General features: G+C 72.1%; 84 protein-coding genes and 2 pseudogenes. 32 read left to right on the top strand and 54 right to left on the bottom strand.

The window, feature by feature from the left end:
* Together ADK55_RS23030 and ADK55_RS39275 are read left to right on the top strand one after the other, a co-directional pair.
* On the top strand, window positions 1-652 hold a 652-nt coding region (locus tag ADK55_RS23030; protein ID WP_199826604.1), incomplete at its 5' end, for a TerD family protein.
* A gap of 101 nt (window positions 653-753) precedes the next feature.
* Window positions 754-930 (top strand): hypothetical protein, encoded by a 177-nt coding sequence (locus ADK55_RS39275; protein WP_199826603.1) that lies wholly within the window; start codon window positions 754-756, stop codon window positions 928-930.
* A 28-nt stretch (window positions 931-958) separates the two neighbouring features.
* Here the strand turns inward: ADK55_RS39275 and ADK55_RS23025 are convergent, their stop codons facing one another.
* Window positions 959-2,398 carry an alkaline phosphatase PhoX gene (locus ADK55_RS23025; protein ID WP_053681666.1) on the bottom strand — a complete coding sequence of 480 codons (1,440 nt, stop codon included), beginning with the start codon at window positions 2,396-2,398 and terminating at the stop codon, window positions 959-961.
* 298 nt (window positions 2,399-2,696) lie between these two features.
* Entirely contained in the window at window positions 2,697-4,208 is a 1,512-nt protein-coding gene (locus ADK55_RS23020) for a hypothetical protein (protein WP_053681663.1), read from the bottom strand.
* A gap of 249 nt (window positions 4,209-4,457) precedes the next feature.
* Here ADK55_RS23020 and ADK55_RS23015 point away from each other — a divergent pair, with 249 nt between their 5' ends.
* Together ADK55_RS23015 and ADK55_RS23010 are read left to right on the top strand one after the other, a co-directional pair.
* The gene (locus ADK55_RS23015) at window positions 4,458-6,299 is read left to right on the top strand and encodes an endonuclease/exonuclease/phosphatase family protein (protein ID WP_053681661.1); all 1,842 of its coding nucleotides are present in this window, start codon (window positions 4,458-4,460) and stop codon (window positions 6,297-6,299) included.
* A 222-nt stretch (window positions 6,300-6,521) separates the two neighbouring features.
* Entirely contained in the window at window positions 6,522-6,776 is a 255-nt protein-coding gene (locus tag ADK55_RS23010; protein WP_053681659.1) for a hypothetical protein, read from the top strand.
* Window positions 6,777-6,927: 151 nt separating this feature from the next.
* On the opposite strand, the gene dapD is transcribed toward ADK55_RS23010, so the two are convergent.
* Window positions 6,928-7,908 carry a 2,3,4,5-tetrahydropyridine-2,6-dicarboxylate N-succinyltransferase gene (gene dapD / locus ADK55_RS23005; RefSeq protein WP_053681657.1) on the bottom strand — a complete coding sequence of 327 codons (981 nt, stop codon included), beginning with the start codon at window positions 7,906-7,908 and terminating at the stop codon, window positions 6,928-6,930.
* A 43-nt stretch (window positions 7,909-7,951) separates the two neighbouring features.
* Window positions 7,952-9,391: an MFS transporter gene (locus tag ADK55_RS23000; protein WP_078999303.1), complete on the bottom strand. Its 1,440-nt coding sequence runs from the start codon at window positions 9,389-9,391 to the stop codon at window positions 7,952-7,954.
* Between the two features lie 88 nt (window positions 9,392-9,479).
* Here ADK55_RS23000 and ADK55_RS22995 point away from each other — a divergent pair, with 88 nt between their 5' ends.
* The gene (locus ADK55_RS22995; RefSeq protein ID WP_053681655.1) at window positions 9,480-10,355 is read left to right on the top strand and encodes a winged helix-turn-helix transcriptional regulator; all 876 of its coding nucleotides are present in this window, start codon (window positions 9,480-9,482) and stop codon (window positions 10,353-10,355) included.
* Window positions 10,356-10,463: 108 nt separating this feature from the next.
* On the opposite strand, the gene ADK55_RS22990 is transcribed toward ADK55_RS22995, so the two are convergent.
* From ADK55_RS22990 to ADK55_RS22935, 12 genes are all read right to left on the bottom strand, one after another.
* Window positions 10,464-11,006 carry a TetR/AcrR family transcriptional regulator gene (locus tag ADK55_RS22990; protein ID WP_053681653.1) on the bottom strand — a complete coding sequence of 181 codons (543 nt, stop codon included), beginning with the start codon at window positions 11,004-11,006 and terminating at the stop codon, window positions 10,464-10,466.
* Window positions 11,006-11,329 carry a DMT family transporter gene (locus ADK55_RS22985; protein ID WP_053681650.1) on the bottom strand — a complete coding sequence of 108 codons (324 nt, stop codon included), beginning with the start codon at window positions 11,327-11,329 and terminating at the stop codon, window positions 11,006-11,008. Before ADK55_RS22985 ends, ADK55_RS22990 begins: the two co-directional genes overlap by 1 nt.
* 125 nt (window positions 11,330-11,454) lie before the next feature.
* Window positions 11,455-12,864: a DUF3616 domain-containing protein gene (locus ADK55_RS22980; protein ID WP_053681649.1), complete on the bottom strand. Its 1,410-nt coding sequence runs from the start codon at window positions 12,862-12,864 to the stop codon at window positions 11,455-11,457.
* A 98-nt stretch (window positions 12,865-12,962) separates the two neighbouring features.
* Complete coding sequence (locus ADK55_RS22975; protein ID WP_420713680.1) at window positions 12,963-14,378, bottom strand: hypothetical protein; 1,416 nt, start codon at window positions 14,376-14,378, stop codon at window positions 12,963-12,965.
* A 318-nt stretch (window positions 14,379-14,696) separates the two neighbouring features.
* Window positions 14,697-15,041, bottom strand: a complete 345-nt coding sequence (locus ADK55_RS22970) for a metal-sulfur cluster assembly factor (RefSeq protein ID WP_053681645.1) — start codon at window positions 15,039-15,041, stop codon at window positions 14,697-14,699.
* Entirely contained in the window at window positions 15,038-15,499 is a 462-nt protein-coding gene (gene sufU, locus ADK55_RS22965; protein ID WP_053681643.1) for a Fe-S cluster assembly sulfur transfer protein SufU, read from the bottom strand. Before sufU ends, ADK55_RS22970 begins: the two co-directional genes overlap by 4 nt.
* Before the next feature lie 23 nt (window positions 15,500-15,522).
* Window positions 15,523-16,779, bottom strand: coding sequence for a cysteine desulfurase (locus ADK55_RS22960; protein WP_053681641.1), 1,257 nt, complete (start codon window positions 16,777-16,779; stop codon window positions 15,523-15,525).
* Window positions 16,776-17,540, bottom strand: a complete 765-nt coding sequence (gene sufC / locus ADK55_RS22955; protein ID WP_053681638.1) for a Fe-S cluster assembly ATPase SufC — start codon at window positions 17,538-17,540, stop codon at window positions 16,776-16,778. Before sufC ends, ADK55_RS22960 begins: the two co-directional genes overlap by 4 nt.
* A 7-nt stretch (window positions 17,541-17,547) precedes the next feature.
* The gene (locus ADK55_RS22950) at window positions 17,548-17,865 is read right to left on the bottom strand and encodes a bifunctional 3-phenylpropionate/cinnamic acid dioxygenase ferredoxin subunit (RefSeq protein WP_053681636.1); all 318 of its coding nucleotides are present in this window, start codon (window positions 17,863-17,865) and stop codon (window positions 17,548-17,550) included.
* On the bottom strand, window positions 17,865-19,043 hold the full coding sequence (sufD, locus tag ADK55_RS22945) for a Fe-S cluster assembly protein SufD (protein WP_053681635.1): 1,179 nt from the start codon (window positions 19,041-19,043) through the stop codon (window positions 17,865-17,867). Before sufD ends, ADK55_RS22950 begins: the two co-directional genes overlap by 1 nt.
* Window positions 19,044-19,107: 64 nt before the next feature.
* Complete coding sequence (sufB, locus tag ADK55_RS22940; protein WP_053681633.1) at window positions 19,108-20,523, bottom strand: Fe-S cluster assembly protein SufB; 1,416 nt, start codon at window positions 20,521-20,523, stop codon at window positions 19,108-19,110.
* The gene (locus ADK55_RS22935; RefSeq protein ID WP_420713679.1) at window positions 20,520-21,296 is read right to left on the bottom strand and encodes a helix-turn-helix transcriptional regulator; all 777 of its coding nucleotides are present in this window, start codon (window positions 21,294-21,296) and stop codon (window positions 20,520-20,522) included. Before ADK55_RS22935 ends, sufB begins: the two co-directional genes overlap by 4 nt.
* Window positions 21,297-21,739: 443 nt before the next feature.
* Here ADK55_RS22935 and ADK55_RS22930 point away from each other — a divergent pair, with 443 nt between their 5' ends.
* The 4 genes from ADK55_RS22930 to ADK55_RS22915 all read left to right on the top strand — a co-directional run bounded on the left by ADK55_RS22930 (window position 21,740) and on the right by ADK55_RS22915 (window position 25,655).
* Window positions 21,740-22,675: an ABC transporter ATP-binding protein gene (locus ADK55_RS22930; protein WP_053681629.1), complete on the top strand. Its 936-nt coding sequence runs from the start codon at window positions 21,740-21,742 to the stop codon at window positions 22,673-22,675.
* Window positions 22,672-23,439, top strand: a complete 768-nt coding sequence (locus tag ADK55_RS22925) for an ABC transporter permease (RefSeq protein WP_053681627.1) — start codon at window positions 22,672-22,674, stop codon at window positions 23,437-23,439. The genes ADK55_RS22930 and ADK55_RS22925 overlap by 4 nt, the downstream gene beginning before the upstream one ends.
* Before the next feature lie 85 nt (window positions 23,440-23,524).
* Window positions 23,525-24,661, top strand: a complete 1,137-nt coding sequence (locus ADK55_RS22920) for a hypothetical protein (protein ID WP_053681624.1) — start codon at window positions 23,525-23,527, stop codon at window positions 24,659-24,661.
* 25 nt (window positions 24,662-24,686) lie between these two features.
* Complete coding sequence (locus tag ADK55_RS22915; RefSeq protein WP_053681682.1) at window positions 24,687-25,655, top strand: COX15/CtaA family protein; 969 nt, start codon at window positions 24,687-24,689, stop codon at window positions 25,653-25,655.
* Window positions 25,656-25,701: 46 nt separating this feature from the next.
* On the opposite strand, the gene ADK55_RS22910 is transcribed toward ADK55_RS22915, so the two are convergent.
* The 3 genes from ADK55_RS22910 to ADK55_RS22900 all read right to left on the bottom strand — a co-directional run bounded on the left by ADK55_RS22910 (window position 25,702) and on the right by ADK55_RS22900 (window position 28,242).
* On the bottom strand, window positions 25,702-26,823 hold the full coding sequence (locus ADK55_RS22910) for an amidohydrolase family protein (protein ID WP_053681622.1): 1,122 nt from the start codon (window positions 26,821-26,823) through the stop codon (window positions 25,702-25,704).
* A gap of 94 nt (window positions 26,824-26,917) precedes the next feature.
* Window positions 26,918-27,277 carry a hypothetical protein gene (locus tag ADK55_RS22905; RefSeq protein ID WP_053681620.1) on the bottom strand — a complete coding sequence of 120 codons (360 nt, stop codon included), beginning with the start codon at window positions 27,275-27,277 and terminating at the stop codon, window positions 26,918-26,920.
* A 23-nt stretch (window positions 27,278-27,300) separates the two neighbouring features.
* Window positions 27,301-28,242 (bottom strand): heme o synthase, encoded by a 942-nt coding sequence (locus ADK55_RS22900; protein WP_053681680.1) that lies wholly within the window; start codon window positions 28,240-28,242, stop codon window positions 27,301-27,303.
* Window positions 28,243-28,537: 295 nt separating this feature from the next.
* Here ADK55_RS22900 and tkt point away from each other — a divergent pair, with 295 nt between their 5' ends.
* The 5 genes from tkt (at window position 28,538) to pgl (ending at window position 35,262) form a co-directional block, all read left to right on the top strand.
* Window positions 28,538-30,643 carry a transketolase gene (gene tkt, locus ADK55_RS22895; protein WP_053681618.1) on the top strand — a complete coding sequence of 702 codons (2,106 nt, stop codon included), beginning with the start codon at window positions 28,538-28,540 and terminating at the stop codon, window positions 30,641-30,643.
* Between the two features lie 35 nt (window positions 30,644-30,678).
* Entirely contained in the window at window positions 30,679-31,797 is a 1,119-nt protein-coding gene (gene tal, locus ADK55_RS22890; protein ID WP_053681616.1) for a transaldolase, read from the top strand.
* Window positions 31,798-31,802: 5 nt separating this feature from the next.
* Window positions 31,803-33,329: a glucose-6-phosphate dehydrogenase gene (gene zwf / locus ADK55_RS22885; protein ID WP_371591348.1), complete on the top strand. Its 1,527-nt coding sequence runs from the start codon at window positions 31,803-31,805 to the stop codon at window positions 33,327-33,329.
* A complete protein-coding gene (gene opcA, locus ADK55_RS22880; RefSeq protein ID WP_053681613.1) occupies window positions 33,326-34,381 on the top strand; it encodes a glucose-6-phosphate dehydrogenase assembly protein OpcA in 1,056 nt (351 codons plus the stop codon). Before zwf ends, opcA begins: the two co-directional genes overlap by 4 nt.
* 98 nt (window positions 34,382-34,479) lie before the next feature.
* The gene (gene pgl, locus ADK55_RS22875; RefSeq protein WP_053681612.1) at window positions 34,480-35,262 is read left to right on the top strand and encodes a 6-phosphogluconolactonase; all 783 of its coding nucleotides are present in this window, start codon (window positions 34,480-34,482) and stop codon (window positions 35,260-35,262) included.
* 58 nt (window positions 35,263-35,320) lie between these two features.
* On the opposite strand, the gene pgi is transcribed toward pgl, so the two are convergent.
* The 13 genes from pgi to ADK55_RS22810 all read right to left on the bottom strand — a co-directional run bounded on the left by pgi (window position 35,321) and on the right by ADK55_RS22810 (window position 51,090).
* Window positions 35,321-36,976 (bottom strand): glucose-6-phosphate isomerase, encoded by a 1,656-nt coding sequence (pgi, locus tag ADK55_RS22870; RefSeq protein ID WP_078999302.1) that lies wholly within the window; start codon window positions 36,974-36,976, stop codon window positions 35,321-35,323.
* 176 nt (window positions 36,977-37,152) lie between these two features.
* Complete coding sequence (locus tag ADK55_RS22865; protein WP_007263454.1) at window positions 37,153-37,488, bottom strand: RNA polymerase-binding protein RbpA; 336 nt, start codon at window positions 37,486-37,488, stop codon at window positions 37,153-37,155.
* Between the two features lie 172 nt (window positions 37,489-37,660).
* Window positions 37,661-37,891 (bottom strand): preprotein translocase subunit SecG, encoded by a 231-nt coding sequence (gene secG, locus ADK55_RS22860; RefSeq protein ID WP_053681608.1) that lies wholly within the window; start codon window positions 37,889-37,891, stop codon window positions 37,661-37,663.
* Window positions 37,892-38,026: 135 nt separating this feature from the next.
* Window positions 38,027-38,803 (bottom strand): triose-phosphate isomerase, encoded by a 777-nt coding sequence (gene tpiA / locus ADK55_RS22855; protein WP_053681606.1) that lies wholly within the window; start codon window positions 38,801-38,803, stop codon window positions 38,027-38,029.
* Between the two features lie 6 nt (window positions 38,804-38,809).
* Window positions 38,810-40,021, bottom strand: coding sequence for a phosphoglycerate kinase (locus ADK55_RS22850; protein ID WP_053681604.1), 1,212 nt, complete (start codon window positions 40,019-40,021; stop codon window positions 38,810-38,812).
* Window positions 40,022-40,172: 151 nt separating this feature from the next.
* Window positions 40,173-41,177, bottom strand: a complete 1,005-nt coding sequence (gap, locus tag ADK55_RS22845) for a type I glyceraldehyde-3-phosphate dehydrogenase (RefSeq protein ID WP_053681602.1) — start codon at window positions 41,175-41,177, stop codon at window positions 40,173-40,175.
* 220 nt (window positions 41,178-41,397) lie between these two features.
* The gene (locus ADK55_RS22840) at window positions 41,398-44,361 is read right to left on the bottom strand and encodes a M14 family metallopeptidase (protein WP_053681601.1); all 2,964 of its coding nucleotides are present in this window, start codon (window positions 44,359-44,361) and stop codon (window positions 41,398-41,400) included.
* Window positions 44,362-44,515: 154 nt separating this feature from the next.
* On the bottom strand, window positions 44,516-45,511 hold the full coding sequence (gene whiA / locus ADK55_RS22835) for a DNA-binding protein WhiA (protein ID WP_053681599.1): 996 nt from the start codon (window positions 45,509-45,511) through the stop codon (window positions 44,516-44,518).
* A complete protein-coding gene (locus ADK55_RS22830) occupies window positions 45,502-46,548 on the bottom strand; it encodes a gluconeogenesis factor YvcK family protein (RefSeq protein ID WP_053681597.1) in 1,047 nt (348 codons plus the stop codon). The genes whiA and ADK55_RS22830 overlap by 10 nt, the downstream gene beginning before the upstream one ends.
* Complete coding sequence (gene rapZ / locus ADK55_RS22825; RefSeq protein WP_053681595.1) at window positions 46,545-47,492, bottom strand: RNase adapter RapZ; 948 nt, start codon at window positions 47,490-47,492, stop codon at window positions 46,545-46,547. The genes ADK55_RS22830 and rapZ overlap by 4 nt, the downstream gene beginning before the upstream one ends.
* Window positions 47,489-49,504: an excinuclease ABC subunit UvrC gene (uvrC, locus tag ADK55_RS22820; protein ID WP_053681593.1), complete on the bottom strand. Its 2,016-nt coding sequence runs from the start codon at window positions 49,502-49,504 to the stop codon at window positions 47,489-47,491. The genes rapZ and uvrC overlap by 4 nt, the downstream gene beginning before the upstream one ends.
* Before the next feature lie 179 nt (window positions 49,505-49,683).
* Window positions 49,684-50,202: a hypothetical protein gene (locus tag ADK55_RS22815; RefSeq protein WP_420713678.1), complete on the bottom strand. Its 519-nt coding sequence runs from the start codon at window positions 50,200-50,202 to the stop codon at window positions 49,684-49,686.
* A 297-nt stretch (window positions 50,203-50,499) separates the two neighbouring features.
* Window positions 50,500-51,090, bottom strand: coding sequence for a papain-like cysteine protease family protein (locus ADK55_RS22810; protein WP_053681591.1), 591 nt, complete (start codon window positions 51,088-51,090; stop codon window positions 50,500-50,502).
* Window positions 51,091-51,341: 251 nt separating this feature from the next.
* Between ADK55_RS22810 and ADK55_RS22805 the strand changes: the two genes are divergently transcribed.
* Window positions 51,342-52,280 carry a hypothetical protein gene (locus ADK55_RS22805; RefSeq protein WP_053681588.1) on the top strand — a complete coding sequence of 313 codons (939 nt, stop codon included), beginning with the start codon at window positions 51,342-51,344 and terminating at the stop codon, window positions 52,278-52,280.
* 45 nt (window positions 52,281-52,325) lie between these two features.
* Here the strand turns inward: ADK55_RS22805 and ADK55_RS22800 are convergent, their stop codons facing one another.
* Window positions 52,326-52,757 carry a Rieske (2Fe-2S) protein gene (locus ADK55_RS22800; RefSeq protein WP_053681586.1) on the bottom strand — a complete coding sequence of 144 codons (432 nt, stop codon included), beginning with the start codon at window positions 52,755-52,757 and terminating at the stop codon, window positions 52,326-52,328.
* 110 nt (window positions 52,758-52,867) lie between these two features.
* Between ADK55_RS22800 and ADK55_RS22795 the strand changes: the two genes are divergently transcribed.
* Complete coding sequence (locus ADK55_RS22795) at window positions 52,868-53,737, top strand: carbohydrate kinase family protein (RefSeq protein ID WP_053681584.1); 870 nt, start codon at window positions 52,868-52,870, stop codon at window positions 53,735-53,737.
* A gap of 210 nt (window positions 53,738-53,947) precedes the next feature.
* Here the strand turns inward: ADK55_RS22795 and ADK55_RS22790 are convergent, their stop codons facing one another.
* Window positions 53,948-54,553: a TetR/AcrR family transcriptional regulator gene (locus tag ADK55_RS22790; RefSeq protein WP_053681582.1), complete on the bottom strand. Its 606-nt coding sequence runs from the start codon at window positions 54,551-54,553 to the stop codon at window positions 53,948-53,950.
* 68 nt (window positions 54,554-54,621) lie between these two features.
* On the opposite strand from ADK55_RS22790, the gene ADK55_RS22785 reads away from it, so the two are divergent.
* Window positions 54,622-55,272 (top strand): NAD(P)-dependent oxidoreductase, encoded by a 651-nt coding sequence (locus ADK55_RS22785; protein WP_053681580.1) that lies wholly within the window; start codon window positions 54,622-54,624, stop codon window positions 55,270-55,272.
* Window positions 55,273-55,435: 163 nt separating this feature from the next.
* On the opposite strand, the pseudogene uvrA reads toward ADK55_RS22785, so the two are convergent.
* Window positions 55,436-58,415 (bottom strand): annotated as a pseudogene (gene uvrA, locus ADK55_RS22780) (excinuclease ABC subunit UvrA).
* Window positions 58,416-58,602: 187 nt separating this feature from the next.
* Here uvrA and ADK55_RS22775 point away from each other — a divergent pair.
* The 3 genes from ADK55_RS22775 (at window position 58,603) to ADK55_RS22765 (ending at window position 61,513) form a co-directional block, all read left to right on the top strand.
* A complete protein-coding gene (locus tag ADK55_RS22775; protein ID WP_053681578.1) occupies window positions 58,603-59,301 on the top strand; it encodes a maleylpyruvate isomerase family mycothiol-dependent enzyme in 699 nt (232 codons plus the stop codon).
* Between the two features lie 9 nt (window positions 59,302-59,310).
* On the top strand, window positions 59,311-59,967 hold the full coding sequence (locus ADK55_RS22770) for an MBL fold metallo-hydrolase (protein WP_053681576.1): 657 nt from the start codon (window positions 59,311-59,313) through the stop codon (window positions 59,965-59,967).
* 226 nt (window positions 59,968-60,193) lie between these two features.
* Window positions 60,194-61,513, top strand: a complete 1,320-nt coding sequence (locus ADK55_RS22765) for an MFS transporter (RefSeq protein WP_053681574.1) — start codon at window positions 60,194-60,196, stop codon at window positions 61,511-61,513.
* Window positions 61,514-61,541: 28 nt separating this feature from the next.
* Here the strand turns inward: ADK55_RS22765 and ADK55_RS22760 are convergent, their stop codons facing one another.
* From ADK55_RS22760 to uvrB, 4 genes are all read right to left on the bottom strand, one after another.
* The gene (locus tag ADK55_RS22760) at window positions 61,542-62,528 is read right to left on the bottom strand and encodes a TerC/Alx family metal homeostasis membrane protein (RefSeq protein ID WP_053681572.1); all 987 of its coding nucleotides are present in this window, start codon (window positions 62,526-62,528) and stop codon (window positions 61,542-61,544) included.
* Window positions 62,529-62,803: 275 nt separating this feature from the next.
* On the bottom strand, window positions 62,804-64,771 hold the full coding sequence (locus ADK55_RS22755; RefSeq protein ID WP_053681570.1) for a TerD family protein: 1,968 nt from the start codon (window positions 64,769-64,771) through the stop codon (window positions 62,804-62,806).
* Between the two features lie 50 nt (window positions 64,772-64,821).
* Window positions 64,822-65,400 carry a TerD family protein gene (locus ADK55_RS22750; protein ID WP_053681568.1) on the bottom strand — a complete coding sequence of 193 codons (579 nt, stop codon included), beginning with the start codon at window positions 65,398-65,400 and terminating at the stop codon, window positions 64,822-64,824.
* Window positions 65,401-65,490: 90 nt separating this feature from the next.
* Window positions 65,491-67,638 (bottom strand): excinuclease ABC subunit UvrB, encoded by a 2,148-nt coding sequence (gene uvrB / locus ADK55_RS22745; protein WP_053681566.1) that lies wholly within the window; start codon window positions 67,636-67,638, stop codon window positions 65,491-65,493.
* Window positions 67,639-67,861: 223 nt separating this feature from the next.
* Between uvrB and ADK55_RS22740 the strand changes: the two genes are divergently transcribed.
* The 3 genes from ADK55_RS22740 to ADK55_RS22730 all read left to right on the top strand — a co-directional run bounded on the left by ADK55_RS22740 (window position 67,862) and on the right by ADK55_RS22730 (window position 70,935).
* A complete protein-coding gene (locus ADK55_RS22740; RefSeq protein WP_053681564.1) occupies window positions 67,862-68,770 on the top strand; it encodes a glycerophosphodiester phosphodiesterase in 909 nt (302 codons plus the stop codon).
* A 61-nt stretch (window positions 68,771-68,831) separates the two neighbouring features.
* Complete coding sequence (locus tag ADK55_RS22735) at window positions 68,832-69,395, top strand: methylated-DNA--[protein]-cysteine S-methyltransferase (protein WP_053681562.1); 564 nt, start codon at window positions 68,832-68,834, stop codon at window positions 69,393-69,395.
* Window positions 69,396-69,627: 232 nt separating this feature from the next.
* Complete coding sequence (locus ADK55_RS22730; protein ID WP_053681678.1) at window positions 69,628-70,935, top strand: MFS transporter; 1,308 nt, start codon at window positions 69,628-69,630, stop codon at window positions 70,933-70,935.
* Between the two features lie 66 nt (window positions 70,936-71,001).
* Here the strand turns inward: ADK55_RS22730 and ADK55_RS22725 are convergent, their stop codons facing one another.
* A complete protein-coding gene (locus ADK55_RS22725; protein WP_053681560.1) occupies window positions 71,002-71,379 on the bottom strand; it encodes a cupin domain-containing protein in 378 nt (125 codons plus the stop codon).
* A gap of 296 nt (window positions 71,380-71,675) precedes the next feature.
* Here ADK55_RS22725 and ADK55_RS22720 point away from each other — a divergent pair, with 296 nt between their 5' ends.
* Both ADK55_RS22720 and ADK55_RS22715 read left to right on the top strand, forming a co-directional pair.
* Window positions 71,676-72,650, top strand: a complete 975-nt coding sequence (locus ADK55_RS22720) for a pseudouridine-5'-phosphate glycosidase (RefSeq protein WP_053681557.1) — start codon at window positions 71,676-71,678, stop codon at window positions 72,648-72,650.
* Window positions 72,647-73,675 (top strand): carbohydrate kinase family protein, encoded by a 1,029-nt coding sequence (locus ADK55_RS22715; RefSeq protein ID WP_078999298.1) that lies wholly within the window; start codon window positions 72,647-72,649, stop codon window positions 73,673-73,675. Before ADK55_RS22720 ends, ADK55_RS22715 begins: the two co-directional genes overlap by 4 nt.
* An 81-nt stretch (window positions 73,676-73,756) precedes the next feature.
* On the opposite strand, the gene ADK55_RS22710 is transcribed toward ADK55_RS22715, so the two are convergent.
* Both ADK55_RS22710 and ADK55_RS22705 read right to left on the bottom strand, forming a co-directional pair.
* Window positions 73,757-74,419, bottom strand: a complete 663-nt coding sequence (locus tag ADK55_RS22710; RefSeq protein ID WP_234350207.1) for a hypothetical protein — start codon at window positions 74,417-74,419, stop codon at window positions 73,757-73,759.
* A gap of 167 nt (window positions 74,420-74,586) precedes the next feature.
* The gene (locus tag ADK55_RS22705) at window positions 74,587-75,231 is read right to left on the bottom strand and encodes a uridine kinase (RefSeq protein WP_053681555.1); all 645 of its coding nucleotides are present in this window, start codon (window positions 75,229-75,231) and stop codon (window positions 74,587-74,589) included.
* 93 nt (window positions 75,232-75,324) lie between these two features.
* On the opposite strand from ADK55_RS22705, the gene ADK55_RS22700 reads away from it, so the two are divergent.
* Window positions 75,325-76,770, top strand: a complete 1,446-nt coding sequence (locus ADK55_RS22700; RefSeq protein ID WP_053681553.1) for a WGR domain-containing protein — start codon at window positions 75,325-75,327, stop codon at window positions 76,768-76,770.
* A gap of 45 nt (window positions 76,771-76,815) precedes the next feature.
* On the opposite strand, the gene ADK55_RS22695 is transcribed toward ADK55_RS22700, so the two are convergent.
* On the bottom strand, window positions 76,816-77,184 hold the full coding sequence (locus ADK55_RS22695; protein WP_053681551.1) for a cupin domain-containing protein: 369 nt from the start codon (window positions 77,182-77,184) through the stop codon (window positions 76,816-76,818).
* A 139-nt stretch (window positions 77,185-77,323) separates the two neighbouring features.
* Between ADK55_RS22695 and ADK55_RS22690 the strand changes: the two genes are divergently transcribed.
* Window positions 77,324-78,004, top strand: coding sequence for a DUF2293 domain-containing protein (locus ADK55_RS22690; RefSeq protein WP_053681549.1), 681 nt, complete (start codon window positions 77,324-77,326; stop codon window positions 78,002-78,004).
* Here the strand turns inward: ADK55_RS22690 and ADK55_RS22685 are convergent.
* Window positions 78,001-78,672, bottom strand: coding sequence for a chaplin (locus ADK55_RS22685; RefSeq protein ID WP_323181918.1), 672 nt, complete (start codon window positions 78,670-78,672; stop codon window positions 78,001-78,003). The two genes, ADK55_RS22690 and ADK55_RS22685, sit on opposite strands and share 4 nt — an antisense overlap.
* A gap of 195 nt (window positions 78,673-78,867) precedes the next feature.
* On the opposite strand from ADK55_RS22685, the gene ADK55_RS22680 reads away from it, so the two are divergent.
* Window positions 78,868-79,422, top strand: coding sequence for an HAD domain-containing protein (locus tag ADK55_RS22680; RefSeq protein WP_053681545.1), 555 nt, complete (start codon window positions 78,868-78,870; stop codon window positions 79,420-79,422).
* A gap of 312 nt (window positions 79,423-79,734) precedes the next feature.
* Here ADK55_RS22680 and ADK55_RS22675 read toward each other — a convergent pair whose 3' ends face one another.
* The 3 genes from ADK55_RS22675 to ADK55_RS40515 form a co-directional block, all read right to left on the bottom strand.
* Window positions 79,735-80,940, bottom strand: coding sequence for an SWIM zinc finger family protein (locus tag ADK55_RS22675; protein WP_053681543.1), 1,206 nt, complete (start codon window positions 80,938-80,940; stop codon window positions 79,735-79,737).
* On the bottom strand, window positions 80,937-83,783 hold the full coding sequence (locus tag ADK55_RS22670) for a DEAD/DEAH box helicase (protein ID WP_053681541.1): 2,847 nt from the start codon (window positions 83,781-83,783) through the stop codon (window positions 80,937-80,939). The genes ADK55_RS22675 and ADK55_RS22670 overlap by 4 nt, the downstream gene beginning before the upstream one ends.
* Before the next feature lie 153 nt (window positions 83,784-83,936).
* Window positions 83,937-85,331 (bottom strand): helix-turn-helix domain-containing protein, encoded by a 1,395-nt coding sequence (locus tag ADK55_RS40515; protein ID WP_159041521.1) that lies wholly within the window; start codon window positions 85,329-85,331, stop codon window positions 83,937-83,939.
* Window positions 85,332-85,471: 140 nt separating this feature from the next.
* Here ADK55_RS40515 and ADK55_RS22660 point away from each other — a divergent pair, with 140 nt between their 5' ends.
* The gene (locus ADK55_RS22660; RefSeq protein WP_053681536.1) at window positions 85,472-86,083 is read left to right on the top strand and encodes a hypothetical protein; all 612 of its coding nucleotides are present in this window, start codon (window positions 85,472-85,474) and stop codon (window positions 86,081-86,083) included.
* Window positions 86,084-86,138: 55 nt separating this feature from the next.
* Window positions 86,139-86,396 (top strand): DUF6343 family protein, encoded by a 258-nt coding sequence (locus ADK55_RS22655; RefSeq protein ID WP_053681672.1) that lies wholly within the window; start codon window positions 86,139-86,141, stop codon window positions 86,394-86,396.
* A gap of 50 nt (window positions 86,397-86,446) precedes the next feature.
* Here ADK55_RS22655 and ADK55_RS22650 read toward each other — a convergent pair whose 3' ends face one another.
* The 4 genes from ADK55_RS22650 to rpsA all read right to left on the bottom strand — a co-directional run bounded on the left by ADK55_RS22650 (window position 86,447) and on the right by rpsA (window position 90,392).
* Window positions 86,447-86,779 (bottom strand): tetratricopeptide repeat protein, encoded by a 333-nt coding sequence (locus tag ADK55_RS22650; RefSeq protein ID WP_053681669.1) that lies wholly within the window; start codon window positions 86,777-86,779, stop codon window positions 86,447-86,449.
* Between the two features lie 207 nt (window positions 86,780-86,986).
* Window positions 86,987-87,592 (bottom strand): dephospho-CoA kinase, encoded by a 606-nt coding sequence (gene coaE / locus ADK55_RS22645; RefSeq protein ID WP_053681534.1) that lies wholly within the window; start codon window positions 87,590-87,592, stop codon window positions 86,987-86,989.
* Window positions 87,593-87,633: 41 nt separating this feature from the next.
* Window positions 87,634-88,572 carry a PAC2 family protein gene (locus ADK55_RS22640; RefSeq protein WP_053681667.1) on the bottom strand — a complete coding sequence of 313 codons (939 nt, stop codon included), beginning with the start codon at window positions 88,570-88,572 and terminating at the stop codon, window positions 87,634-87,636.
* 299 nt (window positions 88,573-88,871) lie between these two features.
* Window positions 88,872-90,392 carry a 30S ribosomal protein S1 gene (gene rpsA, locus ADK55_RS22635; RefSeq protein ID WP_053681532.1) on the bottom strand — a complete coding sequence of 507 codons (1,521 nt, stop codon included), beginning with the start codon at window positions 90,390-90,392 and terminating at the stop codon, window positions 88,872-88,874.
* A 410-nt stretch (window positions 90,393-90,802) separates the two neighbouring features.
* Here rpsA and ADK55_RS22630 point away from each other — a divergent pair, with 410 nt between their 5' ends.
* Both ADK55_RS22630 and hrpB read left to right on the top strand, forming a co-directional pair.
* Window positions 90,803-91,651, top strand: a complete 849-nt coding sequence (locus ADK55_RS22630) for a class I SAM-dependent methyltransferase (protein ID WP_053681530.1) — start codon at window positions 90,803-90,805, stop codon at window positions 91,649-91,651.
* A 4-nt stretch (window positions 91,652-91,655) separates the two neighbouring features.
* Entirely contained in the window at window positions 91,656-94,223 is a 2,568-nt protein-coding gene (hrpB, locus tag ADK55_RS22625) for an ATP-dependent helicase HrpB (RefSeq protein WP_053681528.1), read from the top strand.
* A 49-nt stretch (window positions 94,224-94,272) separates the two neighbouring features.
* Here the strand turns inward: hrpB and ADK55_RS22620 are convergent, their stop codons facing one another.
* The 3 genes and pseudogenes from ADK55_RS22620 to ADK55_RS36680 form a co-directional block, all read right to left on the bottom strand.
* Window positions 94,273-95,244, bottom strand: coding sequence for a DUF3068 domain-containing protein (locus ADK55_RS22620; RefSeq protein ID WP_053681526.1), 972 nt, complete (start codon window positions 95,242-95,244; stop codon window positions 94,273-94,275).
* A 12-nt stretch (window positions 95,245-95,256) separates the two neighbouring features.
* Window positions 95,257-95,397 (bottom strand): SPW_0924 family protein, encoded by a 141-nt coding sequence (locus ADK55_RS37895; protein WP_107089279.1) that lies wholly within the window; start codon window positions 95,395-95,397, stop codon window positions 95,257-95,259.
* A gap of 29 nt (window positions 95,398-95,426) precedes the next feature.
* A pseudogene (locus ADK55_RS36680) lies at window positions 95,427-95,754 on the bottom strand (MSCRAMM family adhesin SdrC); the annotation flags it as partial.

Here is a 95,754-nt window from a genome sequence, read left to right as displayed (position 1 = left end):
GGCCTGGGGCGCCCCGACGCCCACGCCTGCCCCCGCCGCCCCGCCCGCCGCCCCCGCGGCCGCCCCCGGCGCCGGGAAGATCAACCTCGACAAGGGGCGGGTCACCCTCCAGAAGAACCAGACCGTCTCCCTCGTCAAGGGCGGTCGCCCGCTGCTCTCGCAGGTCAAGATGGGCCTCGGCTGGGAGCCCGCGTTCCGCGGCCGCGACATCGACCTCGACGCCTCGGTCATCGCGTACGGCCCCCAGCGCAACCACATCGACAGCTGCTACTTCGGCAAGCTGTCCATCCTGAACGGCGCCGTCAAGCACTCCGGCGACAACCTCACCGGCGAGGGAGCCGGGGACGACGAGGTGATCGTCGTGGACCTCGGCCGGCTGCCCGCCGAGGCGACGGGGCTGGTCTTCACGGTCAACTCCTTCTCCGGCCAGAAGTTCAGCGAGGTCGCGAAGGCCTATTGCCGTCTGATCGACGCCGCGAGCGGGGAGGAGCTCGTGCGCTTCGACCTCACGGGCGCCGAACCCCAAACCGGCGTGATGATGGCCAAGTTGATCAAGCAGTTCAGCGGTGAGTGGGAGATGACGGCCATCGGGGACTTTGTGAAGTCCCGCACAGTGCGCGGCATGGTCAAACCCGCCTCGCAGGCACTCTGAGCAGGTGGGCGGGCACATGGCGCTACCAAAGGCCGATTCGGGTGAGCGATTCCACCTCCGAATCGGCGGTGCCCGTCAGTGCCCGCCCGTAGCCTTGAGCCATGCACAAGACACTCCAGCCCGCGGGTCCGGCCCGCCCGTCCGCCGCAGAGGCGAACGAGGCGATCCGGCACCTCGTCGAGACCGGGGTCGGCGGTGAGTGGCCCTCCGACGCGTACGAATTCCTCCTGGAGGAATGGGCCGCCGCCTCCCGCTCGGAGACCGCGGCGACCCAGTAGCGCCCCGTCGGCCGTGGCCGCGCCCCGCCTAGCGGGCGCGCCGCCACGGTCCGGTGACGGCCAGCATGATGCCCGGGTCCTGGATGTTCGCGTAGAGGGTGCGCCCGTCGGGTGAGAAGCAGACGCCGGTGAACTCCGAGTACTCGGGCGACTCGTCCGTCCCGATGTTGAGCTCGTTGCGGGCCAGTGGGTAGGTGCGCCCCGATTCCGTCGCGCCGAACAGGTGCTGGAGCCCTGTTCCGTCCTCCGCGATGACCAGGCCTCCGTACGGGGACACGGTGATGTTGTCGGGGCCGTCGTAGGCGCCGTCCTTCGCCGGGTCGGCGTTCACACCGAGCAGCACGGTGAGCCTGATCGTGCGCCGCTTGGGGTCGTAGAACCACACCTGGCCGTCGTGCGGGGCGCCCGGGCTCTCCGCGCGGGCGAACGAGGAGACGAAGTACGCGCCCCCGTCGGCCCACCACATGCCCTCCAGCTTGCGCCCCCGGGTCACCGCGGTGTCCGCGAACTGCTTGCGTACCGGCGTCGTCCGCGCGTCGCGGTCGGGCACCTCCACCCAGTCCACCCCGTACACGGTGCCGATCGCGGTGGCGCGCGAGAGGTCGTCGACGAACCGGCCGTTGCGGTCGAAGCACTTGGCGGCGGCGAGCACGCCCGCGTCCGGCGCGAGGGTACGGAGCCTGCCCCGCCCGTGCCGGAAGCCGTGCGGCGGGGTCCAGCGGTAGAGCAGCCCGTTGGGGCCGGAGGCGTCCTCCGTCAGGTACGCGTGGCCCTGGCGCGGGTCGATGACCACGGCCTCGTGGTCAAAGCGCCCGAAGGCCTTGACGGGCCTGGGGTCGCGGTTGGCGCGCCGGTCGTGCGGGTCCACCTCGAAGACGTAGCCGTGGTCCTTGGTCATGCCGTTCTTGCCGGCGAGGTCCGAGTTCTCCTCGCAGGTCAGCCAGGTGTCCCACGGGGTGGCTCCGCCCGCGCAGTTGGTCGAGGTACCGGCGATGCCCACCCACTCGGCGACCTCTCCGCCGCGCCGGACCTCGACGACCGTGCAGCCGCCGGCGGCGGCCGGGTCGTAGACGAGGCCTTCCGCGAGCGGGACGGGCCGCTCCCAGCCCGTGCGCGGGCCCTTCAGCTCGTGGTTGTTGACGAGGAGGGTGACTCCCCGGTGTCCCTCGAACGCGGCCGTACCGTCGTGGTTGGACGGGGTGGTCTCGCCCGAGTCGAGCGTGGTGACACCGCTGTGGGTGATCACGCGGTACCTGAATCCGGCGGGGAGGGCCAGGATTCCGGCCGGGTCGGGCACGAGCGGGCCGTATCCGGGGCCGTGGGGGCGACCCTGCTCGTCGTGCCGCGTGCCGTCGTCGGCCGCGAGCGCTCCGGGAGCGGTGGCGAGGGCGCCGACGGTTCCGGTGAGGGCGACTCCGGCACCGGCGATCACGGTGCGGGCGGTGAAGTCTCTACGGGTGAGCGGCATCGGATCTCCTGGGGTGGGGAGGTGGGGCGCCTGTCGTGCGGTCGTCGGCGCACACGCTCCCGCCCGCACGTGAACGGCGGCTGAACTACCCCCGAACGCGAACCGTCCCCTCACAGCCGGCCGGAATGGCGAACTCCGGCCCATGATCGGCGCGTTGTGCACCCCGGACGAGCCGCCGGACGGGCCCCCAGGCGCACGATCGCCGTGCGCCCGGGCCCCGAACCCCGCCCGCCGTCAGCCCGTCCCGCCTGCCTGCCCGCCTGCCCGTCAAGCCGCCGGACCGCCCGGCCGCCGCCCCTCAGGGCTGTCGGGAGCGGGCCTTGAAGGCGGCCTTGCGGGCTTCCTTCGCCGCCTTCTTGTCCGGGTGCAACCGCCCCATCGCCTCCAGCACGTAGGCCGTGGCGGGGTGTTCCACCCGCCACGCCTGCTCGAAGAATCCGGCGTGGTGTTCGGTCAGGGTTCGCATGAGCAGGGGGAGTTCGTCCGTCTCGCCGTCGGCCGCGAGCTGCGCGGCGATCGTGTCGACCGTCAGCCAGAACACCATCGCCCCGTCCGGCGCCGGTACGTCCGTCGCCCCTCGCTCGGCCAGCCAGACCCGGGCGAGCCCGCCGAGTTCCGGGTCGTCCAGTACCGCCCGGACCGCCGGTTCGGCGGTGGGGCCGGCCGGGGCGAGGGCCTGCTGGCAGCGCAGCCGGCGCAGCGGGGCGCCCTCGTCGTCACCGCGGGCCGCGGCCAGCAGTTCGGCCACCGCGGTCGGCAGGTCCCGTCCGGTCAGCCACAACTCGATCTCGGCCTGCGCCGCGTCCTCCGGGTAGAAGGAGACCGCGTCGAGCAGCGCGTCGGCGCCCTTGTCGGCGAGTTCCCCGATGGCCGGGGCGTCGACCCCGGCCTCCAGCATCCGGGCCCGGATGCCGTACAGGCCGAGGGCCGTCAGCCGGACCATTCCGTACCGCGCCACGTCCTCCTCGGTGCCGTCGCCCTGCCCGGCGAGGAGTTCCTCGTCGTCGGCCTCCGCCATGAGCGCCTCGTCCACCGGGCGGAACTCGACCAGCCCGATCGGCTCCAGCTGCCGGAACTGGTCGTCGAGGCGCATCATCGCGTCCGAGACCTGTTCCAGCACGGCGTCGGTGGGATCGCCCATGTCGTCGGGGACGACCATCGAGGCGGCGAGCACCGGAAGCGGCACCGGGCTGTCGCCGGAGCCTCCTTCGGCGATGGTGAGCAGGTAGAGGTTGGCGAGCACCCCGTCGAGGAAGTCCGCCTCGCGCTGCGGGTTCCAGTCGAGCTGGTCGAAGTCGATCTCGCCGCCCGCGTCCAACGCGTCGACGAGGTCGTCGAGGTCGGGCACGGCCGCGTCCGCGAGGACGGCGTCCAGGGCCGCCAGCCACAGGTCGAGCACGTCGCCGGGCGCGCCGCCCGCGATCAGTGCCAGGTCCTCGCCGGGGGCGGCGGTCCCGTACCGCGGCTCCGCGCCGGCCGCGTCGCCCTCGCCCGCCTCACCGTCCGCCGCGCCCGCGTCCTCGTCCGGCTCGGTCACGTCGACCAGTCCGGTGTCCACGGCCACCCGCCAGGCCTGGCTCGCGAGCACCGGGCCCTCCTCGCCCTCGGGGTCGAGCCCCAGTACGGCCGCCGCCTCGGCGAGCTGTTCGGTGGTGAGTTCGCCGCCGACCTCCACGCGGGTGTGGGGGCCGGCCCAGCGGGCGAGGCGCACGGCGTGCGCGAACAGCGGTGTGACCAGGGCGTCGCGGGCCAGTTCCGCATCGGAGTGCAGCCGTACCGGCGGCAGTGTGGGGTGCGGCTCTGCGGACATGGGGCGGTTCTCCTCGCGGTCGCGGTGGGGCCGTTGGGTCGTACGGCGACGACCCAGCGTAGACGCAATTCGGGCATGCCCGAGGGGCCATCGTCCTTGGTTCATCCCACAGTCAGCTGCCGTCTTCCTCGGAGACCTTGACAACTTCCCGGTCCACACAGGAAATTGACGCGCGTAGATGTACTGAGCAGTACAGGAGCCCCGGACTTCCCGGCGTTCCCCCCCACCCTCACACCGGAGTTCCCGCCCATGCGCTCCTCGCATCCCCGTTCCGCCGCCGTCGCGGCCCTCGTCGCCACCGCCCTGGCCACCGGCCTGCTCGCGGGCTCCGCCGACGCGGCCGAAGGCGCCGTGTCCGCCGATCCGATACGCATCCACGACATCCAGGGCACCACCCGCATATCCCCGCTCAACGGCAAGCAGGTCGCCGACGTCGAGGGCATCGTCACCGGCGTGCGGACGTACGGCTCGCGCGGCTTCTGGATCCAGGACCCCGACACCGACGACAACGACGCCACCAGCGAGGGCGTGTTCGTCTTCACCAGCTCGGTACCGACCGTCGCCGTCGGCGACGCCGTCAAGGTGACCGGCACGGTCGGCGAGTACGTCCCGGGTGGCGTCTCCTCCGGCAACCAGTCCGTCACCCAGATCGCCAAGCCGGTCGTGACCGTGGTCTCCTCCGGCAACGCGCTGCCGGCCGCGACCGCGATCAACGAGTACACGGTGCCCGCCGCGTACGCCCCGGCCGGCGACCCGGCCGCCGCCGGCAGCGTCAACGGCCTGACCCTGGAGCCCTCGCGCTTCGCCCTGGACTTCTACGAGTCCGTCGAGGGCATGAACGTCAAGATCGGCAACTCGCGCGTGGTCGGCGCCACCGACCCGTACTCGGAGCTGTGGGTCACGGTCAAGGGCTGGGAGAACACCGCCAAGCGCGGCGGCACGATCTACGGCTCGTACGAGTCCCAGAACACCGGCCGGCTCCAGATCCAGCAGCTCGCGCCCGTCGCGCAGCAGCCCTTCCCCGTGGCCAACGTCGGCGACAAGCTGACCGGCACCACCGAGGGTCCGCTGGACTTCAACCAGTTCGGCGGCTACACCCTGGTGGCCCGCACCCTCGGCACGGTCAAGGCGGGCATCCTCGCCCCCGAGAAGACCAAGGCGCAGGCGGCCAACGAGCTCGCGGTGGCCACGTACAACGTCGAGAACCTCGACCCGAGCGACCCGCAGGAGAAGTTCGACGCGCTGGCCAAGGCCGTCGTCGAGAACCTCGCCTCCCCCGACGTCGTGGCCCTGGAGGAGATCCAGGACGACAACGGCGCGAAGAACGACGGCACCGTCGCGGCCGAGCAGACGCTGACGAAGTTCACCGCGGCGATCACGGCGGCCGGCGGTCCCGCGTACCAGTGGCGGACCGTCAACCCCGAGAACAACAAGGACGGCGGCGAGCCCGGCGGCAACATCCGTCAGGTGTTCCTCTACAACCCCGCGCGGGTCTCCTTCACCGAGCGTGCCGCGGGCGACGCGGTGACGGCCACCGGTGTCACCACGGTCGACGGCAAGGCCGCCCTGACCCACTCCCCCGGTCGGATCGACCCGGCGAACGCGGCGTGGGCCGACAGCCGCAAGCCGCTGGCCGGCGAGTTCGTCTTCCGCGGCAAGACGGTCTTCGTCATCGCCAACCACTTCGGTTCCAAGGGCGGCGACGAGGGTCTCACCTCGCACCACCAGCCGCCGGTGCGCTCCTCGGAGGCCAAGCGGCTGCTCCAGGCGCAGGCCGTGAACGGCTTCGTCAAGGAGATCCTGGCGGCCGACAAGAAGGCGAACGTCATCGCCCTCGGCGACATCAACGACTTCGAGTTCTCGGCCACCGCCGACGCCCTGGCGGACGGCGGGGCGCTGTACCCGGCGATCAAGTCGCTGCCGAAGGCGGAGCGCTACTCGTACGTGTACCAGGGCAACGCCCAGGTGCTGGACCAGATCCTGACCAGCCCGGCGATCAAGACCTTCACGTACGACAGCGTGCACATCAACGCGGAGTTCGCCAACCAGAACAGCGACCACGACCCGCAGGTGCTGCGCTTCCGCCCGTAGTCACGGGCGGATCGGCGGGGGTTCCGGGCGCCGTCCCGCCCGGACCCCCGCCACCCGTCGAGGGGACCTTCCGCCACCCGTCGAGGGGGCCTTTCCGGACAAGGTGGGGACTTTCGGCCCTGGCGTGACACTCGACACACCCCTGTCCAATTCGACCGTTCTGGTGTTGAGTGTCTGCACGCCCGATCTTGCACGCTCGATCCCGCACCCCCGGAGGACCGTGTGTTCCCCTCCATCACCCTCGTCCAGGAAATCGGCATAGCCGTCCTGCTCGTGGCCGCCCTCGTCTGGGTGATCGGCCTCGGCCACGTCCTCTGGGACGGCCGCTTCCACCACTCCGGGCAGGACGCCTTCGAGGGCCTGTCGACGATCCCGACCCAGCGCGGTCCGGCCGGGCACCCCATGGAGTCGGTGGAACTGACGGAGGAAGAGGAACAGGCCTTCGCCGGCCTGGTCCGCACGATCCCCCTGCACTGACCGGTTCGGCCCGTCGGACACCCTCCCCCGCTCGGGGCGGGAGGGCCGCCCGCGGCCGGCGTCCACTCGGGGACGCGCGACGCCCTCCCACCCGTTCGGGGTGGGAGGGCGTCGTGACGTCCGGCGCGGGCGATCCGGCCCCGTTCGGGGGTCAGTTGTGGCTGTGCAGGATCTCGTTCAGGCCGCCCCAGACCGCGTTGTTCGGGCGGGCCTCGACGGCGCCGGTGACCGAGTTGCGGCGGAAGAGGATGTTGTCGGCGCCGGAGAGTTCCAGGGCCTTGACGATCTGGCCGTCCGGGAGGGTGACGCGGGTGCCCGCGGTGACGTACAGGCCGGCCTCGACGATGCACTCGTCGCCGAGGGCGATGCCGACGCCCGCCTCGGCGCCGACCAGGGTGCGCTCGCCGATCGAGATGATCTGCTTGCCGCCGCCCGACAGGGTGCCCATGGTGGACGCGCCGCCGCCGATGTCGGATCCGTCGCCGACCACGACGCCGGCCGAGATGCGGCCCTCGACCATGGAGGTGCCGAGGGTGCCGGCGTTGAAGTTGACGAAGCCCTCGTGCATGACGGTGGTGCCCTCGGCGAGGTGCGCGCCGAGGCGGACGCGGTCGGCGTCGGCGATGCGGACGCCCTTGGGGGCGACGTAGTCGGTCATGCGCGGGAACTTGTCGATCGAGGTGACCTGGAGGTGCAGGCCCTCGGCGCGGGCGTTCAGGCGGACCGTCTCGATCTCGTCGACCGGGACGGGGCCCAGCGAGGTCCAGGCGACGTTGGTCAGCAGGCCGAAGAGGCCGTCGAGGTTCTGGCCGTGCGGCTTGACCAGGCGGTGGCTGAGCAGGTGGAGGCGCAGGTACGCGTCGTGGGCGTCCAGCGGCTTGTCGTCGAGCGAGGAGATGACCGTGCGGACGGCTACGACCTCGACCCCGCGGACCGCGTCCCGGCGGATCGCCTTCGGCGCGGTGGCCCCGAGGAGTTCCACGGCCTGTTCGGCGGTGAGGCGCTCGGTGCCGGCCGGGCCGGGCTCGGCGACGAGGCGGGGGGCGGGGAACCAGGTGTCGAGGACGGTGCCGTCGGCGGTGAGGGTGGCAAGGCCGGCGGCGACGGCGCCGGAGGTACGCGTAGCAGTCATGCCCGAAACCTAACCGGCGACGGGCCGCGGTCGCGAACCGGTCTCATGTGACGGTCGCGCCGCGTGTCGCGCTCGGCGCGCGGGAGTCGGTCCCGGCTTCCTGCCCGCCCGTCGCGCCGGCGGCGAGGCGGTCGGCCCCGGCGCCCTCCGCCCGCTGGAGGTCACGGCTCCCCGCCCGCCCGGGTCGCGGCTCCCGAGCCTGCCCGGGTCGCGGCTCCCGAGCCTGCCCGGGTCGCGGCTCCCGAGCGTGCCCGGGTCGCGGCTCCCGAGCGTGCCCGGCCATCGGATCCCGGCGCCGGGGCCCGGGCCGGCGCGGCCGGCGGGCGGTCCACAGCACCGCGACCCCGGCGCCGGCGGCCAGAACCGCGCACGCCGGCCACAGCAGCCCGGGGGCGGTGGCGTACAAGGCCCCGCCGAGCGGTGCGCCGAGGACGACGCCGCTGACCGAGACCCCCGCGTACAGGCTCTGGAAGCGGCCGACCGCGTGCGCCGGGGCCTGGTCGGCCACGTAGGCGGTGGCGGTGGTCTTGTAGAGGATCTCCCCGAGGCTGAGCAACACCATCATCACGACGGCGCTCGCGAGGCCCGCTCCGGCGATCAGCACCGCGTGACCGGCTCCGACGAGGAGCAGTCCGGTGCCGACGACGGCCAGGGGCGGGCGCTCGCGCAGGGCGACGGCGGCGGGCAGTTCCAGCAGCAGGACGACCCCGCCGTTGAGGGCGACGACCAGCCCGAAGGCGCGGATGTCGAAGCCGTGGTCGGCGAGGAAGATCGGAAGGGTGGAGTACTGCTGCCGGTAGACGACGTCCACGACGAGGACGGCGGCGAGCAGGACGAGCAGGGCGGGGCGGGCCCGCAGCTCGGCGGTGACGCCGCGGCCCGGACCCCCGTCCCGGGCCGCGGCGGGTCCGTGGCCGGCACCGCGGGCCGGGACGATCCGGGCGGTCCAGACGGCGAGGACGAGGGTGCCTACGCCGTCGGCGACGAACAGCCAGTCGTACGAGAGGCCGGCCGCGACCAGCGCCCCGAGTGGCGGGCCGAGGGTGAAGCCGCCGTTGGAGGCGCACCGTACGACGGCGTAGGCCTGCCGGCGGGCGCCCTCGGGGACGGTGACGGCGACGAGCGCGGAGTTGGCGGCGCGGATCACCCCGGACGCGTACTGGACGGCCGGCAGGAGGGCGCACAGCAGCGGGGTGGGCAGGAACGGAAGGCAGGCCAGGGCGAGGCCGCCGAACGCGGCGGCGGTGAGCAGTACCCGGCGGTGGCCGAAGCGGTCGCCGTACCAGCCTCCGGTGAAGTTGCCGGCGACCAGGCCGACGCCACCGACGCCGACGGCGAGGCCGGCCTGCGCGGCGCCGAGGCCGCGCGGTCCGACCAGGTACACGAAGACGAAGACGAAGGTGAAGCCGACGACGGCGTTGACGAACACCCCGGCCGCCAGGAGCCACACCACCCTCGGCACGTCCTTGAACCCTCGCAACATGCCGGCGCCCCCCACGAGCAGGTCAGTTCCCTTTGGGAACTGACTATGTCAGCATGGCAGCCTTGGGTCAACGGACAAAGGAGTTCCCATGGCCCAGCGCACGCACCTCGGCGACGCGGACTGCTCCATCGCCCAGGCCCTCGACGTCGTGGGCGACTGGTGGACGCTGCTCGTCGTGCGCGACGCCGCGCGCGGCGTGCACCGGTTCGAGGAGTTCCAGCGCGAGCTCGGCGTCTCCCGCAAGGTCCTGACCGAGCGGCTGAAACTGCTGGTCGAGGCCGGGGTGTTGACGCGCGAGCCGTACCAGGAACGCCCGGTGCGGCACGAGTACCGACTCACCCCGCGCGGCCGGGGGCTGCTGCCGGTGCTGGTGGCCCTCCAGGACTGGGGGGACACCTGGATCCTGGGAGAGGGAGAGATGACGGCGACGACCGAGGAATCCTCGCGGGAGGCGGCGCGGGTGCACGCGCTGCTCGGTACCCGGGTGCCGGAGCTGCTGCTGCCGGACCGGTTCGGGGAGCCCCGCGACCCCGTGGCGGACGCGCCGTTCACGGTCCTGTACTGCTTCCCGGGCGCCTACGCCCGGTCCGAGTCCTATCCGCCGGGGTGGGCCGGGATCCCCGGGGCGAAGGGGTGCACGCTGGAATCCTGCACGTTCCGGGACCAGTTGGCCGAGTTCACGGCGGCGGGCGCGACGGTGCAGGGCGTCTCCACCCAGCGGCCGGACGAGCAGCGGGAGTTCGCCGAGGCGGAGCGGTTGCGCTTCCCGCTCCTCTCGGACGCGGAACTCGCGCTGACCTCGGCGCTGCGGCTGCCGACCTTCCGCGCGGCCGGGGTGAGCCGGCTCAAGCGGCTGACCCTCGTCCTGGACCGGGACCGGACGGTGCGCGAGGTGATCTACCCGATCACGGACATCGAGGCCGGCGTCCGAACCGCCCTGGAGGCGGTCCGCGCCGCCCCCTGATCGACGCCGGACACCCCGGCGGACCCGGAGGCCACACGAGACCCCGGTCGCACCAGGGTGCGCGCGGGGCCCCGGCGGCGGCGACCGCCGTCCCCGGGCGGCGCCCCTTCACGCCCCGGCCAGCACCCGCCCCAGGATGTCCCGCGCGTACGCCGGGTCGTACTCCGCGTCCGTCAGCAGGACCTGGAGACTGATCCCGTCCATCACCGCCACCAGCGCCCGCGCCGTCACGGGGTCCGTCCGCCCGCCCAGCGCCGCCGCCACGGACGCGCACCACTCGGCGGCCACCGGCCGCAGCGCAGGGCGGCGCAGGGCCGCCAGGTACAGCTCGTACTCCAACTCCACCCGTCCCCGGTCCCGGCCCGCCGCCAGGAGTTCCCCCAGCAGCCGGGCGAGCGCCGTCGCGAGGTCCGGCTCCGCGGGGTCGGGCACCAGGACGAAATGCTCGTTCGCCTGGCGCAGGGCCGCCACGAGGAGGTCGTCCAGGGTCTTGAAGTGGTAGGTCGTGGATCCCAGGGGGACGTCCGCCTCCGCCGCCACGGTGCGGTGACTCAGGCCCGCGATGCCCTTGGCGCCCACCACCCGGATCGCCGCGTCGATGATCCGCTGCCGCCGTTCCGGGTCGTGGCGGCGCACCGCTCCGGCCGGCATCAGTGGGCCGCCCCGCCGAGGTTCAGCAGGACGACCCCGCCGATGATCAGCGCGATTCCGGCGATCTTCGCCGCGGTCGCCGCCTCCCCGAGGAACAGCATGCCGATGGCGGCGATGGCGGCCGTGCCGACGCCCGCCCAGATCGCGTACGCCGTTCCCACCGACATCGTCTTCAGGGTCTGCGCGAGCAGGGTGAAGGCGATGAGGTAGCCCAGGACCGTGCCGATCGAGGGCCACAGCTTCGTGAAGCCTTCGCTGAACTTCATGGCGGTCGTGCCGGCGACCTCGGCGGCGATGGCCGCGGCAAGCAGTACGTAGGGCATGCGTACAAGAGTACACATCGTTGCGTACGCCCGTACACATGCCCGGGCGCTCCCCGCGTACGCCCCGCCGGGAGACCGGTCCGGCGGGGCGAACGGAGATCAGTTCGGCGGATCGGTTCGGCGGATCAGTTCAGCGTGAACCAGGCCGCCCGCGCCTTCTTCCACTCCGCGTGCGTCAGGTCCTTGGCCTCGGTGCCGTCCCCGTACAGGTCGGCGGAGCCGCTGTCGGTGATCAGCTGGACCCGCGCCCCCGCGACCGACAGGTCGGGCACCTCCACGATGGCCTCCCAGCCGCCGGGATCCGTGGTCGGCAGGTCGGCCCGCTTGACCGGGGCGTGGCCCGCGACCCCGTCCCACTGGTACAGCGCGTACGGGTCCGAGTTGTCGTCGGCGGCCCACGAGCCGGCCAGGATCAGGTACTGGTTCGCCGCGTTCTTTCGGATGTCGCGGATCGCGAGGCCTCCGAGGTCGAGCTCGATGCCCGCGCCGAAGGTGGCCTTCGCACCCGTGGACAGCACCTTGTCGAAGTTGCTGACCGGCACCACCAGCGCCTTGCCGCCCGGCACGGCCGGGGCGAGCGGCGCCCGGAATCCGAGATAGGCGGTGGTGGTGGAGCCCGGCGCGAACTCCAGCCCCTCCACGTTGAACCCGTCGATCTGCTTCGGCGCCTCGCCGTCCGCCGTGCCGGCCGCGAAGCGGTAGCGGTTGCCGTTGCCCTTGTCCCAGGCCACCAGGTCGTCGCGGAGCTTCTTGTACGAGCGTCCGTACGCGAGTTGCGCGCCCGCCCCGGATCCGCTGAGCGTGGTGGTGAACACCGTGTTGCGGGGCGCCTTGTACTCGCCGTCCTTGTTGTTGCCGAGCGAACCGGTCCAGTAGACGGTGTCGCCGATCCGGGTCGCCCCCTCGATGTCCACCTCCTTGCTCACCCCGAGCTGTGAGCTGAAGTCCCAGGTCCTCAGCGGCGCGGCGGACCGGGAACGGTCGTACAGCCGCAGCACGTTCGACTCGTCGTCCGCGACCACGGTGTAGCCGCCGCCGACGTCCACGGCGGCCGAGGAGTCCGAGGCGCCGACGAGGTAGCGCGCGTCGGCGGGGTTCGCCACGGCGGCCGACGCCGCGTACGACAGGGTCTTGGTGGCGCTCTTGCCGCCCAGCCCACTCACCTTGACGGTGAGGTTGGTGTAGCCGCGGCCCCGTGCGGTCACGGCCAGTTGCCGGACCGCGCCCGCGCCGGTGACGGTGACGTCCCCGGTCCCGGCGACCGAGGCCTTGCTGGAGGCCGTCGCGCTGACGACCAGCGCGGACGCGTCCGCGCCGCTCTGTCCCACGGTCACGTCCACGACGGGATCCCCGACCCCGCCGACGGCCCCCGACAGGTAGGAGGCGGAGAAGGTGATGGTCGGTGTGCCGTAACCGGTCGCCAGGGCCGGTGAGTTCACCCCGGCGAGCGTCAGCGCGGCGAGGGCGGCGACACCCAGCCGCCGCGTCGCCCGCTGCCTGTTCCCCGGCGTCGTCCGTCGCGTCGTCCGCTTCATCGGTGTCCCCCACGAGTTCATCGGTGTCCCCCACACGGTCATCGGTGTCGCCACACGTTCATCGGTGTCCCCCACCCGGTCATCGGCGGCGCCACGCGTCATCGGTGTCCGCCACGCGTAGGGCCGAGCGTGAACCATGCGGAGCGGGCCTTCTTCCACTCCGGGTGGTCGAGGTCCTTGGCTTCCCTGCCGTCGCCGTACAGGTCGGCGGAGCCGCTGTCGGTGATCAGTTGCACGCGGGCCCCGGGCACCCTCAGGTCGGGCACGTTCACCACGACCTCCCACCCCCCGGGATCGGTGGTGGGCAGGTCGGCCCGCTTGCGCGGGGCGTGCCCGGGGACTCCGTCCCACTCGTACAGCGCGTACGGGTCGGAGTTGTCGTCGGCGGCCCACGAGCCGGCCAGGATCAGGTACTGGTTCGCCGCGTTCCTGCGGATGTCGCGGATCGCGAGGCCACCGAGGTCCATCTCGATCGGCTCGCCGAAGACCGGCGCGGCCGTGCCCGCGACCACCCGGTCCATGTTGGTGACGGGTACGACGAGCGCCTTGCCGCCCGGCACGGCCGGGGCGAGCGGCGCCCGGAATCCGAGATAGGCGGTGGTGGTGGAGCCCGGCGCGAACTCCAGCCCCTCGATGTTGAAGCCGTCGATCCGCTTGGGGACCTGCCCGTTCGCCGTGCCGGCCGCGAAGCCGAAGCGGTTGCCGTGCGCGGTGTCCCAGGCGATCAGGTCCTCGCGCAGGCCGTGGTGGGCGCTGCCGAAGGTGACCTCGGTGCCGGCGCCGGATCCGGTGATCGTCGTGGTGAAGACCGTGTTCCGCTCCGCCTTGTACTTGCCGTCCTTGTTGTTGCCCAGCGAGCCCGTCCAGTAGACGGTGTCGCCCACCCGGGCCGCCGCCTCGATGTCGACCTCCTTCTTCAGGCCGAGCGAGGGGCCGAGGTCCCAGGTCCTGACCGGCGCGCCGGTGCGGGAGCGGTCGTACAGGCGCAGGACGTTGGACTCGTCGTCGGCCACCAGCACGTGTCCGCCGCCCACGTCCACGGCGGCCGAGGCGTCCGAGGACCCGGTGAGGTAGCGGGTCGTGGGCGCGCCGCCGACCCGCGCCGAGGCGGCGTAGGCCAGGGTGGCCGTCGCGGTCTTCCCACCGCGTCCGGTGACCTGGAGCATCAGGTCGGTGTACCCCTGGCCCCGCGGGCGCACCGTCAGGCTGCGGTCGCCCGAGGGGGTCCGCTGCTGCCGTACGTCCCCCACGGCGGCCACCGCGGGGTTGCTGGAGGACAGCACCCGCAGCCGCAGGAAGCCGGCCGGCACCCCGGGCTGCTCGACGTCCACCGTCACGGCGGGGTCGCCGTACGCGCCCACGGCCCCGGTGAGGTGCGTGGCGGAGAGCGAGATCGTCGGATCGGCGTACCCGACGGCGTGCGCGGGCGCTGTCAGCCCCGCGACGAGGAGGGCCGCGGCCCCGGCGACGCCGAGGGCGCCCGCACGGCGCGCCGGCGATGGGCGAACGGTCACAGATGGTCCTCTCGACTGCTGCGCCACGGCATGAGCGTGGCGGCCATGGAGAAGATTCGGCCACCGCGGCCAACTTCCGGTGCACACCGCCCGACGGCCGGACGAACAGGCCGAGGAGCGGACGTCGCGGGAGGACGGACGACAGGAGGACGACACACATCACGACACACATCACGACATTCGCCACGACACGCGTCACGGCCCGCTCCGCCTCCCGCCCGGCCGTGCCCGAGCCCGTCCGCCCGGGCCCCGCGAGGGCCCGAACGGCAGGAGGGGCCCCCGGCACCGTGCCGGGGGCCCCTCCTCACACACGTCGACTCAGACGTTGAAACCGAGTGCGCGCAGCTGCTCACGGCCGTCATCCGTGATCTTGTCCGGGCCCCACGGGGGCATCCAGACCCAGTTGATGCGAAGTTCGTTGACGATGCCTTCCGTCGCCGACTTCGCCTGGTCCTCGATGACGTCCGTCAGCGGGCAGGCCGCCGAGGTGAGCGTCATGTCGAGGGTGGCGATGTTCGCGTCGTCGACGTGGATGCCGTAGATCAGGCCCAGGTTCACGACGTCGATGCCCAGCTCGGGGTCGACCACGTCGTAGAGGGCCTCGCGGACCTCTTCCTCGCTGGCCGGCTTGATCGACGCCTCGGGCGTCGCGTTCTCGGTCATGCCGTCTTCCTCTCCGCGTCGCCCAGGGCCTGGGCGGTCGCGTCCTTCCACGCCATCCAGCTCAGCAGAGCACACTTCACGCGGGCGGGAAACTTGGCGACACCGGCGAACGCGACCGCGTCCTCCAGTACCTCTTCCATGGCCTCGTCGGGCTCGATCTTGCCCTTGGACTGCATCAGCTCCAGGAAGGTCTCCTGGATCCGACGCGCGTCGGCGAGGTCCTTGCCGACCAGCAGCTCGTTCAGCACGGACGCGCTGGCCTGGCTGATGGAGCAGCCCTGGCCCTCGTACGAGACGTCGGTGAGCGTCTCGCCGTCGTACTTCACGCGCAGCGTGATCTCGTCACCGCACGTGGGGTTGACGTGGTGCACCTCGGCGTCGCCGTCGCGCAGGCCACGCCCGTGCGGGTGCTTGTAGTGGTCCAGGATCAGTTCCTGGTACATCGAATCCAGCTTCACTGCGTCCTCGTCCGCCTTCGTCGCTATCCGAAGAAGTTCCGTACGTGCTCCAGCCCGTCGATCAGCGCGTCGACCTCGGCCGGAGAGGAGTACAGGTAGAAAGACGCCCGCGTGGTCGCGGGAATTCCGTAGCGCAGGCAGACGGGGCGCGCGCAGTGGTGTCCCACGCGGACCGCGATGCCCTGCTCGTCCAGCACCTGGCCGACGTCGTGCGGGTGGATGTCACCCAGCGTGAAGGAGATGGCGGCGCCGCGGTCCTCGGCCGTGGTGGGGCCGATGATCCGCAGGTCGGGCACCTCCAGGAGGCGCTTGACGGCGTACTCCGTGATCGCGTGCTCGTGCGCGGCGATCTTGTCCATGCCGATCGCGCTCAGGTAGTCCACGGCCGCGCCGAGGCCGACGGCCTGGGCGATCGGGGGCGTACCCGCCTCGAACTTGTGCGGGGCCGGGGCGTAGGTCGAGGCGTGCATCGACACGGTCTCGATCATCTCGCCGCCACCGAGGAACGGCGGGAGGTCCTCCAGGAGCTCCTGCCGGCCCCACAGGACGCCGATGCCGGTCGGGCCGCACATCTTGTGGCCGGTGAAGGCCACGAAGTCGGCGCCGAGCGCCTGTACGTCCAGCGGCATGTGCGGGGCGGCCTGCGAGGCGTCGATCAGCACCAGGGCGCCGACCTCCTGCGCGCGCCGGACGATCGCCTCGGTCGGGTTGACCGTGCCCATGATGTTGGAGACCAGCGTGAAGGAGACGATCTTCGTCTTCTCCGTGATGACCTCTTCGATGTTGGACAGGTCGAGCCGGCCGTCGTCGGTGAGGCCGAACCACTTCAGCTTCGCGCCCGTGCGCTGCGAGAGCAGCTGCCACGGGACGATGTTGGAGTGGTGCTCCATCTCCGTGATGGCGATCTCGGTCTCGCGGTCGACCCGGTAGGGCTCGTCCGCCCAGCCGAGCATGTTCGCGACCAGGTTGAGCGACTCCGAGGCGTTCTTGGTGAAGATCACCTCGTCGCGGCTCGGTGCGTTGATGAAGGCGGCGACCTTGTCGCGGGCGCCCTCGTACAGCGCCGTGGCCTCCTCTGCGAGCACGTGCACGCCGCGGTGGACGTTGGCGTTGTGCTGCTCGTAGTACTCGTTCAACGCGTCGAGCACCTGGCGCGGCTTCTGCGAGGTCGCAGCGTTGTCCAGGTAAACGATCTTCTTCCCGTCGTGGACCACACGATCCAGAAGGGGGAAGTCCTTGCGGATCGCCTCGATGTCGAGGAGGCCAGGCAGCTGTGTCACGCGGTCGCGCCACCCTTCACGTACTTGTCGTAACCCTCGGCCTCCAGCTGGTCCGCCAGCTCGGCGCCGCCGGACTCGGCGATCCGGCCGTTCGCGAACACGTGCACGAAGTCGGGCTTGATGTAGCGCAGGATGCGCGTGTAGTGGGTGATCAGCAGGGTGCCGACCTCGCCGCTCTCACGGACCCGGTTGACGCCCTCGGAGACGACGCGCAGGGCGTCGACGTCCAGGCCGGAGTCGGTCTCGTCGAGGATCGCGATCTTCGGCTTGAGGAGCTCCAGCTGGAGGATCTCGTGGCGCTTCTTCTCGCCGCCGGAGAAGCCCTCGTTGACGTTGCGCTCGGCGAAGGCCGTGTCCATCTGGAGCTGCTCCATGGCGGACTTGACCTCCTTCACCCAGGTGCGCAGCTTGGGCGCCTCACCGCGGATGGCGGTGGCCGAGGTGCGCAGGAAGTTGGAGACCGAGACGCCGGGGACCTCGACCGGGTACTGCATGGCGAGGAACAGGCCGGCGCGGGCGCGCTCGTCGACGGACATCTCCAGGACGTCTTCGCCGTCGAGGGTGACGGTGCCACCGGTGATCGTGTACTTCGGGTGACCGGCCAGCGAGTAGGCCAGCGTGGACTTGCCGGAGCCGTTCGGACCCATGATGGCGTGCGTCTCACCCTGCTTGACGGTGAGGTCGACGCCCTTGAGGATCTCGCGGGCGCCGTGCTCGGCCTCGACGGAGACGTGCAGGTCGTGGATTTCAAGCGTTGCCATGGATACCTCAGGACTCCTGGGTGAGGGAGACGAGCACGTCGTCCCCTTCGATCTTTACGGGGTATACGGGTACGGGGCGCGTCGCGGGCAGGCCGGACGGCTTGCCGGTTCGCAGGTCGAACGCCGAGCCGTGCAGCCAGCACTCGATCATGCAGTCCTCGACCTCGCCCTCCGAGAGGGACACGTTCGCGTGCGAGCAGATGTCGTTGATCGCGAACACCTCCCCCTCGGTGGAGACGATGGACACCGGCGTGCCGTCGAGTTCCACCCGCTTGGGGGTGTCCGCCTCCAGCTCGCTCAGCGCACAGGCCTTGACGTAATTCATCAGACGGAACCCTGGAGCTCGGTCTCGATCTTGGAGAGCAGGCGCTCCTCGATGTCGTCGACACCGATCTGCTGGACCAGCTCGGCGAAGAAGCCGCGCACGACCAGCCGGCGGGCCTCGTCGGCCGGGATGCCGCGGGCCTGGAGGTAGAAGAGCTGCTCGTCGTCGAAGCGGCCGGTCGCGGAGGCGTGGCCGGCGCCGACGATCTCGCCGGTCTCGATCTCCAGGTTCGGCACCGAGTCGACCCGCGCGCCGTCCGTGAGGACGAGGTTGCGGTTCATCTCGTAGGTGTCGGTGCCCTCGGCGGTCTTCTCGATGAGCACGTCACCGATCCAGACCGCGTGGGCGTCCTGGCCCTGGAGGGCGCCCTTGTAGACCACGTTCGACTTGCAGTGCGGGGCGCTGTGGTCGACCAGGAGGCGGTGCTCCTGGTGCTGGCCGGCGTCCGTGAAGTACAGGCCGAAGAGCTCGGCCTCGCCGCCGGGGCCGGCGTAGGTCACGCGCGGGTGCAGGCGGACGAGGTCGCCGCCGAAGGTGACGACGATCGACTTGAAGGTCGCGTCGCGGCCCACCAGCGCGTTGTGCTGGGAGACGTGGACGGCGGTGTCGTCCCAGTCCTGCACCGACACGACGGTGAGCTTCGCGCCGTCACCGACGAGGAAGTCGACGTTGGCGGCGCGCACGCCGTCACCGGTGTGGTCGATGACGACGACGGCCTCGGCGAAGGCCTTCACGTCGAAGACCGTGTGGCCGAAGGTGGTGCCCCCCTCGCCGTGCAGCGTGACGCGCACGGGCTCGGTGAGGACGGCCTCCTTGGGCACGGTGACGACCGTGGCCTTGGCGAAGGACGAGAACGCCTGCGCGGCGACCCGGTCCACCGGGGTGCCCGCCTTGCCGATGCGCGCGTCGCCGCGCTCCACCGACTCGATCGTGACGACCTCGGGCGCGTCGATCTGGGCCTTCAGGGTGCCGTCGGCGACCGCGGTGCCGTCGTGCAGGCCCTTGAGGCGGGCGAGCGGGGTGAACCGCCACTCCTCCTCGCGGCCGTTGGGAACCGGGAAGTCCGCCACGTCGAAGGACGGGGGCGCGCTCATCCGGGTGGCGACGGTGGACTCTGCGGCCACCGCGATCGCGCCGGCGGTGGTCGAGCCCGCCGGAATGTTCTGAGCCTCAGCCATGGCTGTCGTCTTGCTCTCTTCCTACGTCTATGAATGTGCTGCGGATGGTCCGGCCGGGTCGGGACTAACCGACCGAGCCCTCCATCTGCAGCTCGATCAGCCGGTTCAGCTCCAGCGCGTACTCCATGGGCAGCTCACGGGCGATGGGCTCGACGAAGCCGCGCACGATCATGGCCATGGCCTCGAACTCGGTCAGACCGCGGCTCATCAGGTAGAAGAGCTGGTCGTCGGAGACCTTGGAGACGGTGGCCTCGTGCCCCATGGAGACGTCGTCCTCGCGGACGTCCACGTAGGGGTACGTGTCCGAGCGGGAGATCGTGTCGACCAGGAGCGCGTCGCACAGCACGTTGGACTTGGAGCCGTGCGCGCCTTCGCCGATCTCGACCAGACCGCGGTAGGAGGTGCGGCCGCCACCTCGCGCCACCGACTTGGAGACGATGTTCGAGGAGGTGTTCGGCGCCATGTGGACCATCTTGGAGCCGGCGTCCTGGTGCTGGCCCTCGCCCGCGAAGGCGATGGACAGGGTCTCGCCCTTGGCGTGCTCGCCCATCAGGTAGACCGCCGGGTACTTCATGGTGACCTTGGAACCGATGTTGCCGTCGATCCACTCCATGGTCGCGCCCTCGTACGCCACGGCGCGCTTGGTGACCAGGTTGTAGACGTTGTTCGACCAGTTCTGGATCGTCGTGTAGCGGCAGCGGCCGCCCTTCTTCACGATGATCTCGACCACGGCGCTGTGCAGCGAGTCCGAGGAGTAGATCGGGGCGGTGCAGCCCTCGACGTAGTGGACGTAGGCGTCCTCGTCGACGATGATCAGCGTCCGCTCGAACTGGCCCATGTTCTCCGTGTTGATGCGGAAGTAGGCCTGGAGCGGGATGTCGACCTTGACGCCCTTGGGGACGTAGATGAACGAGCCGCCCGACCACACGGCGGTGTTCAGCGACGCGAACTTGTTGTCGCCGACCGGGATGACCGTGCCGAAGTACTCCTGGAAGAGCTCGGGGTGCTCCTTCAGCGCGGTGTCCGTGTCGAGGAAGATGACGCCCTGCTCCTCCAGGTCCTCGCGGATCTGGTGGTAGACGACCTCGGACTCGTACTGGGCCGCGACACCGGCGACGAGGCGCTGCTTCTCCGCCTCGGGGATGCCGAGCTTGTCGTACGTGTTCTTGATGTCCTCGGGCAGGTCCTCCCAGGAAGCGGCCTGCTTCTCGGTCGAACGCACGAAGTACTTGATGTTGTCGAAGTCGATGCCGGAGAGGTCCGAGCCCCAGTTCGGCATGGGCTTCTTGCCGAACAGCTTCAGGCCCTTCAGCCGGAGGTTCAGCATCCACTCCGGCTCGGACTTCTTGGCCGAGATGTCGCGGACGACATCCTCGGACAGACCCCGCTTGGCGGTGGCGCCCGCCGCGTCGGAGTCGGCCCAGCCGTATTCGTAGGTGCCCAGGCCATCGAGCTCAGGGTGAGCAGTCTCCGTGGTCATGCGGGGTTCCTCCCGGCCGTACTTGCAGATACTGATGTGTCGGTCTGTGCGACGCCCTTGGCGCCGGTGCCCGCGCTGCGCGGAATGAACGTCGTGCACACCCCGTCGCCGTGGGCGATCGTGGCGAGTCGCTGCACATGTGTCCCGAGCAGGCGGGAGAAGACCTCGGTCTCCGCCTCGCAGAGCTGCGGGAACTGCTCGGCCACGTGGGCGACCGGGCAGTGGTGCTGGCAGAGCTGTTCACCGCTGTGCGGACCGGGAGCGCTCTTCGCCGTGGCAGCGTACCCGTCCGCGGTCAACGCCTTGGCCAGAGCCTCGGTCCGTTCCGCGGGGGCGGCCGCCTCGACGGATTCCCGGTAGGTCTCCGCCTGTGCGGCCAGTCGTGCGCGGGCGAACGCGGCGACCGCCGCCTCGCCCTGCTCGCCCCCGCCGGCGGACTGCGCGATCCAGCGCAGGGCCTCGACGGCGAGCGAGTCGTAGGACTGGTCGAACGCGTCGCGGCCGCAGTCGGTGAGCGCGAACACCTTGGCCGGCCGACCCCGCGTACGTGCGCCGTACACACGCTGCTCGCGGGGTGCGATCACGTCGTCGGCGACGAGTGCGTCGAGGTGACGACGGACGGCGGCCTGGGTGAGGCCGAGACGCTTGGCGAGGTCGGCGACGGTGGACGGACCGTGGTCCAGGATGGAGCGCGCGACCCGGTTGCGGGTGGACCGCTCCCCGGTCACGAGTTCCCCCTGGGGGGTCTCGATCATCCGTTCGCCGTATTTCACAACGCCATTGTTGCGTAATTAACCGAGCATCGACAAGCCGTGACCGGGGCCACCCCGGGTGGCCTCCATCACTAAGGGTTACCTAATTTGTCGACGCAGAGTTATTCGGAGGCCTGCATTCCACACTCTCGGACAGTGCCTCGGGAGCACCGGGCAACGGCCCCCACCAGCAATCCCCCGCCCGAGAGGGCCCCGGGACGGAAAACGCCGGGACCCGGAAAAGTTCACGGAAACCGACTGGGCCATCCAGGGCCATCGGGCCGAAAAGAGCCGTGATCGCGACGCGGTGTTCGAATCCGGGAGCCGGGAAATCCGCGCCGGCGGCCCTGGAACGGGGATTTCGACCACGTCGCGGCGCGCCGAGAAATCATGGACGGCCATGCCCGTGGCCCCGCCGCCCCCGGCACCGAGGACCCCCCTCGGCCCTCCGTAGACTCACCCGCATGAGCAACGACCCCGCCGTGGAGATCCGCGGACTGGTGAAGCGGTACCGCCCCCACCCCCACCGACCGGCCGTGGACGGACTGGACCTCACCGTCCGCACGGCGTCGGTCACCGCGGTACTGGGTCCCAACGGCGCGGGCAAGACCACCACCGTGGAGACCTGCGAGGGCTACCGGCGCCCCGACGCGGGCACCGTCCGCGTCCTCGGCCTCGACCCGATCACCCAGGCCGGGGCCCTGCGCCCGCGGATCGGCGTCATGCTCCAGTCCGGCGGGGTCTACTCCGGCGCCCGCGCCGTCGAGATGCTCCGCCACATGGCCAGGCTGTACGCGAACCCGCTCGACGTGGACACCCTCGTGGAACGCCTCGGACTCGGCGGGTGCGGCCGCACCGCCTACCGCCGGCTCTCCGGCGGCCAGCAGCAGCGCCTGTCGCTCGCCATGGCCGTCGTGGGCCGGCCCGAGCTGGTCTTCCTCGACGAGCCCACGGCCGGTCTCGACCCGCAGGCCCGCCGCGCGACCTGGGACCTCGTACGGGAACTGCGCGCCGACGGGGTCACCATCGTCCTGACCACACACCACATGGACGAGGCCGAGCAGCTCGCCGACGAGGTCGCCATCGTCGACGCGGGCAGGGTCATCGCCCACGGCAGCCCCGAGCAGCTCTGTCGGGGCGGTGCCGAGAACACCCTGCGCTTCACCGGCCGCCCCTCCCTGGACCTGGCCTCCCTGCTGAAGGCGCTGCCCGACGGCACCGAGGCCGCCGAGCTCAGCGCCGGCGTCTACCGGGTCACCGGTGACGTGCACCCGCAGCTGCTGGCCACCGTCGCGTCCTGGTGCGCGCAGAACGGGGTGATGCCGGACAGCCTCTCGGTCGAGCGGCACACGCTGGAAGACGTCTTCCTCGAACTCACGGGCAAGGAGCTGCGCGCATGAGCGCCGGTACGTTCACCCCCGACCCGGGGGCCGCTCCCCTGTCCCGCATGATCCGGGCGCAGACCGCGCTGGAGACCCGGATGCTGCTGCGCAACGGGGAGCAGCTCCTGCTCACCGTGATCATTCCGGCGCTGCTGCTGGTGCTCTTCTCCGCCGTGGACGTCGTGGACACCGGCGAGGGCAAGGCCGTGGACTTCCTGGCGCCCGGCGTCCTCGCCCTCGCGGTGATGTCCACCGCCTTCACCGGCCAGGCCATCGCCACCGGTTTCGACCGTCGCTACGGGGTCCTCAAGCGGCTCGGGGCCTCCCCGCTGCCGCGCCGGGCCCTGATGGCTGCCAAGACCCTGTCCGTCCTGGTCACCGAGGTGCTCCAGGTCGCCCTGCTGACGGTGATCGCCCTCGCGCTGGGCTGGTCCCCGCACGGGAACCCGATGTCGGTCGCGGCGCTGATCCTGCTCGGCACCGCGGCCTTCTCGGGGCTGGGCCTGCTGATGGCGGGCACCCTCAAGGCCGAGATGACCCTGGCCGCCGCCAACCTCGTCTTCCTGCTGCTGCTGGTCGGCGGCGGGGTGATCGTGCCGCTGGACAAGTTCCCCGACGCCGTGCGCTCCGTACTCGAACTGCTGCCGATCTCGGCCCTGTCCGACGGGCTGCGCGAGGTGCTCCAACACGGGGCCTCGATGCCCTGGGGCGACGCCGCGATCTTGTTCGGCTGGGCGGTGCTGGGGCTGGGCGCCGCCGCGCGGTTCTTCCGCTGGGAGTGAATCCCCTCCCTCGCGCGTTGGCATGGCAGGAGGATGACCACCTCCACGCATCAGTGACGCACGACGATGACGCCGGGGGGCGGGCATGACACAGCGGGAGGCCGTTCTGCGGCTGGACGAGCAGTGGGCGAGAGTCCGCTCGGGAGCCGCGCACGCGGAGCCCGGCGAGAGCGACCGGCTGCTGGCCGAGTTGATCGGCGCGCTCCGCGAGCCCGCCCGGACGGACGCCGAGTGCGCGGCCCGGCTGGGGCTGCGGCTGGGCGACCTCGCGGCCCGCCGGTTCGCCGCCGGGGACCGGGCCGGGGCGCTCTCGGCGATCGAGGAAGCCCTGCGGCACGCGCAGCAGGCCGCAGGGCACGCCCCCGAGTACGCTCGCTGGTACGCCCGGGGGCTGATCAACCAGGGAGTCTGGCTGGCCTGGCCCCTCAGCGACGACGCACGGCTCCCCCGGCACCCGCTGGGCACGGTGGCCGAGAGCGGCCCGACCCCGATGGAGCGCGCGGCCGGCGAGCGCGCCCGGGACCTGACCCGCACCGCCGTCGAGGTGTGGGCGTCCCTCGACCAGCACGACCCGGTCAACCGCCGGGGTCTGGCGCAGGCCAAGGTGTTCCTCGGGGACCGGCTCGCGGAGCTGGGGTCCGCCGAGGACGCGGTGGCCTGGGCCGTCGACGCGGAGGCGGGGTTTCGCCGCCTGCTGCTGGCCGCGCCCGGCGCCGAGGAGGCCCAGGAGGCCGAGGAGGCCCTGGACCACATCGGCCGGCAGTTGGAACTGCGCCTGCGCTTCCTGTCCTTCGAGTCGCTGGTGAGCCTGCGCGCGGGCGGCCTGCTGCCCGAACGGCTGCTGCCCCAGGCGGTGGTGGCGGCGCGGATCCAGGGCGTCGCGGAGCCCGAGATCGCGGCCCGGTTGGGCCTGGGCGCCGAGCAGGTGGGCACGATGCTGGAGGTCACGCCCTGGCTCGCGGTGTGGCGGCTGGAGGTCCGGGGCGCGGACGGGCTGTGGACCGTACAGGAGCGTCCGTGGCACGGCTCGACGGAGGTGCGCGACCGCACCGCGGAGGACGTGGCGGCGGAGCTGGTGCGCGGCTTCATGGATTCGCCGGACTACCCGGGCGACAACGGCCTGTGGCGGATCCGGCTGTGGTGGCACGAGGAGGGAGACCCGGCCGGAGCACGATTCCGCCTGGTCATAGGACCCGACTCGGCCGCCGGCACCCCCTCGTGAAAGTTTGCACAAGGCGCGGCCTACGATAGGGGCCGTGTTGACCCCTCTCTCCTTCATCGCCGGCCGCTGGACCCCGTCACCCCGGACCGTCCGGCGGGCCGCGCTCGCCGCGCTCGTCATGAGCGTGGTCATCGTCGTCACCGGCGGCGCGGTGCGACTGACCGGATCCGGTCTCGGCTGCGACACCTGGCCCAAGTGCACCGACGAAAGCCTGATCGTCACCCGGGAACAGGGCTTCCACGGGGCGATCGAGTTCGGCAACCGCATGCTGACGTACGTGCTCTGCGCCGCCGTCGGCTGGGCCATCGTCGCCGCCCGTTCGACGAAGCGGTGGCGGCGTTCCCTGTCCCGGATGGGCTGGCTCCAGTTCGCCATCGTGATGGGCAACGCCGTGCTCGGCGGCATCACCGTCCTGACGGGGCTCAACCCGTACAGCGTGGCCGGGCACTTCCTGCTCGCCACCTCGCTGATCACGGTGACGACGATCACCTGGCAGCGCGCGGCCGAGGGCGACTCCCCGGCCCGGCCCCGGGTGCCCGCACCCGTGCGCAGGCTCTCCTGGACGCTGATCGCCACCACCCTGGTCCTGATCGCCGCCGGCACGGTGGTCACCGGGTCCGGTCCGCACGCGGGTGACAGCAGCGAGATCAGGCGGATGCCGTTCGACTGGGCGGCCACGGCCCACGTGCACGCCATCGCCGCCTGGGTGGTGTGCGCGCTCGCCGTCGCGATGTGGCTGGTGCTGCGCGTGGTCGACGCCCCCGTCGACACCCGGGCGCGCGCCCGGGACCTGCTGATCGTGCTGCTCGCCCAGGGCGCCATCGGCTACGTGCAGTTCTTCACCCAGGTGCCCGAGGCCCTGGTCGCCGCCCACATGCTGGGCTCGTGCCTGGTGTGGATCGCGGTGCTCCGCGTCGCGCTGAGCCTGCGCGAGCGGCCTGCCGACAAGGCCGGGATCCCGGCCCAGGGCGACCCGCTGCTCGCGACCGTCTGAGACACCCGATCCGCCTGAGCGGCCCGGCCCTCGTGGGCCGGGCCGCTCAGGCGCGTTCGTCCAGTCGGTAGACGCGCCGGGCGTTCCCCGCCGCGATCATGGCCGCGACCCGGTCCGCGTCCCGCCGGGACCAGGACCCGTCGGCGACCCAGCCACCGAGCACGTCCTGGAGCGCCTGCCGGAAGACCAGGGCGCCGACGGCGTGCAGCTCGGGCAGTCGGCGACCGCCGCTGGAGAACATCAGCTTCCCGAAGGGGGCGGTCTCCAGCAGTTCGGCCAGTACCGTCGCCGCCCGCGCCCCGGTCTGCGAGAGGACGGCGCCCAGGTCGGCGTACACGTGGGGGAAGGCGGACGCCAGTCGCGCCGAGTGGCGGTGGTACGGATAGCCGCCGAGCAGCACGAGCCGGGTCCCGAGGCCCGCGGTGGCCCGTACGAAGTCCGTCAGCAGGGCCGGATCGGCCCGCCCCGGGTACTCCGCCGGCTCCCCCGCGCCCGTGTGCAGCTGGATCGGCAACCCGGACGCCACCGCGCTCCACAGCAGGTGCCGCAGGAGCACGGGGTCGCGTACGGCCTCGCCCTTGGCCCGGCGGGCCAGCCACCGCCCGGCCGCCCCGTGGACCTCGCCGGGACCGGGCGGCTCGGGGGCGAAGGCCAGCACGGCGGGGTATCCGGCGGCGGCCCCGCAGCTGAAGGCCGCGGCCCCGGCGGCGGCGTGCTGGAGGGCCTCGACGAGGTTGGAGAGGAAGGCGGTGACGGTTCCGGAGGTGTCGGCGACCTGCTCGGCCAGCAGCTCCAGCCGTACGATCTCGAAGGTCTCGGCGTCACCGGCGAGGGAGAGTTCCTTGGGCCCGGTGAGGTCCCCGGGGACCCCCGTGTCGACCAGGTACGCGGCGACCCCGGAGCCGCGCAGCAGGCGTTTGCCGGCCTCGACGACCCCGAGTTCACGCCGGCGGGCCAGGTAGCGGGCGGGCGTGCAGTGGGGCTCCAGCCCCAGCAGCGGCGGACACCAGCGGCGCACGGCGAAGCCGGTCTGGGTGTCGAAGAAGGTGGTGCCGGCGGCGGGCGGGCCGGCAGAGCTGATCAGGTGGGCCTCGAAGGTGCCGAGGCCCAGCTCCGTGCGGAGCACTCCCTGGCAGTACTGGTCCACCAGGGGCGGCGTTTCGATCATCCGGTCATCCCGTTGCGGACGTGAGGAAGGGGCTTCCACACGTCCTAACGGGTGAGCGGGGTGTGAGGTGTTGCTCGCGCTGTTGACCGAGCCCTCAGAATCCGGGATTGGCGGGTCCGCCCATCTGGATGCCGGCCATCCGGGTCCACTCGTAGGGCCCGGTCCGCACGCGCGCGGCGAACTCGCCGTCGAACTCCTCGTGCAGGGTCAGCCCGGCCTTCTCGGCGGCCAGCTCGGCCACGCCGTAGGTCGGGGCCACCAGGTCGCCCCAGCCTCCGTCGGTGCCCACGAGCACGATCCGGGTGCCGGCCTGCCCGATGTGGGCGAGCTGGCCCTCGGCGCCGCCGTGCCGCTTGGCGAACGCGCCGATCTGCCGGGCCAGCTTCGCGGCGGTGCGGTCCTGCTTCTTGTCCGGCGTGGCCGGGGTGACCGGGGTGTCTGCGGTGTCTGCCATGACTCGATGCTACCGACGAGTAATCACTTGAGGAAGGGATCCACGGCGACGGCGACGAAGAGCAGCGACACATAGGTGATCGACCAGTGGAACAGTCGCATCTCCTTCAGCTTCGCGCCCGTCACGCCCGACTTGGCGCGCGCGTTCAGCGCGTGCGCCTCCCAAAGCCACCAACCGCCGGCCACCAGCGCCACCGTCGTGTAGAACCAGCCGGTGTAGCCGAGCGGGGTCAGCAGCAGCGAGACCGCCACCATCACCCAGCTGTAGAGGACGATCTGGCGCGCCACGACCTTGTTGCCCGCCACGACCGGCAGCATCGGCACGCCGGCCCGCGCGTAGTCGTCCTTGACCTTCATGGACAGCGGCCAGTAGTGCGGCGGCGTCCAGAAGAAGATGACGAGGAACAGGATGATCGCGGCCCAGGAGACCTCGTTCTTCACCGCGGACCAGCCGATGAGCACCGGCATGCAACCGGCGATGCCGCCCCAGACGATGTTCTGCGAAGTGCGCCGCTTCAACAGCATCGTGTAGACCACGACGTAGAAGAGGAGCGCTCCGAGCGACAGGGCCGCGGACAGCCAGTTGACGAGGAGCCCCAAGAAGAGGGTGGAGACCACCGCGAGGCCGAGGCCGAAGGCCAGGCACTCGCGCGGGCTCACCATGCCGGTCACCAGCGGCCGCTGCGCGGTGCGGTCCATCAACGCGTCGATGTCGCGGTCGATGTACATGTTCAGCGCGTTCGCGCCACCGGCCGAGAGGTAACCGCCGAAGCAGGTCGCGAGAACCAGCCAGAGGGAGGGAACGCTCCCCTCGGCCAGGAACATCACCGGCACTGTGGTGATCAGCAGAAGTTCGATGATCCGAGGCTTGGTCAAAGCCACGAATGCCATGGCCCTGGCCCCGAACGGCCGGTGACCGGGGCTCGTCCCGAGCACCGCCGCTGGACGGGATTCGACGGCCGTCACGCACACCCCTGAGAGAGAATCCAGCAAGCTCCGACTCGCACTCTTCAGGCGTGAAAGTCCGGTAAAGGCTTGCGCGTACCACGCCACTCTAGACGTTGCTCTTGTGTCGCCCCGCGCGGGGGTCCCCTCGTGTTGGGCCGATCGGCGGGAGCCCAGGTGAACACCAGTCGCCAACCAGGCGACGCACTACCGGCACTCGAATAGCCGCACGCCCCGGCGGGGGTAGGCTCGGAATCGCTCCGGTGCACCGTTCGTCACCGGGAAACCGACATGTGGAGAGGAGCCCTGACAAACGGTGAGCACCAAGCCGACCACCACAGAGCTCGAGTGGACCGAACTGGACCAGCGGGCCGTCGACACCGCCCGCATCCTGGCCGCCGACGCGGTACAGAAGGTCGGGAACGGCCACCCCGGTACGGCGATGAGCCTGGCCCCCGCCGCGTACACCCTTTTCCAGAAGGTCATGCGGCACGACCCCGCCGATCCCGAGTGGGTCGGGCGTGACCGCTTCGTGCTCTCCGCAGGGCACTCGTCCCTGACCCTCTACACCCAGCTCTACCTGGCCGGTTTCGGCCTGGAGCTGGCTGACCTGGAGGCGTTCCGCACCTGGGGCTCCAAGACCCCCGGTCACCCGGAGTACGGACACACCAAGGGCGTCGAGACGACCACCGGCCCGCTGGGCCAGGGCGTCGCCAACGCGGTGGGCATGGCCATGGCCGCCCGCTACGAGCGCGGTCTGTTCGACCCCGAGGCCGCCCCGGGCACCTCCCCGTTCGATCACATGATCTACGCCATCGCCGGCGACGGCTGCCTCCAGGAGGGCATCTCGCACGAGGCGTCCTCGCTGGCCGGCCACCAGAAGCTCGGCAACCTCGTGCTGCTGTGGGACGACAACCACATCTCCATCGAGGGCGACACGGAGACGGCCGTCTCCGAGGACACCCTCGCGCGCTACGAGGCCTACGGCTGGCACGTCCAGCGCGTCGCCCCGCAGGAGAGCGGCGACCTGGACCCGAAGGCGCTGTTCGACGCGCTGGAGGCCGCCAAGGCCGAGACCGGGCGCCCGTCCTTCATCGCCATGCGCTCGATCATCGCCTGGCCCGCCCCGCACGCCCAGAACACCGAGGCCGCGCACGGCTCGGCGCTCGGCGCCGACGAGGTCGCGGCCACCAAGCGCGTCCTCGGCTTCGACCCGGAGAAGAGCTTCGACGTCGCCGACGAGGTCCTCGCCCACACGCGCGAGGCGCTCGACCGGGGCCGCGAGGTCAAGGCCGCGTGGGAGAAGGACTTCTCCGCCTGGCGCACCTCCAACCCGGAGCGCGCGGCCGAGTTCGACCGCATCAACGCCAACGAGCTGCCCGCGGGCTGGGAGGAGAAGCTCCCCGTCTTCGAGGCCGGCAAGGGCGTCGCCACCCGCGCCGCGTCCGGCAAGGTCCTGGAGGCCCTCGGCGCGGTCATCCCGGAGCTGTGGGGCGGCTCGGCCGACCTGGCCGGCTCCAACAACACCACCATCGACAAGAACTCCTCGTTCCTGCCGGTGGGCAACCCGCTCCCGGGCGCCCAGCCGTACGGCCGCACCATCCACTTCGGCATCCGCGAGCACGCCATGGCCGCTGCCATGAACGGCATCGCGCTGCACGGCCACACCCGTGTCTACGGCGGCACGTTCCTCACGTTCTCCGACTACATGCGCAACGCGGTCCGCCTCTCCGCGCTGATGCACGTGCCGGTCACCTACGTGTGGACGCACGACTCCGTCGGCCTCGGCGAGGACGGCCCGACCCACCAGCCGGTCGAGCACGTCGCCTCGCTGCGCGCCATCCCGGGCCTGAACGTGGTCCGCCCGGCGGACGCGAACGAGACCGTCGTCGCCTGGCGCGAGATCCTGCGTCGCCACACCAAGGTGTTCGGCAAGGGTGCCCCGCACGGTCTGGCGCTGACCCGCCAGGGCGTGCCCACCTACGAGCTCAACGAGAACACCGCCAAGGGCGGGTACGTCCTCCTCGACGCCGAGGGCGGCGAGCCGCAGGTGATCCTCATCGGCACCGGCTCCGAGGTCCAGCTCGCCGTCGGCGCCCGCGAGGCGCTCCAGGCCGAGGGCATCCCGACCCGCGTGGTCTCGATGCCGTCCGTCGAGTGGTTCGAGGAGCAGGACCAGGCGTACAAGGACAGCGTCCTGCCGCCCGCCGTCAAGGCGCGCGTCGCCGTCGAGGCCGGCATCGGTCTGACCTGGCACCGCTACGTCGGCGACGCGGGCCGGATCGTGTCGCTGGAGCACTTCGGTGCCTCCGCCGACGGCGCCCTGCTGTTCCGCGAGTTCGGTCTGACGGCCGAGGCCGTGACCGCCGCCGCCCAGGCCTCCCTCAGCGAAACGGGCGGCATCGCCGCCGCCGCGCGCTGACACCGGTACACGAACCAGTAGGAGATGCAATTCCCATGACAGACGCACTCAAGCGCCTCTCCGACGAGGGCGTGGCGATCTGGCTGGACGACCTGTCCCGCAAGCGCATCACGTCCGGCAACCTCGCCGAGCTCATCGACCAGCAGCACGTGGTCGGTGTCACCACCAACCCGTCGATCTTCCAGAAGGCGATCAGCAGCGGCGACGGTTACGAGCAGCAGCTCGCCGACCTCGCGGCCCGCAAGGTCACCGTCGAAGAGGCGATCCGCATGATCACGACGGCGGACGTCCGCGACGCCGCCGACATCCTGCGCCCCGTCTTCGACGCCACGGAGGGTCAGGACGGCCGGGTCTCGATCGAGGTCGACCCCCGTCTCGCCCACAACACCAGGGCGACCGTCGCCGAGGCCAAGCAGCTCGCCTGGCTGGTGGACCGCCCGAACACGCTCATCAAGATCCCGGCGACCAAGGCCGGCCTGCCGGCGATCACCGAGGTCATCGGCCGGGGCATCAGCGTCAACGTCACGCTGATCTTCTCGCTGGAGCGCTACCGCGAGGTCATGGAGGCGTACCTGGCGGGTCTGGAGAAGGCCAAGGCCGCCGGCCTGGACCTCGCCAAGATCCACTCGGTCGCCTCGTTCTTCGTGTCCCGCGTGGACACCGAGATCGACAAGCGTCTCGACGACCTCGGCACCGACGAGGCCAAGGCCCTGAAGGGCAAGGCGGCCCTCGCCAACGCCCGTCTGGCGTACGAGGCCTTCGAGGAGGTCTTCGCCGGTGAGCGCTGGGCCGCCCTGGACAAGGCGCACGCGAACAAGCAGCGTCCGCTGTGGGCCTCGACCGGCGTCAAGGACCCGGCCTACAAGGACACCCTGTACGTGGTGGACCTGGTCGCCCCCGGCACCGTGAACACCATGCCGGAAGCCACCATGGAGGCCACCGCCGACCACGGCGAGGTCACCGGCGACACCATCCGCGGCACCTACGAGCAGTCGCGCGCCGAGCTCGACGCGGTCGCGAAGCTGGGCATCTCGTACGACGATGTCGTTCAGCTGCTGGAAGACGAGGGCGTCGAGAAGTTCGCGGCGTCCTGGAACGACCTGCTGAAGTCGACCGAGGCGGAACTCGTGCGCCTTGCCCCCACGGAGGCCTGAACACTTTGTCTGTGAACGGAGCGAACCCGCTTCGTGACGCACAGGACCGGCGGCTCCCGCGCATCGCGGGGCCGTCCGGCCTGGTCATTTTCGGCGTTACGGGTGACCTGTCGCGCAAGAAGCTGATGCCCGCCGTCTACGACCTCGCCAACCGCGGCCTGCTCCCGCCGGGCTTCTCGCTCATCGGGTTCGCCCGGCGCGAGTGGCAGGACGAGGACTTCGCCCAGGAGGTGCACGACGCGGTCAAGGAGCACTCGCGCACCCCCTTCCGTGAGGAGGTGTGGCAGCAGCTCGTCCAGGGCTGCCGCTTCGTCCAGGGCGACTTCGACGACGACGCGGCCTTCGAGACGCTCAAGGCCACGATCGAGGAACTCGACAAGGCCCAGGGCACCGGCGGAAACTTCGCCTTCTACCTCTCGGTCCCGCCGAAGTTCTTCCCCAAGGTGGTCCAGCAGCTCAAGGACCACGGTCTGGCGCAGAAGGAAGGCTCGTGGCGGCGCGCCGTCATCGAGAAGCCCTTCGGCCACGACCTGAAGAGCGCGGAAGAGCTCAACAAGGTCGTCCACGAGGTCTTCCCCCGTGACGAGGTCTTCCGGATCGACCACTACCTCGGCAAGGAGACCGTCCAGAACATCCTGGCGCTCCGCTTCGCCAACACCATGTTCGAGCCGATCTGGAACCGGTCGTACGTCGACCACGTGCAGATCACCATGGCGGAGGACATCGGCATCGGCGGCCGGGCCGGATACTACGACGGCATCGGCGCGGCCCGTGACGTCATCCAGAACCACCTGCTCCAGCTGCTGGCGCTCACCGCGATGGAGGAGCCCGGCTCCTTCCACCCGAAGGCGCTGGTGGCGGAGAAGCTCAAGGTGCTGACCGCCGTGGAGCTGCCCGAGGACCTGGGCAAGCACACCGTGCGCGGCCAGTACTCGGCGGCCTGGCAGGGCGGCGAGAAGGTCGTCGGGTACCTCGAAGAGGACGGCATCGACCCCAAGTCGAAGACCGACACCTACGCGGCCATCCGTCTGGAGATCAACAACCGTCGCTGGGCGGGCGTCCCGTTCTACCTGCGGACCGGCAAGCGCCTGGGCCGTCGGGTGACCGAGATCGCGGTGGTCTTCAAGCGGGCCCCGTACCTCCCGTTCGAGTCGGGCGCGACCGAGGAGCTGGGGCAGAACGCCCTGGTCATCCGGGTCCAGCCGGACGAGGGCGTGACGGTCCGCTTCGGCTCCAAGGTGCCCGGCACCTCCATGGAGGTCCGGGACGTCACGATGGACTTCGCCTACGGCGAGTCCTTCACGGAGTCCAGCCCCGAGGCGTACGAGCGACTGATCCTCGACGTCCTGCTGGGTGACGCGAACCTCTTCCCGCGTCACCAGGAGGTCGAGCTCTCCTGGAACATCCTCGACCCGATCGAGCAGTACTGGGACAAGCACGGCAAGCCCGCGCAGTACCCGGCGGGCACCTGGGGACCGGTCGAGGCGGACGAGATGCTCGCACGAGACGGACGGAGCTGGCGCCGGCCATGAAGATCGACCTTACGGAGACCACCTCCAGCAAGATCAACGCCGCGTTGGTGCAGGCACGCCGGGACATCGGCACGCCGGCCATCGGCATGGTCCTCACGCTGGTGATCGTGACCGACGAGGAGAACGCGTACGACGCGCTCAAGTCGGCGAACGACGCATCCCACGAGCACCCCTCGCGGATCATCGTCGTGGTCAAGCGGATCAGCCGCTCGCCGCGCAGTCGCCGCGACGCCCGTCTCGACGCGGAAGTCCGTGTCGGGGCGGACGCCGGCTCCGGCGAGACGGTCGTGCTCCGCATGCACGGAGAACTGGTCAACCACGCCCAGTCGGTGGTTCTCCCGCTCCTGCTGCCCGACGCCCCCGTGGTGGTCTGGTGGCCGGAGGGCGCTCCCGCGAGCCTGGCGGGCGACCCGCTGGGCTCGCTGGGACAGCGCCGGATCACGGACACGTACGCCTCGGAGAGCCCGATCGCCGCACTCGGCAGCCGGGCCGAGGCGTACGCGCCGGGTGACACGGACCTGTCCTGGACCCGGATCACCCCGTGGCGTTCGATGCTGGCCGCGGCGCTCGACCAGCAGAGTCGCGTCTCCGTCGTCTCGGCCACCGTCGAGGGCGAGGACGACAACCCGAGCTGCGAGCTGCTGGCCATGTGGCTGGCGGACCGTCTGGGCGTACCGGTCAAGCGCACCCACTCCACCGGCCCCGGCCTCACGGCCGTCCGGCTGGAGACCACGGACGGCGTGATCGTCCTGGACCGGGCGGACGGGGCCCTGGCGACGCTGTGCATGCCGGGTCAGCCCGACCGCGCGGTGGCACTCAAGCGTCGTGACACGGCCGAGCTGCTGGCGGAGGAACTGCGCCGGCTGGACCCGGACAACACGTACGAGGCCTCGCTGAAGTTCGGCGTGGACCGGCTGGACGCGAAGAAGGCCGCCCCGACCGGCACGTCCGAGGCTTCCGCCGGCGAGGCGGACGACCCCGCGGCCAAGGCCGAGGCACCCGCGAAGCCGGCGGCCAAGGCCCCGGCCAAGAAGGCCCCGGCCAAGAAGTGACGCACCACGGCCGCCGGTCGGACGCCCGCGAGGGGGTCCGACCGGCGGCCGAGCCATTTCCCCGCAGCAACGAGCAAGAAGGCGGCACGCACATGGGTATGACGACTCCCCAGGTCGTCGTCCACCGGGACAAGGAGCTGATGGCCCAGGCCGCGGCGGCCCGGCTCATCACGAAGATCGTGGACGCGCAGGCGGCCCGCGGCAGCGCCTCGGTGGTGCTGACCGGCGGCCGCAACGGCAACGGTCTGCTCGCGGCGCTCGCGGCCGCTCCGGCCCGGGACGCGATCGACTGGTCGCGGCTCGACCTGTGGTGGGGCGACGAGCGGTACGTCCCCGCCGACGACCCCGAACGCAATCACGTCCAGGCCCGCGAGGCGCTCCTGGACGCCGTGCCGGTCCATCCGGCTCGCGTCCACGTCATGCCGGCCTCGGACGGCCCGTACGGGGCGGACGTCGACGCCGCCGCGGCGGCATACGCGGCGGAACTCGCGCGGGCGGCGGGTCCGGAGGACCACGGCCCGGTCCCCCGCTTCGACGTGCTGATGCTGGGCGTCGGCCCGGACACGCACGTGGCGTCGCTGTTCCCGGAGCACCCGGCGTCCCGCGAGACCGAGCGCACCGTGGTCGGTGTGCACGGCGCCCCGAAGCCGCCGCCGACCCGGGTCTCGCTGACCCTTCCGGCGATCCGGGCGGCCCGCGAGGTCTGGCTGCTGGCGGCGGGCGAGGACAAGGCGGGCGCGGTGGCGCTCGCGCTCGGCGGCGCGGGCGACGTCCAGGCCCCGGCGGCGGCGGCCTACGGTCGCAGCCGCACCCTGTGGCTCCTGGACCGCGCGGCGGCGGCCAAGCTGCCGTCGGACATGTACCCGCCGGCGTCGGCCTGACCTTCCGCGTCCAAACGGCGGGGGTGCGGGGGCCGGGCCCCCGCACCCCCGCCCCGGGTCAGGACCGGCCGCGCAGCGAGCGGTAGGTCGCGACGAGGGCCCGCGTCGAGGGGTCGAAGCCCTCCACGTCCGCGCCCTCGGTCAGCGCCGGTTCCACCCGCTTGGCGAGCACCTTGCCGAGCTCGACTCCCCACTGGTCGAAGGAGTCGATGTTCCACACCGCGCCCTGGACGAACACCTTGTGCTCGTACAGGGCGATCAGCTGCCCCAGCACCCCGGGCGTCAGCTCGGTCGCGAGGATCGTCGTCGTGGGGTGGTTGCCCGCGAACGTCTTGTGGGCGACCAGCGCCTCGTCGACGCCCTCCGCCCGCACCTCCTCGGCGGTCTTGCCGAAGGCCAGCGCCTGCGTCTGTGCGAAGAAGTTCGCCATCAGCAGGTCGTGTTGGTCCTTCAGCGGCCCGGAGAGTTCCGCCACCGGCCGGGCGAACCCGATGAAGTCAGCCGGGATCAGCTTCGTTCCCTGGTGGATCAACTGGTAGTACGCGTGCTGCCCGTTCGTGCCGGGCGTGCCCCACACCACCGGTCCGGTCTGCCAGTCCACCGGGTTGCCGTCCCGGTCCACCGACTTGCCGTTGGACTCCATGTCCAACTGCTGGAGGTAGGCCGTGAACCGCGACAGGTAATGGCTGTACGGCAGCACCGCGTGCGACTGGGCGTCGAAGAACCCGCCGTACCAGACCCCCAACAGGCCCATCAGCAGCGGCGCGTTCTCCTCCGGCGGGGCGGTCCGGAAGTGCCGGTCCATGGCCGCGAAGCCGTCCAGCATCTCCCGGAAGGCGTCCGGGCCGATCGCGATCATCAGCGAGAGGCCGATCGCGGAGTCGAAGGAGTAGCGCCCGCCGACCCAGTCCCAGAACTCGAACATGTTGGCCGGGTCGATGCCGAACCCGGTGACCTTCTCGGCGTTGGTGGACAGCGCCACGAAGTGCCGTGCCACGGCGCTCTGGTCACCGCCCAGACCGTCGAGGAGCCATTCCCGCGCCGAGGTGGCGTTGGTGATGGTCTCGATCGTGGTGAAGGTCTTCGACGCGATGATGAACAGCGTCTCCGCCGGGTCGAAGTCCCGTACGGCCTCGTGCAGGTCGGCTCCGTCCACGTTGGAGACGAACCGCAGCGTCAGGCCGCGATCGGCGAAGGCGCGCAGCGCCTCGTACGCCATCGCCGGGCCCAGGTCGGAGCCGCCGATGCCGATGTTGACGACGTTCTTGATGCGCTTGCCCGTGAAGCCGGTCCACTTACCCGACCTGACCTGCTCGGAGAAGGCGGCCATCTTGTCGAGGACGGCGTGCACGCCGGGGACGACGTTCTCGCCGTCCACCTCGATCACCGCGTCCCTCGGGGCGCGCAGGGCGGTGTGCAGGACCGCCCGGTCCTCGGTCGTGTTGATCTTCTCGCCGCGGAACATCGCGTCGCGCAGCTCGGCCACGCCGGTCGCCGACGCCAGTTCGCGGAGCAACGCGAGCGTCTCGTCCGTCACGAGGTGCTTCGAGTAGTCGATGTGCAGGTCGCCGACCCGCAGGGTGTAGCCGGTGCCCCGGCTCGGATCCGCCTCGAACAGCTCCCGCAGATGCGTCTGCCCCAGCTCTTCCCGGTGCTTGCCGAGTGCGAGCCACTCGGGTGTCCGGTTCAGCCTCGTACGGGTGTCTGCGTTCATCTCGGACATCAACCCACTTCTTCCGTCCTGTTGTGCCCCGCCACGCCCCAACCTAAGGGATGTGAAGGGGGCCAACGCGCACAAAGGGGCCCGGCCCGCGGGTTCGTGTCTGCCGCGGGGCCGGGCCCCAAGTCACTCTTGAGTGCGAACCGGCCGGAGGCCGAGGTTCGGACGGTTCAGATCTCGCCGCGGAGCTTGGCGAGGGCTTCGGCGAGGATCGCCTCGCCGTCGGCATCGGTACGCCGCTCCCGCACGTACGCCAGGTGCGTCTTGTACGGCTCGGTGCGCGGCGGAGCCGGCGGGTTGTCCCGGTCCTGGCCGGCCGGGAACCCGCAGCGCGGGCAGTCCCAGGTGTCCGGCACCTGCGCGTCGCTGGCGAAGCTGGGCTGTGTCTCGTGCCCGTTCGAGCACCAGAAGGAGATGCGCAGGCGGGGCGCGGACTCACCGCGCTCGGCCTCGCCCATCGGCCCCGCTCCGACCCGACTGCCACGGATCGCGTTGCCACTTGCCACGGTCGTAACTCCCTGCGTGATGGTGCCGCGGAGTGCGAGGGGAGGTCCGCTGCCGCGGGCGCCCGAGCCTACGGAGGACCGGGCGACCGTCCAGGAACTGGAAGGACCGCCCCCGCAAAGGCCCATGATAGGCCGGGGAGAGCCCGCCGGACCGCCGGAATGGCCGGAACGGTCAGCCGGTCGACTTCATCATCAGGCCGAGCGCCACGATGCAGGCGAACCAGAGCAGACCGATCACGACGGTGATCCGGTCCAGGTTGCGCTCGGCGACCGAGGAACCGCCGACCGACGACTGCATGCCGCCGCCGAACATGTCGGAAAGGCCGCCGCCCTTGCCCTTGTGCATCAGCACGAGCAGCATCAGCAGGGCGCTGAAGACGATCAGGGCGATCGAGAACCCCATAATCACGGCTGATTCCTACTTTCTGGCTTTTCCGGGATGTGCGCGGGGGCCAGTGGCTGGTGGTTCAGCCTCCTGGCCCCCGCAAGGGTACGACGGATCCGCCCTACCGCATACTCGCTGCGATATTCACACAGGTCACTGGTCGCGGAACCGGACGATCTTGACGAACTCGTCCACGTCCAGCGCGGCGCCGCCGATGAGCGCGCCGTCGACGTCGGGCTGCGCCATGATCGCGGCGATGTTGCCGGACTTCACCGAGCCGCCGTACTGGATGCGGACCTTGTCGGCCAGCTCCTGGGAGTACAGCTCGGCGAGACGGCCGCGGATCGCCCCGCAGACTTCCTGCGCGTCCTCGGGGGTGGCGACCTCTCCGGTGCCGATCGCCCAGACGGGCTCGTACGCGATGACGATGGACTCGACCTGCTCGGCCGGTACGTCCTTCAGTCCGCCGTCGACCTGGGCCAGCGTGTGCGGGACCTGCTCGCCGGCCTTGCGGACGTCGAGGCCCTCGCCGACGCAGAGGATCGGCGTGATCCCGTGCTTGAAGGCGGCCTTGACCTTGGCGTTGCAGATCTCGTCGTTCTCGCCGTGGTACTGGCGGCGCTCGCTGTGGCCGACGGCCACGAACGCGCACTTCAGCTTCGAGAGCATGGGGCCGGAGATCTCGCCGGTGTAGGCACCGGAGTCGTGCGCCGAGATGTCCTGGGCGCCGTACTTGATCTTCAGCTTGTCGCCGTCGACCAGGGTCTGGACCGAACGCAGGTCGACGAAGGGCGGCAGCACCGCGACCTCGACGGCGTCGTAGTCCTTGTCGGCCAGGGCGAACGCGAGCTTCTGGACGTGCGCGATGGCCTCGAGGTGGTTGAGGTTCATCTTCCAGTTGCCCGCCATCAGCGGGGTACGCGAAGTCACTTTGGTTCAGACCTCCAGTGCGGCGATGCCGGGGAGCGTCTTGCCCTCGAGGTATTCGAGGGAGGCGCCGCCACCGGTCGAGATGTGGCCGAAAGCGTTCTCGTCGAAGCCGAGCGTGCGCACGGCGGCGGCGGAGTCCCCGCCCCCGACCACGGTGAACGCGTCGCTGTCGACGAGGGCCTGCGCGATGGCGCGGGTGCCGCCGGCGTAGTCGGGGTGCTCGAAGACGCCCACGGGACCGTTCCAGAAGACGGTCTCCGCGTCGGCGATCTTCGACGCGTACAGCTCGCGGGTCTTGGGACCGATGTCCAGACCCTCCTTGTCGGCGGGGATCTTGTCCGCGTCGACGGTGATGAACTCCGCGGGGGTCTTGCCCTTGAGGTCGGGGAAGTCCGTGGAGGCGAGGATGTCGACGGGGAGGACCAGCTCCACGCCGTTGGCCTCGGCGCGCTCCATGTACTCCTTGACGACGTCCACCTGGTCCTTCTGGAGCAGGGAGATGCCGACCTCGTAACCCTTGGCGTGGAGGAAGGTGTAGGCCATGCCGCCGCCGATGAGGAGGCGGTCGGCCTTGCCGAGCAGCTCGTCGATGACGGCGAGCTTGTCGGAGACCTTGGCGCCGCCGAGGATGACCACGTACGGACGCTTGACCTCGGCGGTCAGCTTCTTCAAGACGTCGATCTCGGCGGCGATGAGGTAGCCGACCGCGTGCGGCAGGCGCGCGGGGAGGTCGAAGACCGAGGCGTGCTTGCGGTGCACGGCGCCGAAGCCGTCGCCGACGTAGACGTCGGCGAGTTCGGCGAGCCGGTCCGCGAAGGCGCCGCGCTCGGCGTCGTCCTTCGAGGTCTCGCCGGCGTTGAAGCGCAGGTTCTCGATGAGGGCGACCTCGCCGTCGGCGAGCGCCGCGACGGTCTCCTTGGCGGAGGCGCCGACGGTGTCCGTGGCGAACGCGACGTTCTTGCCGAGCAGTTCGCCGAGGCGGACCGCGGCCGGGGCCAGCGAGAAGGCCGGGTCCGGGGCGCCCTTGGGGCGGCCCAGGTGTGAGGCCACGACCACGCGGGCGCCGGCTTCGGCGAGCTTCGCGATGGTCGGCTGGACGGCGCGGATGCGGCCGTCGTCGGTGATCTTGCCTTCGGCCAGCGGCACGTTGAGGTCGGCCCGGACGAAGACCCGCTTGCCGGAGACGCCCTCGGCGAGAAGTTCGTCGATCGTCTTCATGTTTCTTTCTGCTCCTTTTCCCCACGCAGGGCCTTGTGCCCGTGCGGGGCGAGAGGGACGAGGCAAGCCACAGGGCCCGCACAGCGCTTCATCGCGCTGCCCGAGCCCTGTGCCTACATCGTGGTGCCTTGCCCTGAAACCTTGATGACCCTTAGAGCCGCTCGCCGACGAACACGGTCAGGTCGACGAGGCGGTTGGAGTAGCCCCACTCGTTGTCGTACCAGCCGATGACCTTGACCTGCTTGCCCTGGACCATGGTCAGGGAGGAGTCGAAGGTGCAGGAGTACGGCCAGTTCACGATGTCGGAGGAGACGATCGCGTCCTCGGTGTAGTCCAGGATGCCCTTGAGCTGACCCTCGGCGGCCTTCTGGAACGCGGCGTTGACCTCGTCCTTGGTGACCTCGCGCTCCAGCTCGATGACCAGGTCGGTCACGGAACCCGTGGGGACCGGGACGCGCATCGCGATGCCGTCGAGCTTGCCCGCCAGCTCCGGGATGACCAGCGCGGTGGCCTTGGCGGCACCCGTGGTGGTCGGGATGATGTTCTCGGCGGCGGCGCGGGCGCGACGCAGGTCCGAGTGCGGGAAGTCCAGGATGCGCTGGTCGTTCGTGTACGCGTGGACCGTCGTCATCATGCCCTTGACGATGCCGAAGTTCTCCAGGAGGACCTTGGCCATCGGTGCCACACAGTTGGTGGTGCAGGAGGCGTTGGAGATGACGTGGTGGTTGGCCGCGTCGTACTTGTCCTGGTTGACGCCCATCACGATCGTGATGTCCTCGTCCTTGGCCGGAGCCGAGATGAGGACCTTCTTCGCGCCGGCCGCGATGTGCTTGGCGGCGTCGGCCTTCTTCGTGAAGATGCCGGTCGACTCGATGACGATGTCGGCACCCAGCTCGCCCCAGGGGAGGTTCGCGGGGTCGCGCTCGGCGAAGGTCTTGAAGGTGTTGCCGCCCACCGTGATGGTGTCGGCGGTGTGGGAGACCTCGTGCTTGAGGCGGCCCAGGATGGTGTCGTACTTGAGCAGGTGCACCAGGGTGGCATTGTCAGTCAGGTCGTTGACACCGACGATCTCGATGTCCGCTCCCTGCTCCAGGAGCGCACGGAAGTAGTTGCGGCCAATTCGGCCAAAACCGTTGATGCCTACGCGGATCGTCACGAACCGATCTCCTCGTTGGTGCGCCGGCCTGTCCGCCGGCGAGCTGTATGGGATGTCCCCGACCGCTTACGACCCTACCTCTCCGTGAGCTTGGGAGTGACATCGGCCGGGGACTGACACACCCTTGTCCGCCAGGGAGGTCCTGCGCCGCAAGCGCCGGCGCGGGACCTCCGGGACCTTGGCCCCCGTCACTCAAAGTGAGCGGCGGGAGGGGTGCGGCTCAGTGGTTCAGTGAACGGAGCGCCTTACCGACGAGTACGGCTCGGTCCTTCGCGGTCGGCAGGTGTTCCAGGCCGAAACCGACCAGTACGGTGTCACGCGTAGTCACCGCCGCGTAAGACTTGAACAGCTCCCCGGACCGGGACCAATCGCCCGGAACGTCGGGACTTCCGGCAGGTGCGGGCCCGGCGCTCCAGGCGCCCAGCGAGGTCTCGAAGCCCTCGACGGCCTGGTCCGCTCCGGCCACGTTCAGCCGCGCCTCGTCCGCGAAGACGCCGCGGCCGCCCGATCCCGGGTCGGTGACGTACGACAGCGAGACCTCGACGGTCTTGCCGGCGTACGCGCTCAGGTCGAAGGAGACCTGCTTCCAGCCGCCGGAGGATCCGGTGAAGCTGTTCCACGCCCCGCTGGTGCCCTGCGGGGCGCAGCCGCCGCCGTCGAGCGTCAGGTAGTGGCGCAGGAACGGGTGGCCGTTCAGCAGGAACCCGCCCTCGCACTCGGTCGGGACCTCGGCGCTGGTCAGACCGCTCGCCTCGGGCAGGGTCGTCCAGTCTTCCCCGCCGGCCGTGCGGGCCTCCAGGGCGGCGTGGTCGTAGCCCTCCTCGGTGTTCCAGTTCAGGGCCATCCGCAGGGCCGGCTTGTCGGCGGCGGAGACCTTGGTGAGGTCCACGGTCCGGGTCAGCCGCTTCCAGTCGTCGTCCGTGTGCAGGGCCGAGGCCATGCCGGCGCCGGCGTGGGGGGCGTACGGGTTGACGACCCCGGCGTACTGGCCCGCCTGGGCGCTCTTGAACCGCGGGAACTGCGCGGCCGGCAGGGTGTCCGAGGTGACGGTGTAGGAGCCGGGCGCGTTCAGCGGGTTGCCCGCCGCGTCCCCGAGTCCGCCCGCGGCTCCGGCGAGGCCGCCGGCCCCGGTGAAGCCGGTGGGGGCGCTCACGCCGGCCCGGCCGTAGGCGCCGAGCCAGTACTGGCTGAAGTCGTTGGTGACGGCGGGGCCGACCTGGGCGTTGCCGCCGGCCAGTTCGCCGGCCTCGATCAGCTTGCCGCCCTCGTTGAGGAAGTCGCGGATCGCCAGCTGGGTGTCACCGCCGGGGCCCTTGGCCCCCGTGTAGTGGACGGCCGTGCGGAAGTGCGAGAGGACTCCGAGGGGGTGCGGGGCGCCCTGGACGGCGACGTCCCAGACGGCGGCGGAGCGCCCGTTGGCGCGCAGCGCGTCGACGTACGTCCGCGCGTGCTGTGCCGGGGCGCCCTCCTCGGCGATCACCAGGACGTCCGCCCGGGGCCGCTCGGCCACGGTGTACGTGAAGTGCTCGCTGGAGACCCGCTTGCCGGAGCGGTCGCGGCCGGTGAACCAGACCTCGACCTTGTCGCCGGGCCTGGCGCCGTCGACCTTCGCCCGGTACTCGTCGAACCAGTTGTTGTCCTCGCCGCCGTAGGTCTCGCCGCCCTTCCAGGCCTTGAGGTCCTCGTCGTGGGTGCGACCGCCGTTGATCCGGAAGTTGAGTTCCTTGTCCTTGAGCGCCTTGCGGGCGGTGACGGCGACCGTCTGGTCCTCGCCGCGGGCTCCGTAGGAGGTGGTGAACGGGTCCACGGTGAAGTCGGCGGCCTTCAGGCCGACGGAGGACGCCGGCTGGTCCGGGCGTGCGGCGCTCTCGCCGACGGCGAGCGCGAAGGGAACGTTCTTGGCGAACTCGGCCTGGATCAGCTTCTCGTCATCGGGGAAGTTGAATCCGGAGGCGCAGTCCTCGGGCTTCCACCGGTCGTTCGGGTCGCTCGCGGAGGCCGTCTGGCAGGTGGTCATCTCCGGCGTGAACATCATGACGCCGTTGGCGTTGGCGGCGTGTCCGTCGGCCTCGCCGTTCGTGGTGTACAGCTCGGAGGAGAGCTGCGGGTAGTAGCCGGGGACGGCCGGGTTCTCGGGGGTCCCGGCGAGCGCCTTGTACGCGACGTCGTCGGGCGTCGGGGTGGCCACCTGCCAGCCGACTCCGTAGAGGAGCAGTTCGGACGCGGAGTGGTAGTTGATGGCGTACTCGAAGCCGATGCGCTTCTCGAACCGGTCGAGCGCCGCGGTCTCGGGCTCGGAGCCGGCCTTGGGGCCGCGGTAGGTCTCGCTCGCCTGGTTCGGCGAGGAACCCTCGTTGTCGTAGCCCCACTTGTAGGCGAAGTTGCGGTTGAGGTCGACGCCGTCGCCGGCCGTGATCTTTCCGTCTCCGTTGTTGTCGCGCAGGTTCTTGCGCCACAGGCGGGCGGAGTCGGCGGTGAAGGTGTGGTCGTAGCCGTCCGGGTTGGCGGAGAGCAGGAACCACAGCTCGGTGGAGTCGACCAGCCTGGTGATCCGGGCGTCCTTGCCGTAGCCGTCGAGGGTCTGGTGCATCAGCCGCCGGGTCATCTCGGGGGTGATCCACTCGCGGGCGTGCTGGTTCGACATGTACAGGACGGCGGGCTTGTCGCCGTCCTTGGCCTTCTTGGCGTTCTTGGTGACCTTGAGGGCGAGGATGTCCTTGCCCTGGACGGTCTTGCCGATGGAGACGACCTTGGTGAGCGCCGGGTTCTCCCGCGCGGTGCGCAGGATCTCCTCCTGGAGGCCCCCCTTGCCGCTGTACGGGCGGAACACCCCGTCGCCGGCGGCCTTCGCGCGGGCCGTCGCGCCGGCGGCGGTCCTGCGTTCGACCGGCTTCACGCCGCGGGCCGCGAGTTCCTTCGCCTGGCCGGCGGTCAGGAACAGCTCGACCTTGGCGGTCCCGTGCTCGGGGGCCCGTTCGGTGAGCTCGTGGGCGTCCTGGCCGGCGGCGAGGACGAGCGGCACCTGTTCGCGGGTGATGTCCGCGTCGTAGACCCGCACCTCGTCGGAGGCGGCGGATCCGTCCTCCGCGGTGGGCTGCGCCTGGGCCGCGACGGGTAGTGCGGCCAGTGTGGTTCCGAAGACGAGTGCGCTTGCGGCGAGGATCGATCTCGCGCGGTGCCTCATGTGCCCCCCTGGGCGTCGTCTGCCACGAAAGCGTTCGGACGACAGGCTCACGACCGCCCATGCGCATGTCAATGGGGCGTGCCGAAAGGTGCCCGCACGATTCACTCGTGCGGGCACCCGGGGACCACGGTGGGTTCTCGCGTCGTCGCGAGGGTCAGCCGGCCATGTTGTCGGCCAGTTCCTCACTGAGGTCGAGGTTCGACTCGGTGCCCGGGATGCCCAGGTCCTGGGCACGCTTGTCGGCCATCGCCAGCAGGCGACGGATCCGGCCGGCGACCGCGTCCTTGGTCAAGGGCGGGTCGGCGAGCGCGCCCAGCTCCTCCAGGGAGGCCTGCTTGTGCTCCATGCGCAGCCGGCCGGCGGCCGCGAGGTGCTCGGGGACCTCCTCGCCGAGGATCTCCAGCGCGCGCTGCACCCGGGCTCCGGCGGCCACCGCGGCGCGGGCGGAGCGGCGCAGGTTGGCGTCGTCGAAGTTGGCCAGGCGGTTGGCGGTGGCGCGGACCTCGCGCCGCATCCGCCGCTCCTCCCAGGCCAGTACCGAGTCGTGCGCGCCCAGTCGGGTGAGCAGGGCACCGATCGCGTCGCCGTCGCGGACGACGACCCGGTCGACACCGCGGACCTCGCGCGCCTTGGCGGCGATGGAGAGCCTGCGGGCGGCGCCCACCAGGGCCAGGGCGGCCTCGGGACCGGGGCAGGTGACCTCCAGGGAGGACGACCGACCCGGCTCGGTGAGGGAGCCGTGGGCCAGGAAGGCACCGCGCCAGGCCGCCTCCGCGTCGCAGGTGGCCCCGGAGACCACCTGGGGCGGGAGGCCCCGGATGGGGCGCCCCCGGCCGTCCACGAGGCCCGTCTGGCGTGCCAGCTGGTCCCCGCCGGCGACGACGCGCACGACGAAGCGGCTGCCGCGGCGCAGTCCGCCGGGAGCCATCACGACGAGGTCCGAGGAATGGCCGAAGATCTCCAGGATGTCCTTGCGCAGTCTCCGGGCGGCGACCCCCGTGTCCAGCTCCGCCTCGATGACGATGCGGCCGCTCACCAGGTGCAGGCCACCGGCGAACCGGAGGATCGCCGAGACCTCGGCCTTCCTGCAGCAGGTCCGGGTGACGGGCAGGCGAGAGATCTCGTCCTTCACCGCAGGCGTCATCGCCATGGGCCGATCCTTCCATGCATCCGAAAAATACGGTCGTACGCGGCGGCCAGCAGCTCCGGGTCGTGCTTCGGAGAGCCGTCCTGCCTGGCAACCGGCGCCAGCTCGACCGCGGCACCGAACCGTTTCGCGGCATCGGAGAGGGACTCGCGGTCGGGCACGGCGGCCTCGTCGGCCAGCACCACGTCCAGGGCGAGTTTAGGGGCGTGTCGGGCCAAAACCTCCAAATGACGCTGCGGAGAGAAGCCCTCTGTTTCCCCGGGTTGCGGCGCGAGGTTCAGCGAGAGGACTCTTCGGGCCTTCGTCTCGATGAGCGCGTCGAGCAGTTCGGGCACCAGCAGGTGCGGGATCACGGAGGAGAACCACGACCCCGGTCCGAGCACCACCCAGTCGGCGTCGAGCACGGCCGCGACGGCCTCCGGCACGGCCGGCGGGTCGCCGGGCACGACCTGTACGGAGAGCACCTCGCCCGGGGTGAGGGCCACGGTGGCCTGCCCGCGGACGGTGTCCACGTCGTCCGGGCGGGCCGGATCGTGCCCCTTGACCAGCGCCTGGAGTTCCAGGGGCACCGCCGACATCGGCAGTACCCGACCCTGGGCGCCCAGCAGCTTGCCGACCAGGTCGAGTGCCTGGACGGGGTCGCCGAGCTGTTCCCACAGGGCGACGATCAGCAGGTTGCCGACGGCGTGCTCGTGCAGGTCGCCGCGGGACTGGAACCGGTGCTGGATGACCCGGGCCCAGGTCTGGCCCCATTCGTCGTCGCCGCACAGCGCGGCCAGCGCCTTGCGCAGGTCGCCGGGCGGCAGCACGCCGAGCTCCTCCCGGAGCCGGCCGCTGGAGCCGCCGTCGTCGGCGACGGTGACCACGGCGGTGAGGTCGCCGGTGATCCGTCGCAGGGCGGCGAGGGAGGCCGACAGGCCCTGGCCGCCGCCGAGCGCGACCACCTTCGGCGTGGCGCCGCGGCGACGGCCGGCGCCGTCCTCGCCCCGCCCGGGGGTGAGACGGCGCAGGCGGCGCAGTCTCAGACTCCGTCCGGTCACTCGCGCCCCATGTCCCGGTGCACTACGACGGTCTCGACTCCCTCGGAGGCGAGGCGGGCGGCGAGCTTCTCGGACATGGCCACGCTGCGGTGCTTGCCGCCGGTGCAGCCGACCGCGATGGTCACGTAGCGCTTGCCCTCGCGGCGGTAGCCGGTGGCGATGAGCTGGAGCAGCTCGGTGTACCGGTCGAGGAACTCCTTGGCGCCGGGCTGGCTGAAGACGTAGCCCGACACCTCCTCGTTGAGCCCGGTGAAGGGGCGCAGTTCCGGGACCCAGTGCGGGTTGGGGATGAAACGGCAGTCGACGACGAGGTCGGCGTCGACGGGGAGGCCGTACTTGTAGCCGAAGGACATGACGGTGGCCCGCAGCTCGGGCTCCTCGTCGCCGGCGAACTGGGCGTCCATCTTGGCGCGCAGTTCGTGCACGTTCAGGCTGGAGGTGTCGATGACCAGGTCGGCGTCGCCGCGCAGCTCGCGCAGCAGGTCGCGCTCGGCGGCGATGCCGTCGGTGATGCGGCCGTCGCCCTGGAGGGGGTGCGGGCGGCGGACCGACTCGAAGCGGCGGACCAGCGCGTCGTCGGAGGACTCCAGGAAGACGATGCGCCGGGTGACGCCCTTGCCTTCGAGGTCGGCCAGGGACTCGCGGAGCGCGTCGAAGAACTGCCGGCCGCGGACGTCGACGACGACGGCGATGCGCGCCACGTTGCCCTGCGAGCGGGCGCCGAGCTCCACCATGGTGGGGATCAGCGCCGGGGGGAGGTTGTCGACGACGAACCAGCCGAGGTCCTCCAGGCACTTCGCCGCGGTGCTGCGGCCGGCTCCGGACATCCCGGAGATGATCACCAGCTCGGGGATGGCCGCCTCGGCGGCCTCGCCGGGCTCCACTGTCGTGCCCGTACTCACCTGTGCTCCGTCTCGGTCGTGCGTGGTCTCGTGCTCGGTCATTGCTCGGTCCCCCGTTCGGACGATGCTCCCGCGGGCGCGGGGGTCTCGTCTTCCATGATCTCTCCTGTCGCCGTGTTGACGGCAGGACCGGCGGGAACCGCGTGGGCGAGGGCCGCGGCCACGGTCTCGGCCGTCTTGCGACCTATGCCCGGGACCTCGCAGATCTGGTCGATTGTCGCCTGTCTCAGCTTCTTCACCGAACCGAAGTGCTTGACGAGGGCTTGTTTGCGGCTCTCGCCGAGTCCGGGCACGTCGTCCAACGGGCTCGATTTCAGGCGCTTGCCGCGCTTGCTGCGCTGGTACTGGATGGCGAACCGGTGGGCTTCGTCACGGACCCGCTGGAGCAGGTACAGGCCCTCGCTGGTGCGGGGCAGCACGACGGGGTCGTCCTCGCCGGGCAGCCACACCTCCTCCAGCCGCTTGGCCAGGCCGCACACGGCGACGTCGTCGACGCCCAGCTCCTCCAGGGCCCGCTTGGCGGCGGCGACCTGCGGTTGCCCGCCGTCGACCACCACGAGCTGCGGCGGGTAGGCGAACCGCTTCGGCCTGCCGTCGTCCTCGGCCGGGACCTCGCCGTCCTCGGCGTCCTCGGGGGACCACTCCCCCGTCTTCAGCTTCTCCTGGAGGTAGCGGCGGAAGCGCCGCGAGACCACCTCGTGCATGGAACGGACGTCGTCCTGTCCCTCGAACGATTTGATCTGGAAGCGCCGGTACTCGCTCTTGCGCGCGAGCCCGTCCTCGAAGACCACCATCGAGGCCACGACGTCGTCACCCTGGAGGTGCGAGATGTCGAAGCACTCGATGCGCAGCGGAGCGCCGTCCAGCTCCAGGGCCTCGGCGATCTCCTCCAGGGCCCGGGAGCGGGTGGTCAGGTCGCCGGCGCGCTTGGTCTTGTGCAGGGCGAGGGACTGCACGGCGTTGCGGTGGACGGTCTCCATGAGGGCCTTCTTGTCCCCGCGCTGCGGGATGCGCAGGCTCACCTGGGAGCCGCGCCGCTCGGCCAGCCACTCGGCCAGCGCCGCCGTGTCCTCGGGCAGCGCCGGGACCAGCACCTCCTTGGGGACGGCCTCGCCCTTCTCCTCCCCGTACAGCTGCTGGAGCGCGTGCTCGACGAGGCCGGCGGTGTCGACGGCCTCGACCTTGTCGGTGACCCAGCCGCGCTGGCCGCGGACCCGGCCACCGCGTACGTGGAAGATCTGCACGGCGGCTTCGAGCTCGTCCTCCGCGACGGCGACGAGGTCGGCGTCGGTGGCGTCGGCGAGCACGACGGCGTTCTTCTCCATGGCGCGGCGCAGGGCCCCCATGTCGTCGCGCAGCCGGGCGGCCTTCTCGTACTCCATGTCCTCGGCGGCCTCGTGCATCTGCTGTTCGAGGCGGGTGAGGTAGGTGCCGGTGCGGCCGGCCATGAAGTCGCAGAAGTCCTCGGCCAGTTCGCGGTGCTCGTCGGGGGTGACGCGGCCCACGCAGGGCGCGGAGCACTTGCCGATGTAGCCGAGCAGGCAGGGGCGGCCGATCTGCGCGGATCGCTTGAACACTCCGGCGGAGCAGGTGCGCACGGGGAAGACGCGCAGCATCAGGTCGACCGTCTCGCGGATGGCCCAGGCGTGCCCGTACGGGCCGAAGTAGCGCACGCCCTTCTTCTTGGGCCCGCGCATGACCTGGACCCGGGGGTACTCCTCGTTCATGGTGACGGCGAGGGAGGGGTAGCTCTTGTCGTCCCGGTACTTCACGTTGAACCGGGGGTCGTACTCCTTGATCCAGGAGTACTCCAGCTGGAGCGCCTCGACCTCGGTGGACACCACGGTCCACTCGACGGAGGCGGCGGTCGTGACCATCGTGGCGGTGCGCGGGTGCAGGTTCGCGACGTCCTGGAAGTAGCTGGCCAGGCGTTGCCGCAGGCTTTTGGCCTTCCCGACGTAGATCACCCGGCGGTGCTCGTCGCGGAACTTGTAGACCCCCGGGGAGTCGGGGATCTGCCCCGGCTTGGGGCGGTAGCTGGAAGGGTCGGCCATGCCAACCACCCTACTGGCGGCGGCCGACAACGGTCCCCCGGCACCGGCCCTCGTTGCCGGGGGCCGGCCCGGTCGCGGCCCTTCGGCGCGACGGTGTCCGGGCGGCGCCCGGGGAGGGGCGCCGCCCGGACCCGCGTGGCCCGGCCCCCTGGCGGAGGGCCGGGACCCGCGGGCCTCCCCTACGGGCGGACCGTGCGGCGGCGCAGGAGCAGGATCCCGGCGCCGCCCAGCGCGAGCGCCCCGGCGGCCCCGGCCGCTCCGACCGTCGGCGAGGCCGGGGACGGGGTCGGGGAGGGCTCGGTGGGGCGGGCCGCCGTCGCCGCGGCGGGTTCGGCGTAGCCGCCGGCGCGGCCGTCCCTGGCGTAGGCGGAGCCGGGGAGTTTGTCGCCGTAGGCCTTGGCGACGCGTGTCCGGTAGCCGGCCAGGCTCGTCCCGGCGGCCCCCACGGCGCGTGTCGCGTCCTCGTCGAGCGGCAGCACCCGGTCGCCCCGGGCCACGTACCAGGCGTCGATCTGCGGCTCGCGGAACACGGTGCCGCCGGGCAGTTTCTCCGCCCCGAGTCCGGCGTAGCGGCACTCGTCGTCGCCGGTGGCGATGTTCACGACCTGCCAGCCGGCGGGTGTCCGGGCGGTCCACAGGGCGGCCCGCTGTCCGTCGGAGGAGACGGCCTCGCTCGCGAGGAACTCCAGGCGGGCCACGGGTGCCCCCGCCTTGCCGGCGACGAAGTCCGGGGAGAGGTGGTGGACGGGGATCGTCTCGCCCTCGATGCGGGGCTTGGCCTCGGCGAGGCCGACCCTGCCCTCCCGGGCGAAGAACCGGGCGAGTGTGGCCAGGGTGTCGGGGGCGACGGCCGCCTGTCGGGCGGCCGCCCGGACGTCGGCCCCGGCGGACGGGGGCTGCGGTACGGGGACGCCTGGGCCTGCGGGGACAGGAGCAGGCAGGCACCGGCGAGGACCGCGACGGCGGCGGCGCGCAGGGGTACGGCGGTCACGGCGTCACGCTCCGATCCGGTAGAGGGAGTGGGTCCAGGAGAAGGTGTCGTTGTCGACGTACCAGGCGTGGGAGGCCCAGTTGTAGCGGTCGCTGGAAGGCCACGGGTCGCCCCAGTAGACCCAGCTGTTCGCGGTGTCGTAGCCGTGGATCACGTGCATGTGGCCGCCGCCGTTGGACCACTGGATGCGGGTCTCCACGGGTCGGCCGGCGTTGATCTCGGTCTGGACGGTGGAGTACTGGAGCCAGCCGGTCACGTAGGAGCCGGGGTTGACCCCGGCCCAGCGCAGACCGGTCTGGACGTTGCCCAGGGTGGCCTGGTTGTTGGGGCATTCGGTGCCCTGTTGACGGTTGAAGGCGGCGTTGCAGAACTGGTTCTGGCTGTAGGAGCGACCGAACCAGGTCGCGATCGTGTTGCCGCCCGCGGCCCAGCACCAGTTGGTCTTCTGTTGGGCCTGCATGGTGATGTTCAGGCGCTTGGAGGCGAGAGCGGAGTCCGTGCCGGCGTCGACGGCGGTGGCGGTGCCGGTGGACAGGACGAAGAGCAGGGCAATGAGGAGGGCGGCCGGGGACAGCCGCCGGTTGGACTTGCGCATCGCGTTCCTCCCGTGGTGGAGAGTGGGGATCGGAGGAGCGCGTCCGGACGCTGTGGAGGAGCATCGGGGTGTTGTCGCGATCAGGTCAACACGCTTCAATACGCGGTGACATCGCCGTGTGAACGGGGCAACCGGAATGTGAACGGCCGCCCTCCGTCCACCCGCGCTCACCAGGGCCCACCTGAATCCCGGGCGTCCCGGACGCGGTCTCCCGCCCCGTGGCGCGTGAACGTTCACAGGAGGTTTCCGCCATGCGGACGACCGCGGACAGTGCCCACGACCTGCCGCGACTGTTGCGCGCGGGCCCCTTCCACCTCGCGCTGCGGGCCGCGCTGACGGCCCGCGGCCTTCCCCTGCACCGGGTACAACACCGGCTCGCCGCGCGGGGCATCAAGCTCGGCGTGACGAGCCTCAGTTACTGGCAGCAGGGCGCGCGCCGCCCCCGGCGCGCCGAGTCCCTGAGGGCCGTGCGGGCGCTGGAGGAGATCCTGGAACTGCCCGGGGGAACCCTGTCACGTCTGCTGGACACACCGGAGGGCGCCTCAGCGGAATCGATTCGCCCGCCGGGTCGCTCGTACCGCTCCCTGGTCAGCGTGGGCGCCGCCGTGGAGGAGCTGTTGGCCTCGATGGAGCTGCCCTCGGACGGCGGTCTGCACACGGTCGGCCACCACGAGCGGGTGCGGATCGGCGCCGCCGGCGAGTTGGTGGGCCGGGTGTCGCAGCACGTGGTGCGTGCCCACCGCGACGGGGTCGACCGGTACCTCGCCGTCCACCACGGCGATCCCGGCTGCGATCCCGCCCGGGTCCGGGTGCGGGCGGAGGAGAACTGCCGGACGGGGCGGGTGCGGTGGCACCGCGAGGCGGAGGTGGTGGTCGCCGAACTGCTCTTCGACGCACGGCTCCGCGCGGGCGACACGTACGTCTTCGGCTACGGCTTCGAGGACGGCACGGGCGGCCGGTGCACCGAGTACGTACGCGGCTTCAGCTACACCGGCGGCCAGTACATGCTCCAGGTCCGCTTCGACGAGGCGGCCCTGCCCGTGCGCTGCCGGCGGTTCAGTCGGAGCGGCCCGGGGGCACGCCGCGACGGCCTGACGGATCTGACGCCGAGCGGTAGGCACCGGGCCGTGCACCTGCTGGAGGAAGGGGTGCGGCGCGGGATCCTGGGCATCGCCTGGGACTGGGAGTAGCCGCGTGCGCCGCTCCCCGTGGCTCCCGTCCGTTGCGGGGCGGGTTCAGCCGGCGACGAGCCGGCCGCCCTCGACCTTCACGGGGACCTCGGGCAGCGGGGCGGAGGCCGGGCCCCGCAGCACCTTGCCGGTGGCCACGTCGAAGCGGCTGCCGTGGCAGGGGCAGTTGCCCTCACCCTCGACGATCTTGTCGAGGACGCATCCGGCATGGGTGCACTGGGCGCTGAACGCCTTGTACCGACCCTCCGCCGGGCAGCTGACGACGAGCTTGCGCTCGCGGAACAGCTTCGAGCCGCCGACCGGGACCTCGCTCGCCGCACCCAGTTCGACCGGCTCCGTCGGGACCGCCGGGGAGCCGCCTGCGCTGTTGGTCTCGGTGGAACAGGCCGCCAGGGTCACTCCGGCGCCCGCGGCCCCGGCGAGCGCGGCCGCGCCCTTGAGCACGGTACGGCGGGCGGCGGACTGCGACGCGGACATGGAACTCTCCCGGGATTCGGCATGGGGTTGGACGTGAGGTGGGCATGGGATTGGACGTGGGGTTCGGCCCACCCGACGATACCCGCGCCCGATGGGGTACCTTCCCCCGCGTGATCGTCGTCGGTGGAGAAGCCCTGATCGACCTGGTGCCCGTCGCGGAGCCGCCGGGCGCCCTGCTGCCCCGCGCGGGTGGCGGACCGTACAACACGGCGCTCGCGCTGGGCCGGCTCGGCGCCGATGTCGCCTTCTGCTCCCGGGTGTCGACGGACGGCTTCGGCGTCTCGCTGCTGGACGGCCTGCGGGCCGCCGGGGTGGACCTCTCGCTGGTCCAGCGCGGCCCCGAACCGACCACGCTGGCCGTGCCGTCGCTGGCCCCGGACGGCTCGGCGGCCTACGTCTTCCACACCGAGGGCACCGCCGACCGGCTGTTCACCCTGCCGCCCGCCCTGCCGCCCGGCGCACGGGCCCTCGCGCTCGGCACCTGCTCCCTGGTACTGGAGCCCGGGGCGAGCGCCTACGACGCCCTGTTGCGCCGCGAGTCGGGACGCGGGCTGACGACCCTGATGGACCCGAACATCCGCCCGGCGCTGATCCCGGACGCGGACGCCTACCGGGACCGCTTCCTGCGCCGGCTCCCCCACGTGTCGATCCTCAAGCTCTCCGAGGAGGACGCGGCGTGGCTGGGCGGCCGGGTCGCCGACTGGCTGGCGGCCGGACCGTCGGCCGTGGTGCTCACCCGGGGCGGGGCAGGTCTGACGGTGTGGACGCGCGAGGGCGCGGAGCATTCCGCGCCCGGTCTGCGGGTGCCTGTCGTGGACACGATCGGCGCGGGTGACACCGTCAACGCGGCGCTGCTGCACCGACTGACCGGGCGGCCCGGGCCGGTGGACTGGCCGGAGGTACTGGCGTACGCCGCCCGCGCGGCGGCGGTGACCTGCACCCGTGCGGGCGCGGAGCCGCCGTACGCCACCGAACTCTGACCCGACGGCGGGGGGTCGACGGGTCGCGGGGCCGCGGGGTCCGGCGCCACGCGGAACGCCCCACCACGGCGGGCCCGAGCGCAGCGCGGGACGCCTCGGCACGGTGCGGGGGCGCCTCGGCGCGGCACGGGGGCGCCTCGGCGCGGTGCGGGACGCCTCGGCACGGCCGCGCCCCGGGGACGCCCCGGCGCGGCACGGCACGGCTTCGTCTCAGCGCAGCGCCGCCCAGACCGTGCGGGCCAGGCCCGGGGCGAACTCCTCGACCGGCCGTACCACGTCGGCTCCGGAGAAGTGCAGGAAGAAGGCCCGCTGGAAGCAGGCGCCGAGCAACAGGGCGGCTGCCGCTCCGGGGTCGGCGTCGGGGCGCAGCCGCCCTCGGTCACGCTCGCGCGCCAGGTGGCCGGTGAGGGCGTCGAGCATCACGTGCGGTCCGGCGCCGATCTCGCGTACGCCTTCGCGGTGCCGCACGAGCAGGGCGGGGTCCGCGAAGAGGGAGGCCGCCATGGGCATGGCGTCGGCGTAGAAGAGCGAGGCGTGTCGGGCGATCTCGGCCAGTCGGGCCTCGACCGGCTGCTCCCCCGGGTCGGTGGTCAGCGCGGCCATGAGCGCGGCGGCGTTGGGCCTGCGCTCCATGAGGACTCGGACGAACAGCTCTTCCTTGTTCGCGAAGTACTTGTACAGCGCGGCTTCCGAGCAGCCGGCCTCGCGGGCGATGGCCTTGGTGGTGGCGTTGGCCAGCCCTGTGGTGCGCATCAGCGTCTCGGCGGCGTCCAGCAGACGCTCCGGGGTGGGGCGGCTTGACGTGGGGGTGAGCATTCACTCACTCTAGTGGAAACGGGGGTGAGTGAATACTCACCCACCATCGACGGGGGCAGGAGCTCGCAATGAGACTCACGGTGTTCGGGGCCACGGGCGGAGTCGGCCGCGAGGTCGTCCGGCAGGCACTCGACGAGGGTCACGAGGTGACGGCCGTCGTGCGCGACCCGGCGCGGCTGGACGTGCCGGCGCACGACCGCCTCCAAGTGGCCGTGGTGCGGGACCTGACGGACCAGGAGGCCCTGCTCCCGTTCCTCACGGGCCGGGACGCGGTGATCTCCGCCCTCGGCTCGGCGAACAACAAGCAGGCCCGACTGACCCCGATCGCGGGTCCGGCCCTGCGGTCGATCGTCTCGGCGATGGACCGGGCCGGGGTGCGACGCCTGTCGGCGGTGAGCGCCGCCCCGCTGGGCCCGCCGAACCCGCGGGACGGAGTCGTGACCCGGGTGGTGGTCTACCCGATCCTGCGGCGGGTGCTGCGGAACCTGTACGCGGACCTGGCGGTGATGGAGGCGGCGATCAGGGCGGGAGACGTCCAGTGGACGGTGGTCCGCCCGCCGCGCCTGCTGAACCGGCTCCGCACGGGCACGTACCGCAGGGCCCTCGACGCCAACGTCCCCGACGGCAAGTCCATCGCCCGCGCGGACGTCGCGGACGCCCTCCTGAGCACCCTGACCGATCCGACGACGATCGGCCACGCGATCGGCATCGCCACCTGATCACCCACCCTCGGCCTGCCGTCCGCCGCCCGCCCGCGACCTGCCCGCTGCCCGGGCATGACGAAGGGGCGCCCGCGTACGAGATCGTACGCGGGCGCCCCTCCCCGACCCTGCGCGTGCGCTGCCCGCAGGCGCCGGCCGGGTGCGAGACCGTCGACGGGAGCTATGCCTTGCGGGCCCTCGTCGTCTTCTTCGCCGGGGCCGCGGTCTTCTTGGCCGCCGCCGCCGTCTTCTTCGCCGGAGCCGCCTTCTTGGCGGTGGTCTTCTTGGCCGCGGGCTTCTTCGCCGCAGACCGGGCCGGAGCCGACCCCGCGTCGGAGACCCGGTCCGCGCCCAGGATGTCGCGCAGGAACTTGCCGGTGTGGCTCGCCCCGACCGAAGCGACCTGCTCCGGGGTGCCCTCGGCGACGACCAGGCCGCCGCCGTAGCCGCCTTCGGGGCCCATGTCGATGACCCAGTCCGCGGTCTTGATGACGTCGAGGTTGTGCTCGATGACGATCACCGAGTTGCCCTTGTCCACCAGGCCCGACAGCACCTTGATCAGCTTCGAGATGTCCTCGAAGTGCAGGCCGGTCGTCGGCTCGTCCAGGACGTACACCGTCCGACCCGTCGACCGCTTCTGCAGCTCGGACGCCAGCTTCACGCGCTGCGCCTCGCCGCCCGACAGCGTCGGCGCGGACTGACCGAGCCGGACGTACCCGAGGCCGACCTCGTTCAGGGTCTTCAGGTGCCGGGCGATCGTCGGCACCGCCTCGAAGAAGTGCAGCGCCTCCTCGATCGGCATGTCGAGGACCTCGGCGATGGACTTGCCCTTGTAGTGGACCTCCAGCGTCTCCCGGTTGTACCGGTCGCCGTGGCAGACCTCGCACGGGACGTACACGTCCGGCAGAAAGTTCATCTCGATCTTGATCGTGCCGTCGCCGGAGCAGTTCTCGCACCGGCCGCCCTTGACGTTGAAGGAGAAGCGGCCCGGCAGGTAGCCGCGCACCTTCGCCTCCATCGTCTCCGCGAAGAGCCGGCGCACGTGGTCGAAGACACCGGTGTACGTCGCCGGGTTGGACCTCGGCGTCCGACCGATCGGCGACTGGTCGACGTGCACGACCTTGTCGACGAGGTCGTCCCCGTCCACCCGGGTGTGCCGTCCCGGAACGGACCGGGCGCCGTTCAGCTCGCGGGCCAGGTGGGTGTAGAGGATGTCGTTGACCAGCGTGGACTTGCCGGAGCCCGAGACGCCCGTGACCGCCGTGAGCACGCCCAGCGGGAAGGACACGTCGATGTCCCGGAGGTTGTTCTCCTTGGCGCCGTGGACGGTCAGCCGGCGCTCGCCGTCCACGGGGCGGCGGACGTCCGGCAGCGGGATGGACCGCTTGCCCGACAGATACTGCCCGGTGATCGACTCGGTGTTCTTCAGCAGTTCCTTGAGCGAGCCGCTGTGCACCACCTTGCCGCCGTGCTCGCCGGCGCCGGGGCCGATGTCCACGACCCAGTCGGCGACCTTGATGGTGTCCTCGTCGTGCTCGACCACGATCAGGGTGTTGCCCATGTCGCGCAGCCGCACCAGCGTCTCGATCAGCCGGTGGTTGTCCCGCTGGTGCAGGCCGATGGAGGGCTCGTCGAGGACGTACAGCACGCCCACCAGGCCGGAGCCGATCTGGGTGGCGAGCCGGATGCGCTGGGCCTCGCCGCCCGAGAGGGTGCCGGCGGCGCGGTTCAGCGAGAGGTAGTCCAGGCCGACGTCGACGAGGAACCGCAGCCGCTCGTTGACCTCCTTCAGGACCCGCTCGGCGATCTTCTTGGCCCAGGAAGTCCGCGCACTCGCTGATCGACATCGCGGCGACGTCGGCGATGGAGCTGTCCATCACCGTGACCGCGAGCACGATCGGCTTGAGGCGGGTGCCCTCGCAGGTGGGGCAGGGCACCTCGCGCATGTAGCCCTCGAAGCGCTCGCGGCTGGCGTCGCTCTCGGACTCCGCGTGCCGCCGCTTGACGAACGGCACGGCGCCCTCGAAGGCGGTGGTGTACGCCCGCTCGCGCCCGTACCGGTTGCGGTAGCGGACCTCGATCTGCGTCTTGTGGCCGTACAGCAGGGCCTTGCGCGCCCGCAGCGGCAGTCCGGCCCACGGGATGTCGGTCCGGAAGCCGAGCTCCCCGGCGAGTGCGCCGATCAGGCGCTGGAAGTAGTCCTTGGTGTGTCCGAGGGACCACGGGGAGACCGCGCCCTCGTCCAGGGACTTCTCCTCGTCCGGGATGATCAGGTCCGGGTCGACCTCCATGCGCGTGCCGATGCCGGTGCACTCGGGGCAGGCACCGAAGGGCGAGTTGAAGGAGAAGGAGCGGGGCTCCAGTTCCTCGAAGGACAGGTCGTCGTACGGGCAGTAGAGGTGCTCGGAGTACATCCGCTCACGCTCGGGGTCGTCCTCGGCGAGGTCGACGAAGTCGAGGATGACCATGCCGCCGGAGAGCCCGAGGGCGGTCTCCACGGAGTCGGTGAGCCGGCGCTTGGCCCCGTCCTTGACGGTGAGGCGGTCGATGACCACCTCGATCGTGTGCTTCTCCTGCTTCTTGAGCGTGGGCGGCTCGGAGAGCTGGATGGTCTCCCCGTCCACCCGCGCCCGGCTGTACCCCTTGGTCTGGAGGTCGGCGAAGAGGTCGACGAACTCGCCCTTGCGCTCGCGCACCAGCGGCGACAGGACCTGGAAGCGGCTGCCCTCGGGCAGTGCGAGGACCTTGTCGACGATCGCCTGCGGCGACTGCCGCGCGATCGGTCGTCGGCACTCGGGACAGTGCGGCTTGCCGATGCGCGCGAAGAGCAGGCGGAGGTAGTCGTAGACCTCGGTGATGGTGCCCACGGTCGAGCGCGGGTTGCGCGAGGTGGACTTCTGGTCGATGGAGACGGCCGGGGAGAGGCCCTCGATGAAGTCGACGTCGGGCTTGTCCATCTGGCCGAGGAACTGGCGGGCGTACGACGAGAGCGACTCGACGTAGCGGCGCTGACCCTCGGCGAAGATCGTGTCGAAGGCCAAGGAGGACTTGCCCGACCCGGAGAGTCCGGTGAAGACGATGAGGGAGTCGCGGGGCAGGTCGAGCGAGACGTTCTTCAGGTTGTGCTCGCGAGCGCCACGAACGATGAGACGGTCGGTCACGCCGGTCCGCACCTTTCTTGAGAGAGCGGGGGCACGGGCCCCCGTCCCAGGGTATGGGGGGCGCCTCTGCGATGGGCTTGATGAGTGGACTTCCGAGCGTATAGCACGCACATTCGATTTACGGCACGCGCAAGACCTGTTCACCCGATCGTGTGGCGGAGGCCTTGTCCGCACTAGGCTCGGAACCATGACTGATCATGTGCACGACCTGCGATCCCTGCGTGAGGCCACCGATCGGTTGCTGACCGCGGCCGCGAAACTGGACAACGCCGCCCTGGCCGAGGAGTCACTTCTCCCCGGGTGGACCCGCGGCCACGTCCTGGCCCACCTGGCACGCAACGCGGACGCCCTCGTGAACGTCGTCGAGGGACGCCCGATGTACGTGAGCGGCACCGCGCGGGACGCGGACATCGAGCGCGACGCGGGCCGACCCCTGGTGGAACAGCTGGAGGACCTCCGGCATTCCGCGGACCGGTACGAGGCGGCGACCGAACTCCCGCAGGACTGGTCCCGGACCGTGGAGCTGCGCAACGGCGTCACCGACTCCGCCGCCCGGATCCCCTTCCGCCGTCTCGTGGAGGTCGAGCTGCACCACGTCGACCTCGGCATCGGGTACGGGCTCGCCGACCTCCCGGACGGGTTCACCGCCCGTGAGATCGAGTTCCTGACCGACCGCTGGTCCGGCCGTCAGGAGGTCCCGCCGGTGACCCTCGTGCTCGGGTCCGGCGGCCCCGACCGCACCTGGCACATCGCCGGCGGCGAGGGCGCCCCGGTCACCGTGTCGGGCACCGGCGCCGAACTGCTGGGCTGGCTGGCCGGGCGCGGCGACCTCGGCGCGCACCTGACCGTGGACGGCGGCTCCCTCCCCGCTCTCCCGCCGCTCTAGGATCGACACATGACGTACAGCGGAGCGGTGAAGGTCGGCGGTCCGGCCGACGTGCATGAACTCTCGGACCTGATGATTTCCAAGGTCGCGGTGGGCCCGATGAACAACAACGCCTACGTACTGCGCTGCCGGGCGACCGACGAGCAGCTGCTGATCGACGCGGCCGCCGAGCCGGAGACGATCCTGCAGCTGATCGGCGACGGCGGAATCGCGTCCGTGGTCACCACCCACCGGCACGGTGACCACTGGGGCGCGCTCCAGGCCGTGGTCGAGGCCACCGGCGCGCGCACGTACGCGGGCGCCTTCGACGCCGAGGGCATCCCGGTCGCCACGGACGTGCCGGTGCGGGACGGGGACACGATCCGGGTGGGTCGCGTCGAGCTGACCGCGCGGCACCTGGTCGGTCACACCCCCGGCTCGATCGCGCTGGTCTACGACGACCCGCACGGGCACCCGCACGTGTTCACCGGCGACTGCCTCTTCCCGGGCGGCGTCGGCAACACCTCGGGTGACGCGAAGGCCTTCGCGCAGCTGATCGACGACGTCGAGCACAAGCTCTTCGAGCGGCTGCCGGACGAGGCCTGGGTCTACCCGGGGCACGGCAACGACACCACGATCGGCACCGAGCGGCCGCACCTGGCCGAATGGCGCGAGCGCGGCTGGTAGCGATCACCACCGGCCGGCCGGCGTCGGATGCCGGCCGGCCTCCGGCGGCGGTTCGCCGACCGCCGGCGGCCGGTCGGCGGCCGGTCGGAGCCCCGTCAACACCGGGAAGGGGTGAACTCCTTCCGGTCGATGACGGCCGCACGCACGTCCCGAGGGTGTGGGGTGGGGTAGTTCCCGCACCATGCGACAAGACCCCTCCCCCGCCCCCTCCTCGGAACCTCCCTCGATGCTGCGGCTCGCCTCGGCCTCCCTCGCCGGCACCGCCATCGAGTTCTACGACTTTTTCGTGTACGGCACGGCCGCCGCCCTGGTGCTCGGCCCGCTGTTCTTCCCGTCCCTCTCGCCGCTCGCCGGAACCCTCGCCGCCTTCGGCACCTTCGGCATCGGCTTCCTGGCCCGCCCCCTCGGTTCGGCCGTCTTCGGCCACATCGGCGACCGGTACGGCCGCCGTCCCGTCCTGCTGGGTTCCCTGCTGCTGACCGGCCTTGCCACGGTGCTGGTCGGCTGTGTGCCGTCGTACGCGTCCATCGGCATCGCCGCTCCGCTCCTGCTGCTCCTGCTGCGCTTCCTCCAGGGGCTCGGGCTCGGCGGCGAGTGGGGCGGCGCCGTGCTGCTGACGGCCGAGCACGCGCCCGAGCACCGGCGCGGGCTGTGGGCGAGCTTCCCGCAGGCCGGCCCGGCCGTGGGCTTCCTGCTGGCCAACGGCCTGATGCTGACCCTGTCCGCGACCCTGACCGACGCGCAGTTCACCTCCTGGGGCTGGCGGGTCCCGTTCTGGGCCGCCGCGGTGCCGGCGCTGGCCGGGCTGTGGCTGCGGCACTCGGTCGAGGAGACCCCGCAGTTCCGCGCGCTCGCCGAGACCGGCCGCCGGGCGCGCAGCCCGCTCGGCGAGGTGGTGCGGGATCACTGGCGGCTGCTGCTGCTGACCGGCGGGGCGCTGGCGATCGGTTACGCCGTCTTCTACGCGGTCACCACCTGGTCCCTGGCGTACGCCACCGAGCACCTGCGGGTGGACCGCACGGTCATGCTGGCCTGTGTGATGGCGGCGGTCGCCCTGAAGGGCCTGGCGACCCCGCTGGTGGCGCTGTGCGGTGACCGGTGGGGGCGCCGCCCGCTGTGCCTGGCCGGTTGTGCGCTCTGCGCGGTGTGGATGTTCCCCTTCGTCGCGCTGCTGCGCACGGCGGATCCGCTGCTCATGACCCTGGGCTGTGTGGTGGCGCTGCTGGGCATGGTGACGATGTTCGCCGTGGTGGGCGCGTACCTGCCCGAGCTGTACGCCCCGCGGATCCGCTGCACGGGGGCGGCCGTCGGGTACAACCTGGGCGGGGTGCTGGGTGGGGCGCTGACCCCGATCGTGGCGACCGCGCTGGCGGACGGTTCGGGCCCGCCCTGGGGGGTCGCCGTGTACCTGACCGTGATCGCCCTGGTCAGCCTGGGCTGCTTCGCGCTGCTGCCGGAGACGAACCCGACGGTGCTCGCCGAGCGGGGCTCGAAGGCGGCCGGGGGCACGCGAACGGGGGCGGCCGAAGCGGCCGCCCCCGTGTGAGTCGACGGACTCCCGACCCCGACAGGACCTAGGCGTCGATGGACTTGGAGTCGGCGGTGGCGGCCTCGGCCGCCGCCTGCTTCTTCGAGGCGATCAGGCTGGTGATGGTGGTGATCACCAGCACGCCGCAGATGACGCCCAGGGAGACCGGGATGGAGATCTGCGGGACGTGCAGTCCGGACTCGTGCAGGGCGTGCAGCACCAGCTTGATGCCGATGAAGCCGAGGATCACGGACAGGCCGTAGCTGAGGTGGACCAGCTTCTTGAGCAGGCCGCCGATGAGGAAGTACAGCTGGCGCAGACCCATCAGGGCGAAGGCGTTGGCGGTGAAGACGATGTACGGGTCCTGGGTGAGGCCGAAGATCGCGGGGATCGAGTCCAGGGCGAACAGCACGTCGGTGGTGCCGATGGCGAGCATGACGACCATCAGCGGGGTCATGATGCGCTTGCCGTTGTTCCGGATGAAGAGCTTCGTGCCGTGGTAGCGGTCGGCGACGCCGAACTTCTTCTCGATGGTCTTCAGGAGGCGGTTCTCCTCGAACTCCTCTTCCTCGTCGTTCCCGCGCGCCTCCTGGATGAGCTTCCAGGCGGTGTAGATCAGGAACGCGCCGAAGATGTAGAAGACCCACGAGAAGTTGGTGATGATCGCGGCGCCGGCGGCGATGAAGATCGCGCGGAGCACCAGGGCGATCAGTACGCCGATCAGCAGGACGCGCTGCTGGAGCTGGGAGGGCACCGCGAACTTCGCCATGATCAGGACGAAGACGAAGAGGTTGTCGACGCTCAGCGACTTCTCGGTGATGAAGCCGGCGAAGAACTCCTGGGACGCCTGGCCGTTGCCGAAGAACAGCAGGCCGAGGCCGAAGAGGCCGGCGAGGGCGATCCAGACGACCGTCCAGATGCCCGCCTCCTTCATGGATACGTCATGGGGCTTGCGGCCGATGAAGAAATCGGCGCCGATCAGGATGCTCAGACCGAGAATGGTCAGCAGCCAGATGTTGAATGAAACGTCCACTGTCTACACGCCTCCGGCGGGATGGCTCAGCACTTCGTCAGCGTCATCGCTGCCGGAGGTCTCTTCCACCCGGATGGCCTGGAGGCCTCGGGCCGGCGCCCCGGGACCGATCGCGGTCCGTATTGACGGGTACGCCGTAGCAGGTAGCAGGAATACTCCCCTCCGCGTGCACCACAGTACCCGCCGAACCGGGGAAAGGTAAAGGGAGTCCCAAGAAAGGGTCAGTGGCAGGTCACACACGCGTCATGAAACGGTCCGTGACCTGCCTGCCTGACTCACGGACGGGTGCTGCGCCGGGCCTCCGAAATGCGGTTCAGTGCCTGGTCGAGGACCTGGCTGCCCTGCGGGGGCAGGTCCGGGGTGAAGGTCCAGGCGTGATGGACCCAGGGGTCGGCCAGGTGGTTGTCGGGGACCGGCGACAGTCGCATCAGCGAGCGCCACAGGGGGTCGAGCAGCGGCCCGTAGGCGGAGGCCTCGTCACGGTCGGCGACCATCAGCAGGTGCACGCCGACCGCCGGCCCCTCGTCGGCGAGGTAGCGCAACTGGGTGACGGACCGGTCGTCGAAGCCGTGCGGGAAGTCGTGGACGATCAGGAGCTGCTCGGCCGTGTCCACGTCCGGCGGCAGGTCCTCGGGGGCGCCGGCCCGCAGCGCCATCTGTACGAGGTCCACCCGCCGGGTCAGTCGCGCGAGGGTCTGGGTGACCCCGGTGGCACCGGAGGCGGGCGGGGCTGCCAGCACCCCCGCGCGGACGAGCGGGGCCAGCGAGGCGGCGCCCGCCCCGGCGGCGTCGATGACGTGCACGGAGTACTTGTCGCCGGGATGGACGGCGAGCAGCCGGACGGCGTGCGCGACGGCCATGTCCATGGCGGCCCGGCGCAGCCGGTCGGTGTCCATGGCCATGGCGGACTCGGAGCCGGTACGGCCGTTGTCGATCCACAGGCCGCGCTCCAGCGGCACCCGCATGAGCATCGGGATGCGCAGTTCGGGGCGCTCGGGCAGCGACAGGTCGCCCAGGCGCAGCGCGAGCGGGTTCTCCTGGGGGGTGCCGGGGGCATGCCAGACGGGGTTGTCCCAGCGGGCGTACGCGGCCGGCAGCGCGGGTTCGACCACTTCGGACTCCGCGACCAGCTGGGCCAGGTCCCGGTCGAGCACGGCGCGGGCCTGGGCCACGAGCTCCTCGCGTCGCGCCCGGGCGGTGGCGCGGGCGCCGTCGCCGGAGCCGCCGAGGCGGTGGCGGGGGTCGGAGAGCGCCTCGTCGAGCTCCCGGTCCATGCGGGAGTCGGCGAACTCGACGGCGCTGCGGTAGGCGGCGACCGTGCGGGCCATGTCCTCGAACATGCCCCAGACCTGGTTGTAGAGCCGCTCGTCCATGGACCAGCCACTGGCGTCGCCGGCGACGGGGCGCGGCGGTCGGCCCGGCTCGTCCGGTTCGGCGGCCCGCGGCGCCGGTTCGGGCGCCTCGGTGCTGGTCCGGCGGCGGCGCGGGTGGGCGTAGCTGATGGTCGGCGGGCCGCCCGCGGTGTCGCCGGCCGAACCGGCGCCGGTCGCGAGGGGCACGTCGGAGACCGGGATCGGGTCCGGCGGCTCGGGGGCCTGCGGGGTCGTGGTCGGGGGCGGCGCGTCCAGCGGAGCCCGCAGGCCGCGGGGGACGGTGGGGGCGGGCCCGGCCGGCATGACCGCGAGGGTGATGTCGCCCGAGGCCACGAGCCCCGTGGCGGTGGCGGCCAGCTCGGCGGCGGCCGGTGCGGGCAGTCCGGCGTCGGCCAGGAGGGCGCTCAGCCCACCGGCGTACCCCTGGCCCACGGCCCGGACCTTCCAGGCACCCTGGCGCCGGTACAGCTCCAGGGCCACCACGGCGGTCTCGGACTCCAGGCCGGTCAGGGTGTACCCGGCGAGTTCGGCGCCCTGCGGTTCGGCGACGGCGACGTACGAGGCCGGCACCGCGCCGAAGCGCGCCGGGCCGCCGGGCGGCAGCACGAGCAGCACCCGGAGCCGGTGGACGGCTTCGCCGACGGCGTCGAGGTCGACGGTGAAGCGGTGCCCGCCGGCGACCGTGTCCGGGACCTCCAGGCCCGGCAGTGCCCGGGCGCCGGGGTGGGCCAGCGACGCGGGTCCGGCCAACCGGCCCTCGTCGTCACCGGTCGAGACCAGGGCCAGTACCGGCGTGCCCGCCGAGACCCTGATCTCCACCCTGCTCTCGGACAGGGGGTGGTTCTGCCCCCGGACCAGTTCGGCCGTCATCGTGCAGCCCTCCCCCGTGCCTTCTTCTCTTTGCTCTTGTCCGGTGCTGCTTACAGGTGCGGCAGGATCGACGGCATCAGGTCCTGGAAGGTCCGGCCGTTGGCCGGGTTTCCGAGGGCCGTCATCTGCCAGCCGGCGCCCACGCGGGACACCTTCGCCATGATCTGCGCGGTGTACGCGCCGCCGCCGTCGAGGGTGTAGCGGGCCAGTTCCTGGCCGTTGGTCTCGTCGACGATGCGGCAGAAGGCGTTCTGCACCTCCTGGAACGTCTGCCCGGTGAAGGAGTTCACCGTGAAGACGATCTGGTCGATGTGCACCGGCACGCGCTGGAGGTCGACGAGGATCGCCTCGTCGTCCCCGCCCTGGCCGACGCCGCCGACGAGGTTGTCACCGGTGTGGCGGACCGAGCCGTCGTCGCTCTGCAGGTGCCGGAAGAACACGACGTCCACCGGCTGCTTGTCGGCGAACAGCACCGCCGACGCGTCGAGGTCGATCTCCCGGGTCCGCGACCCGAACAGCCCCCGACGCTTCGCCGCCTGCCAGCCGAGCCCCATCCGGACCGCGGTCAGCGTGCCTCCGTCCGCCTTCTGCAGACTGATGGCCTGACCCTTGGTCATGTTGACCGTCACGTGATGTCCCCTCTCCATGGCCCGCCCCGTTGTCGGCGGGTCGCAGCGTGTACCTGCGGCTGGTGCCCAACCCTACTGACAGCCCCCACGTCAGGCGAGGCCCGCTTCCCTCATCTGTCGAAGCTCCTTCTTCAGCTCGCCCACCTCGTCGCGGATGCGGGCCGCGACCTCGAACTGGAGCTCCGCCGCCGCGCCCCGCATCCGTTCGGTCATCTGCTCGATCAGCGCGGCCAGTTCGGCGGCGGGACGGTCCGTGGGGGTGCCGGCGGCCTTGGCCCCCTTCGCTCCCTTTCCACCCGCCTTGCCCCCGGCGGCCTTGCCGCCGAGCGCGGGCACCGGGGCCTTGGCGCCCTTGCCCTCCTTCGCCTGCCGGTAGCCGGTCCCGAGCAGTTCCTCGGTGTCCAGCTCCTCGCGGGCGATCGTGGCGACGATGTCGTTGATCTTCTTGCGGAGCGGCTGCGGGTCGATCCCGTTCGCCGTGTTGTAGGCGATCTGCTTCTCGCGGCGACGGTTCGTCTCGTCGATGGCCTTCTCCATGGCCGGCGTCATCTTGTCCGCGTACATGTGGACCTGGCCGGAGACGTTGCGCGCCGCGCGGCCGATGGTCTGGATCAGGGAGGTCCCGGAGCGCAGGAAGCCCTCCTTGTCCGCGTCGAGGATGGCCACCAGCGAGACCTCGGGAAGGTCGAGGCCCTCGCGCAGCAGGTTGATGCCGACCAGGACGTCGTACTCGCCGGCGCGCAGCTCGCGCAGCAGCTCGATGCGGCGCAGGGTGTCCACGTCGCTGTGCAGGTAGCGGACCTGGATGCCGAGCTCCAGGAAGTAGTCCGTGAGGTCCTCGGACATCTTCTTGGTGAGGGTCGTGACCAGGACGCGTTCGTCCTTCTCGACCCGCTGCCGGATCTCGTGCACCAGGTCGTCGATCTGGCCCTCGGTGGGCTTGACGACGACCTCGGGGTCGATGAGGCCGGTGGGGCGGATGATCTGCTCGACGAAGCCGTCGCCGCGGGAGAGCTCGTACTTCCCGGGGGTGGCGGACAGGTAGACCGTCTGGCCGATCCGCTCCTGGAACTCCTCCCACTTCAGCGGCCGGTTGTCCAGGGCGGACGGCAGCCGGAAGCCGTGGTCGACCAGGGTGCGTTTGCGGGAGGCGTCGCCCTCGTACATCGCGCCGATCTGCGGCACCGTGACGTGCGACTCGTCGATGACGAGCAGGAAGTCCTCGGGGAAGTAGTCGATGAGGGTGTTCGGGGCGGAGCCGCGCTCGCGGTCGTCCATGTGCAGCGAGTAGTTCTCGATGCCGGAGCAGGACCCGATCTGGCGCATCATCTCCAGGTCGTAGGTGGTGCGCATGCGCAGCCGCTGGGCCTCCAGCATCTTGCCCTGCTTCTCCAGCTCGGCCAGCCGGTCGGTCAGCTCGGCCTCGATGCCGGCGACCGCCTTCTCCATGCGCTCGGGGCCGGCGACGTAGTGGCTGGCGGGGAAGACGTACAGCTCGCGGTCCTCGCTGATGACCTCGCCGGTCAGCGGGTGCAGGGTGGACAGCGCCTCGATCTCGTCGCCGAACATCTCGATGCGGACGGCCAGTTCCTCGTAGACCGGGAAGATCTCGATGGTGTCGCCGCGCACCCGGAAGGTGCCGCGGGTGAAGGCCACGTCGTTGCGCGTGTACTGGATGTCGACGAACCGGCGCAGCAGCTGGTCCCGGTCGAACTCCTCGCCGACCTTCAGCGAGACCATCCGGTCCACGTACTCCTGCGGGGTGCCGAGGCCGTAGATGCAGGACACGGAGGCGACGACGATGACGTCGCGCCGGGTCAGCAGCGAGTTGGTCGCGGAGTGGCGCAGTCGCTCCACCTCCTCGTTGATCGAGGAGTCCTTCTCGATGTAGGTGTCCGACTGGGGTACGTACGCCTCGGGCTGGTAGTAGTCGTAGTACGAGACGAAGTACTCGACGGCGTTGTTCGGCAGGAGCTCGCGGAACTCGTTCGCCAGCTGGGCGGCGAGCGTTTTGTTCGGCGCCATCACCAGCGTCGGCCGCTGGAGCTTCTCGATCATCCAGGCAGTGGTCGCCGATTTGCCGGTGCCGGTCGCACCCAGCAGTACGACGTCCTTCTCACCTGCACGGATGCGCTTTTCCAGCGCGGCGATGGCCGCCGGCTGGTCGCCGCTGGGCTGGTAGGGGCTGACGACCTCGAAAGGCGCCACCGTGCGTTCGATCTTCGATACGGGCCGCATGCCTCAACCGTACGACCCCCCACTGACACGCACGTCCGCCACGGGCTTCCGGGGGTCCGGCGGGTCTGCTCCATTCTGGTCCGTTTGTCGTAGTTCGGTGGCGGCCCCGTGATCTTCAACCCCATGATGATCGCGAAACTCCGTGAAGTGCATCGCCGCAACGTCTGCCGCTCCGCGCCCGTTTGAGGCAGGGAGCAGGGCTCACGACCCGAGGAGAACGCACATGTACGTCGTCCGACCAGCAGCCGTGGCCGCCGCAGTCCTGGGCCTCGCCCTCTCCGTGCTGGGCACGGCCACCTCGGCCACCGCGTCCGGTCCCGCCTCGGGGTCCGGCTCGGCCGCGTCCTCCCCCCCGGTGGTCTACGCCCACCGGGGGGCTTCGGCGTACGCCCCGGAGAACACGCTGGCCTCGATCGACCTCGCGATGCGGATGGGCATCGACTGGGTCGAGAACGACGTCCAGCGCACGAGGGACGGCGTCCTGGTCGTGATCCACGACGACAACCTGGCCCGCACCACCGACGTCGAGCAGGTGTTCCCCGACCGCAAGCCCTGGCTGGTCAAGGACTTCACCGCGGACGAGATCGCCCTGCTGGACGCGGGCAGCTGGTTCGGCAAGGACGAGCAGTACGCGGGTGCCACGGTGCCGACCCTGCGGGAGTACCTCGCGCGGGTGCGGCGCAACCAGCAGAAACTGCTGCTGGAGATCAAGAGGCCGGAGATCTACCCCGGGATCGAGCGGGAGACCCTGAACCTGCTGGACGCCACCGGCTGGCTCGACAGGAACCGCGTGGAGCGGCGGCTGGTGGTGCAGAGCTTCAGCGCCGACTCCATCCGGATCGTGCACGATCTGCGGCCCGACCTCGTGACGGCCTTCCTGGGCACGCCCACCGTGGCCGAGCTGCCGCGATACGCCGCCTTCACCGACCGGATCAACCCCTGGCACACCACCCTCTCGGCGGACTGGGTGGCGGCCGTGCACGCCCTGCGCGGCCCCCACGGCAAGGCCATGGAGGTGGACACCTGGACCGTGGACAACGCGGCCACGGCGCGAAAGGTCCAGGAGATGGGCGTGGACGGGATCATCACCAACACGCCCGACGTCGTGCGCAGGGCGGTGGGCTGGTACTGAGCCCCGCCCCGGCCGCGGCGAACCCGTCGTCGTTGTCCGCGGGGCGCCGTACCGTGGACGGGTGGACAGCTCCGAGCGGCCCCGCGGGCCGCACCTCGAATGGACGGTCGTCACCGGCGACATCGGCCCCCTGCTCCTGGCGGCGACCCCCGAGGGGCTGGTCCGCGTCGAGTTCCACGCCGGACCGGACCGCGTCGAGAGGATGATCGGCTCGTTGGTCTCCCGGCTCGGCGCCGACGCCTGGCGGCCCGCGCCGGGCGAGGAGGTCCTGCTCGCCGAGCCCGTACGCCAGCTGAACGCCTACTTCGCCGGTTCGCTGCGGCGCTTCGAGCTGCCGCTGGACTGGCGGCTGAGCTCCGGCTTCAACCGCCAGGTGCTCCTGGAGCTGGACCGCTCGGTGCCCTACGGGTCGGTCGTCGGGTACGGGGAACTCGCCGCGCGGGTCGGGCAGCCGGGCGCGGCCCAGGCCGTGGGCAACGCCATGGGCTCGAACCCCCTGCCGCTGGTGGTGGCCTGTCACCGGGTGGTGGAGAACGACGGCGGGATCGGCGGGTTCGGCGGCGGGGTGGAGACCAAGCGCCTGCTGCTCGCGCTGGAGGGCGTGCTTCCGCAGCCGCTGTTCTGACGGCGTGCCTCCGCCGCTGTTCCGACGCCCGGGCCCGGCGCGACCCGGCGAGACCCGGCGCGGCGTCACGGGCGCGCGCGGGTGCACACGGGGCGCGTGACCGCGCATCGTCCCGAGGGCCCGGATACCCGGTTCCACCTCGCGGTACGGGGTGGCACACTGCCGCGGTGAACACTCCCGCCGCCGCACCCGGCTCCCCGCCCTCCGCCCGCCCGCCGCGGCCGTCGAGGGGGTGTGGGCGGTGACGGCCTCCCCCGGTACCGAACGCACCGCGCCCTCGGTCGCGGCGACGGACCTCCCCCGGTTGCAGCGGCGCACGTCCGCCGTGCTGATCGCCGCTCAGATGCTGGGCGGGCTGGGCGTGCCCATCAGCATCGCCCTGGCCCCGGTCCTCGCCACCGAGGTCAGCGGCACCGAGGCCATGTCGGGATTCGCGTCCACCGCCTCCGTGATCGGCACCGCGCTGCTCTCGCTGCCGCTCGCCGCCCTGATGACCGCGCGCGGGCGCCGTCCGGGTCTGGTCCTGGCGTACGCGATCGGAGCCGCCGGCGCGGCCCTGGTCGTACTGGCCGCCACGATCGGGAACTTCCCGCTCCTGCTGGTGGGCATGGCCGCCTTCGGCGCCGCGTCCTCCGCCAACCTCCAGGCCCGGTTCGCCGCCGCCGACCTCGCGGCGCCCGACCGCCGCGCGCGGGCGATCTCCGTGGTCGTGTGGGCGTCCACCATCGGCGCGGTGCTCGGCCCGAACCTCTCCGCACCGGCCAGCCACAGCTTCGCCGGGACCTCCATACCCGAGACGGCGGGCCCCTTCGTGTGGGCCGGCGCCGTCTTCGTCCTCACCGGCACCCTGATCGGCGTCCTCCTGCGACCCGATCCGCTGCTGACGGCCCGGGCGCTGGCCGCGCCCGGGGAGCAGACCCGGGCCGGGCGCTCGCTGCGCGCCGGTTTCACGGCCGTCCGGGAGTCGCCGCGTGCCAGGCTCGCCCTGCTGACCGTCGCGGTGTCGCACACCACCATGGTCTCGATCATGGTCATGACCCCGGTGGACCTCGGTCACCACGGCGCCGACCTGAAGCTCGTCGGACTGGTGATCAGCGGTCACATCGCCGGCATGTTCGCCTTCTCCCCCGTCATGGGATGGCTCGCCGACCGGATCGGCCGGCTGTCCGTGATCGGGCTCGCGGCCGGTCTGCTGTCGGTCGCCGCGCTGCTCGCCGGTACCGCCGGCCCGAGCCACGCGCAGTCCGCCCTCGGCCTGTTCCTGCTCGGTCTCGGCTGGTCCGCGGGAATGGTCTCGGGCTCGGCCCTGCTGACCGATTCCGTACCGCAGGCCGCGCGGGCCGCCGTCCAGGGACTGAGCGACCTCACGATGAACGCGGCCGCCGGTCTGGGCGGGGCCGCGGCCGGCCTGGTCATGGCCCGGGCGGGATACGGGTGGCTCAACGCGATCGGCGCCGCGCTGCTGCTGCCGATGGCGGCCCTGGCCCTCTTCACGGCGCGCCGGCACCCGGCCCCCGCGAAGGCGGACGCGGGCGCGTAGGCCGTCTCTTTCGGATCCTGCCGGGGCCGCGGGTCCGGCTGCCTCGTCGGCGGGGAGCGGTGCCGCCTAGTAGTTGATGTGGTAGGCCTTGCGCAGCGTCTCGTGGACGGTCCAGGTGGTCTTGTCGCCCTCCCTGAGCACGCAGGCGGAGCCGGGGCCCACCTCCAGCGTGTCGCCGCCCTCGACCTCGATGGTGGCGCGGCCGGCGACCACCACGAACAGTTCGTCGGCCTCGGTGTCCGTGACCACGCCGGGGGTGATCTGCCAGATGCCCCGGATCCGCGAGCCGTCCTCGGCCTCCCACAGCACCTTGCCCGTGACGACGGGCGTGCCGGAGACGATCTGGGCCGGGTCGAGCTCCTCCACCTCCAGTTCGGCGTCGGGGAAGTCCGTCACGGAGACGGCGAAGGAGGCGGGGGCCGCGCTGTGATCAGGGGTGCTCATGGCCCGTCAGCCTAATCGGGTGGTCCCCCGCGTCGGGGCGACCAGAGCGTCCAGCGCGGACGCGCCGGACGAGGCATCCTGTCCACCCCGCCGGGGTCGGTGTCCGCCGGGTTTCGGCCAGGACGGCGGGTGCGCACCTCTGTCGCCGCGGTGCGTGTCCGGATGGCGGGCGTCGTGCCGCGCGGGCGCGTTCAAGGGTGGGGCGGGCGGCGCGCGGGGCGCGGTACTCGGACAGGTTGGCGCGGGAGTGACGGGAGCGCGTTTGGGGGCGCGAATCCGGTGCCATGGATGGGTGCATGCCACAGCACAGAGCATCCGCGCCCACATCCGCGTCCGCCGTCCCGGCCTCGGCGCTCTCCTCGGTACCGGTCCTTTCAGAGGAGGTACGCGAGGCGCTGGCCGCCGGGAGGCCCGTCGTCGCCCTGGAGTCGACGATCATCGCGCACGGCCTGCCGCGCCCCCGCAATCTAGTGGTGGGCGCCGAACTGGAGGCCCTGGTCCGCTCCGAGGGGGCGGTTCCGGCGACGATCGCCGTGGTGGACGGAGTGGCGTACGCGGGCCTCGACAAGGGGCAACTGGAGCGGATCGCGGGCGGCGAGGACGTGCGCAAGCTCGGCCACCGGGATCTGGCGCCCGCCCTCGCGACGGGGGCGACCGGGGCGACGACGGTCTCCGCGACCGCCTTCCTGGCGGCTCGGGCCGGGCTGCGCGTCTTCGCCACGGGCGGGCTGGGCGGGGTGCACCGGGAGTTCGCCCACACCCAGGACGAGTCGGCGGACCTGTCGCTGCTCGCGCGCACCCGGATCACGGTGGTCTGCGCGGGGGTGAAGTCGATCCTGGACGTGCCCGCCACGCTGCAACGGCTGGAGACCCTGGGCGTCGGGGTGCTCGGGTACGGGACGGACCGCTTCCCCGGGTTCTACCTGTCCAGTTCCGGCGAGCCGGTGGACTGGACCGTGCACCGTCCCGAGGAGGTGGCGGCGGTGATGGCGGCTCAGGACGCACTCGGAGGACCGGAGTCCGCGCTGCTGGTGGCCCATCCGGTGGCGGAGGCGGAGCAGCTGGATCCGGAGCTGCACGACCGGGTGCTGGCGGAGGCCCTCGACGCGTGCCGGGAGCGGGGCATCACGGGGCAGGCGGTGACCCCGTTCCTCCTGGGGTTCCTGGTACGGGCCACCGGCGGCGCGTCGTTGGAGGCGAACCTGGCGGCGGTGCGGGGCAACGTCCGGCTCGGGGCCCGGATCGCGGGGGCCTGGGCGGCCCGCGCATGACCGGGCGGGGGGTGACCGGCGCGGACTCGACGGCGACGGACGCGACGGTGACGGACTCGACGGACGAGGGGACGGGAACGGGTGCGACGGGGACGGCCCCGCGGGGAGCGGCCGCGAGCGGGGCGGGCGGGGCGCCGGGCGCGCTGCTGGTCGTCGGGGACGTGGTCACGGACGTGGTCGCGGTGCACACGGAGCCGCTCGCGCCGGCCACCGACACGGTCGCCCGGATCCGTACCCTGCCGGGCGGGGCGGGCGGTAACGCCGCCTGCTGGGCGGCGCACGAGGGCGCCCCGGAGGTACGGATCCTGGCGCGGGTGGGCGCCGAGGCGGCGCGGTGGCACGAACGGGCGCTGGTCGACGCGGGGGTCCGCCCCAAACTGGTCGTCGACCGGGGGGAACCGACCGGGACGGTGGTGGCGCTGGTCGGCAAGGACGCGGAGCGGACCTTCCTGACGGACAGCGGGGCGTCCCTGCGGCTGTGCCCGGCCGACTGGGCGCCGGCCCTGCTGGACGGGGCCGCGCACCTGCACCTGTCGGGGTACCTGTTCTTCGCGGACAGCAGCAGGGAGTTGGCGAGGGTGGCGTTGAGGGCGGCCCGGACCCGGGGGGTGCCGGTGAGCGTGGACCCGGCCTCGGCGGGGTTCCTGGCCACGCTGGGCCCGGAGCGCTTCCTGGCGGCGGTGGCGGGCGCCTGCGTACTGCTGCCGAACGAGGACGAGGCGAGGCTGCTGGCGGGGCTCCCGGAGCCGGCCGGGGTGGCCCGGGCGGCGGTGGCACTGAGCCGCCGGGTGCCGCTGGTGGTGGTCACCCGGGGCGCGGCCGGGGCGCTGATCGCCGAGGGTGGGCGCATCACGGCCGAGGTCGACGCCGAAGCCGTCGAGGCGGTCGATTCCACGGGTGCGGGGGACGCCTTCACCGGCGGCTTCCTGGCGGCCCGGCTGGCGGGCGCGACCCCGGTGGAGGCGGCCCGCGCGGGGTGTCGAGCGGCCGCGGTGGCGGTCACCCGGCTGGGCGGACGTCCGTAGGGCCGTCGCCCTCGACCCCTCACACGCCCCGGTGTCGACGGGACCCGGGGCGGGTCGATCAGGGCCGCCCCGGGGGCGGGTTCACGGGGTGAACACCTGGTCCAGGGTGTCGATCCCGCCCTTGCCGCCGAGGTGGTAGCGGAACACCAGGCCCTGGTTCGGGTGGGCGACCAGCCACTCGATGAGGGCGTCGAGGGTGATCGGTTCGTTCTCCGTGCTCTCGACGATCGGAGTGACGGCCGTGATCTTCGCGTCGTCCCGGATCGGGATGAACGTCTCCTTGCCGACCGTCTCGAAGGGGGCGCCGTCGGAGTCGGGGGTACCGCACCCCCAGTTGCCGTGCTTGACGATCAGGCTGTGGAAGCCGCCCTCGGGCGTGTACCGGTTGACGGCGATCTCGTCGGGCGAGATCGGCATCTTGTGGTCGCAGGTGGGCGCGGGCGACTTGGGCTTGCCCGCCGGGGTCGCCTTGGCGGTGGCCGGGGCGGTCGGCTTCGCGGAAACGGCGGACGCCGACGGTCCGGCGCCGGCGGGCGGGGTCTGGGTTCCGGCCGGGGGCGCGGCCCCGGCCGGGGAGGTGCTCGGGCCGGCGGGGCTCGCTCCGGAGGGCGTGCCCGCGGCGTCGGTGCCGCCGTCCTCGCCGTTGCAGGCGGTGAGGGTCAGGGCCGCGCACAGGGCGAGCGTCGTGAGCGTCCACCCCCGCAACCGTCTCGGTCCCTCGACCGTACCGCCGCGTCCACCCATTGCCGTCTCCCTCTGCCAAGGCGCCACCCGGTGGCCGCCGTCGAAGCGTGGCGACAACGTAGCCGCGACTGTCGGCCACGACGATGGCCGATTCCCGTTCGTCACCGACCGGGAATCGCGCTGTTGCCGATCCCGGACGTCCGTGACCCGGTGGATGCCTCGGCGTGTCAGTCCGCGAGTCCCGTCCAGGCCGGGTGGCGGGGGTCGTCGGCCCTGACGACCGCGTCGGCCAGGCCCACCGGGTCGGTCTCGGCCTCGTAGCGGGCGAAGGCGGGCAGCGTCCAGCGCGCGGACTCCTCGGTCCTGCGGGCGAGGGCTCCCGGGGAGAGGCGGATGTGCACGCCGAGGTCGAAGGGGAACCAGTGGCCGAACAGCAGCGGTCCGTGCACGATCAGCACGCCGCCCGGCGGGAGTTCGACGTAGGGGCTGCGGGTGGCCCGGTCGGTCGCCGGGTCCCAGAGATCGGGCAGCACCCGGCCGCTGCCGTCGGGGTCGGTGGGGCCGAACACCTCCCGCCAGAGGGCGGCCGTGTCGTACCAGCCGGCGAGGTACGCGTCGACGTCCTGCCGGCCGAACTCGAAGCGGAGGGAGGCCGGCCGCAGGAACCCGTCGGCCGGGACCGTCATCACGGGCCTGCCCCGACCGCGCAGTTCCTCGGCGAGCCGGTCCGCGAGCACGTCCGTTCCGGCGGCGGGCGCGCCGTCGATGCCCACCCGCTGCCAGGGCCCCCCGCCGGGCCCCTCGGACCGGTCCTCCAGACGCCCGGCGAGCCGCTCGGCCATCCGCTGCCATGTGATCGCTTCCAGCTGCACGAGCCCATTGTCAGTGGCGGGTCCTAACTTTTTCCACGAGGGATCACCGGCGCGAAACGGAGTCGTCGGCCCGACCGCGGGGAGGGGTCTGTCATGGCCGGCGAGACGACGTACATGGAGCTGTCGCAGGACGACGGCGGGGCGCACAAGTTCTACGAGGTGACGGTGGACGGCACGGCCGTCACCGTGCGGTACGGGCGCATCGGCGCGGACGGCCAGGTGCAGAACTCCTCCTTCCCGACGGTGGAGAAGGCCCGCGCGGCGGCCGCGAAGAAGATCGGGGAGAAGGTCCGCAAGGGCTACGCCCCGGCGGTTCGCGGTGCCCGCGCGGCGCGGTCGGTGACCCGCAGGCAGGTGACCTCGGCCCCGTCGACGGCGCGCGCGGTGGCTCCGGTGCTGTGGCGTTTCCGCACGGGCTCCTCGGCGTTCGGGATCCACGTGGACGAGGACCGCTGCTGGGTCGGCAACCAGTCGGGAGACGTCTACACGCTGAGCCACGGCGGCGAGGTGCTGGCCCGGTACTCGCTGCCGGACGGGGTGAAGTGCCTGGTGGCGGACGAGTTCTGGATCTACGCGGGCTGTGACGACGGCACGGTGTACGACCTTTCGTCGAAGGTGCCGTTCGGGGCGTACGACATCGCCGCGGACGTGGACATCTTCTGGCTCGACATCCGCGAGGGCGTGCTGAACGTGTCCGACCGCAGCGGCGGCCTGACCGTCATCGACCACGAGGACGAGTTCCAGTGGTCGCGGCGCTCGTCGGGGTCCAACGCCTGGATGGTGCGGGCCGACGAGCGGGCGGTGTACCACGGCCACAGCAAGGGCGTGACGGCCTACGCCCCGGACGGCGGGCGGGAGTTGTGGCACACGGCGACCGACGGTTCGGTGCTGTTCGGCTGGCAGGAGGACGACGCCGTGTACGCGGGTACCGGGCGCAACACGGTGCAGCGGCTGTCGAAGGCGACGGGCGCGGTGGAGGCCTCGTACCGGTGTGACGCGGCGGTGTACTCGTGTGCGACCTCGCCGGACGGGCGGCACGTGTTCGCGGGTGACCTCTCCTCCTCCGTGTACTGCTTCGACGCGGACGGCCGGCGGCTGTGGAAGCTGGGCACGGGCAGTGGGTCGGCGCTGTCCATGCAGTACCTCGACGGGCGGCTGTACCTGGTCACCACGGACGGTTCGCTGGTGTGCGTGGACGCGAGCGAGCAGGCCATCACGGCCGCGCAGCAGGGTTCGGTGCCGATGGCGGTGGATGTCAAGTCGGCCGCCGCGCTGCCCGTGTTCACCCCGGCCGCGTCCGCCTCGGCGGTGGCGACGATCTCGGTGGCCGCGGCGCCGGCGGGCGGTGTGGTGGTGGAGTGCGTCCAGCAGGGCGGGCGGACGCGGGTGCAGGTGGTGTCCGACGGCTTCGAGTCCGGCTGGAACGTGCAGTTCCCGCGCGGGATCCGGGAGGCCGGCGCCCGCTACGTGGTGGAGGGGTTGCATGCGGCGTCCGGCGGTTTCTACCGGGTGCGCGGGGAGATACGCCGACTGGTCTGAGCCTGCCGTGGGGTGCGCCGCACTCGACCGGCCGGTGCCACGGAGTCATCGGGCGTGCCCCGGGCACGGGCACGGCCTGGCACCGGACGGGGCGGGCGTGGCCACCGACCAACGGGCTTCCTCGGCAAGGGCACAGGTCACGTGGAGCACGACCGGTTCGCTGCCCGGGTTGCGGCCGAGGTGGACGTGGTCACTGCCCGGGGGCTCGACGAAGGTGGCCCCCGCCGGGTGCGTCTCGACGGATCCGTCGTCCAGGATCCGGGTCAGCGTTCCGGAGGTGACCACCACCATCAGCGGCACGTCGTGATAGTGCCATCCCGTGCACTGCCCCGACTCGATCACGATCTCCCGGCCCGTGAGGTCCGATCCGCCGCTCGCCCTCGGCCGTCGCGCCGTCGCCTGCCGCCCACCCATCGATCCTCCTCCACGGGGCCATCGCGGCCCGGCCGCCTCACGGTAGGAGGAGATCATGACGTCGGGGAAGAACCGATGAAAGGACAACAACCCAGCCCGACAAGGTGATAGGAGGACCGCGGCGCGGTATCACTCCGTCATGAGTGTTGTCGTGTTCGAGTCGCACAAGCGGATCCACTGCGCCGAGTGCCGGCAGGGCCCGCTCCGACTCCTCGTCCGCGAGGCGGGGGTGCCCCGCTGCCTGGACTGCGTCGACCTCGGCCATCTGGTCTACCTGCCGCGCGGCGACGCGGCGCTGACCCGGCGTGCGCGGGAGGCCAGTTCGCTCTCCGCCGTCGTGGTGCGCCGGCACAAGCGGCGCCATCGCCACGAACGCCAGGGCCTGTTGGTCGAGGAAGCCGCCCTGGCCCGCGCCGAGCGCGCCTGCCTCGCGGACGCCGAGGTGCGGGCCCGCCGCCGGGACCGCGACCGGCTGCGCCGCGCGGCCGAGGACGTCCGCTTCACGGCGGCCTTCACCGCCGAGATCCGGCGGCTGTTCCCCGGTTGTCCGGAGGAACGCGCGCGGTCCATCGCGACGCACGCCTCGCTGCGCGGCAGTGGCCGCGTGGGTCGAACCGCCGCCGGCCGGGCCCTGGACGAACTGGCGGTGTCCGTGGCGGTGCGGGCGGCCGTACGGCACCTCGACACCGAGTACGACGCCCTGCTCATGGCGGGAGTGCCGCGGTTCGCCGCCCGGGCCCGGCTGGCGGAGCGGATCGACGCGATCCTGGACGGCTGGCGGGCGGCGTCCGGGGAGCCGGTCCAGGCCGAGACGATCTAGACGGAGCCCTGGGTACGGAAGCGGCGGTACATCAGCGCTCCGCCGAGCAGCAGCGCGCCACTGCCGGGGATCAGGTAGCCGAGGCCGTCGGACCCGGTGTGGGCGAGGGCTTCGGTGTGCCGGGGCGGCGTCTGCGGGGTCTGCGGCGCCGGCGGCTTCACCTGCGTGACGGGCGCCGGCGGGATGACGACCGGGGGCTTGACGACGACGGGCGGCTGGACCGGCTTGCCACCGCTGGGCTTCCCGCCGTTGACGGAGGTGTTGCCGCTGGAGGGGTTGCCGATTCCGACCACGTTCACGGAGTTGCCGCTGACGTTCAGCGGGAGGTCCACGGGGAGCTGGATGCCGTTGCCGGACAGCAGTCCGGGGGAACCCTTCGTCTGTCCGTCGGCCACCGCTCCGCCGCCGTTGGACGTGCCGGCCTTCGTGGAGGACGAGGAGTGGCCCTGCCCCGAGGCGCCCGGGCCGGAGCGGGCGCCGCCGCCCTGGGAGGTGTTCGCGCAGCGGTTCCCGGCGGCGGGGTTGAGAAGCCCGACCACGCTCACGGTGTTCCCGCACACGTTCACCGGTGTGTTCACCGGCAGTTGCACCAGGTTTCCGGCGAGCAGGCCCGGGGAGCCCTCGGCTCTGCCACCCGCGTCCGCGTCGGCGTAGGCGAAGCCACTCACCCCCGCGACCGCCAGTCCACCTCCCGCAACCACCGCCGTGATCAAGCCATTGCGACGACTGTGACGCATCAGTTTCCCGCCTTCCGGAGAAGTCCGCGGGCGACTCACCCGCACCGGAAACAACGCCGTAACCCCATTCGGGTTATAGCGCTGATGGGCATTTCACCCCATCGTGTACGGGGTAATGCCTATCTCATGATGAACAGCCCGCTGCTTCTCCTCGATGTGGACGGCCCTCTCAACCCCTTCCGGTCACGGCTCGCCGGGCTGCGCGGGTACGACAGCCACCGGATGCGTCCCGAGATCTGGATGTCCCGCCGCGCCCCCGATTCGCGCAGCGCACGGCGCGGGCTCCGGGTCCGCCTGCACCCCGCCCACGGCGCCCGGTTGCTGGCCCTGCCCTACGAACTCGCCTGGGCGACCACCTGGATGCACCAGGCCAACACCATGATCGCCCCGCGCATCGGGCTGCCCGGTGATCTCCCCGTGATCGAGTGGCCGGAGCTTTTCGCCCACGATCCCGACGGCCTTTCCTGGAAGACCCGACCGCTCCTCGCCTGGGCCGCGGGCCGTCCGTTCGCCTGGGTCGACGACATGATCAACCCGCGGGACCGGGCCTGGGTCGCCGCCCATCACCCCGCCCCGGCCCTGTTGTTGCGCGTCCATCCGCGCCACGGGCTCCGCGACCGCGACTTCGCCGCGCTCACCCGCTGGGCGACGCACCTCGAACGGCCCGACGCCCCGGCCTGACGAGCCGCGCCGCGACCGGAGGCCACGGACCGACGCCCCGGCCTGACCCGCCCGCACGGACCGACGCCCGGGCCTGACCGCGCCACGCCACGATGCGACGCCAGGACCCGACGCCCCGGCCTGACGACCCGACACCGCGCCCGGACGCCACGGACCGAGGCCCCGACGCGGCGGCCGGACCTCGTCGAGCCGCACCACCGTGCTCGGGACGACGTCGGCCGGACCCCGACGCCGGACCGTTTCGGCCGGATACCGCCGGACGGCGTCCGCGGGCGTCTGATCTGCCCGGAGGCATCGGTTCCGTCAGGGCCCTCAGCGTTGCAGGGCCGCCACCGGGTCCGTGGACGGCCGGCCGGAGGGCCACCAGTCGGCGTCGTCGAGGCGGGACTCGTAGGGGTACCAGAGTCCCTCGCGGCCGAGCCGGAGCTGACGGGTCCCGGCGGTGAGGCGGTTGCGGTCGGGGCGGTACAGGCCCCGGCCCGCGGCGAGCAGGGCCGGGCGCGCCCGGTCGAAGGGGCCGGCCGGCGGGTCCCAGGGCTCGTCGAGCACGGACAGGCCCGGCAGGCCCCCCTGCCGCCAGGCGGCCGCGCCCCGGGTGAGGTCGGTGGTGGTCCGGCCGGTGGCGCGGGCCAGGTCCCGGTAGAGCGTGCGGGCGACGCCGGTCAGGCCGGCCGTCGGGTGCGCGGAGGCCAGTCGGACGGCGTCCTGCCACAGGGTGAGGCCGGCGATCGGGTCCTCGCCGGTCGCCAGCAGCGCGAGGGCGCGGGCGCCCGCGTCCGTCGCGAGCTGGTCCAGGGCGAGCGGGTCGGGCGCGGCGGGGTCGGCCGGGTAGGCGGGCGGCAGCCCGGGGGCGGCCGGGGCGCGCATCGGCGCCGGCAGCGGGGGCAGTACGGTGCGGGCCACCGCCGCGCGGGCGGGGATCCCGGGGAAGTCGGGGGTGGTGTCGGGCTGTTCGCGGGCGGCGTGGGCGGCGTTGCGCCGGGTCAGCTCCTCCAGTAGTTCCCGCTCCCCGCGTCCGCGCAGGAGCAGCAGCACGAACGGGTCCTCGTCGAGCAGTCGGGCCGCCCGGTAGCAGAGGGCCGCCGCGTGCTTGCACGGCGGACGCCCCACGTCGGGGCAGGAGCACCGCGCGAGCAGTTCGCCCGGTCCCGGCAGGATCGTCTCCGCGAGGGATTCCGGGACCTCTCGTTCCAGCAGGGCCGCGAGAGCCGCGGGGTCGGCGGCCACCGTCTCCAGGACCTCGCCCCACTCGGCGTCCGCGAAGGCCGGCAGTGCCAGTTCGGTGCGGTACGGGCGGGGCCTGCTCCCCCGGACGTACGCCACGATCCGACCCGGGGTGATCGTCACCGCGTCGACGTGGCCCTCGGCGGCGTAGGCGCGCCCCCGTACGAGGCGGGCCGCGTCGGGGGCGCGCTCCTCCAGCGCGACCACCCAGGCCCGACCCCACCAGGTCGTCGCCTCCAGCCCGGCGGGCACGGTCTCGAAGGTGCGCCGGCGATCGTCCCGCGCGGTGATCATTCGGGCCTCCGCAGGGACACCAGGTCGGCCAGTTCACGGTCGGAGAGCTCGGTCAGCGCCGACTCGCCGGAGCCCAGCACGGCATCGGCCAGGGCCCGCTTCGCCTCCAGCATCTCGGCGATCCGGTCCTCGACGGTGCCTTCCGCGATGATCCGGTGCACCTGCACGGGCTGGGTCTGGCCGATGCGGTACGCGCGGTCGGTGGCCTGCTCCTCCACGGCGGGGTTCCACCAGCGGTCGAAGTGGATGACGTGTCCGGCGCGCGTGAGGTTCAGGCCGGTGCCCGCCGCCTTCAGCGACAGCAGGAACACCGGCACCTCGCCCGCCTGGAACCGGTCCACGAGTTCCTCGCGGCGCGCCACCGGCGTGCCGCCGTGGAGCAGTTGGTGCGCGATGCCGCGGTTCGCCAGGTGCCGCTCGATGATGCGGGCCATCGTCACGTACTGCGTGAAGATCAGCACCGAGCCGCCCTCGGCCAGGATCGTGTCCAGCAACTCGTCCAGCAGCGCGAGCTTGCCCGAGCGGTGCGGGATCCGGGGCCGCTCCTCCTTGAGGTACTGCGCGGGGTGGTTGCAGATCTGCTTGAGCGAGGCCAGCAACTTCATGATCATCCCGCGTCGCTCGATGCCCTCGCTCGTCTCGATCACGGCCATCGCCTCGTCCACCGCCGCCTGGTACAGGGAGGCCTGTTCCCGGGTGAGCGACACCGGGTGGTCGGTCTCGGTCTTCGGCGGGAGTTCGGGGGCGATGCCGGGGTCGGACTTCTTGCGCCGGAGCAGGAAGGGCCGTACCAGCGCGGCGAGTCGGGCGACCGCCTCGTCGTTGCCGCCGTCCTCCTCCTGCTGGTGCTCCACCGGTCGGGCGTGGCGCGCCCGGAAGGTGGTGAGTGGGCCCAGCAGCCCGGGCGTGGTCCAGTCGAGGAGAGCCCACAGCTCGGAGAGGTTGTTCTCCACGGGGGTGCCCGTCAACGCCACCCGGGCGGGCGCGGGGATGGTGCGCAGGGCCTTCGCCGTCGCCGAATGCGGGTTCTTCACGTGCTGGGCCTCGTCCGCGACGACCATGCCCCAGCGCTGCTCGGCCAGGCGGGCGGCGCCGGCGCGCATCGTCCCGTACGTGGTGAGCACGAACCCGCCCGCCCGGTCCAGCCCTTCGAGGCTGCGGCCGGCGCCGTGGAACCGGCGGACCGGGGTGCCGGGCGCGAACCGCTCGATCTCCCGCTGCCAGTTGCCCAGCAGCGAGGCCGGGCAGACGACGAGGGTCGGCTCGGCCCGGTCCCGGTGCAGGTGCAGCGCGATCAGCGTCACCGTCTTGCCGAGGCCCATGTCGTCGGCCAGGCAACCGCCGAGACCGAGCGAGGTCATCAGGTCCAACCAGGCCAGACCGCGTGCCTGGTAGTCGCGCAGGGTCGCCTTCAACGCGGCGGGCTGCGGCAACGGAGCGAGCTCGCCCGTGAGTCGCTCCCGCAGTGCTGCGAGCGCCCCCACCGGGATCGCCTCCACCGGCTCGCCCTCGACCTCGGTCGTCCCCGTCAGCACGGCGGCCAACGCGTCCACCGGGTCCAACAGGCCCAGCTCCCGCTTGCGGGCCTTGCGCACCAGCTCGGGATCCACCCGCACCCACTGGTCGCGCAGCCGCACCACGGGCCGGTGCGCCTGAGCGAGCGCGTCCATCTCCCCCGGGGTGAGCCGGTCACCGCCGAGGGCGAGTTCCCACGAGAAGGCGAAGAGCTGCCCCGCGTCGAAGAAGGCCGTGCCGTCGGTGGCGGAGCCGGGCGCGGTGGACCGCACCACGGCGGAGGCGGACAACGTACGGGCCAACTCGCGCGGCCAGTGGACCAGGACCCCGGCGCTCGCCAACCGGGTCGCGGCGGCGCCCAGCAGGTCCTCCAGATCCGGATCCGACAGGGCCAGGGCGTCGGGCACCGGCTGGTCCAGCAGGCGCAGCAGCGGCGGCCACACCCGGGCGGCCCGGCGCAGGGCGAGCACGGCGTCGATCCGCGCCCGCGGACCGAACCCGGCGGCGGCCGTGCCGGCCCAGAGCGCGTCCGCGTCGGCGACGAGCGTCGGGTCCGCGAGGCTGTGGACCTGGACCACGGCGGCCCCGGCGCGCCGCACGTCCTCGGGCTCGGCCTCGTCGAACAGGCGGAAGGAGGACAGGTCGAGCCGCAGCGAGATCCCCACCCCGGTGTCGGCGCCGGCCGCGACCTGGGTGGCCCACTCCCGTATCCCGGGGACCCGCTGGGGCTCCGACGCGGCGAACGGCCGCCCGGCGGCCACCGGGGCGGCCGGGGTACGGGGCAGGCCGTCGGCCACGGCGTCCAGGAACGCCCGGACCAGGGCCTCCGGTTCGGGGAGCGTCACCGGGCGGCGGCCGGCGAGCGGGGCGGCGTACGACTCGTGGGGCAGGGCGGCCGCGACGGCGCGCACGTACGCGATGTCCTCGGCGTCGAGCGGGCCGACCCGCCAGGCGTCGACGCCCTCGGCGGTCACCCCGGGGAGCAGTCGGCCGCGGGCGACCAGGCTGAGTGCCTGGGTGGCGGCGGTGGCCCAGGCCCGCGTGGCGGGGGCGCAGACCGCGGCGGGGTCGCGGGACGCCCGGACCAGCAGGGGCAGCGCGTCGACGACGGGCAGGGCCACGGCCGGGACGGTCCGGGCGCGCACCCCGCTGCCGTGCGGGCGGACGACGCTCAGCTGATGCGGGGTCCCGACCTCGGGAAGGAGCACGCCGTCGGGTGCCCAGAAGACGAGCCGGCCCCGGCGGGGGACGGCGTCGGGGAGGAACACGCAGGCGTGCCGCAACAGCGGGACGAGGGGATCCGCCGGTGGCGGCGGTGGCGGCGTCACGGTGGATCCTCCCTTCCCGGTGTCGGCGGTCGCGTCTGCCGTCGAGTCTAGGTGGGGCCACTGACAGCGCCGGTGCCCCGGCCGGGCGGTGGCCGGCGGCCCGCGCGGGGCGCCGGCGGCCGGTCCGGGGCGGGCCCGGCACGGGTGCCCGTCTCAGCGGGACCAGCGGGACCGCTCCGTGGCGAATCCGTACACCGGGCGGTTCGGGTGGGCGCTCGTGCGCCAGGGACTTCCGGCGTCGTCCAGGCGCAGGGTGCCCGAGCCCGCGGGACCGGTCCAGCGCAGGTCGAGGTACCAGTCGCAGTCGCAGCCGGTGGTGGCCGTCTCCACGCGCAGGACGACCGGTTCCGCGGCCGAGACCCGCATGGGGAACGTGGGCGCGGGGATCGCCTCCCCGGCGTCGTTGCCCGCGACGGGCCGGGCCAGCGGCCTCGGGGCGTCCAGGTTGACCGCGAACGTGGCCGGCGTCAGTCCCCCGCCGCAGCCCTGGGACATCTGGTAGACGTTCCAGGCGGGCGGGGTGCGGCGGGCGGCCACCCGGACGTCCGTGCCCTGGAGGACCACGGCCCCCTCCCCCGTGCCGTGCACGGTGATCTCGACGATCTGGCTCCCCGCGTGCACGGCCCCCTGGGACCGCGCCCAGGCGGCGGCGTCCGCCTCCACCGGGGGCGGGGGGACGGCCGCCGGTTCCCGGGGGGAGAGGTAGGCGTGATCGCAGCCGGCGGCCCACACGTGGGACCGTACCGCCGCCCGCAGCGGCGCGGCCGGAGCGGCCGGAGCCCCGCCGCCCGCCGGGGGTGCCTGTGCGGTGGGGGTCCGCGGGACCGGGTCGCCGGTCGGGTCCGACCCCGCGGCCGGGTCCGAGGGCGAGGCCGGGGCGGAGGGGGACGCCGACGGGGCCGGCCCGCCCGAGGCGTTCGAGGAAGAGGACGACGAGGGCCGGGTCGACGGCAGGGCCGCGGCCGGTGCGCCCGTCCCCGCCGCGGTGGCCGCCCCCGTCGCCCCGGCCGTGCCCCTGCCCCGTTCGGGCCCGGCCGCCGCGAGGACCGCCACCGCCACCGCCCCCACCGCGAGTCCGGCGCCGGCGACCGCCACCGCGCGCCTGCGGTACCAGGGCGACCCCACCCCCGGAGCCCTCGCGCCCACCGGGTCCGGCTCGGGCGACGCCTTCCGTTCGACGGCCGCCGGAGGCACCGGCACGGGGACGGTCACGGGCAACGGCGGCGTCGAGGCCACCGCGACCGCCTGCGCCGGTGCCCGGCGACGCGCGTCGGCCAGCAGCCACGCCCGGTGCAGTTCAAGCGCCTCCTCCTGCCCGGCCCGGCAGGCGCGGGCGAACCGGTCCACCACCGCGAACTCGGCGGGGAGCGCCTCCCCCCTGCAGTACCGGTGCAGGGTCGAGGTACTGGTGTGCAGCCGGCGTGCCAGGACGCCGTAACTGAGCCCCCCACGCTCCTTCAGTTCCCGCATGAGCCGTGCGAAGTTCTCCGCCTCCGCCGACCGTTCCGCCTCGCCCACGACGCCCCCCGTCCCGTGAATCCGTTCCACCCTGGCATGTTCCCCCAGGTGGAAGGCCATAAGGGCGTTCCAGCGTCCCGAAACCGCCCCAATCCGTCGCGTGCCGTCCCGCCCCGGGTAGAGGCTCTTCACCGACAGCCACACCGACCGGAAACGGGGACCCGACCACCATGCTCCGACGCTTCAGCACCGCCTTCGCGACCACCGCCACCGCCGCCGCCGCGCTGCTCCTCGCCACCTCGGCCACCGCCACCGCGGCATCCGCGGCGCCCGGTTTCCTGGGCGGCGCCGACCTGCCGCCGCACCCCTCGTCCCCCTGGTACGCCGGCAAGGTCACCAAGGGCCTGCCCGAGTTCGCCCCGTTCTGCCTGGAGGGGGTTCTGCCCGCGGCCGGCAGTTGGCACCGCGACTTCGGCACCGACTACGACACCGGCGCGACGCAGATCTCCGTGCGGACGGCCTCGAACGCAGCGGCCGCCAAGCTCGCGACCGCCCTGGAGCTCAAGGTCGCGGCCTGCGCCGCCGACTGGCTGCGGACGACTCCGGGTGGGACGGCCTCCTGGCAGGACTACGGGAAGCTGCCCGTCGAGGAAGGCGCGCACGTCTACGGGGTGCACACCTCCGTCCCGGACTCCGAGCCCGGCGTACACCTGTACGGGATCGGCCGTGACGGCGTGACCGTGACCGTCGTGAAGTGGGGCCAGATGGGCGATCTGGGCGACGCGCCCGTGCCCGCGTTCAAGAAGACGACCACGACGGCGGTGAACAAGCTCAACCCCTGACCGGCCGGTGGTGGGACCATGGATGCGAGGCCTCCGACGATTCGAGGCGATGGCCATGCGTTCCGGTAACGAGCCGGTGACCGCCCGCAGCCCGCTGCGGCTGCGGTTCTGGTTGAGTCTGTGGGGGCTGATCTGGGCCGCCGCCGGGACTGCCGCGTTCTCGCTGGTCGGTCGTCCCGGGTGGGCGGCGGCCTGCGGGGTGATCGTCCTGCTGGCGGCGGTGGACCTGGCGGTGGTGGTACACCACATCCACCAGGGCCCGCACTACCAGCCGGGCCCCGGTGTCCCTCCGTACGAGCCTCCCCGGACCTAGTGCTGTGGCCGGGGTCGGCCCCGGCGGAGGTCGGCGCCTGCGAAGGTCGCTCACTCCTCGAAGCGGGCCGCGGCCAGGTACTCGGGTTGCGGATCGAGGGCCGCGGCCAGCCTGAAGTGCTTGCGGGCCTGCTCGCGCCGCCCGGACCGCTCGTGGGTCCGGGCGAGCGCGAAGTGGGCGTACGCGTTGTCCGGCTCGCGCTCCAGCACCAGTTCGAATTCGAGTGTGGCCGCACGCAGTTGCGCCGCCGCGAAGAAGGCCCGCGCCCGCAGCAGCCGGGCGCCCGTGTTCTCCGGGTGGGCGGCTATGACCGAGTCGAGGAGTCGGACGGCTCCGCGCGGGTCACGGGCGGCCAACAGTCGCTCGGCGGCCCGGTAGTCGATGACGTGCGTCTCCGGGCTCGCGGAGCCGGGAGAGCCCGAGGGGGACGAGGCGGACGAGGCGGACGAGGCGGACGGCGGCTGCGGCGGCGTGGTGTCGGACACGATGTCTTTCCTTCCCTCTGCGGACACGTTCAACGCCCTTGCCCGCGCCCGCTGTTCCCGGGCGCCCGGCACGCGCCGGAGGGTCCTTCCCGCACCACCCGCCACTCACTCCCCGGCGGCGGCCCGTGCGGTGAGTTCTTCCCACACCTTGCGCACCTGTGGTTCCAGCGCCTCCAGCGGCCCGTCGTTGTCGATGACGAGCGTGGCGATGGCCAGCCGCTGTTCGCGGGTGGCCTGCGCCGCCATCCGCGACCGCGCCTCGTCCTCGGTCATGCCGCGCCGTGCGGTCAGCCGGGCCAGTTGGGTGTCGGGCGACGCGTCCACCACGACGACCAGGTCGTAGAGGGACGCCAGGCCGTTCTCCGTGAGCAGCGGTACGTCGTGCACGACGATCGCGTCGGCGCCCGCGGCCCTCTCCAGTTCGGCGGACCGTGCCCCGACGAGCGGGTGCACGATCGCGTTCAGCGTTCGCAGCTTCTCCGCGTCGGTGAAGACGAGCGACCCCAGTCGCGGCCGGTCCAGCGTCCCCTCGGGGGTCAGCACGGATTCCCCGAACGCCGCCACGACGGCCGCGAGCCCGGGTGTACCGGGCTCGACGACCTCGCGGGCGATGCGGTCCGCGTCGACGACGACCGCCCCGTACCCCGCCAGCAGTCGCGAGACCTCGCTCTTGCCGGCGCCGATTCCGCCTGTCAGTCCTACTTTCAGCATGCTCGGCAGCCTAGACGGCCCGGGCCCTGGACGGGCCGGGTTCAGCCCTCACCCTCACGCTCCGCAAGGAATCGCTCGAACTCGCGCCCGATCTCGTCCGCCGACGGGATCTCGGCCGGCTCGGCGATCATGTTGCCGCGGGTCTCGGCGCCGGCGGCCGCGTCGTACTGGTGCTCCAGGCCCTGGACCAAGGCGACCAGTTCCTCGTCGCCTTCCCGGATCTGACGGTCGATCTCGGTCTGCGTGCGGTGGGCCTCGGTGCGCAGGGCGTGCGCCACGGCGGGCAGGACCAGTCCGGTCGCCGCCGTGATCGCCTCCAGCACCGTCAGCGCCGCGTCCGGGTACGGGGAGCGGGCGACGTAGTGCGGGACGTGGGCGGCGACCCCGAGCACGTCGTGTCCGGACTGGCCGAGTCGGAACTCGACCAGTGACTCGGCGCTGCCGGGCACCTGGGCCTCGTCGAACGGGCTGCGGTGTCCGGGCATCAGGTCGGTCCGGTTGCCGTGCGGGGTGATGCCGACGGGCCGGGTGTGCGGAACGCCCATCGGGATGCCGTGGAAGTTGACGGCGAGCCGGACGCCGAGCCGCTCGACGATCTGGCGGACGGCGAGCGCGAAGCGCTCCCACTCGACGTCGGGTTCGGGCCCGGAGAGCAGCAGGAACGGCGCGCCGGTGGCGTCCTGGACCAGGCGCACCTCCAGTTTGGGTTCCTCGAACTCCGCCCAGTGGTCGCGCTGGAAGGTCAGGAGCGGGCGCCGGGCCCGGTAGTCCACCAGTCGGTCCGCGTCGAAGCGGGCCACGACCTGGTGGGGCAGGGTGTCGAGGAGTCGCTCGACGATCTGTTCGCCGGCCTCACCCGCGTCGATGTACCCCTCGAAGTGGTAGAGCATGACCAGCCCGGCCGAGTCCTGGGCCAACGCCATGTCGGCCACCGCCAGGCCCTTGGCGTCCCATTCGTACAAACCCTGTGGATCAAGCACCGCCACCACTCCTCCTCGCCGTGTTCTCTGCCAAGAACGTCCAAGGAGGCGCCACCATTCCCCAGTTGGCCGCCTTCACGAGAACGCAATGCCGCGAACTCCCGCACCGCGCGGGATGGATGCCCGGATGCGGGCCCGGTGAAGCGCCGTGCCGACGACGAAAGCCGTGCCGACAGGGAAAGCCGTGCCGACGGGGAAACGCGACAAGGCCCGCCCCCTCGAAGGGGACGGGCCTTGTCGTTCAGCTCAGCTCAGCCCGCTCTCGCGCCGAGGCGCGAGGGCATGACGCGCTGCTGCGATCAGCTCTGGCCGCCGGCCAGCTTCTCGCGCAGGGCGGCAAGGGCCTCGTCCGACGCCAGGGCGCCGGAGGTCTCGTCCGCACCCTCGGAGGAGTACGAACCACCGGAGACACCGGCACCGGCACCGGCGTTGCCACCGGCGGCGGGGGCGGCAGCACCCTCGGCAGCGGCGGCCTCGTCGGCCTCGCGGCTCTTGATGACCTGGGCCTGGTGCTGCTCGAAGCGGACCTGCGCCTCGGCGTACTGGCGCTCCCACGTCTCGCGCTGGGTGTCGAAGCCCTCGAGCCAGTCGTTGGTCTCGGGGTCGAAGCCCTCGGGGTAGATGTAGTTGCCCTGGTCGTCGTAGGACGCGGCCATGCCGTACAGGGTCGGGTCGAACTCGACCGACGCCGGGTCGGCACCGAAGGACTCGTTGGCCTGCTTCAGCGACAGCGAGATCCGGCGACGCTCAAGGTCGATGTCGATGACCTTGACGAAGATCTCGTCGTTGACCTGGACGACCTGCTCCGGGATCTCCACGTGGCGCTCGGCCAGCTCGGAGATGTGGACCAGACCCTCGATGCCCTCGTCCACGCGGACGAACGCACCGAACGGAACCAGCTTGGTGACCTTACCCGGGACGACCTGACCGATCTGGTGGGTCCGGGCGAACTGCTGCCACGGGTCTTCCTGCGTCGCCTTCAGCGACAGGGAGACACGCTCGCGGTCCATGTCGACGTCGAGGACCTCGACGGTGACTTCCTGACCGACCTCGACGACCTCGGACGGGTGGTCGATGTGCTTCCAGGAGAGCTCGGAGACGTGCACGAGACCGTCGACGCCGCCCAGGTCCACGAAGGCACCGAAGTTGACGATCGAGGAGACGACGCCGGAGCGGACCTGACCCTTCTGCAGGGTGGTGAGGAACGTCTGGCGAACCTCGGACTGGGTCTGCTCGAGCCAGGCGCGGCGGGACAGGACCACGTTGTTGCGGTTCTTGTCCAGCTCGATGATCTTCGCCTCGAGCTCCTTGCCCACGTAGGGCTGGAGGTCGCGGACGCGACGCATCTCGACGAGAGAGGCCGGCAGGAAGCCGCGGAGGCCGATGTCGAGGATGAGACCACCCTTGACGACCTCGATGACGGTACCGGTGACGATGCCGTCTTCTTCCTTGATCTTCTCGATCGTGCCCCAGGCGCGCTCGTACTGAGCACGCTTCTTGGACAGGATGAGACGGCCTTCCTTGTCCTCCTTCTGGAGAACCAGGGCCTCGATCTCGTCGCCGACCTTGACGACCTCGTTCGGGTCGACGTCGTGCTTGATCGAGAGCTCGCGGCTCGGGATCACGCCTTCGGTCTTGTAGCCGATGTCGAGGAGAACCTCGTCCCGGTCCACCTTGACGATGACGCCGTCGACGATGTCGCCGTCGTTGAAGTACTTGATCGTCTCGTCGATGGCCGCGAGGAACGCGTCCGCGTCGCCGATGTCGTTGACCGCTACCTGCGGAGGGGTGGTGGCGGTGGTCTCGGTGCTGCTCGTCATGTGGGAAAGGGCTCCGGTTACGGACAGAAAGTCGTAGGTACTGCTACGCCGGGAGCCCTTATCGGCATCTGCCTAAGCCGGACAGCCAAGGAGGCCCCTCTTCCGCTGTGGCGGCAGGGCCTCGAAAACCGAGGGGACATCAACAGATGCAAGCGCAGCCTGCTAGGTCTGAGGAGCACAGGCTCGCAGCGCAACTTGTAGCATACGGGGGCAGCCCAGCAGGGTCAATGCGCGAAGGCGCACACCCCGGGCGGATCGCCGCATAACCGGCACAATTCGTGTGCGGGCAGGCCCCGATGGGGTTTCCCGAACGAATCGCGAGACGTCCGCGGAGGTGCGCGCGCGTCGGCGGACGCCCGCGGCCACCACGGCAGCCACCCAGACATTCGCAGACTACGACGACGGGCCCCATGAACCAAGAGGACTACGCCCACGAAGAAGTGCTCGGAGCCGACGGCGGCGCCGGGGACGACGCCGAGGCCACGCGCCGTGACGCGTCGGAGGCGGAGAGCAGTCGCGCCAGCCGGAGCTGGTGGGACCGCAACGCCGACGAGTACCAGAGCGATCACGGCGCGTTCCTGGGCGACGACCGGTTCGTCTGGGGCCCGGAGGGGCTCGACGAGGCCGACGCCGGGCTCCTGGGGCCCACCGCCTCCCTCGCGGGTCGGGACGTCCTGGAGATCGGCGCCGGCGCCGCCCAGTGCTCGCGCTGGCTGGCCGCCCAGGGGGCCCGCCCGGTCGCCCTGGACCTCTCGCACCGCCAGCTCCAGCACGCCCTGCGGATCGGGGACGACATCCCCCTCGTCGAGGCCGACGCCGGGCGGCTGCCCTTCCGCGACGGCTCCTTCGACCTGGCCTGCTCCTCCTACGGGGCGGTCCCCTTCGTCGCGGACCCGGTGAACGTGATGCGGGAGGTGCACCGCGTGCTGCGGCCCGGCGGCCGCTGGGTCTTCTCCGTGACCCACCCCGTCCGGTGGGCGTTCCCCGACGAGCCCGGGCCGGAGGGACTGTCGGTGTCCGCCTCCTACTTCGACCGGACCCCGTACGTCGAGCAGGACGAGCGGGGCGAGGCGCTGTACGTGGAGCACCACCGCACGATCGGCGACCGGGTCCGGGACGTGGTCGCGGGCGGGTTCCGTCTGGTGGACCTGGTGGAGCCGCAGTGGCCCGAGTGGAACAGTCAGGAGTGGGGCGGCTGGTCCCCGCTGCGCGGCAACCTGATCCCCGGCACCGCGATCTTCGTCTGCGAAAGGGACTGATCCCTTGATCCGCCGCGCCGAACTCGACTCCCTCCCCGTACGGGGCGCCGTGCCCGCGCTCGTGGCCGCCCTGGACGGGCAGGGCGCGGCGGTGTTGTGCGCGCCGCCGGGCACCGGCAAGACCACGCTGGTGCCGCTGGTCCTGGCGGGTCTGACGGACCCGGCCGGGGGCGGGCCGCCGCGTCGGGTCGTGGTGGCCGAGCCGCGTCGGATCGCGGCGCGGGCGGCGGCGCGGCGGATGGCGTGGTTGCTGGGCGAGACGGTCGGCGGTTCGGTGGGCTTCACTGTGCGCGGGGAGCGGGTGGTGGGCCCCGACACGGTGGTGGAGGTGGTGACCACGGGTGTCCTGCTCCAGCGGCTCCAGCGGGACCAGGAGCTGGCGGGGGTGGACGTGGTGATCCTGGACGAGTGCCACGAGCGCCATCTGGACGCCGACACGGTCGCCGCCTTCCTGGTGGACGTACGCGAGACCCTGCGCCCGGAGCTGCGGCTGGTGGCGGCCTCGGCGACGACCGACGCGGCCGGGTGGTCGCGGGTGCTGGGCGGCGCGCCGGTGGTGGAGACGGCCGGCGTCTCGTACCCGGTGGAGGTCGTGTGGGCGCCGCCGGCGCGTCCCGTGCGGCCGCCGCACGGGTTGCGGGTGGATCCGGCGCAGCTGACGCACGTCGCGTCGGTGGTGCGGCGAGCGCTGGCGGAACGTTCCGGCGATGTCCTGTGCTTCCTGCCGGGCGTCGGTGAGCTGGGCCGGGTGGCCGGGCAGCTGGGCGGGGTCGACGCGGAGGTGGTGCAGATCCACGGTCGCGCCCCGGCGGCCGTCCAGGACGCGGCGCTGCGGCCGGCGGAGCACCGCCGGGTGATCCTGGCGACGGCGGTCGCGGAGTCGAGCCTGACCGTGCCGGGTGTGAGGGTGGTCGTGGACTCGGGGCTGGCCCGCGAGCCCCGGGTGGACCACGCCCGGGGGCTGGGCGCCCTGGCGACGGTGCGGGCTTCGCGCGCGGCGGGTCGTCAGCGGGCGGGTCGGGCCGGCCGCGAGGCGCCGGGGGCGGTGTATCGCTGCTGGTCGCAGGCCGAGGACGCGCGGCTGACCGCGTTTCCCGCGCCGGAGATCCGGATCGCGGACCTGGCGCAGTTCGCGCTGCAGGCGGCCTGCTGGGGAGACCCGGACGCCGCAGGCCTGGCGTTGCCGGATCCGCCGCCGGCCGGGGCGATGGGCGCGGCGCGGGAGGTGCTGCGCGCGGTGGGCGCGGTGGACTCCGCCGGGCGGCCGACCGGGCGCGGGCTGCGGATGGCCCGGCTCGGACTGCACCCGCGGTTGGCGCGTGCGCTGCTGGACGGCGCGGCCGCGCTCGGTGCCCGGCGGGCGGCGGAGCTGGTGGCCCTGCTGAGCGAGGAGCCGCCGCGGGAGTACGGGGACGATCTGGCCGGTGCCTGGCGGCGGGCCCGGCAGGGCGGGGACGCGTACGGCCACCGGTGGCGGACGGAAGTCCGTCGGCTGGAGCGGGCCGCGCGGGAGCCCGGCTCCTCGGCGTCGCGGGAGGCCGCCGTACCGGTGGGGGATCCCCTCGGGCGGGGTCCGGTGGGGCGGGGTCCGCTCTCCGACGACGCCGCCGCCGGGTTGGTGGCCGCGCTCGCGTTCCCGGAGCGGGTGGCGCGGGCCAGGGGCGAGGGCGCCTTCCTGATGGCGTCGGGGACGGCCGCCGCGCTCGGTGACGGCTCCGGGCTGCGCAGCGCGCCCTGGTTGGCGGTGGCCGTGGCGGACCGGCCGCCGCACGCGGCGTCGGCGCGGGTCGGGCTCGCGGCGCCGCTCGACGAGGAAACCGCCCGCGCGGCGGCGGGGCACCTCTTCCGGTCGGGCGAGGAGGTCCGCTGGGAGGACGGTGACCTGGTGGCCCGGAGCGTCACCCGGCTCGGGGCGATCGAACTCGCGGCGCGCCCGTTGAAGAGCCCGGACCCGGCGCTCGTGCGGGGCGCCCTGCTCGACGGGCTCCGCTCGGAGGGGCTGGGTCTGCTGCGCTGGTCGCAGGACGCGCGGGCGTTGCGGGCCCGGCTGGGGTTCCTGCACCGGGCGCTCGGGGGCGCGTGGCCCGACGTGGCCGACGACTCGGCGTTGGTGGACCGGGCCGACGAGTGGCTGGAGCCCGAGCTGTCCCGGGCCCGACGCCGCTCCGACCTGGGCCGGATCGATGCCGGGCAGGCGCTGAACCGGCTGTTGCCCTGGGCCGGCGGGGAGGCCGGCCGGCTCGACGAGTTGGCGCCGGAACGCATCGAGGTGCCCAGCGGCTCACGCGTCCGCGTCGACTACTCGGGCGAGCAGCCGGTGCTGGCGGTCAAGCTCCAGGAGTTGTTCGGGTGGGCCGAGACGCCCCGGGTGGCGGGGGTGCCCGTACTGGTCCATCTGCTGTCGCCCGCCGGCAGGCCGGCGGCGGTCACCGCCGACCTGGCGTCCTTCTGGGCCGGTGGCTACCAGGCCGTTCGCGCCGAGCTGCGCGGTCGCTACCCCAAGCACCCGTGGCCGCAGGATCCGGCGACGGCCGAGCCGACCCGACACACCAACGCCCGGCTCAGGCGCTGACCGGTCGGGTCGGGCACTGCCCGGTCGGGTCAGGCGCCGGCCGGTCGGGTCAGGCGCCGACCGGTTCCTCGGGGCGGCGGGCGCGCGCCTCCAGCCACAGGGCCAGGCCGAACAGGGCGAGCCCGCCGACCGCGAGGCCGAGGGGGGCGTACGTGTGGAGGGCGAGGACCTTGACGCGGTTCGCGGCGACCAGTTCGCGGGTGTACTCGGCGTAGTCCTCGCGCATCGTCACGTGTCCGGCGAAGACGGTGAGCTTGCCGTCCTGGGCACCGGCCGCGATGCCGCCGCGCATCTCCTGCCGGATGTCCTGTTCGGCGTTGACGGGTGCCCCGGTCACCGGGTCGACCCAGAACATCGCCTTGGCCGTGTACCAGAGGCTGGTGCCGGTGTTCTGCTCGAACGTCTTCGGGTCGATGCCCTCGATCGGCATCTTCTTCGGCAGCGCCACCTTGGTCCACGGGATGGTCTGCTCGAAGTAGTAGACGTCCATTCCCTTGAAGGTGCGCGGACCGACGTAGTGGATCGGCGAGGAGCCGCGGGTCTGCGCGTCGAAGTACAGGTAATCGCGGGGCTCGGTGAAGAACGGCCACTTGAACTCGATGCCCTCGCGCTTGACCGGGTCCCCGTCGACCATCTCGCCGGTGGCGTGCACCGGGTCCTGGGTGTGGGCGTCGAAGACGTAGCGCTCGGGGATCTGGGAGACCATCTTCCCGTCCGGTCCCATGATGTGGGTCAGGGTGTCCCAGACGACCACGTCCTTGCCTGCGCTCGCCTCGATCTCCTTCGACGCCTCGACGTTGCCCTTGAGGGTCTGGACGATGGTGACCTTGTCGACCTTCTTGGGCGTCATGCCGGCGGTGTAGTCGAGAAGGGTCGCGCCCTTGGCCTCCAGGACCATCTCCTGGTACTGCCCGGGCGGGATCTTGGCGAGCCGGGGGTACGCGTACCAGCGCATCAGCGGTGCGAGGGCCGCGCAGAACACGGCGGCGGCAAGCAGGACGAGGCTCGCTCTGCGTCGCATGGCGGGCCTCCTCTACTTTCCGGGCGCGGTGGGCGCGGTGGTGAGCAGGGGCTTGGGCGAGGTCGTGCCGTCCGGCACCCCGAACGCCGTGATGGCGAGGACGAGGGCCAGCGCGGCGACCAGCCCGATGGCGGCGGCGACGAGAGCGCGCATGCCGGGGGCCTCCGGTATCTGATGGGGCGTCAGGGAGGAGGCACCGTAGCAACGCGGGGGCGAGATGAGAACCGTTCGGCTACGGGGTTTCCGCGGCAGGCCGGGTGGGGGTCGGGCGCGGCTTCACCGTGGCCGTCGGGGACGCGGTGGGCCTCGCGCTCGGGGACGCGGTGGGGCCGGCGCTCGCCGTAGGACTGGGCGTCGGACTGGGCTTCGGGGTGGGAGTGGGCGTGGGTGACGGCTTCGGGGTCGGTGTGGGGGTCGGCGTGGGAGTAGGGGTCGGCGTCGGCTTGGGGGTGGGCGTGGGCGTCGGGGTCGGCGTGGGAGTGGGAGTGGGCGTCGGGGTCGGCGTGGGAG

Origin of the sequence: Streptomyces sp. WM4235 (assembly GCF_001279725.1) — a bacterium.
Taxonomy (GTDB): Bacteria; Actinomycetota; Actinomycetes; order Streptomycetales; family Streptomycetaceae; genus Streptomyces.
Note: the sequence above shows the minus strand (reverse complement) of the source record. Positions and strands in the feature narration are given on the sequence as shown.

What these genes read in the sequence shown, in the direction of transcription:
- ADK55_RS22680 (WP_053681545.1), top strand. Translation starts at nt 78,868, where the DNA reads ATGATGAACAGCCCGCTGCTTCTCCTCGATGTGGACGGCCCTCTCAAC.
- sufB (WP_053681633.1), bottom strand. Translation starts at nt 20,523, where the DNA reads ATGACCACGGAGACTGCTCACCCTGAGCTCGATGGCCTGGGCACCTAC.
- ADK55_RS22660 (WP_053681536.1), top strand. Translation starts at nt 85,472, where the DNA reads ATGCTCCGACGCTTCAGCACCGCCTTCGCGACCACCGCCACCGCCGCC.
- ADK55_RS22840 (WP_053681601.1), bottom strand. Translation starts at nt 44,361, where the DNA reads ATGAGGCACCGCGCGAGATCGATCCTCGCCGCAAGCGCACTCGTCTTC.
- ADK55_RS22675 (WP_053681543.1), bottom strand. Translation starts at nt 80,940, where the DNA reads ATGATCACCGCGCGGGACGATCGCCGGCGCACCTTCGAGACCGTGCCC.
- ADK55_RS39275 (WP_199826603.1), top strand. Translation starts at nt 754, where the DNA reads ATGCACAAGACACTCCAGCCCGCGGGTCCGGCCCGCCCGTCCGCCGCA.
- ADK55_RS22790 (WP_053681582.1), bottom strand. Translation starts at nt 54,553, where the DNA reads ATGCTCACCCCCACGTCAAGCCGCCCCACCCCGGAGCGTCTGCTGGAC.
- ADK55_RS23020 (WP_053681663.1), bottom strand. Translation starts at nt 4,208, where the DNA reads ATGTCCGCAGAGCCGCACCCCACACTGCCGCCGGTACGGCTGCACTCC.
- ADK55_RS22985 (WP_053681650.1), bottom strand. Translation starts at nt 11,329, where the DNA reads ATGCCCTACGTACTGCTTGCCGCGGCCATCGCCGCCGAGGTCGCCGGC.
- ADK55_RS22770 (WP_053681576.1), top strand. Translation starts at nt 59,311, where the DNA reads ATGACGTACAGCGGAGCGGTGAAGGTCGGCGGTCCGGCCGACGTGCAT.
- dapD (WP_053681657.1), bottom strand. Translation starts at nt 7,908, where the DNA reads ATGACTGCTACGCGTACCTCCGGCGCCGTCGCCGCCGGCCTTGCCACC.
- pgl (WP_053681612.1), top strand. Translation starts at nt 34,480, where the DNA reads ATGACGACTCCCCAGGTCGTCGTCCACCGGGACAAGGAGCTGATGGCC.
- whiA (WP_053681599.1), bottom strand. Translation starts at nt 45,511, where the DNA reads ATGGCGATGACGCCTGCGGTGAAGGACGAGATCTCTCGCCTGCCCGTC.
- ADK55_RS22620 (WP_053681526.1), bottom strand. Translation starts at nt 95,244, where the DNA reads ATGCGACGCAGAGCGAGCCTCGTCCTGCTTGCCGCCGCCGTGTTCTGC.
- ADK55_RS22775 (WP_053681578.1), top strand. Translation starts at nt 58,603, where the DNA reads ATGACTGATCATGTGCACGACCTGCGATCCCTGCGTGAGGCCACCGAT.
- ADK55_RS37895 (WP_107089279.1), bottom strand. Translation starts at nt 95,397, where the DNA reads ATGCGCGCTCTCGTCGCCGCCGCCATCGGGCTGGTCGCCGCGCTGGCC.
- ADK55_RS22710 (WP_234350207.1), bottom strand. Translation starts at nt 74,419, where the DNA reads ATGGGTGGACGCGGCGGTACGGTCGAGGGACCGAGACGGTTGCGGGGG.
- ADK55_RS22805 (WP_053681588.1), top strand. Translation starts at nt 51,342, where the DNA reads ATGCGGACGACCGCGGACAGTGCCCACGACCTGCCGCGACTGTTGCGC.
- ADK55_RS22970 (WP_053681645.1), bottom strand. Translation starts at nt 15,041, where the DNA reads ATGACCGAGAACGCGACGCCCGAGGCGTCGATCAAGCCGGCCAGCGAG.
- ADK55_RS22715 (WP_078999298.1), top strand. Translation starts at nt 72,647, where the DNA reads ATGACCGGGCGGGGGGTGACCGGCGCGGACTCGACGGCGACGGACGCG.
- opcA (WP_053681613.1), top strand. Translation starts at nt 33,326, where the DNA reads ATGAAGATCGACCTTACGGAGACCACCTCCAGCAAGATCAACGCCGCG.
- ADK55_RS22800 (WP_053681586.1), bottom strand. Translation starts at nt 52,757, where the DNA reads ATGTCCGCGTCGCAGTCCGCCGCCCGCCGTACCGTGCTCAAGGGCGCG.
- uvrC (WP_053681593.1), bottom strand. Translation starts at nt 49,504, where the DNA reads ATGGCCGACCCTTCCAGCTACCGCCCCAAGCCGGGGCAGATCCCCGAC.
- ADK55_RS22950 (WP_053681636.1), bottom strand. Translation starts at nt 17,865, where the DNA reads ATGAATTACGTCAAGGCCTGTGCGCTGAGCGAGCTGGAGGCGGACACC.
- ADK55_RS22690 (WP_053681549.1), top strand. Translation starts at nt 77,324, where the DNA reads ATGAGTGTTGTCGTGTTCGAGTCGCACAAGCGGATCCACTGCGCCGAG.
- ADK55_RS22810 (WP_053681591.1), bottom strand. Translation starts at nt 51,090, where the DNA reads ATGCGCAAGTCCAACCGGCGGCTGTCCCCGGCCGCCCTCCTCATTGCC.
- ADK55_RS22990 (WP_053681653.1), bottom strand. Translation starts at nt 11,006, where the DNA reads ATGCCGGCCGGAGCGGTGCGCCGCCACGACCCGGAACGGCGGCAGCGG.
- ADK55_RS22995 (WP_053681655.1), top strand. Translation starts at nt 9,480, where the DNA reads ATGGCCCAGCGCACGCACCTCGGCGACGCGGACTGCTCCATCGCCCAG.
- ADK55_RS22630 (WP_053681530.1), top strand. Translation starts at nt 90,803, where the DNA reads ATGAACCAAGAGGACTACGCCCACGAAGAAGTGCTCGGAGCCGACGGC.
- ADK55_RS22720 (WP_053681557.1), top strand. Translation starts at nt 71,676, where the DNA reads ATGCCACAGCACAGAGCATCCGCGCCCACATCCGCGTCCGCCGTCCCG.
- coaE (WP_053681534.1), bottom strand. Translation starts at nt 87,592, where the DNA reads ATGCTGAAAGTAGGACTGACAGGCGGAATCGGCGCCGGCAAGAGCGAG.
- ADK55_RS22755 (WP_053681570.1), bottom strand. Translation starts at nt 64,771, where the DNA reads ATGACGGCCGAACTGGTCCGGGGGCAGAACCACCCCCTGTCCGAGAGC.
- ADK55_RS22740 (WP_053681564.1), top strand. Translation starts at nt 67,862, where the DNA reads ATGTACGTCGTCCGACCAGCAGCCGTGGCCGCCGCAGTCCTGGGCCTC.
- ADK55_RS22925 (WP_053681627.1), top strand. Translation starts at nt 22,672, where the DNA reads ATGAGCGCCGGTACGTTCACCCCCGACCCGGGGGCCGCTCCCCTGTCC.
- sufD (WP_053681635.1), bottom strand. Translation starts at nt 19,043, where the DNA reads ATGGCTGAGGCTCAGAACATTCCGGCGGGCTCGACCACCGCCGGCGCG.
- ADK55_RS22930 (WP_053681629.1), top strand. Translation starts at nt 21,740, where the DNA reads ATGAGCAACGACCCCGCCGTGGAGATCCGCGGACTGGTGAAGCGGTAC.
- ADK55_RS23025 (WP_053681666.1), bottom strand. Translation starts at nt 2,398, where the DNA reads ATGCCGCTCACCCGTAGAGACTTCACCGCCCGCACCGTGATCGCCGGT.
- ADK55_RS22920 (WP_053681624.1), top strand. Translation starts at nt 23,525, where the DNA reads ATGACACAGCGGGAGGCCGTTCTGCGGCTGGACGAGCAGTGGGCGAGA.
- ADK55_RS22910 (WP_053681622.1), bottom strand. Translation starts at nt 26,823, where the DNA reads ATGATCGAAACGCCGCCCCTGGTGGACCAGTACTGCCAGGGAGTGCTC.
- secG (WP_053681608.1), bottom strand. Translation starts at nt 37,891, where the DNA reads ATGGGGTTCTCGATCGCCCTGATCGTCTTCAGCGCCCTGCTGATGCTG.
- ADK55_RS22905 (WP_053681620.1), bottom strand. Translation starts at nt 27,277, where the DNA reads ATGGCAGACACCGCAGACACCCCGGTCACCCCGGCCACGCCGGACAAG.
- rpsA (WP_053681532.1), bottom strand. Translation starts at nt 90,392, where the DNA reads ATGACGAGCAGCACCGAGACCACCGCCACCACCCCTCCGCAGGTAGCG.
- ADK55_RS22850 (WP_053681604.1), bottom strand. Translation starts at nt 40,021, where the DNA reads ATGAAGACGATCGACGAACTTCTCGCCGAGGGCGTCTCCGGCAAGCGG.
- ADK55_RS22785 (WP_053681580.1), top strand. Translation starts at nt 54,622, where the DNA reads ATGAGACTCACGGTGTTCGGGGCCACGGGCGGAGTCGGCCGCGAGGTC.
- tal (WP_053681616.1), top strand. Translation starts at nt 30,679, where the DNA reads ATGACAGACGCACTCAAGCGCCTCTCCGACGAGGGCGTGGCGATCTGG.
- ADK55_RS23015 (WP_053681661.1), top strand. Translation starts at nt 4,458, where the DNA reads ATGCGCTCCTCGCATCCCCGTTCCGCCGCCGTCGCGGCCCTCGTCGCC.
- ADK55_RS22725 (WP_053681560.1), bottom strand. Translation starts at nt 71,379, where the DNA reads ATGAGCACCCCTGATCACAGCGCGGCCCCCGCCTCCTTCGCCGTCTCC.
- uvrB (WP_053681566.1), bottom strand. Translation starts at nt 67,638, where the DNA reads ATGCGGCCCGTATCGAAGATCGAACGCACGGTGGCGCCTTTCGAGGTC.
- pgi (WP_078999302.1), bottom strand. Translation starts at nt 36,976, where the DNA reads ATGAACGCAGACACCCGTACGAGGCTGAACCGGACACCCGAGTGGCTC.
- ADK55_RS22765 (WP_053681574.1), top strand. Translation starts at nt 60,194, where the DNA reads ATGCTGCGGCTCGCCTCGGCCTCCCTCGCCGGCACCGCCATCGAGTTC.
- ADK55_RS22695 (WP_053681551.1), bottom strand. Translation starts at nt 77,184, where the DNA reads ATGGGTGGGCGGCAGGCGACGGCGCGACGGCCGAGGGCGAGCGGCGGA.
- ADK55_RS22700 (WP_053681553.1), top strand. Translation starts at nt 75,325, where the DNA reads ATGGCCGGCGAGACGACGTACATGGAGCTGTCGCAGGACGACGGCGGG.
- rapZ (WP_053681595.1), bottom strand. Translation starts at nt 47,492, where the DNA reads ATGACCGAGCACGAGACCACGCACGACCGAGACGGAGCACAGGTGAGT.
- ADK55_RS22655 (WP_053681672.1), top strand. Translation starts at nt 86,139, where the DNA reads ATGCGTTCCGGTAACGAGCCGGTGACCGCCCGCAGCCCGCTGCGGCTG.
- ADK55_RS22980 (WP_053681649.1), bottom strand. Translation starts at nt 12,864, where the DNA reads ATGAAGCGGACGACGCGACGGACGACGCCGGGGAACAGGCAGCGGGCG.
- ADK55_RS23000 (WP_078999303.1), bottom strand. Translation starts at nt 9,391, where the DNA reads ATGTTGCGAGGGTTCAAGGACGTGCCGAGGGTGGTGTGGCTCCTGGCG.
- sufC (WP_053681638.1), bottom strand. Translation starts at nt 17,540, where the DNA reads ATGGCAACGCTTGAAATCCACGACCTGCACGTCTCCGTCGAGGCCGAG.